Here is a 115,343-nt window from a genome sequence, read left to right as displayed (position 1 = left end):
CTGGTCCCCGACCACGCACAGGTAGCGGCGATGCTCGCCCCCGTGCTGACCGGTAATGATTTGATTCTGGTTCAGGGTGCGGGAAATATCGGCAAGATCGCCCGTAACTTAGCTGAAATCAAACTGAAGCCGCAAAATTCGGAGGAAGAACGCCATGGCTGATAAGATCGCCGTCCTGCTTGGCGGGACTTCCGCTGAACGCGACGTTTCTCTGAACTCTGGCGCAGCAGTACTGGCGGGTCTTCGCGAAGGTGGCATTGATGCGCACCCTGTCGATCCAAAGGAGACGGATGTCACGCGCCTGAAAGAGATGGGATTTGATAAGGTTTTCATCGCCCTCCACGGTCGTGGCGGTGAAGATGGCACCCTGCAGGGGTTACTGGATTTGATTGGCTTGCCCTATACCGGCAGTGGCGTCATGGCGTCGGCCATTTCTATGGATAAGTTGCGCAGCAAATTGTTGTGGCAGGGGGCGGGCTTACCGGTCGCGCCATGGGTTGCTGTTACGCGCCGCGAATTTGAATTAGGCCTGCCAGACAGCGTTATTTCGCGAATTGCCGCGCTGGGTTTGCCGGTTATTGTTAAGCCCAGCCGCGAAGGCTCCAGCGTTGGCATGTCTAAAGTGGACAATGCAGGCGATATATCTTCGGCATTAGCGCTGGCATTTCAACATGATGAAGAAGTTCTGATTGAAAAATGGCTCAGCGGGCCGGAATTTACCGTCGCCATGCTTGGTGAAGAAATTTTACCGTCGATTCGTATCCAACCAGCCGGAACCTTCTATGATTATGAGGCGAAGTATCTCTCTGATGAGACGCAATATTTCTGCCCTGCAGGTCTGGAAGAGAAGGATGAAGCGCAGTTACAGTCTCTGGTCCTTAAAGCATGGACTGTTTTAGGTTGTCGCGGTTGGGGTCGTATAGATGTGATGCAGGACAGTGATGGGCAGTTTTACCTGCTGGAGGCGAACACCTCTCCAGGAATGACCAGCCACAGCCTGGTGCCCATGGCGGCGCGTCAGGCGGGCATGAGTTTCTCCCAGCTTGTTGTACGTATTCTGGATCAGGCGCGCTGATATGTCTCAGGCTGCGCTGAACACGCGAAATCGTGACGAAGAGGAAGAGTATTCGTCTCGTCGCAATAATGGAACGCGTCTTGCAGGGATTATCTTCCTGCTTGCCGTGCTATGTACCGTGTTTGTCAGCGGCTGGATGGTGCTGGGCTGGATGGAAGATGCGCAGCGGTTACCCCTGTCGAAACTGGTGGTGACCGGCGATCGTCATTACACCCGTAACGATGATATACGCCAGTCAATCCTGGCGTTGGGATCGCCGGGAACCTTTATGACTCAGGACGTCAACATCATCCAGAGCCAGATTGAACGTCTGCCGTGGATAAAACAGGCAAGCGTACGCAAGCAGTGGCCCGATGAATTGAAGATTCATCTGGTTGAATTTGTGCCCATTGCGCGGTGGAATGATCAGCATATGGTTGACGCAGACGGAAATTCCTTCAGCGTCCCTGCCGATCGCGTCAGCAAGCAAAATTTACCCATGTTATATGGGCCGGAAGGCAGCGAAAATGAGGTCCTGGAAGGTTTTCGTAACATGGGGCAGGTGTTGGCTAAGGATCGGTTTACGTTAAAGAATGCGGCGATGACAGCGCGACGTTCATGGCAGTTAACGCTGACGAATGACATCAAGCTTAACCTTGGCCGCGGCGACACCATGAAGCGTCTGGCGCGATTTGTAGAACTCTATCCGGTTCTGCAACAACAGGCGCAGGCCGATGGCAAACGGATAAGCTACGTTGATTTGCGCTATGACTCAGGCGCGTCGGTGGGGTGGATCCCGGCGCCGGATGAGGAAACCAGGCAGCAACAAAATCAGGCACAGGTACAGGCAGAACAACAATGATCAAGGCGACGGACAGAAAACTGGTAGTTGGACTGGAGATAGGCACCGCGAAGGTAGCCGCTTTAGTAGGGGAAGTTCTGCCCGACGGTATGGTCAATATCATTGGCGTAGGCAGTTGCCCGTCTCGTGGTATGGATAAAGGTGGGGTAAACGACCTCGAGTCGGTGGTGAAGTGCGTACAGCGCGCCATCGATCAGGCAGAATTAATGGCAGACTGCCAGATTTCCTCTGTGTATCTGGCGCTCTCTGGCAAGCATATCAGCTGCCAGAATGAAATCGGTATGGTGCCGATTTCAGAAGAAGAAGTGACACAGGAAGACGTTGAGAACGTGGTCCATACGGCGAAATCCGTGCGCGTGCGTGATGAGCATCGCGTCCTGCATGTGATCCCGCAGGAATATGCCATCGACTATCAGGAAGGCATTAAAAATCCGGTCGGGCTTTCAGGCGTACGTATGCAGGCAAAAGTGCACTTGATCACATGTCACAACGATATGGCGAAGAACATCGTCAAAGCCGTTGAACGTTGTGGCCTCAAAGTTGACCAACTTATTTTCGCCGGTCTGGCAGCCAGTTATTCGGTGTTGACTGAAGACGAACGTGAACTGGGCGTCTGTGTCGTGGATATTGGCGGTGGTACAATGGACATGGCGGTGTATACCGGTGGTGCGTTGCGTCATACCAAAGTGATCCCGTATGCGGGTAACGTGGTAACCAGCGATATCGCTTACGCCTTCGGCACGCCACCGAGCGATGCAGAGGCGATTAAAGTGCGCCATGGCTGTGCGCTCGGCTCTATCGTCGGTAAAGACGAGAGCGTTGAAGTGCCAAGCGTAGGGGGACGTCCTCCTCGCAGTCTGCAGCGTCAGACTCTGGCAGAGGTTATTGAGCCGCGTTACACCGAGCTGCTGAACCTTGTTAACGAAGAGATTTTGCAATTACAGGAACAGCTTCGCCAGCAGGGAGTGAAACATCATCTTGCGGCGGGGATTGTATTAACCGGCGGTGCGGCGCAAATTGAAGGTCTTGCGGCCTGCGCACAGCGCGTGTTCCATACGCAGGTGCGTATCGGTGCCCCGCTGAATATCACCGGTCTGACAGATTATGCCCAGGAGCCCTATTACTCTACGGCCGTGGGCCTGCTTCACTACGGGAAGGAAACCCATCTCAGCGGTGAAGCAGAAGTGGAAAAACGTGCGTCGGTGGGGTCGTGGATCAAACGAATCAACACCTGGCTACGAAAAGAGTTTTAATTTTTTTAAGAGACCGGAGAGAATTAACGGTTTCGGGCGACAGGCACAACGGAGAGAGAAACTATGTTTGAACCTATGGAATTAACCAACGACGCGGTGATTAAAGTCATCGGCGTCGGTGGCGGCGGCGGTAACGCCGTAGAGCACATGGTGCGTGAACGCATCGAAGGCGTGGAATTCTTTGCAGTTAACACCGACGCTCAGGCCCTGCGAAAGACGGCTGTCGGCCAGACGATTCAGATCGGTGGCGGCATCACGAAAGGTCTGGGCGCTGGGGCTAACCCGGAAGTCGGCCGTAACGCTGCCGAAGAAGACCGTGAAGCACTGCGTGCTGCGCTGGATGGTGCAGACATGGTGTTCATCGCAGCTGGCATGGGTGGTGGTACCGGCACGGGTGCTGCGCCAGTGGTGGCTGAAGTTGCAAAAGATTTAGGTATTCTGACCGTTGCTGTCGTCACTAAGCCTTTCAACTTTGAAGGCAAAAAACGTATGGCGTTTGCGGAGCAGGGTATTACTGAGCTGTCCAAACATGTGGACTCGCTGATTACTATCCCGAACGACAAGCTGCTGAAAGTGCTGGGTCGCGGTATCTCCCTGCTGGATGCCTTCGGTGCTGCGAACGACGTGCTGAAAGGCGCCGTTCAGGGTATCGCTGAGCTGATTACCCGTCCGGGTCTGATGAACGTCGACTTTGCAGACGTTCGCACCGTGATGTCCGAAATGGGCTACGCGATGATGGGCTCCGGCGTGGCAAGCGGTGAAGACCGTGCTGAAGAAGCCGCTGAAATGGCGATCTCCTCTCCGCTGCTGGAAGATATCGACCTCTCTGGTGCGCGCGGCGTGCTGGTTAACATCACCGCCGGCTTCGACCTGCGTCTGGATGAGTTCGAAACGGTGGGTAACACCATTCGTGCGTTCGCTTCTGACAACGCGACCGTGGTTATCGGTACCTCTCTGGATCCAGAGATGAACGACGAACTGCGCGTTACCGTTGTTGCAACTGGCATCGGCATGGACAAGCGCCCTGAGATCACGCTTGTCACTAACAAACAGACTCAGCAGCCAGTTATGGATCGCTACCCGCAGCACGGCATGACCCCGCTGACGCAGGAGCAGAAACCGGCCGCGAAAGTGGTTAATGACAATACACCGCAAACCCAGAAAGAACCGGATTATCTGGACATCCCAGCGTTCCTGCGTAAGCAAGCTGACTAGGATTAGGCTGGAATTTGGGGATTTGCGCTCTTTGTGCTAAACTGCCCTGCCGATAGTGATATACACTCTCGGTTGGATAAGTAATTTGGCGAGATTATACGATGATCAAACAAAGGACATTAAAACGTATCGTTCAGGCGACGGGTGTCGGTTTACATACCGGCAAGAAAGTCACGCTGACGCTGCGCCCTGCGCCGGCAAACACCGGGGTCATCTATCGTCGCACCGACTTGAATCCACCGGTAGATTTCCCGGCCGATGCCAAATCTGTGCGTGATACTATGCTCTGTACTTGCCTGGTGAACGAGCATGACGTGCGGATTTCTACCGTAGAGCACCTTAACGCCGCGCTGGCGGGCCTGGGTATCGACAACATTATTGTTGAAGTCGATGCGCCAGAAATCCCGATTATGGACGGCAGTGCTGCACCGTTTGTTTATCTGTTGCTGGATGCCGGCATCGAAGAGCTGAACAGTGCGAAGAAATTTGTTCGTATCAAAGAGACCGTTCGCGTTGAAGATGGCGACAAATGGGCTGAATTCAGACCGTTTAATGGTTTTTCGTTGGACTTTACCATCGACTTTAACCATCCGGCGATTGATTCCAGCACCCAACGCTATGCGATGAACTTCTCTGCTGATGCGTTTATGCGTCAAATCAGTCGCGCCCGTACTTTCGGGTTCATGCGTGATATCGAATATCTGCAGTCCCGTGGCCTGTGCCTGGGCGGCAGCTTCGATTGTGCCATCGTTGTTGACGATTATCGCGTACTGAATGAAGACGGCCTGCGTTTTGAAGATGAATTTGTTCGTCACAAAATGCTGGATGCGATTGGCGACCTGTTTATGTGTGGTCACAACATTATTGGTGCATTTACCGCGTATAAATCCGGTCATGCGCTGAACAATAAACTGTTGCAGGCTGTACTGGCTAAACAGGAAGCATGGGAATATGTGACCTTCCAGGACGAAGCAGAACTGCCGCTGGCGTTCAAAGCACCAAGCACTGTTCTGGCCTAACGGTTACACCCGTTAACTAAAATAGACTGGTTAACCTGGCACTCTCTCCGGCCAGGGATACCAGTCTTTTTTGTTTTTGTCTTTCCTGAATTTTGCGGTCAACGGCGCGTTTGCTGGTTTCATGACCATTTTTAACTCTCTCTGTGCCTCATTACTGCTGCTGTGTATGGCCTTTAGTGGTAATATCTGGACGCGAAAATAAACAAAATCAAATTGTGAGCCTTGTGGCTCTCTTATTGTGGTGGGGCAATTGAGCGGAATTCTGACGCGCTGGCGACAATTTGGCAGACGTTACTTCTGGCCGCATCTCCTGTTGGGGATGGTCGCGGCGAGTCTCGGTTTGCCTGCGCTCAGCAACAGCGCTGAGGCATCGACGCCGGCGAAGACGTCCGCCACCCATGATTTCACCACCCGCGTTAATTTCACCAATCTTGCGCTGCTGGAAGCGAACCGCCGTACCAATTTCACGGTGGATTACTGGCACCAGCATGCGATTCGTACCGTCATTCGTCATCTCTCATTTGCGATGGCGCCGCAGGCGCTGCCTGCCATCGAAGAGTCGCTGCCAGTACAGGCGCACCATCTTGCGCTGCTTGATACGCTCAACACGCTGCTAACGCAGCAGAGTAAACCGCTGGCTACCCTGCCTCAGCCTGCGGTTATCTCGTTAGCCCCGGAATCGACCTTCTTTGTATCCGCCTGGATAAGCCAGGTGCAGGGTATCCGCGCCGGGCCTCAACATCTCAGTTAAATTAATCGTTTTTTAATCACTTAATTTATCTATCCTGACCGGGATGTTTGAGATTTTATTATGCTAATCAAATTATTAACTAAAGTTTTTGGTAGTCGTAACGATCGTACCCTGCGCCGCATGCGTAAAGCTGTCACCGTCATCAATGGCCTTGAGCCAGAAATGGAAAAACTGTCCGATGACGAGCTGAAAGCGAAGACCGCTGAATTCCGCGCGCGTCTTGAAAAAGGCGAGACCGTAGAAAGCCTGATCCCTGAAGCATTTGCTGTGGTACGTGAGGCGAGTAAGCGCGTATTTGGGATGCGTCACTTCGACGTGCAGCTGTTGGGTGGTATGGTCCTGAACGATCGCTGCATCGCAGAGATGCGTACCGGTGAAGGTAAAACCCTGACCGCAACGCTGCCGGCGTACCTGAACGCGCTCTCCGGTAAAGGCGTTCACGTGGTAACCGTCAACGACTATCTGGCGCAGCGTGACGCCGAAAACAACCGTCCCCTGTTCGAATTCTTAGGCATGACCGTAGGCATCAACATGTCTGGTCTGCCAGCACCCGCCAAGCGTGAAGCGTATAACGCCGACATCACTTACGGGACCAACAACGAATACGGCTTCGACTACCTGCGTGACAACATGGCGTTTAGCCCGGAAGAGCGCGTACAGCGTAAACTGCACTATGCGCTGGTGGATGAAGTTGACTCCATTCTCATCGATGAAGCACGTACGCCGCTGATCATCTCCGGTCCGGCGGAAGACAGCTCTGAAATGTACCGCAAAGTCGACAAAATCATCCCACATCTGATTCGTCAGGAAAAAGAGGACTCGGATACCTTCCAGGGTGAAGGCCACTTCTCTGTGGATGAAAAAGCGCGTCAGGTTAACCTGACCGAACGCGGCCTGGTGCAAATTGAAGAGCTGCTGGTTGCGCAGGGCATTATGGACGAGGGTGAGTCACTCTACTCCCCGACCAATATCATGCTCATGCACCACGTCACCGCTGCGCTGCGTGCTCACGTCCTGTTTACCCGCGACGTTGATTACATTGTGAAAGACGGCGAAGTGATCATCGTTGATGAGCACACTGGCCGTACCATGCAGGGCCGCCGCTGGTCCGACGGTTTGCATCAGGCTGTCGAAGCCAAAGAGGGCGTCGACATCCAGAATGAAAACCAGACGCTGGCGTCTATTACCTTCCAGAACTACTTCCGTCTGTACGAGAAGCTGGCAGGCATGACCGGTACGGCAGATACTGAAGCCTTCGAATTCAGCTCTATCTATAAGCTGGATACCGTTGTGGTGCCGACCAACCGTCCAATGATCCGTAAGGACATGCCGGATCTGGTCTATATGACCGAAGCAGAAAAAATTCAGGCCATCATTGAAGATATTCGCGATCGTACCGCTGCCGGTCAACCGGTGCTGGTAGGTACGATTTCCATCGAAAAATCGGAAGTGGTCTCGAATGAACTGACGAAAGCAGGTATCAAGCACAACGTACTGAACGCCAAATTCCACGCGAAAGAGGCAGATATCGTTGCGCAGGCGGGTTATCCCTCTGCCGTGACCATCGCCACCAACATGGCAGGCCGTGGTACCGATATCATGCTGGGTGGTAGCTGGCAGGCTGAAGTGGCCGAGCTGGAAAATCCAACTCCGGAGCAGATTGCTCAGATCAAAGCCGAGTGGCAGGTGCGTCACGATGCAGTGCTGGCTGCAGGTGGCTTGCATATTATCGGCACGGAACGTCACGAATCACGTCGTATCGATAACCAGCTGCGTGGCCGTGCGGGTCGTCAGGGTGATGCCGGTTCTTCTCGCTTCTACCTGTCTATGGAAGATGCCCTGATGCGTATCTTCGCCTCCGACCGCGTTTCCGGCATGATGCGTAAGCTGGGGATGAAGCCGGGCGAAGCCATCGAGCACCCATGGGTGACCAAAGCGATTGCCAACGCACAGCGTAAAGTAGAAAGCCGCAACTTCGATATTCGTAAACAGCTGCTGGAATACGATGATGTAGCGAACGACCAGCGTCGTGCGATCTACACCCAGCGTAACGAACTGCTGGACGTGTCTGATGTGAGCGAAACCATCGACAGCATCCGCGAAGACGTCTTCAAAGCGACTATCGACGGACATATTCCTCCGCAGTCCCTGGAAGAGATGTGGGACGTGGAAGGGCTGCAGGAGCGCCTGAAAAACGACTTCGACCTCGACCTGCCGATTAAAGAGTGGCTGGATAAAGAGCCAGAGCTGCATGAAGAGACGTTGCGTGAACGCATCTTCGCTTCTGCGGTAGAAGTCTATAAACGCAAAGAAGAGGTTGTGGGTGCAGAGATGATGCGCCACTTCGAAAAAGGCGTAATGCTGCAGACGCTGGACTCTCTGTGGAAAGAGCACCTGGCTGCGATGGATTATCTGCGTCAGGGTATCCACCTGCGTGGCTATGCGCAGAAAGATCCTAAGCAGGAGTACAAGCGTGAATCCTTTGCGATGTTCGCCGCCATGCTGGAGTCACTCAAATATGAAGTGATCAGCACCCTGAGCAAAGTTCAGGTCCGTATGCCGGAAGAGGTGGAAGCGATGGAGCAGCAGCGTCGTGAAGAAGCTGAGCGTCTGGCCCAGATGCAGCAGCTAAGCCACCAGACGGATGACAGCGAGGCCGCAGCCGCTATTGCCGCGCAGAGTGGGGATCGCAAAGTGGGTCGCAATGATCCTTGCCCATGTGGTTCGGGTAAAAAATATAAGGCGTGCCACGGTCGCCTGAGCTAAGTGATGAACTGACTAAAAAGGCGCAGCGTTCTGCGCCTTTTTTATAGGTGTAATTCGATGAAAGTATTGAATATCTCGACCGGTATTATCCGTAACGCGAAACAGCAAATTTTTATCACTCAGCGTGCCGCCGATGCCCATATGGCCAACAAGTGGGAATTTCCGGGCGGTAAAATTGAAGCGGGCGAAAGTGCAGAGCAGGCGCTGGTGCGTGAATTACAGGAAGAGGTTGGCATCACTCCTCAGGGTGCGACGCTTTATGAAAAACTGGAGTACCAGTTTCCCGATCGCCATATCACTCTGTGGTTCTGGCTGGTGGAGAGCTGGGACGGTGAGCCGTGGGGCAAGGAGGGGCAGCCAGGGAGCTGGGTTGCGCAAAGTGAGCTGGATGCGGAGAAGTTCCCACCTGCGAACGAGCCGGTGATTTCACGCCTGAAACGGGGCCAGTGAGTCTGCCGGACTATGCGCCGGCAGGCTTTGCGTCTTAGCGCTGTTCCTCGCTCCAGTCATCGCTGTCTGAGAGATCGCCCGCGCTGGGAATACGTTTCTCTTCGGCAGCCCATTCACCCAGATCAATAAGCTGACAACGCTTGCAACAAAATGGGCGAAACGGACTTTGCTCGCTCCAGACCACGGCTTTACCGCAGGTCGGGCAGTTTACTGTCGTAACATCAGACATCTTTACTCCTTAACAACACGCCAGCTCGAAATCGAGACGTTCTGGCACCACGCCATGTTCGCTATCTAACGGCATAAAACGGATCGCAAAACGGCTTTTATGGCCTGAAATCTGCGGGTAGAGCTGCTCGTCCAGCGCCAGATTCAGACGCAGCAGGTCGGCATCTTCTCCATTATCCTGGTAAAAACCATTCAGACTGGTCTGTTTACGGAACTGCGCCGAGTTGCGAATCAAATCCAGAATTAAGGATAAGGCCTGAATAAGCGGCTCCAGGCTCTGAAGCCAACTCTGGACCTGCGCATCACGTTGCGCCTGGGGCATATGCAGCCAAATGTGCAGGGTGGGTAAATCAAAACTACAGCAGCCACCCGGGATGCTCAAACGCTGACGTACCAGCGCAATCAGGCGATCTTCACGCAAGAACTGGCCAATACGCGGCGCACTCATCAGTATTCCGCTGCTGTTTTTTAGCTGCTGACGCAGCGCGTCGATACGACTGTTATCTACTCCAGGGACTTCAGCCCATGCCTGCAGTTTACGATGCTGGCGCTCCAGCTCTTTTAACAGCTCCGTACGGACTTCACCGCGCTCTAACACATCCAGCAGATCGCCAACATTGCGAAAGAAGTGCAGGGCTGAGGTGTGGTTATTAACCGGAAGAGAATTTGACAGCTGCTGGACTAAAAACTCGATGCGCAACCAGGTACGCATTTTTTCATTGAGCGGATGCTCAAACAGAATGTGGGTGTGCATTATGGCTTTTCCTGTGAATCGGCCTGCGCTGCAAGTTGCAGGTATTGTGCATGCAGGCGGGCAACAGCGGATGCAATGGCATCCGGTGCGCCGTCATTATTAATAACATCATCCGCGACGGCAAGGCGTGCTTCACGCGTGGCCTGCGCGGCCAGAATAGTTTCCGCATGATGGCGCGCAACGTTATCACGCGCCATGGTGCGCTGAATTTGGGTCTCTTGAGAGACGTCGACCACCAGAATCCGATCGGCTTTATCGTGCAGACAATTCTCCACCAGCAGGGGGACCACCCACATCACGTAAGGTGAGGTTGCTGCAGCAATCTGCCGTTGAGTCTCTTGCTGAATTAAGGGGTGGAGGAGGGCGTTGAGCCAGGCTTTTTCGTCGGGATGAGAGAAGATACGCTCGCGCAGCATGCGACGATTTAACGTGCCATCCGGCGCAATAAGCTGGCTACCAAAATGTTCGGCAATGGCCTGAAGTGCGGGTGTATTCGGTTCTACCACCTGACGGGCAATAATATCGGAGTCAATTATCGTGACACCCAGATGAGAGAAGGCGTCAGCAACAGTGCTTTTGCCACTGCCAATGCCCCCCGTTAACGCAACGATGTACCCCATTAAACAAAATCCTGGGAATTATTCATTATTAAAATCAATTGCTTAAAATTTAATCATTCAGCAATCAAGGTTTAGCCCTGTTTACTTACTTTTGAGCAGGTAAATTTATAGGATTGTAGCGTAAAAAAAGAGAATTTCGCAGTCTTGCGCAGCCAGTATTAGTGCGTATGATAGCGTCACTGGAGTTGTGAGTTTCGTTTTTCGCCATTGACCCCAGGAATCCGCTAATGCGTATCGAAGAAGATCTGAAGTTAGGTTTTAAAGACGTTCTTATCCGCCCTAAACGCTCTACCCTCAAGAGCCGCTCAGACGTTGAACTCGAACGTCAATTCACCTTCAAACATTCCGGTCAGACCTGGTCTGGTGTGCCAATTATCGCCGCCAACATGGATACCGTGGGTACTTTTGCAATGGCGACAGCTCTGGCAAGCTTCGACATTCTGACCGCGGTGCATAAGCATTACAGCGTGGAAGAGTGGAGTGCGTTCGCCAGCGCCGCTTCCGAGAACGTGCTGAAGCACGTCATGGTTTCTACCGGCACCTCTGATGCCGATTTCGAGAAAACCAAACAGATCCTTACCGCTAACCCGGCCCTGAACTTTGTCTGTATCGATGTGGCTAACGGTTACTCCGAACACTTCGTACAGTTCGTTAGCAAGGCGCGCGAAGCCTGGCCAACGAAGACCATTATCGCGGGCAACGTGGTAACCGGCGAAATGTGTGAAGAGCTGATTCTTTCTGGCGCTGATATCGTAAAAGTTGGTATCGGTCCGGGCTCCGTCTGCACAACCCGCGTCAAAACCGGTGTCGGCTATCCCCAACTCTCTGCAGTCATTGAGTGTGCCGATGCGGCGCATGGCCTGGGCGGGCAAATCATCAGCGATGGCGGCTGCACCACACCCGGTGACGTGGCTAAAGCGTTCGGCGGCGGCGCAGATTTCGTGATGCTGGGTGGGATGCTGGCAGGGCATGAAGAGAGCGGCGGCAACATCGTTGAAGAGAATGGCGAGAAATTCATGCTCTTCTACGGCATGAGTTCCGAATCCGCCATGACCCGACACGTCGGGGGTGTGGCGAAATACCGCGCCGCTGAAGGAAAAACCGTGAAGCTGCCTCTACGTGGCCCGGTGGATCACACCGCACGCGACATTCTGGGCGGCCTGCGTTCAGCTTGTACCTACGTGGGTGCATCTCGCCTGAAAGAGCTGACTAAGCGCACGACCTTTATCCGCGTTCAGGAACAGGAAAACCGCGTTTTCAATAGCCTGTAATCCTTCTCGCTGGCGCCTCAGCGCGCCAGCGTTATCCCCCGCTCATCGCATCCCCCAAATGAAATATAGGCAGGTACATCGCCACCACCAGCGTGCCAATAATGACGCCCGTCACAATCAACAGGAGCGGTTCCAGCAGAGACGCGAGGTCATCCGCGTGTTGAAAGGTCTGCGCATTATGATGCTGCGCCAGGTTATAGAGCATGGTATCCAGTGCGCCAGAAACTTCACCGGTGCGAACCAGTTGAATGCAGAGTGGCGTAAACAGGCCCGCAGTGTTGAATGCTGACCAGATGGGCGAGCTCTGCATCACGCGCTGGCGAATCGCCTGCAGTTTGTCGCGCCAGAATGGGCACTCCATTGTCTCTTCGGTGCTCTCCAGCCCCTGCAGAAAGGTGATGCCTGCCTGTTGGGTGAGTGACAGCACGGTAAATATTTGGCTAAGCTTTTGACCCCGCACAAGCGTACCGATCAGGGGGCACCTAAGGAGCAGGCGCATCGTCACCCTTTGCCAGGGCGGGTGGCGACGCAGCCCCAGCAGGCCTAAACCAGCAGCAACCAGCAGAACCAAAAAGACCCAACCCCAGCGTTGTAAAAACGCGGCTGCGGCCATCACGCCCTGCGTGAGTGCGGGTAAAGGTGTATTAAAGGTTTTGTAGATAGCAGCAAATTCGGGTAGGACCATCGTCACCATCGCCAGTACGACGGCGATGGCCAGCGAAAGGATGATAATGGGGTAGCGGAGTGCCTTTTTAACCTTTGCGCTGAGCTGCTGTTGCGTTTTTTGCTGAATAGCGAGCTGACGGCAACACTCATCGAGCTTACCGGTCAGTTCTCCGGTTTTCATCATTGAGATGTAGAGCGGCGGGAACACGTCAGGCCATTTCTTGAGCGTATCGGAAAAGGGGCTACCCGCGCTGAGATCCTCGGCGACGCTCTGCAATAGCGCCTGCCAGTGTTTAACCGGATGTTGCTGTGCAAGTAGCTCCAGAGAGGCCGATAGCGTTAAACCTGCCTGTAGCAACGTAGCCAACTGATGGATGACCTCATAGCGATGCTGGGGCTGCCAGTGCGCCTGACGCAGCGTGCCGCGACGCAATGATAGCGGGAAAAGCGCATTATCTTGCAGCTTTTGCCATGCACTTTCACGGTCAGGGGCCAGGATGGCCCCCTCTATGCTTACGCCCTGCTGATTAAGGGCGCGCCATCGCCACAGCTGTTCACTGGCCATGTGGCATTCCTAACACGCGCACCAGCTCCTCCAGCGTGGTTTTCCCTTCTTCCACGGCCATACAGCCATGTTCGAACAGCGTCATCATGCCTGCCTGACGTGCATGCGCTTCAATCTCTTCAACTGGCGCACCACGCGCAATGGCCAGGCGAAGATCGCTACTGATCGCCATCACTTCAAATATCGCCACCCGGCCATAAAAACCATGATAACAACGGTCACAGCCAGCGGGCAGCCAGTGCGGCAGCGGCCCTGGCCACAATGTGCCGGGCAGCGGCACTTCGCGTTCTGTTTGTTGGCGGCAATGAGGGCAGAGTCGGCGTACCAGGCGTTGCGCGATAACCAGCGATAACGCCGATGAGATCATCCAGCGCGCCACCCCCATCTGCTGCAAACGCACCAGCGTCTCCGCCGTTGAGTTGGTGTGCAGGGTAGAAAGCACCAGATGTCCGGTTTGTGCCGCATTCATAGCAATTTCCGCTGTTTCACCGTCACGGATTTCGCCCACCATAATGATATCCGGGTCTTGCCTAAGAAAAGCGCGCAGTACGCTCTGGAACGTCAATCCTGCCCGGGGATTGATCTGCGTCTGGTTCAGCCCCTCCAGGGGGATTTCGATGGGATCCTCAACGCTGCAGATGTTCACTTCAGGCGCATTGCGCGTCTGGAGGGCACTGTATAGGGAGACTGTTTTCCCACTGCCGGTGGGGCCGGTCACCAGGATTAGCCCTTGTGGTTTCATCAACGCCTCACGAAAACAGTGCAACTGAGAAGAGGCCATCCCCAACTGGTCAAGCTGATGGGCTTGTTGTACCTGTTGAAGCAGGCGGAGTACGATTTTTTCGCCGCGACGGCAGGGCAGGGTGGCGATGCGAAATGACACCGGTGCGCCCGAGAGTTCAACCGTGAATTGCCCATCCTGCGGCAGCCGACGTTCGGCGATATCGAGATTGCCAAGCACCTTAAGTCGTGCCGTCAGGCTAGTACCCAGCGCCACGGAGAGGGGCTGCTGGGAATAGAGCACGCCATCAATGCGTAGCCGAATTTGCCAGATCTCATCTGCAGGTTCGATATGAATATCCGAAGCGCGCTGTTCAAGGGCGTGACTCAGCGTACGGTTGAGGATCTCCACCGCCGAACGCCCGGTATCGGCCTGGACGGGAAGATGGGATTGCGAGGCCGCCTGTCGGTATTTCTCCATGCGTTCGGCACTCCAGCATTCAATATCGACGTTTTTTTGCGTTGCGAAGCGCAGTGCATCCAGCATCTCTGGCGCCGGCTGGCCCAGCACGGCAATGCTCAACCGTGCCTCGGTGCTGTTGAGGAGTAGCGCGTTATGGCGCTGACACAGCGCCATCAGTTTCTCAGGATTCATCTGCCTCTCCTGCTGGATCCGTAAAGCGGAACACATCTTCGCAGGCCTGCTTCAGGGCGCTGTCATCGCTGATCGTGCAGGTGCGAGTCCAGCCCGTAATGCCGTTGCCATTATCCCAGACTGGGGTCAGGGCTACGCTCAGGCCATTCAGACTCTCCTGACCCGTCAGGGTCACAGCACCATTGGCGACAGACATCGCAGAGACGTAGCGGGACGTCGCCGGAGAGGGGATACCATTCGCACCCGCGTCGCAGCTATCCGTTCCGCCATGATCCAGCGCGCAGAGTTCGACTGCGGTGCGGTAAGGAATAAAGGTTTGTAGCATGTCGGTGAGGGCCGCTTTTCGCAGATAGTTTTGATAAGCGGGGATGCCAATGGCGCTCAGTATCGCGATGATCCCTATGACCACCATCAGTTCAATTAGCGTAAATCCTTGTTGTCTGTTCATGTGTCGCTCCTGTGGTTAACTGGCGACACTGTGTCAGCCTGTTATCGTCAGGGCGAGCGACAAAAATGGTTTCGTGGAGGCGGCTTCAGAAGGTTATGACGCGCTTGCAGAGAGGAGAAACAACGCTGCGAGAAGGATCGTAAAAAGGGGCGGAGAAAAGCCCGACCGGAGCGCCGGCCGGGTGAGCGGGAACTATTTAAAACGCATCGACAGGTCGAGCGCGCGTACGTGCTTGGTCAGCGCTCCGACGGAGATATAGTCAACGCCTGTCTGGGCGAACTCACGGATTGTTTCATGCGTGACGTTGCCAGAGACCTCCAGGCGAGCCTGGCCCTGGGTACGTTTCACGGCTTCACGCATCTGATCGGTCGTGAAGTTATCCAGCATGATGATATCGGCCCCGGCTTTCAGCGCCTCTTCCAGTTCATCCAGGCTTTCTACCTCCACTTCTACCGGCACATCCGGATGCAGCCAGAAGGCTTTCTCTACCGCCTGGCGTACGGAGCCAGAGGCGATAATGTGGTTTTCTTTAATCAGAAACGCATCGGATAACCCTAAGCGATGGTTCGCTCCACCACCGCAGATGACGGCGTATTTCAGCGCCGTGCGCAGGCCTGGTAGAGTTTTACGGGTGTCCAGTAGCTGAGTATGCGTACCTTCCAGTAAGGCCACGTAACGGTGTACTTCGCTGGCCACGCCTGACAGGGTTTGCACAAAATTGAGTGCGGTGCGTTCACCCGTCAGCAATACGCGGGAAGGGCCATTGAGTTCAAACAGCGGCTGATTTTCGGTCACGCTATCGCCATCCGCAACATGCCAGGTGACATGCACCTCATCTCTCGCCAGCTGGGTAAAGACCTCTTCTACCCAGCGTTTACCACAGAAGATCCCCGCTTCACGGGTGATCACCACCGCGTGAGAGTGCGCTTCTTTTGGCAAAAGCAGAGCAGTGATGTCGTTGTCGGCGTTAACATCGCCTCCCAGATCTTCGCGCAGGGCGTGCGCGACACTTGCCGGTATATCCAGATTAATACGTTCCAGAAGTGCGTCACGTCTCTGGTCGGGGTTGTAGCGGCGAGGCGGCATGATAAAACTCCAAATTGGTAACGAATCATAAGATTGAAACATGCTACTCTGAACCGGGTATCAGCACCATAAATAAGGAGAGCCCGCATGCAGTTGGAACATGGATGGCTGGTGGATGCACGGCGTGTGCCCTCGCCACACCACGATTGCCGCCCTGAAGAGGTCACCCCCTCGCTGCTGGTGGTGCATAACATCAGTCTGCCACCGGGGGAGTTCGGGGGCCCATGGATTGACGCGCTCTTTACCGGAACGATAGATCCCAACGCGCACCCCTTCTTTGCGGAAATCGCGCATTTGCGGGTTTCTGCCCACTGCCTGATTCGCCGTGATGGCGAAATCGTCCAGTATGTTCCTTTTGACAAGCGAGCCTGGCATGCGGGCGTATCGACTTATCAAGGGCGAGAACGCTGTAATGATTTCTCCATCGGAATAGAGCTGGAAGGCACAGATGTGCTGCCCTATACCGATGCGCAATATCATGCGCTGGTTGCGATAACCCGCCTGCTGATCGCGTGCTATCCGGAAATGGCTAACCACATTACCGGGCATAGTGATATCGCACCGGTGAGAAAAACCGATCCCGGCCCGGCCTTTGACTGGAGCCGATTCCACGCCATGCTTAACGCTTCGTCAGACAAGGAGATGACATGACGTTGTTCACCATACTGCTGGTTATGATCGCTGAGCGCTTATTTAAGCTGGGCGAACACTGGCAACTGGATCACCGGTCGGAGATCTTTTTCCGTCGGATTAAACATTTCTCGTTACTGCGTACGTTAATAATGACCGCCGGCGTCATGTTGGTGGTCTTCTTGCTGTTACGCGCCTTACACGGCCTCTTTTTTAACGTCCCTTTGCTGGTGGTCTGGATTTTGCTCGGCGTGCTCTGTATTGGTGCCGGGAAAGTGCGTTTGCACTACCACGCTTACCTGAAAGCGGCTGCGCGCAACGACAGCCACGCCCGGGGTGCCATGGCCAGCGAGTTAACTCTTATTCACGGTGTGCCGCCTGACTGCGACGAGCGGGAGTTTCTGCGCGAGCTGCAAAATGCCTTGCTGTGGATTAACTACCGTTTCTATCTGGCGCCGCTGTTCTGGTTTGTGGTTGGCGGCCCGTGGGGACCGGTGCTGCTGATGGGCTATGCGTTTTTACGCGCCTGGCAGAGCTGGCTGGCGCGCTACCTGACACCACACGAACGACTGCAATCAGGCATTGATGCCATTCTGCATGTGCTGGACTGGCTGCCGGTGCGCCTGGTCGGTGTAGTCTATGCCTTGATTGGTCATGGCGAAAAAGCGTTACCTGCCTGGTTTGCGTCGCTCGGGGATCGCCGCACTTCGCAATACCAGGTTCTGACCCGTCTGGCGCAGTTCTCGCTGGCGCGCGAGCCGCATACCGACAAAATCGCCACGCCAAAAGCTGCCGTGTCGATGGCCAAGAAAACCTCGTTTGTTATCGTGGTGATTGTGGCGCTGCTAACGATTTACGGCACGCTGATCTAAACCCGCGTGCCGTAACTGTTACTCGCTATCTGCAGGCGGGATGCCGAAATCTGGCATCCCGTTTTCGTTCCAGTGAACTAACTTCAGGCGGGTATGGCGGTTGGGATCGTAAAGCGGGTCGCCTTCTATCTCGGTATAGTTGCGCGCATGATAGACCAGCACATCTTCCCCATCAGCCGTCTGCGTGAAGCTATTATGCCCCGGGCCGTACTGACGGTTTTCATAGCTGGTGGTGAAGATCGGCTGCGGCGATTTGTGCCAGTTCGCCGGATTACGCGGGTCGGCATCTTTCTCGATCCACAGCAGGCCCATACAGTAATTTTCATCGGTCGCGCTGGCGGAGTAACTGATAAACAGACGATTACCATGGCTTAAGATAGCCGGCCCTTCGTTCACCAAAAAGCCCCGGCACTCCCAGTCGAATTCCGGTTTGCTTAGCAGAACGGGTTCGCCTTTCAGCGTCCAGGGATTCTCCATTTCGCACAGATATAGATTGGAGTTCCCGGCAATATCCGGCGCTTTCTGCGCCCATAAATACCAGCGTTTGCCCTGATGAATAAAGGTGGTGGCATCCAGGGCAAACGTATCGTACTGCGTCTTAATCTGCCCTTTCTCCACCCACGTACCGGTGAGCGGATCGCTGTCGCTACACTCCAGCGCGTACATTCGATGCTGGAACATCCCGAGCTCATCCAGCGCCTGAGTATGGGCGGCGGCAAAGTAGATATACCACTTGCCGTCTATCGCATGCAGCTCGGGCGCCCAGATGAGATTACCCATCGGGCCGCTGTCCGGTTTATGCCAGACCACCACCTCTTGCGCATCACGCAGGCCTTCCAGGGTATCGGCGCGGCGAATCGCCAGCCGGTTGTACTCCGGCACCGAGGCGATAAAGTAATACTGTTCCTCATGCCGGAGAATATAGGGATCGGCACGTTGCTCAATAAACGGGTTTGGCCAGTGACGCATTTCGCGCTCCTTATTTAGTCTCTGCGGCTTTCAAATCCTGATAGTCGCTCAGCTCTCGATAGTTGGTACGGCGTTTTTCCAGGTCCGCCTGAATCTGCTTCATGGTTTCACGGTCGACTTTCAGCAGACGAACCACACCTGCGGTAATCAGATACCCTACGCCCGGAATGACCGTAAAGAGCAGGACGATCCCGTTGATGGCGTCAGCGCTTTGCGCTTTGGCACCCGCATCGTAGCCATACCAGGAGAGCAGGAAACCGACCATCGCCCCGGCAATCGCCAGACCCAGCTTCAGGAAGAAGATGTTGCCGGAGAAGCTGATACCGGTAATACGTTTGCCGGTTTTCCACTCGCCGTAATCATCCACATCCGCCATCAGCGACCAGTGCAATGGAGACGGGATCTGGTGCAGGATGTTCAGCAGGAAGTAGAGCACGATAATGGTCATCGTAGCTTTAGGGTCGAAGAAGTAGAAGGCGCAAGAGAAAATCGCCAGCACGATATTGGTCCAGAAGAAGACTTTCAGTTTACACCAGCGGTCAGTCAGCACTTTCGCCAGCATGCTGCCGATCATCATGCCCACCACGCCCAGGCTGATAAACAGGGTGGCGAAATGAGTGCTTTCACCCATAACCCAGGTGACGTAATACATGGTGGCGGCCATGCGGATAAAGCCCGGGCAGACGTTGCAGATGGTCAACAGCAGGATGCGCACCCACTGGTCGTTTTTCCATACGTCTTTAAGGTCGTTTTTGAGTTCATCGTTGGTCTGTACCGCAGGGCGTACTCGTTCGCGCACGGTAGAGAAGCTGAACAGGAACATACAGGTACCAATGAGCGCCAGCACCGTCATTGCCATCTGGTAGCCTTTCGCTTTGTTTTCTCCGCCGAACCAGTCAGCCATCGGCAGCAATGTCAGCGACAGCAGTAGCGTGGCAATACCGACCATGACAAAACGGTAAGACTGGCAGGCCACGCGCTCTTTAGGATCATTGGTGATCACGCCCCCGAGGGAGCAGTACGGAATATTGATGGCCGTATAGGTCAGTGACAGCAGGAAATAGGTGACAAACGCATAGATAACTTTGCTGTTATAGCTCCACTCCGGGGTGGTGAACATCAGAATGCTAAACAGCGCGTAAGGGAAGGCAATCCACAACAACCATGGACGAAAACGACCATATTTGCTGCGGGTTCGGTCGGCGATAGCCCCCATAATCGGATCGGTTATTGCATCGATGACGCGCACCGACAGCAGTAATACGCCGACCAGCGCAGGCGCCAGCCCGAAAATATCCGTATAAAAATAGTTAACAAACAACATTATGGCGCCGAAGATGATGTTACATCCCGCGTCACCCATCCCATAGCCGATCTTTTCTTTCACTGAAAGTTTATTGTTATCCATCGACATTTCTCCGCGTTACGATATGGAGAGAATTATTTGCTGCCAAAGCAATTTATGCGTTGCAGTATAAAGGCGCTGATATGGAAGAATGTGCTATGGATGAGAAAGTGTGAGGAAGGTAACAGGCTCTGTGCCCGCAGAGGGGCACAGAGAGAGGCAGGATTACTGTACTTTTACCGTTTTGGCGTTCTTCTGCTTAAACAGGTAGCCCACGCCGAGGATCACGATCCAGACCGGGATGAGATACACAGAGATAGCCATACCCGGCGTCATCAGCATAATCACCAGCACCGCTGCCATAAACAGCAGACAGACATAGTTACCCAGCGGATAGAGCAGGGCAGGGAAGCGCGTTTTGACGCCCTGCTGCTGCTTGGCTCGGCGGAACTTGATGTGCGCCAGGCTGATCATGGCCCAGTTGATGACCAGGGCAGAAACCACCAGCGCCATCAGCAGGCCAAAGGCCGACTCCGGTGCCAGGTAGTTGATCAGCACGCACAATGCAGTGACCACGGCTGAAACAATAATGGTGTTCACCGGTACGCCACGCTTGTCGACGTTAAGCAACGCTTTCGGGGCATTGCCCTGCTGGGCGAGGCCAAACAGCATACGGCTGTTGCAGTAAACGCAGCTGTTGTAAACGGAGAGCGCAGCGGTCAAGACAACAACGTTCAGCGCGTTTGCCACAAAGGTGTCACCCAGCTCGTGGAAGATCAGTACGAACGGGCTGGTGTCAGCGGTAACGCGCGTCCACGGCAGCAGCGAGAGCAGCACGGCCAGTGAACCCACATAGAAGATCAGAATACGGTAGATAACCTGATTGGTTGCTTTCGGGATGCTCTGCTCCGGGTTGTCGGCTTCGGCGGCGGTAATGCCCACCAGTTCCAGACCGCCGAAGGAGAACATAATTATCGCCATCATCATCACCAGACCGGTCATGCCGTGCGGCAGGAACCCGCCCTGCTCCCAGAGGTTACGCACGGTGGCTTGTGGACCACCGTTACCGCTGAACAGGAGCCAGCCGCCGAACAGGATCATGGCGACGACGGCAATGACTTTAATAATGGCAAACCAGAACTCCATCTCACCAAACACTTTTACGTTGGTCAGGTTGATGGCGTTAATAATGACAAAGAAGGCTGCAGCGGAAATCCAGGTCGGGACTTCCGGGTACCAGAACTGAATGTATTTACCCACCGCGGTCAGCTCAGCCATCGCCACCAGGACGTACAGCACCCAGTAGTTCCAGCCAGATGCAAACCCGGCGAAGCTTCCCCAGTATTTATAGGCGAAGTGGCTGAATGAACCCGCTACAGGCTCCTCCACGACCATTTCCCCCAGCTGGCGCATAATCAGAAATGCAATAAAGCCGGCAATGGCATAACCCAGAATAATGCCAGGACCCGCAGACTGAATAACGGACGCGCTGCCCAGGAACAGACCCGTGCCAATAGCGCCGCCCAGCGCGATAAGCTGAATATGGCGGTTTTTAAGGCCGCGCTTTAGCTGATCGCCGTGCTGTTGACCTTCCATCATGAAACCTCGTGTGTGTTTGTTATGTTCACGCTCAGGCGTGTGTAATTATGAAATTCCATTTCATGTATTTATTTCTTTACGGTGGAATTAGCCTAAAATACAGGCCATGACTTCCGTTAACGCCAGAATAGTGTTAAGCGCCCGCGAATGCACCTGCTTTATGAAAGGAAGATGACGAGTTGAATAAAAAGAAACCAGTTGTTAATCGACTCGTTTAACCCCTTTTATCTGTGTATAGAATAAAAATGCTCTCTAAGTGGCGCATATTTCATAATTTGGCGAGGTGAATCGGTTCAGATTGAGTATTTTGCGTTTCATTAAAGTTAAAACTGCCTCTTTATGGGTAATAATTTCATTTGGGCAAAGTTACATTTCTGAAACGTTATTTCTGTAAGGTTGTTAAAATGTGCCGGGTTTAATGATTTCAATCAAAACCAATATGGACACAAGGTGAATACTTTGTTACTTTAGCGATACGAACATGAAATTGGTAAGACCAATTTACTCCGGGCAAAAGGCGTAAGACAGGGAATATGGCCTACAGCAAAATTCGCCAACCTAAACTTTCTGATGTGATAGAGCAGCAGCTGGAGTTTTTAATCCTCGAGGGGACACTGCGCCCCGGCGAAAAACTCCCGCCTGAACGCGAGCTGGCAAAACAGTTCGACGTTTCCCGCCCCTCGCTGCGTGAGGCGATCCAACGTCTCGAAGCCAAGGGCCTGCTGCTTCGTCGCCAGGGCGGCGGAACTTTTGTGCAAAACAGCCTGTGGCAGAGCTTCAGCGATCCGCTGGTAGAACTTCTCTCTGACCACCCAGAATCCCAGTTTGACTTGCTTGAGACCCGTCACGCGCTTGAAGGCATCGCGGCTTATTACGCGGCCCTGCGCAGCAATGATGCCGATCGCGACCGTATTCGCGAACTGCATCAAGCCATTGAACGGGCACAGCAGTCCGGCGATTTAGACGCCGAGTCCGATGCCGTTGTCCAGTATCAAATCGCTGTTACCGAAGCAGCCCACAATGTTGTGCTCCTCCATCTGCTACGCTGCATGGAGCCGATGCTGGCCCAGAACGTTCGTCAGAATTTTGAATTGTTGTATGCCCGTCGGGAAATGCTCCCACTGGTAAGCAACCATCGCACCCGAGTATTCGAGGCGATAATGGCCGGGGAGCCGGAGCAGGCGCGTGAAGCGTCGCACCGTCACCTGGCTTTCATTGAGGAAATCTTGCTGGACCGCAGCCGTGAACAGTCGCGTCGCGAACGTTCATTACGCCGCATACAGCAACGAAAGGATTAAGCGCCAGTTTTTTAGAGCGCGGCAACTAAACGCAGAACCTGTCTTATTGTGTTTTCTGGCGAAAATACAATGGGACAGGTTCCAGACAAATCAACGTATTAGATAGATAAGGAATACCCCCATGTCAGAACGTCTCCAAAATGACGTGGATCCGATCGAAACTCGCGACTGGCTACAGGCGATCGAATCGGTCATCCGTGAAGAAGGTGTTGAGCGTGCTCAGTATCTGATTGATCAGCTGCTTTCTGAAGCTCGCAAAGGCGGCGTGAAAGTGGCTGCAGGTGCAGGGGCTAACAACTACGTAAACACGATTGCCGTCGAAGACGAACCGGAATACCCGGGCAATCTGGATCTGGAACGTCGTATCCGTTCTGCAATCCGCTGGAACGCCATCATGACCGTTCTGCGCGCATCCAAGAAAGACCTGGAACTGGGTGGCCATATGGCATCCTTCCAGTCTTCTGCCACCGTTTATGAAGTGTGCTTTAACCACTTCTTCCGTGCGGCCAACGAGAAAGACGGCGGCGACCTGGTGTACTTCCAGGGCCACATCTCTCCGGGCATCTATGCACGTGCCTTCCTGGAAGGTCGTCTGACTGAAGAGCAGATGAACAACTTCCGTCAGGAAGTTCACGGTAAAGGTCTGTCTTCTTACCCACACCCTAAACTGATGCCTGAATTCTGGCAGTTCCCGACCGTATCCATGGGTCTGGGTCCAATCGGTGCGATCTATCAGGCTAAATTCCTGAAGTATCTGGAACACCGTGGTCTGAAAGACACCTCTGAGCAAACCGTTTACGCCTTCCTGGGCGACGGCGAGATGGATGAGCCAGAATCTAAAGGTGCGATTACCATCGCAACCCGTGAGAAGCTGGACAACCTGTGCTTCATCATCAACTGTAACCTGCAGCGTCTGGATGGTCCGGTAACCGGCAACGGCAAGATCATCAACGAACTGGAAGGCATCTTCGCAGGTGCTGGCTGGAACGTGATTAAAGTCATGTGGGGCGGTCGTTGGGATGAGCTGCTGCGTAAAGACACCAGCGGTAAACTGATCCAGCTGATGAACGAAACCGTTGACGGCGACTACCAGACCTTCAAATCCAAAGACGGTGCCTACGTGCGTGAGCACTTCTTCGGCAAATACCCTGAAACCGCCGCACTGGTTGCAGACTGGACTGATGAGCAGATCTGGGCGCTGAACCGTGGTGGTCACGATCCGAAGAAAGTCTACGCTGCACTGAAAAAAGCGCAGGAAACCAAAGGTAAAGCGACCGTCATCCTGGCCCACACCGTTAAAGGCTACGGCATGGGTGATACCGCTGAAGGTAAAAACATCGCTCACCAGGTTAAGAAAATGAACATGGACGGCGTGCGTTATATCCGCGACCGTTTCAACGTTCCAGTGACCGATGAGCAGGTTGAAAACCTCTCTTACATCACCTTCCCGGAAGGTTCTGAAGAGCACAAGTACCTGCACGAACGTCGTCAGGCGCTGAAAGGCTACCTGCCTGCTCGTCAGCCTAACTTCACCGAGAAACTCGAACTGCCTGCGCTGGAAGACTTCTCTCAGCTGCTGGAAGAGCAGAACAAAGAGATCTCTACCACCATCGCTTTCGTGCGTGCCCTGAACGTGATGCTGAAGAACAAGTCGATCAAAGATCGTCTGGTTCCAATCATCGCCGACGAAGCGCGTACTTTCGGTATGGAAGGTCTGTTCCGTCAGATCGGTATCTACAGCCCGAACGGCCAGCAGTACACCCCGCAGGACCGTGAGCAGGTTGCATACTACAAAGAAGACGAGAAAGGCCAGATCCTGCAGGAAGGTATCAACGAGCTGGGTGCAGGCGCGTCCTGGCTGGCTGCTGCGACCTCTTATAGCACCAACAACCTGCCGATGATCCCGTTCTACATCTACTACTCCATGTTCGGTTTCCAGCGTATCGGTGACCTGTGCTGGCAGGCTGGCGACCAACAGGCTCGCGGCTTCCTGGTCGGTGGTACTTCCGGTCGTACGACTCTGAACGGTGAAGGTCTGCAGCACGAAGATGGTCACAGCCACATTCAGTCTCTGACTATCCCTAACTGTATCTCTTACGACCCGTCTTACGCGTACGAAGTGGCGGTCATCATGCACGACGGTCTGACCCGTATGTACGGTGAAGCGCAAGAGAACATTTACTACTACATCACCACGCTGAACGAAAACTACCACATGCCGGCTATGCCGGAAGGTGCCGAGGAAGGTATCCGTAAAGGTATCTACAAACTCGAAACCCTCGAAGGTAGCAAAGGTAAAGTTCAGCTGCTGGGCTCCGGTTCTATCCTGCGTCACGTTCGTGAAGCGGCTCAGATCCTGGCGAAAGACTACGGTGTGGGTTCCGATGTCTACAGCGTGACCTCCTTCACTGAACTGGCGCGTGATGGCCAGGATTGTGAACGCTGGAACATGCTGCACCCAATGGAAACTCCGCGCGTTCCGTACATCGCTCAGGTGATGAACGATGCACCAGCGGTGGCATCTACTGACTATATGAAACTGTTCGCTGAGCAGGTTCGTACTTACGTACCAGCGGATGATTATCGCGTTCTGGGTACTGACGGCTTCGGTCGTTCTGACAGCCGCGAAAACCTGCGTCACCACTTCGAAGTTGATGCTTCTTACGTGGTTGTAGCAGCCCTGGGCGAACTGGCTAAACGTGGCGAAATCGATAAGAAAGTGGTTGCGGATGCAATTACCAAATTCAACATCGATGCAGAAAAAGTTAACCCGCGTCTGGCGTAAGAGGTAAAAGAATAATGGCTATCGAAATCAATGTACCGGACATCGGGGCTGATGAAGTTGAAATCACCGAGATCCTGGTCAAAGTAGGCGACAAAGTTGAAGCTGAACAGTCGCTGATCACCGTAGAGGGTGACAAAGCCTCTATGGAAGTCCCGTCTCCTCAGGCTGGCATCGTTAAAGAGATCAAAGTCTCTGTTGGCGATAAAACCGAGACCGGCAAACTGATCATGATTTTCGATTCCGCCGACGGTGCAGCTGATGCTGCACCTGCTAAGGCAGAAGAGAAGAAAGAAGCCGCTCCGGCTGCAGCACCTGCTGCTGCGGCAGCGAAAGACGTTAACGTGCCTGACATCGGCGGTGACGAAGTTGAAGTCACTGAAATCCTGGTGAAAGTGGGCGACAAAGTTGAAGCTGAACAGTCCCTGATCACCGTAGAAGGCGACAAAGCCTCTATGGAAGTCCCGGCGCCGTTCGCGGGTACCGTTAAAGAGATCAAGATCAACACCGGTGACAAAGTCTCTACCGGCTCCCTGATCATGGTCTTTGAAGTGGCTGGCGCTGAAGGCGCGGCGGCTCCGGCGAAAGCCGAAACGGCTCCGGCACAGGCGGCTGCACCAGCAGCGGCTGGCGGTGCGAAAGACGTTAACGTACCGGACATCGGCGGTGACGAAGTTGAAGTGACCGAAGTGATGGTAAAAGTAGGCGACAAAGTTGCCGCTGAACAGTCACTGATCACCGTTGAAGGCGACAAGGCTTCTATGGAAGTCCCTGCGCCGTTCGCCGGTACCGTTAAAGAGATCAAAATCAGCACCGGCGACAAAGTCTCTACCGGTTCTCTGATCATGGTCTTCGAAGTAGAAGGCGCTGCACCTGCGGCCGCTCCGGCTGCCGCTGCTGCTCCAGCTCCGGCTGCTGCACCGGCTCAGGCTGCTAAACCTGCTGCTGCCCCTGCTGCAAAAGCGGAAGGCAAATCTGAGTTCGCTGAAAACGACGCTTACGTCCACGCAACACCGCTGATTCGTCGCCTGGCGCGCGAGTTCGGTGTGAACCTGGCGAAAGTGAAAGGGACCGGTCGTAAAGGTCGTATCCTGCGTGAAGACGTTCAGACCTACGTGAAAGACGCGGTGAAACGTGCCGAAGCTGCACCGGCTGCAGCCGCTGGCGGCGGTATCCCGGGCATGCTGCCATGGCCAAAAGTGGACTTCAGCAAGTTCGGCGAAATCGAAGAAGTGGAACTGGGCCGTATCCAGAAAATTTCTGGTGCTAACCTGAGCCGTAACTGGGTGATGATCCCGCACGTTACGCACTTCGATAAGACCGATATCACCGATCTGGAAGCGTTCCGTAAACAGCAGAACGCCGAAGCTGAGAAGCGTAAACTGGACGTGAAATTCACCCCAGTGGTCTTCATCATGAAAGCGGTTGCGGCGGCGCTGGAACAGATGCCACGTTTCAACAGCTCCCTGTCCGAAGACGGCCAGAAGCTGACGCTGAAGAAATACATCAACATCGGTGTTGCGGTTGATACGCCAAATGGTCTGGTTGTTCCGGTCTTCAAAGACGTGAACAAGAAGAGCATTACCGAGCTGTCCCGTGAACTGACCACCATCTCCAAAAAAGCGCGTGATGGTAAGCTGACTGCCGGCGAAATGCAGGGTGGCTGCTTCACTATCTCCAGCATCGGCGGCCTGGGTACTACCCACTTCGCGCCGATTGTGAACGCGCCGGAAGTGGCGATCCTCGGTGTGTCCAAGTCCGCGATGGAGCCGGTGTGGAATGGTAAAGAGTTTGTGCCGCGTCTGATGATGCCAATCTCTCTCTCCTTCGACCACCGCGTGATCGACGGTGCTGATGGTGCGCGTTTCATCACCATCATCAACAACACCCTGAGCGACATTCGCCGCCTGGTGATGTAATCGAAAAGCCGGCCAGTCGGCCGGCTTTTTTCTGGTAACCTCGGCGCGTCAGCAAGGTTACTGCGAAAGCGAGAATTCATGAGCCGTTTGTTGTTTCAAAATTGTTAACAATTTTGTAAAATACGGGCGGATAGAACGACCCGGTGGACGACGGGTATAAATTAAGAGGTCATGATGAGCACAGAAATCAAAACTCAGGTCGTAGTACTTGGGGCAGGCCCGGCAGGTTATTCCGCAGCATTCCGCGCGGCGGATTTAGGTCTGGAAACCGTCATCGTAGAACGTTACAACACCCTCGGCGGTGTTTGTCTGAACGTCGGCTGTATCCCTTCTAAAGCGCTGCTGCACGTAGCGAAAGTTATCGAAGAAGCCAAAGCACTGGCTGAACACGGTATTGTCTTCGGCGAGCCGAAAACTGACATCGACAAAATTCGTACCTGGAAAGAGAAAGTTATCACTCAGCTGACCGGCGGTCTGGCGGGTATGGCCAAAGGCCGTAAAGTGAAAGTGGTAAACGGTCTGGGTAAATTCACCGGCGCGAACACCCTGGAAGTGGAAGGCGAGAACGGTAAAACCGTGATCAACTTCGACAACGCGATCATCGCCGCGGGTTCTCGTCCAATTGAACTGCCGTTCATTCCACATGAAGATCCACGCGTGTGGGACTCTACCGATGCGCTGGAGCTGAAAGAAGTGCCTAAGCGCCTGCTGGTTATGGGTGGCGGTATCATCGGTCTGGAAATGGGTACTGTGTACCACGCGCTGGGTTCAGAGATTGACGTGGTTGAAATGTTCGACCAGGTTATTCCGGCTGCAGATAAAGACATCGTTAAAGTCTTCACCAAACGCATCAGCAAGAAGTTCAACCTGATGCTGGAAACCAAAGTGACTGCCGTTGAAGCGAAAGAAGACGGTATTTACGTTTCCATGGAAGGCAAAAAAGCCCCTGCTGAACCACAGCGTTACGACGCCGTGCTGGTGGCAATCGGCCGTGTGCCGAACGGTAAAAACCTCGACGCGGGCAAAGCTGGCGTGGAAGTGGACGACCGTGGCTTCATCCGCGTTGACAAGCAGCTGCGTACCAACGTGCCGCACATCTTTGCTATCGGCGACATCGTCGGTCAGCCAATGCTGGCGCACAAAGGTGTTCACGAAGGTCACGTTGCCGCGGAAGTTATCGCTGGCATGAAGCACTACTTCGATCCAAAAGTGATCCCATCTATCGCCTACACTGAGCCAGAAGTTGCCTGGGTCGGTCTGACTGAGAAAGAAGCGAAAGAGAAAGGCATCAGCTACGAAACCGCCACCTTCCCGTGGGCTGCTTCTGGCCGTGCTATCGCTTCCGACTGCGCAGACGGTATGACCAAGCTGATCTTCGACAAAGAATCTCACCGTGTGATCGGTGGTGCGATTGTCGGCACCAACGGCGGCGAGCTGCTGGGCGAAATCGGCCTGGCGATCGAAATGGGCTGTGACGCTGAAGACATCGCGCTGACCATCCACGCTCACCCAACTCTGCACGAGTCCGTGGGCCTGGCGGCAGAAGTGTTTGAAGGTAGCATCACCGACCTGCCAAACGCTAAAGCGAAGAAGAAGTAAGTTCTTCCTGAATGCGAAACGCCTCCTCCGGAGGCGTTTTTTTTTGCCTTTAGTCCGGGGCGACAGGCTGCCAGGTTTTATCCGGGCGATAGGCGGTCAATGCCTGCGCTTTCTGGGCTGAATCAGGGCCTAAATTAGTTTGATACACCCTATCATCCTGATTAATCACGAAGCTCATCACCCCTGTCTGACCGTATTCAACCGGCCAGGCTATCATGGCAAAGCCTTTTCCCTCCGGCAAAATGCGGAACCGATATCCATGATAGCCCGCACCGGATGTAGTTGGGCTAAATGTCGGGCCGAGCGGGCTGGGCGCTTCTCCGGGGGCGGCGGGCCAGTAGAGGCCATCCTGCTTCCCCTCTGTGCTGACAATTTTGTCGGCGTAACGTTGAGTGACTGCAAAATAGCGTTGCTGGGCATCTACGTAGGCGTGCAGCGCATCTATCGCGGCCAGTTCATTGCGGCCAATCTCGCGGGTCAGGATCGCTTCTGCCGCCTCTTTGATGTCAAATTGCCAGCCAGAAGCGGTTCTCATCACGGGTATCGGTAATTGCCAGTCGTGGCTCCCCACCATCAGGTGTGCGGTATCGCCGTTGACCACCGTGTTATGACGGACTTTCCAGTCGCGCATGAAGCGATCGACAGCCCCGGGATCGACCCCTTCCGGCGGTAAGATATCGCGCCAGTTTCCCCCCAGCAGGCTACTCATCGCGCTTTCATTTTGCTCACTGATGGCCGTTGCCAGCGCATCGGTCGCTTGCTCTGGCGTGCTGAAAGATTGCTGCGCCAGCGCGGCGGTCGAAAGCAGGCATATCGCCATTCCGCAGAGTAATTTATTTTTCATGTCGGCTCCCTTAACGGTGACGGAATTCACGATGTTCAGCATGTCCGGCTGGCATTTGGCGGGGTTGATGTTGGTGAGTCGCCAGTTGTCGGCTCTGCGCACCGCGCTGCTGCTGGGCCTGCCAGTTAGCGGAGCGGCTGTCGTTACCGCTCAGCGCATTGGCGCGGTTCTGGTTGATGCGCTGCTGAACATCACGTTGCTGCCCGGAGTGTGAAACCCGATTTTCGGGGCTGCGTGCCAGGGGCTCGCGGCGCGCATGTTGCGCCGTTTGATGACCGCTGTCGTAGCCCCGGTAGTTGTTGCGCCGGGAGATCTGTCTGAGCTGTTCCGTAGACGTCTGGCGCTGCGCGTCCCGGGTGGCAGGTCGCACGGTCTGCGCGAAGGTTTTGCCCGTCGATTTCTCCATCTGGTTCAGGGCTGCCTGACGCTGACTCTCCCTGTTGACCGGTTTTTGCTTTGTCGAACTCAGCCCGGCAGCCGCGTGGGTGGAGTGAAAACGATCGCTGAGCTGGCTGGTAGGATAGGGTACCCCCTCCCGATAGGCCGGATTATGTTGCCAGCGACGGCTGGTGTCCGACAGGTGCTGCCCGCTGATTTTGTTGAAATTATTAACGTTGATATTGATGTTGTTATCACCGTTGCGGTTATAGCCGCCGTGATGATCCCAGTCATCATCGTGATGATGGTGATCCCAGTCGTCATCCCAGTCGATATTGCTGAAGAGGGCATAGGTGGTCGCCACGCCCAGGCTGAAGCCTAAACCTTTCACCAGGCTGTTAGTGAACTGCTCGCCGGGGGTAGGGGGTAAATAGACCGGCGGATAAGCGCTGTTGGGCCAGGTGCCATACAGGGTGTTGGGATTATAGGTTGGAACATACACGACCTGCGGGTCGGCCGATTCAATCTTAATCACCGTTGGGCTTGGGGTGGGCGTGGCTGTCTGGCTGGCGGCCGTTGTCGCCGGGGCCGATTTTATCACTGTGGTGACTTTTTGCTGTGGTGTCGATTGTAATGCTCCGGCCTGTTGCGCCAGTAAACGCAGGCGTTGCACTGAGTCCATCACCTCTTTCGGTTGTGCAAGAAACGCATCGCCCAGGTTTTGTACCCAGGGCGGGTTTTCACCCATCAGGGGCATGAGCTGTGGAAATGCCACCAGCGATTTTACTGACGGGTCCCACGGTTGCGCAGCAACGGCCCGAATAGCTGCATCGCCCTGCATTCTGGGATTGTCTTTTGACCATTGCGCCGCCTGCAGGACATTGGTCGGATAGGTCGAGGCCATCAAAATTTGCGACAGCAGGGCATCCGGGTAGAGCGCGATGGGGGCAACCCACTGATCGATCTGCGCGGCTGTGAAGGCTGGCGTAACGACGGGATCGGTGACAGGGGCCGCAGGTTGTGCCGCTGTGGGTTGTGCTGCTGGTGGGGTTGTGCGGCTGTTAACAAACATCGCGCCTGAGACGGCGAACAGCCCGGCACTGCACAGAAGGACAAGCAGAGGGGGCTTAAAGGACATCTTCATAATATGACTCCAACGAAACCAGCGCTGTGTCGCGCGGCGTTACGGTTGGCGCGAGTATTATTCACCCGCCTTTTTACTTTTTGACTTTTATTGGTAATGGCCCGGTACATCCGGATAAAGAGTGTGAGTATTTATTACGCATTGATAATGAATGGCAGGGTCACAGGGAAAATCAGATGGCCGCTCTGGCGAGCGGCCAACAGCTCGTTGCCGAGGTTAACAACAAACAGCACCGTGATGTCGGATATGCTCCAGCCACCGTGCAGTGCGGTAAGCAGTAAACCGGTCACAACGATCAGCGCATAAATTCGCATCTCCATTGCGTGCGTTCCCATTCAGGCTACGCGGGTTCATTCTTCACCGGGAAAGGCAGAACCATGCAAATTGGGGTTTTGCCACGTAGAGGAAGGAACTGCTCCCGGGCCCGGTGACTGATTGCTACACCAGCGAAGCAGGCCGTGGAAAAGCGTAGTGGATTTAAAGGATGTGAAGAAGAGAAAAACAGCGTTTACATAGGGTTTCATCGAAAACGGGAAGGCGCCGCGCAGAATAAAAAAATCACCTTGCAAGTCGATATGAAGGGGAGCAATATTCTCTGCGTTGGGGTTTTGCCACAAATCTGCCAGCCCGGTGTGCTACCACCCTAAGGCAACAAATTAACCGCTTTAGGCGGTTTTTTTGTGCCCTGAACACGCTCTCTCTCCCTGCTATACCATTCTTAACGATTCAGCAGAGTATTTAATGTTGCTTTTTTGTAAACAGATTAACACTGTGCAGAAATCCTGCTATGCTGCCCGACGCGGTATCGGGCATTTACCCTACAAACTGCTGTCTCACAGGAGCGTGAAGAGAACGCCGGCCGCATATGACAATGAGAGCGAGGAGAACCGTCGTGCTAGAAGAATACCGTAAGCACGTAGCAGAACGTGCCGCCGAGGGAATTGTACCCAAACCTTTAGATGCAACCCAAATGGCCGCGCTCGTCGAGCTGCTGAAGAATCCGCCTAAGGGCGAAGAAGAATTCCTGTTAGATCTGTTGATCAACCGTGTACCGCCTGGCGTAGATGAAGCTGCCTATGTCAAAGCCGGATTCCTTGCCGCCATTGCTAAAGGCGATGCGACCTCCCCCCTGGTTACTCCTGAAAAAGCGATTGAACTGCTCGGCACCATGCAGGGCGGCTATAACATTCATCCGCTGATTGATGCGCTGGATAACGACAAGCTGGCACCGATTGCCGCGAAAGCGCTCTCTTCAACGCTGCTGATGTTCGATAACTTCTACGATGTAGAAGAGAAAGCGAAAGCGGGCAACGTCTACGCGAAGCAGGTGATGCAGTCCTGGGCCGATGCCGAATGGTTCCTGAACCGTCCTGCGCTGGCTGAAAAAATCACCGTTACCGTCTTCAAAGTGACCGGTGAAACTAACACCGATGACCTCTCTCCGGCACCGGATGCGTGGTCTCGCCCGGATATTCCTCTGCACGCCCTGGCGATGCTGAAAAACGCCCGTGAAGGTATCGAGCCGGATCAGCCTGGCAGCGTGGGCCCGATCAAGCAGATCGAAGCCCTGCAGCAGAAAGGTTTCCCGCTGGCCTACGTTGGTGACGTTGTGGGTACCGGTTCTTCCCGTAAATCGGCAACCAACTCCGTGCTGTGGTTCATGGGCGATGATATCCCTCATGTGCCGAACAAACGCGGCGGCGGTCTGTGCCTCGGTGGCAAAATTGCCCCTATCTTCTTTAACACCATGGAAGATGCGGGTGCGCTGCCGATCGAAGTGGATGTCTCTAACCTGAACATGGGCGACGTGATTGACGTTTACCCGTTCAAAGGCGAAGTGCGTAACCACGAAACCAACGAACTGCTGGCCAGCTTCGCGCTGAAAACCGACGTGCTGATTGACGAAGTCCGCGCCGGTGGCCGTATTCCGCTGATCATTGGCCGTGGCCTGACCACCAAAGCGCGTGAAGCGCTCGGTCTGCCGCACAGCGATGTGTTCCGTCAGGCGAAAGACGTGGCTGAAAGCAGCCGTGGTTTCTCTCTGGCGCAGAAAATGGTTGGCCGCGCGTGCGGCGTCGCGGGCGTCCGTCCGGGCGCGTACTGCGAACCGAAGATGACCTCTGTCGGTTCTCAGGATACCACCGGCCCAATGACCCGTGACGAACTGAAAGACCTGGCGTGCCTGGGCTTCTCTTCCGATCTGGTGATGCAGTCCTTCTGCCACACGGCGGCCTATCCGAAGCCGGTTGATGTGACCACGCACCACACGCTGCCAGACTTCATCATGAACCGTGGCGGCGTCTCTCTGCGTCCGGGCGATGGCGTTATCCACTCCTGGCTGAACCGCATGCTGTTGCCAGATACCGTGGGTACCGGCGGTGACTCCCACACCCGTTTCCCAATCGGGATCTCCTTCCCGGCGGGCTCCGGTCTGGTGGCCTTCGCCGCTGCGACCGGCGTTATGCCACTGGATATGCCGGAGTCCGTGCTCGTGCGCTTCAAAGGCAAAATGCAGCCGGGTATCACTCTGCGCGACCTGGTTCACGCCATCCCGCTGTACGCTATCAAACAGGGCCTGCTGACCGTTGAGAAGAAGGGCAAGAAAAACATCTTCTCTGGCCGTATCCTGGAGATCGAAGGTCTGCCGGATCTGAAAGTGGAGCAGGCGTTCGAACTGACCGATGCCTCCGCTGAGCGTTCTGCTGCAGGCTGTACCATCAAGCTGAACCAGGCGCCGATTGAAGAGTATCTGACCTCCAACATCGTCCTGCTGAAGTGGATGATTGCCGAAGGTTATGGCGATCGTCGTACCCTGGAGCGTCGTATTCAGGGCATGGAAAAATGGCTGGCAGATCCGCAGCTGCTGGAAGCTGACGCTGATGCAGAATACGCGGCCGTGATCGACATCGATCTGGCTGACATCAAAGAGCCGATCCTCTGTGCACCGAACGATCCGGACGATGCGCGTCCACTCTCTGCAGTGCAGGGTGAGAAGATCGACGAGGTGTTCATCGGCTCGTGCATGACCAACATCGGCCACTTCCGTGCTGCCGGTAAGCTGCTGGATACTCATAAAGGCCAGCTGCCAACCCGCCTGTGGGTGGCACCGCCAACCCGTATGGACGCGGCTCAGCTGACCGAAGAGGGCTACTACAGCGTGTTTGGTAAGAGCGGTGCGCGTATCGAAATCCCTGGCTGCTCCCTGTGCATGGGTAACCAGGCGCGCGTGGCGGACGGTGCGACGGTGGTCTCCACCTCTACCCGTAACTTCCCGAACCGTTTAGGTACCGGTGCAAACGTCTTCCTGGCCTCCGCGGAGCTGGCGGCGGTTGCGGCGCTGATTGGCAAGCTGCCAACGCCGGAAGAGTACCAGACCTTTGTGGCTCAGGTTGATAAGACGGCTGTTGATACCTATCGCTATCTGAACTTCGATCAGCTCTCTCAGTACACCGAGAAAGCGGACGGGGTTATCTTCCAGACGGCAGTATAAAATATTAAAGGGGGGCATGTTGCCCCCCGTTTGCTGGTTAATTTATAACTTACTCATTATTCAATAAGGATAAAATTTTATCCTTGGCGCAATCATACTCTAAATTATCTTCGCGTAATAAAATGTGAACTGCTTTATGACAATTAGGGCAGAGCATAACAAAATCTTCAATTGAAACTGTGTGCGAGTTTTGATAGGTGTGCAACGGTCTTTTATGGTGCGCTTCTATATAATTTTTAGAATATAACTTTATAAATTCTAAATTGCAGATGTCACATATCCAAGGTATTTTACTTTTTAAATCTTTAATTATTTGTGCATTGCGTTCAGCCAGAAGATGTGTGACAAATTTTCTTTCGCCCTCTATATATGTTACATCTTTTTGGGTTGAGGGAGTTGGAATAATATCTTGGTTTTTACTTAACTCGAGGAGATTATGTATTTTCTTTAAAACTACGGATCTTTTATCCATTTTCATTATGGTAAAAAGACCTTCAAAAATCCAATTGCTTGATTTCTCGCTGAAGAGAAGAATGGGGTAACCACCTATAGGTTGATTTATAAGAGATTTATTGGCTTTATCATTGTAATTGATAATGCCTTGTTGAGCTTTAAATGAATAGCTAAAAAGAGTTTTTTCATTGTCCTGCCATCCATCTTCTGCATAGCTTCCCTTTCTTGTTTTGATAATTACAGCTTTTAAGTCGAAATTGTTTCCAATCCAGTTGATTCCTTGCTGAGGAGTATTGTTAATCTTCCACTCATCCCCTTCAAAATATTCAGTCTGATTTTGTTTGGAAAATTGTATGAGATCAAAAAGGTTTCTTTTAGAGATGACTGTTTTTGATGTTAGTGCTAATAATTGTGAAGGTTTTTTTAATTCTAGACTCGGTATCATTTTTTTTCCTGAGTAAAGTTAATAAATTCTAAATGATTTTTTCAAGAAAAATTCATTCTTATTTTATTTGCAATTTTCATAGCCGTCAAACTTTTAAGTTATAAAGAAAACTTTGGGTTGTGTTATAATAGTGTGCACTAAATGATAATTTTCAATGATTTGGATTTATTAAAAATGAGTTGTGTACTAAATTGAGGAGGTATTAATTTTTTACAATGATTAAGGAATTTACTAGAAAAATATGTTTAAGTTAAATAGTTGATAGTAATTCGATTAAGAACGGAATATATTTTTCCTTTTTTAATGCCTCCACGCTTTTTTTCTTCCTCTCTGCTGCGATAATTACCCTAATGGCTTTGCAGAGGAAAACACCATGGATTACGAATTTCTGCGCGATATCACCGGTGTGGTGAAAGTGCGCATGTCGATGGGCCACGAAGTGGTCGGGCACTGGTTCAATGAAGAAGTGAAAGAGAACCTTGCCCTGCTGGATGAAGTGGAACAGGCGGCACGCACCGTGAAAGGGAGCGAGCGCTCATGGCAACGCGCCGGGCATGAATATACTCTGTGGATGGACGGCGAAGAGGTGATGGTTCGCGCTAATCAACTGGAGTTTTCCGGCGACGAAATGGAAGAGGGGATGAACTACTACGACGAAGAGAGCCTGTCGCTGTGCGGCGTAGAGGATTTCCTGCAGGTGGTGGCCGCTTACCGCGACTTTATGAAACAGAAATAATGGACCGGAGCATCCCTGCTCCCGGTACCTTTTATACGGCCGGAATATTGCGGCCGTAATAAATCTCGCGCATCTCTTTCCAGAGCAGGTCGGTAATGACCTTACGCTCTTCTTCGCTTAAATCTTCCGGTTTGGTATGGAACATGTAGTGCTTAAGGTCGAAATCCTTTAGCAACATTTTGGTATGGAAGATATTTTCCTGGTAAACGTTCACGTCCACCATGTCGTACAGCGCTTTCATATCTTCGGACATGAAGTTCTGAATCGAGTTTATTTCATGATCGATAAAGTGCTTCATCCCATTGATATCACGCGTAAAACCACGTACGCGATAGTCGACGGTCACAATATCGGATTCAAGTTGATGAATCAGGTAATTCAGCGCTTTTAATGGTGAAATCACCCCGCAGGTCGAGACTTCAATATCGGCGCGGAACGTGCAAAGGCCGCCTTCAGGGTGGCTTTCCGGATAGGTATGTACGCAGATATGGCTTTTATCGAGGTGAGCCACCACCGTTTCAGGTAGCGGACCTGGGTGTTCAGTCTGGTCAATGAGCTTGGGATCGATCGGCTCTTCGCTGACCAGAATGGTCACGCTGGCGCCTTGCGGTTCATAATCCTGGCGTGCAACGTTCAGGATATTGGCGCCGATAATTGAGCAGGTTTCTGACAAGATTTCAGTCAGGCGGTTGGCGTTGTAGAGTTCATCGATATAGGCGATATAACCATCGCGCTCTTCCGCTGTCTTTGCATAGCAGATATCGTAGATACAAAAACTCAGGCTTTTGGTCAGGTTGTTAAAGCCATGCAGTTTAAGCTTTTTCAATTTAGCTCACCCCCTTAGATGTCAGTGCGTCTTTCAGATATTGTGGTAGTGCGAATGCTGCGGTATGAACCGCGGGATTATAGTAGCGGCAGGTCAGATTCGCCTGATGGAAGCGCGCCTGGATAATTTCAGTGGAGAGGTGGCGCAGGGCTTCGTTATCCGTGGCCCAGGCAAACGTCATCACGCCGCCGTAGTAGGTCGGAATCGCCGCCTGGTAGAAGCTCACATCGGCAAAGTAATTGCTCAATTTGCGGTGGCTATCGAGGGCTTCGTCCTGCTGCAGGAAGCAGACGCCATTCTGGGCAACAAAGATGCCGCCAGGTTTCAGGCAGCGCTTGCAGCCCTCATAAAATGCTGAGGTAAACAGGCTCTCACCGGGGCCGATAGGGTCGGTACAGTCGGAGATGATCACGTCAAAGGTTTGCGTGGTCTGATTAACAAAGTTAACCCCATCATCGATGACCAGGCTAAAGCGCGGATCGTCGTAACTGCCCGCGTTGTGGTTGGGTAAATACTGGCGACAGAAGGAGACCACGCCGGCATCAATTTCCACCATGGTGATGCTTTCAATCGACTTATGACGCGAGACCTCTCGCAGCATCGCACCGTCGCCGCCGCCGATGATCAGCACATGTTTGGCGTGGCCGTGAGCCAACAGCGGGACGTGGGTCATCATTTCGTGATAGATGAATTCATCACGTTCGGTGGTTTGTACAACGCCATCCAGCGCCATCACGCGGCCAAAAGCCGTGTTCTCGAAGATAATCAGATCCTGATGATCGGTCTTTTCATGATACAGCACGTTATCAACGGCAAAGTACTGCCCAAAGTGATCGTGCAGCGTTTCATGCCACAGCGCATTTTTGGTCATTGGTGATACCTCCTTTGTTAACACCCGAGAAAACCAGGCGCAACATCATAGCTAACAACCCCGGGGGTTGCACGGCCATAATTTCAACAAGGAGGCGTCAGAAAGGTTACTTTACGTAGGCAAGAAGACTCAACGAGTCGCGGGCCAGCGCTTTGCATTTTTTCGCGGTAGGAATGCCGATGCCGCTGAGATCGCGGTAGCTGTCTTCACCGAGCGCCTTCATGTCAAAGCTATCGTAGTTGCTGAGATCCCACTGGTTTTGCTGGGCAAAAAAGACTAAAGCACGACGAATCTGTCCGTTGGGTAAATTCTGGTAGCCGCAATCGTTTTTCAGAAACACAAACACTGCCGTCAGATCCGCCATATCTTCGGCTTCATTTTCACTCAGCGCATAGCTATTTGCGCAACTAATCATAAGGCTGCTGAACAGAATTGTGCGGAAAAACGTCTTCATTGCTTCTACCAATACGTCACGGAAATTCAACGTTAGCACACTTCCCGCCGGTGCGACGATCTTTATTCTGTCTGCACTTATTGACCTTCCGCTAAGGGGAGGGTTTATGCTCTGATACCCGTCTGCTGGAATTAAGGAAATGAACATGCAACGCCGTGATTTTTTAAAATATTCTGCTGCGCTGGGTGTCGCCAGCGCGCTTCCGCTCTGGAGTCGTGCGGTATTTGCCGCCGACAGGCCCGCTTTGCCTATCCCTGACTTAATCGCTCCCGATGCACGAAATCAAATCCGTCTGGTCGTCCAGCAGGGGAAAACCACCTTTGGCCCACATCAGGCCACCACATGGGGCTATAACGGTAATCTGCTCGGCCCGGCACTCCAGCTGCGCCAGGGTAAAGCTGTTACCGTTAATATTCACAATACCCTCGCTCAGGAGACCACGCTTCACTGGCACGGACTGGAAGTGCCCGGCGAGGTGGATGGTGGGCCGCAGGGGGTTATCAAACCAGGCGGTCAGCGCACGGTCTCTTTTACGCCGCAACAGCGTGCGGCAACCTGCTGGTTTCATCCCCATCAGCACGGCAAAACCGGCCATCAGGTGGCGATGGGATTAGCCGGGCTGGTGCTGATTGAAGACGATGAAAGCCGATTGCTGCGTCTGCCGAAGCAGTGGGGCATTGATGATGTGCCAGTGATTGTGCAGGACAAGAAGTTTACTGCCGACGGGCAGATCGATTATCAGCTCGACGTGATGAGCGCAGCCGTAGGCTGGTTTGGCGACACGCTGTTAACCAACGGTGCGATTTATCCTCAGCACAGCGCACCCAAAGGCTGGCTGCGTCTGCGCCTGCTCAACGGGTGTAACGCCCGCTCCCTCAACTTTGCTACCAGCGACAAGCGCCCGCTGTATGTGGTGGCGAGCGACGGCGGTCTGCTGCCGGAGCCGGTTAAGGTAAGCGAGCTGCCGATGCTGATGGGCGAGCGCTTTGAGGTGTTGGTGGATATCAGCGACGGTAAGGCATTTGACCTGGTGACCCTGCCGGTCAGCCAGATGGGGATGGCCGTTGCGCCATTTGATAAGCCGCATCCGGTATTGCGCGTCCAGCCGCTCCTGGTGGCGGCCTCCGGCACGCTACCCGATAAACTGGCCAGCCTGCCGGCGTTACCCGCGCTGGAGGGGCTTACAGAGCGTAAGCTGCAGCTTTCGATGGACCCGATGCTCGATATGATGGGCATGCAGGCCCTGATGAAGCGCTATGGCCATCAGGCAATGTCCGGTATGCAGCACGGGCAGATGGAAGGCCATATGAATATGGATCACGGCAAGATGGGCGGCATGAACCACGGCGGGCATGGATTCGATTTGCACAATGCCAATATGATCAACGGCAAAGCTTTCGATATGAACACCCCGATGTTCGCGGCGACCAAAGGGCAGTATGAACGCTGGTTCATCTCCGGCGAGGGGGACATGATGCTGCACCCGTTCCACATCCACGGTACCCAGTTCCGCATTCTCTCGGAAAACGGCAACGCGCCTGCCGCGCATCGTTCAGGCTGGAAAGATACCGTGAAGGTAGAAGGGGGCGTGAGCGAGGTGGTGGTGAAGTTTGATCACGACGCGCCGAAGGCGTTTGCTTATATGGCGCACTGTCATCTGCTGGAACATGAAGATACGGGAATGATGCTGGGGTTCACGGTTTAGCTTTGAGCTGACTGATGCCCTCACCCTGGCCCTCTCCCAGGGGGAGAGGGGACAAACACAAAAAACGGCAACCGAGGTTGCCGTTTTGCTTTTATTCGGTGCGGCCTGATGCCCTCACCCGGGCCCTCTCCCATGCGGAGAGGGGACAAACACAAAAAACGGCAACCGAAGTTGCCGTTTTGCTTTTACCCGGTGCGGCCTGATGCCCTCACCCTGGCCCTCTCCCACGGGGAGAGGGGACAAACACTAAAAACGGCAACCGAAGTTGCCGTTTTGCTTTTACTTTTTGTCGTCCGGCAGGGCATAAGCAACAATGTAGTCGCCCATCTTCGTACCAAACGAACCGTGACCACCTGCAGAGATGACAACATACTGCTTGCCATTCACTTCATAGGTCATCGGCGTGGCTTGTCCACCCGCTGGCAGACGGCCTTGCCACAGCTTCTCACCGTTGGTCATGTTGTACGCACGCAGGTAGTTATCTGCGGTTGCGGCAATGAACAGCACGTTACCGGCGGTAGAGATTGGGCCACCCAGCATTGGCATACCCATATTGAACGGCACAGGAACCGGCATCGGGAACGGCATGCTGTCCTGTGGCGTACCAATACGTTTTTTCCAGACAACCTGATTGGTTTTCAGATCCAGTGCAGAGATGTAACCCCAGGCAGGCTGTTTACACGGCAGGCCAAACGGAGAGAGGAACGGGTTCAGCGTCACGCCATACGGCACGCCATACTGCGGCTGAATACCGGCTTCGGTACCGCTGCCTTTCGCATCTTTCGGCTGCTCCATTGGGTTGCCCGGGCCGCGCGGAATCAGTTTCGAGACAAACGGCAGCGCCATCGGGTTAGCAATTGCCACCTGACGGTTAGGGTCAACGGAGATCCCGCCCCATTCGAACATCCCCAGGTTACCCGGGAAGACGAGCGTGCCCTGTTCAGACGGCGGAGTGAAGATACCTTCATAGCGCAGCTGATGGAACATCACGCGGCACACCAGCTGGTCAAACATGGTGGCACCCCACATGTCTGCACCGCTGAGGTCTTTCTTCGGACGGAAGCTCAGGTCAGAGAACGGCTGCGTTTTGCTGACGTAGTCGCCTTTGGCTGCGCCCTGTGGAACCGGTTTTTCCGGAGCAGGGACGACCAGCTTACCGTTGCTGCGATCCAGCACGAAGATGTTGCCGGTTTTCGCCGGAGCGTAGATCACCGGAACGGTTTTACCGTTAACGGTAATGTCCGCCAGCGTCGGCTGGGACGGCATATCCATATCCCACAGATCGTGGTGAACGGTCTGATAGCTCCACGCCAGCTTACCGGTGGTCGCGTTCAGCGCCACGATGGCGCTCGCGTAGCGCTCTTGCTCCGGCGTACGATTGCCGCCCCAGATATCCGGCGTGGACACGCCCATTGGCAGGTAGACCAGGTCCAGCTTCGCGTCATACGCGGCAGGGGCCCAGGAGTTTGGCGAGTTAAAGGTAAAGGTGTGTTCGTCTGACGGGATCGCGTTTGGATCTTTCGCGCCCGGGTCGAAGGCCCACAGCAGTTTACCGGTATTCACGTCAAAACCACGGATAACGCCCGAGGTTTCGCGGGTAGAGAAGTTATCCGTTACCGAACCGGCAATCACGATGGTTTTATCGGTGATGATTGGTGGAGAGGTCGGCTCATACAGACCCGGCGTGGTATCCGGCATGTTGGTCTGCAGATTCAGGATACCCTTGTTAGCGAAGGTTTCACACAGCTTGCCCGTTTCGGCGTTGATGGCAAACAGACGACCATCGTTGACCGGCAGCATAATACGGCGCGGACAGTCGGCAATGACTTCCGGGCTGGCATTATCGGCACGCGCTTCGTGGTAAGAGACACCGCGGCAGGTAACGTGCTGGAACGACGGGTTGGAGTTCAGCTGTGGATCGAAGTGCCATTTCTCTTTACCGGTGGCCGCGTCTAGCGCGAACAGACGCTGGTGCGCCGTACACAGGTAGAGCATGTTGCCCACTTTGATTGGTGTCACTTCGTTGGTCAGTTCGCCCGGATCGTTAGGCATTTTCAGGTCGCCAGTACGGAAGACCCAGGCTTCTTTCAGATCTTTAACGTTATCGGCGTTGATCTGTTTTAGCGGAGAGTAACGCTGACCTTCCTGGTTACGCCCGTAAGCCGGCCAGTCGCCATCAGCCACCTGCGAAATCGCTGCGGCAGGCGTCGATTCGTTGCTCAGGGTGCCTTTGACTTCCTGAGGATCGTTAAAACCCGCCCATGTCAGGATGCCACCGCTGATTAACAGCGCCACGACCAGCGCCGCAACGGCACCGCTGGACGGCACCCAAAGACGACGCCAGACGAATGGCAGGATCAGCCAGATGCCAAAGAAGACCAGGATGTCACTGCGCGGGGTCAGTGCCCAGAAATCGAAACCGACTTCCCAGACGCCCCAAATCATTGTTGCAAGGAGCAGGGCGGCATACAGCCACAGTGCTGATTGCTTTCTACGCCACAGCAGGACGGTTACGCCAACCATAACCAGACCCGCGATCGGGTAGTACCAGGAGCCGCCAATTGCGACCAGCCAGACGCCACCGATTAACAGATACAGCGCGCAGAAAGCTGCGAACACCGCCGTTAATGTCACCAGTAGACGGGGCTGTTGAGATTTTGTTTCAGCCATAGAAGATGTACTCGTCAGTTTTGTTAATTATTTGCTAGCAATTAATTATAGGTATTAACAAGTGTGATCGGAATCACAAATTTTGCTTTTTATATCTCATGCGCCAGGGCTATCCATTTGCTGTTATAATGGCCCGCTTGTGAATCGATGACGGACGCAGGTTCATCCGCATTGAGAGATGTGTTTTACAATCAAACGGTTAGTAATATGAAACATACTGTTGAAGTGATGATCCCGGAAGCGGAGATCAAAGCGCGTATCGCCGAGCTGGGCCGTGAAATTACCGCGCATTATAAAGACAGCGGTTCTGATATGGTGCTGGTGGGGCTGTTACGCGGTTCCTTCATGTTTATGGCCGACCTGTGCCGTGAAGTCCAGGTATCCCATGAAGTCGATTTTATGACCGCCTCCAGCTATGGCAGCGGCATGTCGACAACCCGCGATGTGAAAATCCTCAAAGATCTGGATGAGGATATTCGCGGTAAAGATGTACTGATCGTTGAGGACATCATCGACTCTGGCAACACGCTCTCCAAAGTGCGCGAAATCCTGAGCCTGCGTGGGCCGAAATCCCTCGCCATCTGTACCCTGCTGGATAAACCGACCCGTCGTGAAGTGGACGTGCCGGTAGAGTATATCGGTTTCTCTATCCCGGATGAGTTCGTTGTGGGCTACGGTATCGACTACGCTCAGCGTTATCGCCATCTGCCTTACATCGGCAAAGTGGTGCTGCTGGACGAGTGATCGGCTGGATGAGATCCGTAAGAGACAAACGGCAACACTGAGGTTGCCGTTTTGTTTTTAGGGCGTTTACTTGTGATTAACGTGCTTCTGTCTCAGGTTGGCAATCCCGGAACGATAGCGTTGCTCCAGCGTCTCGCGGTTGGTAGCGGTCACTTCCAGATTGCGCAGTAAGCCATCATGGATTCCGTACGCCAGGCCGTGAATGGTCACCTTTTGCCCGCGCTTCCACGCTGACTGCATGATTGTTGAGTGGCCCAGGTTGTACACCTGCTCCATGACGTTGAGTTCACACAGGGTATCGAGGCGGCGCTCCTGCGGCATTTCTCCCAGCAGTGAGCTATGTTTGAACCAGATATCTCGGATGTGCAGCAGCCAGTTGTCAATCAGCCCCAGTTCTGTGTTTTCAACCGCCGCCTGAACGCCGCCGCAGCCGTAGTGGCCACAAATAATGATATGTTCGACTTCCAGAACATCGACGGCATATTGCACGACAGAGAGACAGTTAAGGTCGGTATGGATGACCAGATTGGCGACGTTACGGTGGACAAAAAGTTCGCCGGGTTCAAGGCCGGTGAGCCGCTCAGCAGGAACGCGGCTGTCAGAACACCCTATCCATAAAAAGCGCGGTTTCTGCGCCTGCGCCAGCGTTTCGAAAAAGCCGGGATCCTCTTCCACCAGCATTTTTGACCATAGTGCATTATTGCTGATGAGTGTATCTATGTCTTTCATGGCGGTTAACGGCCTGTAACCAAGTGAGTGCGTTGCGCTAATATAGGGCAACGTGATTTTTTTTAAAACCACACTCGATGTGAAAGAACTTAAGGTAAGTCTAATCCATGACGATTGCACTGGAGCTTGAACAGCTTAAGAAAACCTATCCCGGCGGCGTTCAGGCGCTCCGTGGTATAGATCTGAAGGTGGAGGCCGGTGATTTTTACGCGCTTCTGGGGCCTAACGGGGCAGGAAAATCCACCACTATCGGCATTATCAGCTCACTGGTTAATAAAACCTCTGGCCGGGTCAGCGTCTTCGGCTACGACCTGGAAAAAGATGTCGTCAATGCCAAGCGTCAACTGGGGTTGGTGCCGCAGGAGTTCAACTTCAACCCGTTCGAGACCGTACAGCAGATCGTCGTAAACCAGGCAGGCTATTACGGGGTTGAGCGCAAAGATGCCGTTGAGCGTAGCGAAAAATACCTGAAACAGCTCGACCTGTGGGAAAAGCGCAATGAGCGTGCACGGATGCTCTCCGGCGGTATGAAGCGCCGTCTGATGATTGCCCGTGCGCTGATGCACGAGCCAAAGCTGCTGATACTTGATGAACCGACCGCGGGTGTCGATATCGAGCTGCGTCGTTCCATGTGGGGGTTCCTGAAAGATCTGAACGACAAAGGCACCACCATTATTCTGACAACTCACTACCTCGAAGAGGCGGAGATGCTGTGCCGTAATATCGGCATCATTCAGCATGGCGAGCTGGTGGAAAACACCTCTATGAAAAATCTGCTCTCAAAGCTGAAGTCAGAGACCTTTATTCTCGATCTGGCGGCGAAAAGCGCGCTGCCGAAGCTGGAAGGCTATCAATACCGGCTGGTGGATACGTCCACGCTTGAAGTGGAAGTTCTGCGTGAGCAGGGAATTAATAGCGTATTTAGTCAGCTGAGTGCCCAGGGAATTCAGGTGTTGAGTATGCGTAACAAAGCCAACCGACTGGAAGAGCTGTTCGTCTCGCTGGTCCATCAGAAACAAGGAGAAAGCGCATGATGCAGCTTTACTGGGTGGCGCTGAAGAGTATCTGGGCCAAAGAGATCAACCGCTTTATGCGTATCTGGATCCAGACGCTGGTGCCGCCGGTGATCACCATGACCCTCTATTTCATCATCTTCGGCAATCTGATTGGGTCGCGAATTGGTGAGATGCACGGCTTTACTTACATGCAGTTCATCGTGCCTGGTCTGATTATGATGGCGGTGATCACCAACGCCTACGCCAACGTGGCATCGTCGTTCTTCAGCGCCAAGTTCCAGCGCAACATTGAAGAGTTGCTGGTGGCACCGGTACCGACGCATGTGATCATCGCTGGTTACGTAGGAGGCGGGGTAGCGCGTGGCTTATGCGTAGGGGTACTGGTAACGGCAATTTCACTGTTCTTTGTGCCGTTCCAGGTACACTCCTGGTTGTTTGTCGGGCTGACGCTGCTGTTAACGGCAGTACTCTTCTCGCTGGCAGGCCTGCTCAATGCTGTCTTTGCGAAAACCTTTGATGATATCAGCCTGATCCCCACGTTCGTGCTGACGCCGCTGACCTACCTCGGCGGGGTGTTCTACTCGCTGACGCTGCTGCCGCCGTTCTGGCAGGCGCTGTCACACCTGAACCCCATCGTCTACATGATTAGCGGTTTCCGCTTCGGTTTCCTCGGCATCTCTGATGTGCCGTTGGTGACGACAGTGGGCGTGCTGGCGATCTTTATCGTGGCGTTTTATCTGCTCTGCTACACCCTGATTCAACGGGGACGTGGCCTGCGTACCTAACCTTCCTGCCCGGCGGCGCCCGCCGCCGGGTCATGAGATACGGTTTTTTGACGGTCATCACCCCCGCAAATCCCGGCTGCCGCTACACTACGCCTCTGCAAAAGGAGAATTGTATGCTGGGTTGGGTAATCACATGCCATGATGAACAAGGGCAGGCTCTATTGGATCAGCTGACGGCCAGCTTTGGACCGCTGGTGCAGTGCCAGGCGGTCAACTTTTGGCGTGGTCTGAGCACTAACATGCTGAGCCGCATGATGTGCGATGCGCTACACCATACCGACAGCGGAGAGGGTGTCATCTTCCTGACCGATATCACCGGCGCCGCGCCGTATCGCGCAGCGGCACTGCTCAGCCATAAACACCGCAACTGTGAAGTGATCACCGGGATCAGCTATCCGCTTCTGGAGGCGATGTATCCACTGCGTGAATCCCTGGACAGTGCGACCTTTCGCGATCGCATCGTGGCCCAGGGTGCGCCGCTTGTTAGCAGCCTCTGGCATCAGCAGCAAAAAAATCCCCCCTTTGTCCTGCTAAACGACCCGTACAAACATTAATCATTGGTATCAGCGTCGCTTTTGTTACAATGACGCCAGTTTTTAGCTCCCGATTAAGCTCTTATGTTCTCGCGAATTATTCTTCTGTTATTGCTGCTGCTCTCAGGTGGCGCGACCGCCAGCCTGTTAAGCCAGCAAGGGCTTCCCACCCGCTATATGCAAACCACCGAAGATGCGGCGATTTGGGCGCAGGTCGGCAACGGGGTGATTAACGTCGGCAATATTCGCGCCGGACAGATTCTGGCCGTCGTGCCTACCGCGGCCGATTACTTTGAATTCCGCTTTGGCTTCGGCACCGGTTTTATTGATAAAGGCCATCTGGAAGAGGTGCAGGGGAAGCAGCGCGTAGAAGACAGCCTCGGCGATCTGAATAAACCCCTCAGTAATCAGAATCTGATCACCTGGAAAGACACCCCGGTTTATAACGCGCCAAATGCCGGCAGCGCCCCCTTTGGCACTCTGGCAAATAACCTGCGTTATCCCATTCAGAGCAAGCTGAAAGATCGTTTAAACCAGACCTGGTTCCAGATTCGTATCGGTAATCGCCTGGCGTGGGTCAGTAGCCTGGATGCGCAGGAAGATAACGGCCTGCCGGTACTCACTTATCACCACATTTTGCGTGATGAAGAGAACACCCGTTTTCGCCATACCTCCACCACGACCAGCGTACGTGCGTTTAATAACCAGATGGCGTGGCTGCGCGATCAGGGCTACACCACGCTGAACCTCTATCAGCTGGAAGGGTATGTCCGTAACAAGATTAACCTGCCCGCGAAGGCAGTAGTGATTACGTTTGACGACGGTTTAAAATCGGTGAGTCGCTATGCTTACCCCATTCTGAAAGCGTACGGGTTCAACGCCACCGCGTTTATTATCTCGTCGCGTATTAAACGCCATCCGCAGAAGTGGGATCCCAAAGCGCTGCAGTTTATGAGCCTCTCCGAGTTACGTGAAATTCAGTCGGTGTTTGATTTCCAGTCACATACCCATTTTCTGCATCGGGTAGATGGCTATCATCATCCGATTCTGCTGAGCCGCAGTTACCATAATATTGTGATGGACTTTAAACACTCACGGCGGGCGCTGGCGCAGTTCAACCCGCACGTGTTGTACCTCTCGTATCCGTTTGGTGGTTATAACGATAAAGCGGTGAAAGCAGCGAACGACGCCGGTTTTCATCTGGCAGTGACAACGGTGAAAGGAAAGGTGAAGCCGGGGGATAATCCATTTTTACTCAAACGGTTATATATTCTCAGGACGGACTCCCTGGAGACGATGTCGCGGCTGATCAGTAATCAGCCGCAGGGGTAATACTCAGGCAACCTGGACCGGGATAGCCTTCGCGGTACGTTTCATTTCGTTGTCGCCTTCGAAATAGGCGACTTTAGGCTGCCAGCGGCGCGCTTCTTCATCGGACATCATGACAAAGCTGGCGATAATGACAATATCACCGACGTTAGCGCAGTGCGCAGCGGCACCGTTAACGGAGATGATTTTAGAACCCCGTTCAGCCGCAATGGCATAGGTGGAGAAACGGTTGCCGTTGCTCACGTTCCAGATATCAATGGCTTCGTTTTCAAGAATACCCGCCGCATCGAGAAAATCCTGATCGATCGCGCAGGAGCCTTCATAGTGCAGGTCGGCCTGGGTGACTTTGACACGGTGCAGCTTACCTTGCAGCATTTTGCGAATCATTACGTTTACCTTTACTCTCTGTCGTAACCCGCCGATCAATAAGCGGGAGGGGTAACTAATCCGTTAGCTCTCTATCGGCTCAGCCATTACTGAGCCAGTTCAACTACTGTGTTATCAATCAGCCGCGCCTGACCCAGCCAGGCGGCAACCAGAATGACTGCGCGTTTGCTGGTTGTCGAAAGCGCCAATAGCGTATCGGCATCCCGAATCTGGATATCATCCGCGCGAAAGCCCTTGTCATTCAATGCCTGCTCAGCGATGGCAATAATCTCTTCGCTGCTCAATGCTTTTTGCTGCAGCTGCTCGACCATGTCGCTCATAACTTTATACAGACCCGGTGCCAGTTTACGCTGGTCTGCGGTGAGGTAACCATTGCGTGAACTCAGGGCCAGGCCATCTTTCGCGCGCACAATTGGCACGCCGACAATCTCGATGTCGTAACCCAGATCGTCAACCATCTTGCGAATCAGCGCCAGCTGCTGGAAATCTTTCTCACCAAAGCAGGCGATATCCGGCTGGACCAGATTAAAAAGCTTACTGACGACAGTAGAGACCCCGCGGAAGTGGCCAGGGCGGCTGGCACCTTCGAGCATTGTGGAGATGCCAGGGACGTCGACGTAGGTGGTCTCCTCGGTCCCTTTCGGCCAGACTTCGTTCGGTGCCGGAGCGAAGACCAAATCAACGTGACGCTTATTCAGCTTCTCGCAATCCTCCTGCAACGTACGCGGATACCGCGCCAGGTCGTCGACGCGGTCGAACTGCATCGGGTTCACGAAGATACTCACCACCACCACATCGGCGCGGGCTTTGGCTTCGTCTACCAGCTTCATATGCCCGTCGTGCAGGTTGCCCATTGTAGGCACCAGCGCGATACGTTTACCTTCCTGACGCAGACGACGGATGTGCTGACGGAGCAGCGGCAGGGTTTCAATGATTAGCACAACGAGACTCCTTAATGGAAACTGTGTTCTTCAGCCGGGTAAACACCGGATTCAACCTCGGTAATATACTGCCTGACTGCGGCGCGCATGTCGCCCGCTTCACTGAGGAAATTCTTTGCAAATTTTGGAATGTGACCGCCGGTAATACCGAAGGCGTCGTGCATCACCAGGATCTGGCCGTCGGTCACATTGCCCGCGCCAATCCCGATAACGGGGATAGAGAGCGCATCGGTAATACGTTTCGCCAGTTCAACCGGCACGCATTCAAGTACCAGCAGCTGTGCGCCCGCGGCTTCGATGGCTTTCGCGTCGTCGAACAACGTCTGGGCTGCGTCGCCGCGCCCCTGCACTTTATAGCCGCCAAAGATATTGACCGACTGCGGCGTAAGCCCCAGATGACCACAGACAGGTACGGCACGGTCGGTGAGCATTTTGATGGTATCGATAAGCCAGGCACCACCTTCAATTTTGACCATATTCGCCCCGGCACGCATCACGGTTGCTGCGTTTTCAAAGGCCTGCTCCGGCGTCGCATAAGCCATAAACGGCAGGTCAGAGAGCAGCAAGCAAGCCGGAGCACCACGGCGCACGGCGCGAGTGTGATAAGCAATATCTTCAACCGTTACCGGCAGAGTTGAATCATGTCCCTGGACTGTCATCCCTAACGAATCGCCCACCAGCATGACGTTGATGCCCTCTTCGGCGAAGAGTTTGGCGAAGCTGTAGTCATAGGCGGTGATGGTCGCGAAGCGCTGCTTTTCCTGTTTGCATTTCTGCAATGCGGAGATGGTGGTTGGTTTCATACTGTTTCCTGATAGCCCAAAGCAAATCTTTGCGCATTCTAACAGTAAGATTCGGGGGAACAATGATTTTAGCTAAGCGATTAACCATAAATTATTCATGGTTAATCGACAAAGAAAGACGGCTACCAGCGTGCGGGTTTTTCGGCGTTCAGCCGTTGCAGCAGGGCGGTAAGGGACTCACCGTCCGGAAAGGTTAACTGCGGGGCGATTTCAGCCAGCGGCCAGAGCATAAACCCGCGATTTTTCATATCGTAATGCGGCACGGTCAGACGTTCGGTGGCAATCACCGCATCCCCAAACAGCATGATATCCAGATCCAGGGTGCGGGGTCCCCAGCGTTCGGCTTTACGCACGCGGCCTTGCTGTAACTCAATGCGCTGGGTGTGGTCGAGCAACGCGTCGGGGCTGAGCGCGGTCTCCAGCGCAACAGCGGCATTGAGATAATCGGGCTGATCCTGCGGGCCAAGCGGAGGTGTACGGTAGAAAGCGGAAAGGGCGACAATACGACTTTGCGGGATGTCGCCCAGCGCCTGAACGGCAGCATTAACCTGCTCCAGCGGAGAGGCCAGATTGCTGCCGATGGCGATATACGCCAGGGTCATGCTGCCCCTTCGCGACGCGGAGCACGCTTACGCGGACGGCGATGACGGCGGCGGGGTTCCGGATCGTCACCCAGGTCGGTCAACATATCTTTCTGCTCCGGCGGCGCAGAGACCTGGAACTCACCCCACCACTGCGCCAGACGCTGCAGCTCGTGGTTATTCTCAGCCTCGGCACGCAGGGCCAGCAGATCGTAAGCCGCGCGGAATTTTGGATGTTCCATCAGCTTCCAGGCGCGTTTACCCTGGCGGCGTGACATACGCAGCTGGAGCTGCCAGATATCACGGATAAGGGTGGTAATGCGTTTTGGAATGGCCAGCGAACGGCAGGCTTCGTCCAGCACGTCGTTCGTTGCCAGCGCAAAGGCGTCGTAATAGGCGAGACCGCTCTCCTGCGCAATTTTCTGCGCCGTTTCCAGCAGCGGGTACCAGAACATCGCCGCAAAGAGGAAGGCCGGGTTAACGCGCATATCGCTGTGAATGCGGGTGTCGGTATTCTTCAGCACCTGATTGATGATGCGCTCCATGGCGCTATCACCCTGCTCGGTGAAGTTGCGGGTAATGATTGGGAACAGCGGCTGGAACAGGCTGTATTCACGCAGCAGCTTATAGGTTTCGAAGCCGTAGCCTGCCTGCAGCAGTTTCAATGCCTCTTCAAACAGACGTGCCGGCGGCACATCGTTGATAAGCGTTGCCAGACGTGGGATCGGCTCGGCGGTTTCCGGGCTGATACGCATTCCGAGCTTAGCGGCGAAACGTACCGCGCGCAGCATGCGCACCGGATCTTCTCGATAGCGGGTTTCAGGATTGCCGATCAGGCGAATCATTCCCTCTTTCAGATCCTGCATACCGCCGACGTAATCGCGAACGGTAAAGTCCGCCACGCTGTAGTAAAGGCTGTTGATGGTAAAGTCGCGGCGCTGGGCATCTTCTTCGATATTGCCGAAGATATTGTCACGCAGCAGCATACCGTTCTGGCCGCGCTGGGAGGTCGTGCGGTCAGTTGGCGTGCCTTCGTGGTGCCCACGGAAGGTGGCGACTTCAATGATTTCAGGCCCAAACATGACGTGGGCGAGACGGAAGCGACGACCTACCAGCCGGCAGTTACGGAATAATTTACGCACCTGCTCCGGCGTGGCACTGGTGGTCACGTCGAAATCTTTTGGTTTTTTGCCAAGCAGCAGATCGCGCACGCCACCCCCTACGAGATAAGCTTCGTAACCCGCTTTATTCAGGCGATAAAGTACCTTGAGGGCATTTTCACTGATATCTTTGCGGGAAATAGCATGCTGCTCGCGCGGAATAACCGACATAGAGTGTTGAGCAATGACGTCGTCCGCCATGCTCTCATCGCGGCTTAGCACCTTACGGCAAAAATTAGCGACTCGGGTAAAAATAGTGCACCTCGGTAGTGTGTGTGTCAGGCTTCAGGACAAAAAAATAGCGGCTAATCATAGCTCAGCGAGACGCGTTTGAGAATGCTGGATTTTCGGCACGCTATTTAGCGTCCAGCCTTCAATGGCTTTTTGCAGCAATTCTTCGGTTCGCAAATCCTGCCACTCATGTGTTACATCTTGGTTTAGAAATTGTAAAGCATTGATAAGCACAGGGCGAGGATCGCCTTTCGGCAATGCCGGGGCATGGTTCTGCTTTGATAACTTTAACCCTTCGCGATTCAATGCTAACGGCAGATGGACATAATCAGGGATCGCCCAGCCGAACTGCTGATAGAGCGAAATCTGGCGCACGGTGGGTTCAATCAGATCGGCACCGCGCACAATTTCCGTCACGCCCTGGAAATGATCATCGACCACCACCGCCAGGTTATAAGCAAACAACCCGTCACGACGATGTACGATAAAATCTTCGCGCGCCAGCCGCGCGTCTGCGTGGATTTCGCCAAGCAGACCATCATGAAACTGGGTCACAGGGTGGTGCTGCATTAATCGAACGGCAGCGTTTTCGGGGCCATTATTCAGGGTACGACAATGGCCATCATACACGCCGCCCACGCTCTGAATACGGGCGCGGGTGCAGGTGCAATAGTATGAAAAACCTTGCTCGCGTAGCCAGGCCAGGCGTTCACGGTAGGCTTCATGGCGCTGAGATTGCCAAAGGATGTCGCCATCCCAGTGCAGGCCGTAATGTTCCAGCTGACGCAGAATGGTCTCTGCCGCACCGGGAACTTCACGCGGGGGGTCGATATCTTCAATCCGCACACGCCAGATACCGCGGCGGGCTCGCGCTTGCAGATAGCTGCCGAGGGCAGCAATAAGGGAACCGAAATGCAGCTCACCCGAAGGCGAGGGGGCAAAGCGGCCAATATAGTCAGATTCAGGCATGGTACCGGGAGACTAAAAGTAACAAGGCGGGAGAGACTCCCGCCTTTGTGAACGTGCTGACAGAGCGGGGATTAACCCGCCATCTGTTTTTCGCGGATCTCTGCCAGTGTTTTGCAGTCGATGCACAGGTCGGCTGTAGGACGCGCTTCCAGTCGACGAATGCCGATTTCGACACCACAGGATTCGCAAAAGCCGAAATCTTCGTCTTCGACTTTTTTCAGCGTTTTCTCGATCTTTTTAATCAGTTTGCGTTCGCGGTCACGGTTACGCAGCTCGAGGCTGAACTCTTCTTCCTGAGCGGCACGGTCTACCGGATCCGGGAAGTTTGCAGCTTCGTCCTGCATATGTGTAACGGTGCGATCCACTTCATCCCTAAGTTGATTACGCCATGCTTCAAGGATTCGCTTGAAGTGCGACAGCTGGGCTTCGTTCATATACTCTTCGCCCGGCTTCTCTTGATACGGCTCCACCCCAGCGATGGCGAGAATACTCAGGGACGATGTTTTACGGTTTTGCCCTTCTTGCATGTTGCTTCTCCTTAACACGCACTATCGATCCCCGGTTGGGGGAAAAATCAGGCCGCTATAAATAGCAGATGCTTTTCCGGATGGCAATTATCTAAACGTAACACTTGACAAGCCTGTGAGGAAAAGCGTATTTGCGCACACGACCAGAATACTTAATAGTCAATCGACTAGCCCCTTAAAACGTAACGGGAAGAGCCGATCTCAGAGTCATATTATCGGCAGAAAGTTCCGCTTTATAAGCGAAAACCTCCACCCCCTGCTTTTGTGCCTCATTCAACAGTTGCGCGTATTTGGGGTCAATATGGCGGGCAGGTGAAAATCGTTCAATTGCTGAGTGTAAAACCGCAAACAGCAACACGGCGCGTTTGCCCGCCGCCGCTACACTTATCAACTCCCGGAGATGCTTTTGACCGCGCAGGGTCACCGCGTCCGGAAAATAGCCGTTATCTTGGTCAGCTAACGTCACTGATTTCACTTCAATATAGCACTCGGGGCGATCCTCTGCCTGTAACATAAAGTCAATTCTGCTGCCCTCTGCGCCATACTTCACTTCACTTTTGATGCTGCTGTAGCCACGCAGTTCGGCAAGCATATCAAGGGCGATCGCCTCTTTTACCAGCTGGTTTGCCCGTAGCGTATTGACGCATATAAACGCCCCCTGCGTGGTTTGGGTAATTTCCCAGGTATGCGGATATTTGCGTTTAGCATTAAGCGAGGTGGAGTACCAGACGGTATCGCCCGGCGTGGCGCAACCGGTCATCGCGCCGGTATTCGGGCAGTGCAGGGTGAGGGTCTCCCCCTCAGGCGTGACCACATCGGCAAGAAAGCGTTTGTAGCGCTGAACCAGGATAGCGGGTTGTAAGGCCGGGATAAACTGCATGTAAATTCCTTATTACTCGTTCAGCGTCCAGCGCTGAAGCGGCGTATAGCGGGTGCGCCCGCGGGCGAACACGCTCTCATAAAGTACGAAATCTGTGACCGGAAAGTGCCAGGAAAACCCCGGAGGCGGAATGGCTACCGCGTGGCTGGCATCGCGCAGCAGAGTGATATGCGGATGAAATGGCTGGGGGCTTTGATAACAGCCGCTGCGTGCAGCCTGCGCCCGCAACATACTGGCAAGTTGTAATAAACCACGCGGCGGCTGGCGAGTGCCCAGCCAGACGACGCGGGAACGCAGCCACTGTCCGGCATCGTCAAGCTGCAGGGTAAACCCCGGCTGGCGAATACGACCCGCCATGGCTGCCAGCGCCTGCCGCTTTTCATCGCTCACCTCGCCGAGGAAAGCCAGCGTCAAGTGCAGATTCGCTGCCTGCACCGGACGTCCTGCCTCAGGTACGAAATTCTCGGCGCGCCAGCGCACAATCTTACGCTGCAGCGGGGCGGGCAGTTCAATGGCGAAAAAAAGCCTTTTCGTCTCAGACATTCGGGGTGCTCGGTTATGGTTTGAGGCGATGCTACAATGTACGCCCGCTAATGTTAACCCTCTGGAGCCAAACGTGTCCTCGTTGCCGGTCGCCGCAGTCCTTCCTGAACTTCTCACCGCCTTACAACACGCGCCGCAGATATTGCTCAATGCCCCTACTGGCGCAGGTAAGTCGACGTGGCTACCGCTACAAATCCTCAACCAGGGACTCATTCGGGGCAAAATCATACTGCTGGAGCCAAGACGGCTCGCTGCCCGTAACGTGGCGCAACGTCTGGCCGAACTTTTGGGCGAGAAGCCGGGCGAGACGGTAGGGTATCGAATGCGCGCCGAGAGTTGCGTCAGTGACGCCACCCGGTTGGAGGTGGTGACCGAAGGGATCCTCACCCGTATGCTGCAGCAGGATCCTGAGCTGACGGGCATCGGTCTGGTGATCCTTGACGAGTATCACGAACGCAGCCTGCAGGCCGATCTGGCGCTGGCGCTACTGCTGGATGTGCAGCAGGGGCTGCGCGACGATCTGAAATTGTTGATCATGTCGGCGACGCTGGATAACGATCGTCTGCAAGGGCTATTACCGGATGCGCCGGTTATCACTTCTGAAGGACGCACCTTTCCGGTGGAACGCCGCTATCAGGCGCTTTCCGCGCAACTTCGCTTCGACGAGGCCGTCGCCGTCGCCACCGCGGAGCTGCTGCGTCAGGAGAGCGGGTCCGTGTTGCTATTTTTGCCCGGCACCCGAGAGATTCAGCGCGTGCAGGAACATCTCGCCTCCCGGGTGGGAAGCGATGTGCTGCTTTGTCCACTCTACGGCGCCTTAACCCTCGCCGAGCAGCGTAAAGCGATCCTGCCGCCTGCGCAGGGGATGCGTAAAGTGGTGCTGGCCACCAATATTGCCGAAACCAGCCTGACCATTGAAGGGATCCGTCTGGTGGTCGACACCGCCCAGGAGCGCGTAGCTCAGTTCGATCCGCGCACCGGGCTAACAAAGCTTATCACCCAGCGTATCAGTCAGGCGTCGATGACCCAGCGCGCAGGTCGCGCCGGTCGTCTGGAGCCGGGCATCTGCCTGCATCTGATCCCATTTGAGCAGGCAGAACGCGCGGCGGCGCAAGCCACGCCGGAGATCCTGCAAAGCGATCTGAGTGGCCTGCTGCTGGAGCTATTGCAGTGGGGGTGTCAGGATCCGACCCAGCTCTGCTGGCTGGATCACCCCCCAGCCGTCAACCTGCTTGCCGCACGGCGCTTGCTTACCCAGCTTGGGGCGATGGCAGGCGAGCGGCTCACCGCCTTTGGCCAGAAAATGGCGGCGCTGGGCAATGACCCGCGGCTGGCTGTAATGCTGGCTGGGGCAAAGGGCGACGATGAAATCGCCACGGCGGCGAAACTGGCGGCTATTCTTGAGGAGCCACCGCGCGGAGGGAATAGCGATCTGGCGCTGGCATTTTCTCGCCATCAGCCAGGCTGGCAGCAGCGCGCTAAAACGCTGATGAAGCGTTTGAACAGCAACGGCGGATCGCCCGATGCTGCCAGGATCCCAGCGCTGCTGGCCAAGGCCTTTCCGGATCGCCTGGCGCGTCGTCGCGGGCTGGAAGGCCGTTACCAGCTGGCGAACGGCATGGGGGCGATGCTGGATCGTGAAGACGGGTTAACGCGGCATGAGTGGCTCATTGCGCCACTCTTATTACAGGGCAGCCAGTCGCCAGACGCCCGCATCCTGCAGGCCGTGGCCGTAGATATCGAGGCGCTGGTCAGCCGCTGCCCGCAACTGGTTGAGCAGTCCGATACCATTGAGTGGGACGAGACACAGGGCACGCTAAAAGCGCTGCGTCGGGCGCAAATCGGCCGCCTGACCCTGAGCGTAAAGCCGCTGGCTAAACCTTCTGAAGAGGAGTTGCACCAGGCGATGCTGAACGGCATCCGCGATAAGGGGCTGGAGGTATTGACCTGGAGTCCGCAGGCCGAACAATTTCGTCTTCGTCTGCTGTGTGCGGCTCGCTGGTTGCCGGAATATGACTGGCCTGCCGTAGATGATGCCTCGCTGCTGGCCAACCTCGAAAACTGGTTACTGCCGCAAATGGGTGGCGTACACTCTTTGCGCGCCCTGAAAGCGTTGGATGTTAAGGCAGCGTTACAGAATCTGACCGACTGGTCATTACGTCAACGGCTGGATACTGAGCTGCCAGAGCATTACACTGTGCCAACCGGAAGCCGGATAGCCATTCGTTATCATGAAGATAATCCACCCGTGCTGGCCGTGCGAATGCAGGAGATGTTCGGTGAAGCCACTACCCCGGCAATTGCGCAGGGGCGTGTCCCGCTGGTACTGGAGCTGCTTTCACCGGCGCAGCGTCCGCTGCAGATCACCCGCGATCTGAGCGCATTCTGGGCAGGAAGCTACCGTGAGGTGCAAAAAGAGATGAAGGGGCGTTACCCTAAACATGTCTGGCCGGACGATCCGGCGAACGCGGCACCGACACGACGGACGAAGAAATATTCGTAGTCATTATATTTGAGAGATTTCTTCTTTCTCCTTCGGGATTAAGAACAGAGAATCGGGCCTTTGCGCCTGATAGTTGCGGAGAAAAAGCATGGCGGGGAATGACCGCGAGCCTATTGGACGTAAAGGGAAACCGACGCGTCCGGCAAAAGAGAAAGTAAGCCGTCGTCGACTCAGAAATGAAGAGCGCGACGATGACTATGAAGACGATTATGAGGATGAAGAACCGATGCCGCGCAAAGGAAAAGGCAAAGGGCGTAAGCCTCGTGGAAAACGCGGCTGGTTCTGGCTGTTACTGAAGCTCTTTATTGTGTTTATCGCCCTGATGGCGATCTATGGCGTCTATCTGGATCAAAAAATCCGTAGCCGTATCGACGGTAAAGTATGGCAACTGCCTGCGGCCGTTTACGGGCGGATGGTGAACCTTGAGCCGGACATGTCCATCAGCAAGAACGAGATGGTCAAACTGCTGGAGGCGACGCAGTATCGTCAGGTGACAAAAATGACGCGTCCTGGCGAATTTACCGTGCAGGCTAAGAGCATTGAGATGATCCGCCGTCCGTTCGATTTCCCGGACAGCAAAGAGGGGCAGGTGCGCGCGCGTCTGACCTTCGATGGCGATCATCTGGATACCATCGAGAACATGGATAATAACCGCCAGTTCGGTTTCTTCCGTCTCGATCCGCGCCTGATCACCATGCTCTCTTCGCCGAACGGCGAGCAGCGCCTGTTTGTGGCGCGAAATGGCTTCCCGGATCTGCTGGTCGATACTCTGCTGGCAACCGAAGACCGTCATTTCTACGAGCATGACGGGGTGAGTCTTTACTCTATTGGCCGTGCGGTACTGGCCAACCTGACGGCCGGCCGCACGGTGCAGGGGGCGAGTACCCTGACCCAGCAGCTGGTGAAAAACCTGTTCCTCTCCAGCGAGCGCTCATACTGGCGTAAGGCTAACGAAGCCTACATGGCAGTCCTGATGGATGCCCGCTACAGCAAGGATCGTATCCTTGAACTGTATATGAACGAGGTGTACCTCGGTCAGAGCGGCGATAACGAGATCCGTGGTTTCCCGCTGGCGAGCCTGTACTACTTTGGCCGTCCGGTCGAAGAGCTGAGCCTTGACCAACAGGCGCTGCTGGTGGGCATGGTGAAAGGGGCGTCGATCTACAACCCATGGCGCAACCCGAAACTGGCGCTGGAGCGTCGTAACCTGGTGCTGCGCCTGCTGCAACAGCAGCAAGTGATCGACCAGGAGCTGTATGAAATGCTGAGCGCACGTCCGCTGGGCGTACAGCCGCGCGGTGGCGTTATCTCCCCGCAGCCTGCGTTTATGCAGATGGTTCGTCAGGAGTTGCAGGCGAAGCTTGGCGATAAAGTGAAAGATCTCTCCGGCGTGAAGATCTTCACCACGTTCGACTCCGTGGCGCAGGATGCTGCGGAAAAAGCGGCCGTGGAAGGTATTCCGGTCCTGAAGAAACAGCGTAAGCTGAGCGACCTGGAAACTGCGATGGTGGTGGTTGACCGATACAGCGGGGAAGTGCGCGCCATGGTGGGCGGGGCAGAGCCGCAGTATGCCGGATATAACCGTGCCATGCAGGCGCGTCGTTCGATTGGTTCTCTGGCGAAACCGGCCACCTATCTGACGGCGCTGAGCCAGCCGAACCAGTATCGCCTGAACACCTGGATTGCGGATGCGCCGATCTCTCTGCGCCAGCCGAATGGCCAGGTCTGGTCGCCGCAGAACGACGATCGTCAGTTCAGCGGACAGGTGATGTTGGTGGATGCGTTGACGCGTTCTATGAACGTACCGACGGTAAACCTGGGTATGGCGCTTGGCCTGCCGGCGATTACCGATACCTGGGTAAAACTGGGTGTGCCTAAAAACCAGCTGCATCCGGTTCCGGCGATGATCCTCGGCGCACTGAACCTGACGCCAATCGAAGTGGCGCAGGCGTTCCAGACCATCGCCAGCGGCGGTAATCGCGCTCCTCTCTCCGCGCTGCGTTCGGTCATTGCCGAAGACGGTACGGTGCTGTATCAGAGCTTCCCGCAGGCGGAGCGTGCCGTTCCGGCGCAGGCGGCATACATGACGTTGTGGACCATGCAGCAGGTTGTGCAGCGTGGTACGGGGCGCCAGCTGGGCGCGAAGTATCCGGGCCTGCATCTGGCGGGTAAAACCGGTACCACCAATAACAACGTCGACACCTGGTTTGCCGGTATTGATGGACGTGAAGTGGTGATTACCTGGGTGGGTCGTGATAATAACCAGCCCACTAAGCTGTACGGTGCCAGCGGTGCGATGTCTATCTATCAGCGCTATCTGACTAACCAGTCGCCAGTACCGTTAGTTCTGACGCCACCGGAAGATATCGTGGATATGGGCGTGGATGAGTCGGGTACCTTCGTCTGTGGCGGCGGGATGCGAAGCCTGCCGGTCTGGACCAGTAATCCAGATTCACTGTGTCAGCAGGCCGCTCCGGAACCCACTGGTAACCCGTTCGAGCAATCTTCTCAGCCGCAACAGCAGCCGCAACAACAGCAGCCGCAGCAGCAGAATGAGAAGAAAGAGAGCGACGGTGTCGCTGGCTGGATTAAGGATATGTTCGGCGGTAATTAACGTGCCAGACCCCCTCTTCGAGAGGAGAGGGGGATTTCACTTAAAACAAACATTTCTCTAACTGCTTTATTCCCTCTTTATAACCCCCGTTTTTCTCTTGTTTATTTCTTATCCCCTCAATTTCCGTAGGGCCGCTATTCGCTTGCTATGCCGCCAGCGTTTCGCATAATATGCTGCGGTCATAATAATAATTCTCGTTTACGTTATCATTCACTCTTGCTCAGAGAGATACCAATGGCGCTTTCAAAAACTGCTCAGCCAATCAATTACTCACTGCGTAAAATCGCAGTGGTTGTAGCCACAGCGGTTAGCGGCATGTCTGCCTATGCACAGGCCGCTGAAACCCCGAAAAAAGAAGAGACGATTACCGTTACCGCAGCGCCAGCTCCACAGGAGAGCGCATGGGGACCCGCTGCGACCATCGCGGCACGGCAATCTGCCACCGGGACCAAGACCGACACCTCTATTGAGAAGGTGCCGCAGTCCATTTCCGTCGTGACGGCGGAAGAGATGGCATTGCATCAGCCTAAGTCTGTCAAAGAAGCACTTAGCTATACGCCGGGTGTCTCTGTTGGTACTCGAGGCGCATCTAATACCTACGATCACCTGATTATCCGTGGCTTCGCCGCGGACGGGCAAACCCAGAACAACTATCTGGATGGTCTGAAAATGCAGGGTAACTTCTACAACGACGCGGTAATCGATCCCTATATGCTGGAGCGTGCAGAAGTGCTGCGTGGGCCGGCCTCAGTTCTGTACGGAAAAAGCAGCCCGGGTGGCTTGTTGAACATGGTCAGCAAGCGTCCAACGACTGAACCCCTGAAAGAGATTCAGTTCAAAGCGGGTACTAACAGCCTGTTCCAGACCGGCTTTGACTTCAGCGATGCGCTGGATGACGACGGCGTTTACTCATACCGCTTAACAGGCCTGGCCCGTTCTGCCAATGCCCAACAGAAGGGGGCGGAAGAGCAGCGCTACACCATCGCTCCCTCTTTCTCCTGGCGTCCGGATGATAAAACGAACTTTACCTTCCTCTCTTACTTCCAGAATGAACCGGAAACGGGTTATTACGGCTGGCTGCCAAAAGAAGGTACGGTAGAGCCGCTGCCAAACGGTAAACGTCTGCCAACCGACTTCAACGAAGGTGCGACCAATAATACCTATTCTCGTAACCAGAAAATGGTCGGTTACAGCTTCGATCACGAATTCAACGACACCTTTACGCTGCGCCAGAATCTGCGCTTTGCTGAGAACAAAACCTCTCAAAACAGCGTTTATGGCTATGGCGTCTGTTCGGATCCAGCAAACGCAGCCAGCAAGCAGTGTGCAGCGATTGCGCCAGCAGAAAAAGGTCACACTCTGGCGCGTAAATACGTTGCTGATGATGAAAAACTGCAAAACCTTTCTGTTGATACTCAGTTGCAGAGTAAATTTGCTACGGGTGCCATTGAGCATACCTTGCTGACCGGCGTTGACTATATGCGTATGCGTAATGACATCAACGCATGGTTCGGTTATGACGACTCTGTTCCGCTGCTCGACCTGTACAACCCGGTTAATGCTGATTTCGACTTTAACTCGAAAAATCCAGCAAACTCCGGGCCTTATCAGATTCTGAATAAGCAAGAACAAACCGGTTTGTACGTTCAGGATCAGGCGCAGTGGGATAAAGTTTTGGTTACCCTGGGCGGTCGTTATGACTGGGCTAAACAAAACTCCTTTAACCGCGTCTTTAACACTACTGCTTCGCGCGATGATAACCAGTTCACCTGGCGCGGTGGTGTTAACTACCTGTTCGACAATGGTGTAACGCCGTACTTCAGCTACAGCGAATCCTTTGAGCCGTCTTCACAAACCGACGCGCAGGGTAAACCTTTTGCACCGTCAAAAGGCAAACAGTACGAAGTGGGCGTGAAGTACATCCCAGGCGATCGTCCAGTTGTGGTAACGGCTGCACTGTTTGATCTGACGAAAACCAACAACCTGATGGCAGACCCGGCGGGTTCGTTGTTCTCGGTTGAAGGTGGCGAAATTCGCTCTCGTGGCGCAGAAATTGAAGCGAAAGCGGCGCTATCTGCCAGCGTTAACCTTGTCGGCTCTTACACCTACACTGACATCGAATACACAACGGATACCACCTTAAAAGGTAATACTCCGGTTCAGGTGCCTAAACATATGGCGTCATTGTGGGCGGATTACACCATCTATGACGGTGCGCTCTCTGGCTTGACGCTGGGTACGGGTGGTCGTTACTCTGGCTCCAGCTATGGCGATGCAGCAAACAGTTTCAAAGTGGGCAGCTACACCGTAGTTGATGCGCTGGTCCGTTACGATCTGGCTCGCCTTGGTATGGCCGGCTCTAACGTAGCGCTGCACGTCAACAACCTGTTCGATCGTGAATACGTCTCAAGCTGCTTCAATACCTACGGCTGCTTCTGGGGTGCTGAACGCCAGGTTGTCGCCACCGCGACCTTCCGCTTCTAATCTTCCTTCGGGCACGGTTCGCCGTGCCCTTTTACTAAGTTGGCTACGATGCAGGACAAAACAACGCAATCCGATACAACCTTTTCGCTAAATGCCACCTCCTTTCGCGTGCCTGGGCGCACGCTGCTGCACCCCCTTTCGCTGACCTTTCCTGCAGGCCAGGTCACCGGTCTGATCGGCCATAACGGCTCCGGCAAATCCACCTTACTGAAAATGCTTGGTCGTCATCAGCCGCCGTCAGAAGGCGATATTTTGCTGGATGGACAGCCGCTGGAAAGCTGGAGCAGTAAGGCCTTTGCCCGCAAGGTGGCCTATCTGCCGCAGCAACTGCCGCAGGCCGAAGGGATGACCGTGCGCGAGCTGGTCGCGATTGGGCGTTATCCGTGGCATGGGGCGTTGGGACGTTTTGGCGTAGCCGACCGTGAGAAAGTGGAAGAAGCTATCGCCCTGGTGGGATTAAAACCACTGGCACATCGCCTGGTTGATAGCCTCTCTGGCGGTGAACGTCAGCGGGCGTGGATCGCGATGCTGGTGGCGCAAGATAGCCGTTGCCTGCTGCTGGATGAACCTACCTCCGCACTGGATATCGCCCATCAGGTCGATGTGCTGGCGTTGGTGCATCGTTTAAGCCAGCAGCGTGGGCTAACGGTCATTGCGGTGCTGCATGATATCAACATGGCCGCCCGCTACTGTGATTATCTGGTAGCGCTGCGCGGGGGGGAAATGATTGCCCAGGGCACGCCTTCAGAGCTGATGCGCAGTGAGACGCTGGAAACCATTTACGGTATTCCGATGGGCATTCTGCCGCACCCTGCCGGGGCGGCACCGGTGAGCTTTGTCTATTGATGTCTGATTTAACGATTAGCCGCCGTCGGTTGTTGACGGCGATGGCCCTTTCGCCGTTGCTCTGGAAAATGGGCACCGCGCATGCCGCAGCCGCCATCAATAACGACCGTATTGTCGCCCTGGAGTGGCTGCCCGTTGAGCTGTTGCTCGCGCTCGGCGTCACGCCTTATGGCGTTGCGGATATCCCCAACTATCGGCTGTGGGTAAACGAGCCCAGCCTCCCTGACTCGGTCATCGACATCGGTTTGCGCACCGAGCCCAATCTCGAATTGCTGACGCAAATGAAACCCTCCTATCTGGTCTGGTCGGCAGGGTATGGCCCCTCAGAGGAGAAGCTGGCGCGGATTGCGCCAGGCCGGGGGTTCTCGTTTAGCGACGGGAAAGCCCCGCTAACGCAAGCGCGTCACTCGCTCAACGAGATGGCCCAGCTGTTAAACCTGGAGGCCGCTGCCCGTCAGCATCTTGATCACTTCGACAGCGTCATTGATAGCTACAAACCGCGTTTCGCCGGGCGCGGCGACCGGCCTTTGCTGATGATTACGCTGCTGGACGCCCGCCACGTACTGGTGTTCGGCAAAAACTGCCTCTTCCAGGAGGTGATGGATCGCTACGGAATAAATAATGCCTGGGAAGGGGAGATGACCTTCTGGGGCAGCACCGCGATAGGCATTGACAGGCTGGCGGCGTTTCGTGATGTCGATGTGCTCTGTTTTGATCATGGCAATGAGCGTGAGATGCAGACATTGATGAAAACCCCGCTATGGCAGGCGATGCCCTTTGTCCGCCAGCAGCGTTTCCAGCGCGTACCGGCCGTGTGGTTCTACGGCGCGACCCTGTCGGCGATGCACTTTGTCCGGGTACTGGATAGCGCCCTGGGAGGCAAAGCATGAAATCACGGATAACATTGCTGCCCGGGCTACTGCTGGTCGCGCTGTTTGTGCTGGCGCTGGGTTTAACCTGGATTAACCTGACGACCGCGTTGCCGCGAGCCCAGTGGGGCGAAGCGGTTGTTGCGCCAAATATTGATAAGATCGAACAGATGATCTTCCACTACAGCCTGTTACCGCGTCTGGTGATCTCGCTGCTGGTGGGGGCGGGCCTGGGCCTGGTGGGGGTACTGTTCCAGCAAGTGCTACGCAATCCCCTGGCGGAACCCACCACCCTGGGGGTGGCGACCGGCGCGCAGTTGGGGATGACTATCGCCACCCTGTGGGCGCTGCCGGGCGCACTGGCACCGCAGTTCGCGGCGCTGATTGGCGCCTGCGTGGTCGGTGCGCTGGTCTTTGGCGTGGCCTGGGGCAAGCGGTTATCACCGGTGACGCTGATCCTTGCCGGTCTGGTCGTCAGTCTCTACTGCGGTGCGATCAACCAGCTGCTGGTGATCTTCCATCACGATGAATTGCAAAGCATGTTCCTCTGGAGTACCGGTACGCTAACGCAGACCGACTGGAGCATTGTACAGCGGCTGTGGCCACAACTGCTGGGCGGCGTCTTGCTCACGCTGTTACTGCTGCGCCCGCTGACGTTGATGGGACTGGATGACGGCGTGGCGCGTAATCTCGGGCTGGCGCTGTCGCTGGCGCGTCTGGCCGCGCTGACGCTGGCGATTGTGATCAGCGCCCTGTTGGTCAACGCCGTCGGGATCATTGGTTTTATCGGCCTGTTTGCGCCATTGCTGGCGAAAATGGTCGGTGCCCGTCGCCTGCTAACCCGGCTGCTGGTCGCTCCCCTGATTGGGGCCCTTATCCTCTGGCTGTCAGATCAGATTATTTTGTGGCTAACCCGCGTATGGATGGAGGTCTCGACCGGCTCCGTGACGGCGATCGTGGGGGCACCGCTGCTGCTATGGCTCCTGCCGCGCCTGCGAAGCATGAGCGCGCCCGCGATGAACGCCGGGAACCATGTTGCTGCCGAACGTCATCACGTGCTGTGGTATGCCCTGGGGGGCGGCCTGCTGCTGTTACTGGCGGTGATAGCCGCGCTGGCCTTTGGGCGTGATGCCACAGGCTGGCACTGGGCGAGCGGGGCGCTGCTGGATGAGCTGATGCCGTGGCGCTGGTCGCGAGTCATGGCGGCGCTGATTGCCGGGGTAATGCTGGCGGTCGCGGGCTGTATTATTCAGCGCCTGACCGGCAACCCGATGGCGAGCCCGGAAGTGCTGGGTATCAGCTCTGGCGCGGCCTTCGGCGTCGTCTTAATGCTTTTCTTCGTCCCTGGCAATGCCTTCGGCTGGCTGATGCCGGCGGGCAGCTTGGGTGCGGCGGTAACCCTGCTGATCATTATGGTCTCGGCCGGGCGCGGGGGCTTTTCGCCTCACCGTATGCTGCTGGCCGGGATGGCGCTCAGCACCGCCTTTACCATGCTGTTAATGATGCTGCAGGCCAGTGGTGACCCGCGTATGGCGCAGATCCTCACCTGGCTTGCGGGGTCTACCTATAACGCCTCTACCGCGCAGGTGGTGAGCACGGGCATCGCGCTGGTGGTGCTTATGGCTATCGTGCCACTTTGTCGTCGCTGGCTAACGGTGCTGCCGCTGGGGGGCGACACCGCCCGGGCGGTAGGCATAGCGCTGACGCCGTCTCGCGTGGGCTTACTCTTACTGGCGGCGTGCCTGACCGCCACGGCGACCATGACCATCGGCCCGTTAAGCTTTATCGGCCTGATGGCGCCGCACATTGCCCGTATGCTGGGTTTTCGTCGTACGATGCCGCACATTGTGATGTCGGCGCTGACGGGGGGTATTTTGCTGGTGTTCGCGGACTGGTGCGGGCGAATGGTGCTTTTCCCTTATCAGATCCCGGCGGGTCTGCTGTCGACCTTTATCGGCGCGCCGTACTTTATCTGGCTGCTGAGAAAGCAGAGCAGGTGATAAAAGCAAAACGGCAACCTCTGGTTGTCGTTTTTAGTGTTTGTACCCTCTCCCCGTGGGAGAGGGCCAGGGTGAGGGCATCAGACCGCACCGGGTAAAAGCAAAACGGCAACCTCAGGTTGCCGTTTTTAGTGTTTGTACCCTCTCCCCGTGGGAGAGGGCCAGGGTGAGGGCATCAGACCGCACCGGGTCAAAGCAAAACGGCAACCTCTGGTTGCCGTTTTTAGTATTTGTACCCTCTCCCCGTGGGAGAGGGCCAGGGTGAGGGCATCAGGCCCTTAGAGCTTCGCGAACACTCTGCGCGCGGCATCAATGGTGTTATTGATATCCTCAACGCTATGCGCAACTGACATAAAGCCCGCCTCAAACGCCGACGGCGCCAGGTAGACACCCTCTTCCAGCATCAGGTGGAAGAAACGTTTGAAACGCTCCACGTCGCACTTCACAACATCCTGATAGCAGGTCACGGTTGCGGCATCGGTAAAGAAGAGGCCGAACATGCCGCCCACATGGTTTACCACCAGCGGAATACCGGCTTCTTGTGCCGCTTCCAGCAGGCCGTTTGCCAACTGCGTGGTCAGGTCGCTCAGGGTCTCATGAACACCCGGCTGGGCCACTTCGGTCAGGCAGGCAAAGCCCGCCGCCATCGCAATCGGGTTGCCGGAAAGCGTGCCCGCCTGGTAGACCGGCCCGGTAGGCGCCAGCGCATCCATCACCTCTTTACGACCACCAAAGGCCCCTACCGGCATACCGCCGCCGATGATTTTACCGAGGCAGGTCAGGTCTGGCACCACGTTGTAGTAAGACTGGGCACCCGCTAATGCGACACGGAAACCGGTCATCACTTCATCGATGATCAGCAGGGCATTAAACTCGTCGCACAGGGCACGCAGGCCAGGCAGGAATTCAGGCTGCGGTGGAATACAGTTCATATTGCCGGCAACAGGCTCTACGATGATACAGGCGATCTCCTGCGGGTATTGCTCAAAGGCCGCGCGCACGGAGTCGAGATCGTTATAGGTGCAGGTCAGGGTATGCTTCGCGAAATCCGCCGGAACGCCCGGCGAGTTCGGCTGACCGAGAGTCAGGGCACCGGAACCGGCTTTGACCAGCAGGCAGTCAGCGTGGCCGTGGTAACAACCTTCAAATTTGATGATCTTGTCGCGACCAGTAAAGCCACGCGCCAGGCGGATTGCGCTCATGGTCGCTTCGGTACCAGAGTTCACCATCCGCACCATATCCATGGTCGGAACTAGCTCGGTGACCAGGGCGGCCATTTTGACCTCCATTTCGGTCGGGGCGCCGAAGCTTAAGCCGCGCTGGGCAGCTTCAATCACCGCGTTGCGAATGGTCGGGTGGTTGTGTCCCAGCACCATCGGGCCCCACGAGCCGACGTAGTCGATATAGGCTTTACCATCCACATCGTACAGGTATGCGCCGTCCGCACGTTCAATAAACAGCGGCGTACCGCCTACGCCGGTAAAAGCGCGTACTGGGGAGTTAACACCACCCGGGATAAGTTCGCGGGCAGCGCTGTAAAGCGTTTCTGACTTGCTCATGGCGTCGTTCCTGGTTCGTATAAAATGATTAAGCACACTATTCTAAGTGATTCGCAGAAGGTTATATACCCGTGATACCTCAAGTTGCTTGTGCGTTGGCCTGACTACCCGGCTCGTTCCTGCATTTTTGCCCGGTCGCCCGAATGATTGGGGTAAACATTTTAGCCACATTCATTTGCGATTTTATTCAGCACTTTTGCAGGCCAGACGGGATACGTCTGGTAGAATCCCTCCGGCTATTTGTATGATCAATAAGAACAGACCATGAAAACAGATACTCCCTCTTTTGAACAACAGCAACTGGCACGTGCCCGGCAGCGTATCAGCATACGCCGCTTGCTTAACCGTGATAAAACGCCTTTGGCGATCCTGCTTGCCGCTGCGGTGGTGGGAACCCTGGCAGGGTTCGTCGGCGTCGCTTTCGAAAAAGCGGTCAACATAGTGCTGAACTGGCGTATTGGCACCGTTGCAAGCTATGCCGATCGCAGTTGGCTGGTGTGGGGCCTGGCCTTTGGGCTGTCCGCGCTTCTGGCGGCGACAGGCTATTTCCTGGTGCGTAAGTTTGCCCCTGAAGCGGGGGGATCGGGCATTCCGGAGATTGAAGGCGCGCTCGAAGAGCTGCGCCCGGTGCGCTGGTGGCGCGTACTGCCCGTCAAGTTTATCGGCGGTATGGGAACGCTCGGTGCCGGTATGGTGCTTGGGCGAGAAGGGCCCACGGTTCAACTGGGCGGGAACGTGGGGCGCATGGTGGGTGATATTTTTCGCATGCGTAGCCCGGAAGCACGTCATACCCTGTTGGCTACCGGGGCTGCGGCAGGCCTTAGCGCCGCGTTTAATGCGCCGCTGGCAGGCATCTTATTTATCATTGAAGAGATGCGCGCCCAGTTTCGTTACAACCTGATCTCCATTAAGGCGGTCTTTACCGGCGTGATTATGTCGAGCATCGTCTTTCGTATCTTCAATGGCGAAGGGGCGGTGATAGAGGTGGGCAAGCTGACCAACGCGCCGGTGAATACGCTGTGGCTCTATCTGGTGTTGGGGATGATTTTTGGCATCGTCGGGCCGCTTTTTAATACGCTGATATTGCGGGCGCAGGATATGTTCCAGCGTATCCATGGCGGAAACACTACCAAATGGGTGCTGGTTGGCGGCCTGCTCGGGGGGATATGCGGTATCCTGGGGTTTATCGAACCGAATGCTGCAGGTGGCGGTTTTGGCTTAATCCCGATTGCGGCCGCCGGTAATTTCAGCATCGGCCTGCTGCTGTTTATGTTTCTCTCCCGCGTCATTACCACGGTGTTATGTTTTTCGTCAGGCGCGCCTGGCGGAATTTTTGCGCCCATGCTGGCGCTGGGCACGCTGTTGGGTACCGCCTTTGGCATGGCCGCTGCGGCTGGATTTCCGGCGTATCACCTTGATGCCGGGACCTTTGCCATTGCCGGAATGGGGGCGTTGCTGGCGGCCTCTTTACGCGCACCTCTGACCGGCATTGTGCTGGTGCTGGAGATGACCGACAACTATCAGCTCATTTTGCCAATGATCATTACCTGCCTCGGCGCGACACTATTAGCCCAATTCCTGGGCGGTAAACCGCTATACTCCACCATTCTTGCGCGCACACTGGCGAAGCAAGAGGCAGAGCAGAATACTTGATTGCTATACCAGGGTATTAGATAATGACAACAAGAATTGGGTGATTTTTAACCCGATAGCAGTATTCATGGGAGCATAAAATGAGTGATGACATCGCGCTGCCGCTGCAATTTACTGAAGCAGCAGCTAAAAAAGTAAAAGACCTGATCGCCGACGAAGATAACCCGGCGCTGAAATTGCGTGTTTATATTACCGGTGGCGGTTGTAGCGGCTTCCAGTATGGATTTACCTTTGACGATCAGATTAACGATGGCGATATGACCATTGAGAAGCAGGGCGTGGCCCTGGTGGTCGACCCGATGAGCCTGCAATATCTGGTGGGTGGCGCGGTGGACTACACCGAAGGCCTGGAAGGTTCCCGTTTCGTGGTAACTAACCCGAATGCCAAGAGCACCTGCGGGTGCGGCTCCTCCTTCAGCATCTAAAATTGCAGGGTGCAGAAGACAAAAACGGCAACCCCTGGGTTGCCGTTTTGCTTTTCAGCGCCCGTTTTCGTCCAGCGCAAAAGTAGGTAGCTTCAGGTGCCAGCGAATAGCCGCCAGACGAATGGTCAAGGTGACCACCATCCCTAGCATGGCAGCGCTTTCAAGCGGCATGCCGAAGGTATACCAGGCGGTGGCGTGAACGATGCCGCCAACGATACAGGCTGTGGCGTAAATTTCAGTGCGCAAAATCATGGGCACCTCGCGGGCCAGAATATCGCGAATAATCCCGCCACCGACTCCGGTCAATACACCCATGCAGATAGCGACCATCGGACCGGTTCCTGCCATAAAGGCTTTGTTCACGCCAATGCCGACGAAGACCGCCAGCCCCACGGCATCCAGCACGGGCAGAATCCACTTCGGTAGACGTCGCGGCTGACGCACCAGTACGATGGTAAGCAGGCAGGTAACCATCGCTACGACCAGATCGGTAGGATCTTTCACCCAGAACACAGGGCCATGATCGAGCGCCATATCGCGGATAGTGCCACCGCCCACGGCTGTGACCACCCCTAACACCAGAACGCCAAACGGGTCCATGCGTAATTTACCGGCCAGCAGAACGCCGGAAATCGCAAAAACGGCTGTACCGAGAATATCCAGCCAGTAAACGAGCATCGTTAAATCCCCGAAAGTGATTAATGACTCTGCGCCAGCGCAGAACAGAGTTGTTTTGCGGCGAGGATAATACGCGGGCCTGCACGCTCAAACCAGTCGCTGGTGAGTGGAATCACGGGTATTTTTAGCTGGCTATGCCAGTATTGCTCGATTTTGGGAATTTCGCCTGCCCCGCCGGCAACGACAATCGCCTGAGGATGGCGCATCAACACTTGTTCGCGGCTTACCTGCGGCCAGGGCACCCGGCTTTCAGCGAAGATATTCTCCCCGCCACACAGCTCCAGAACCTGGTGCTGCAGTGATCCGGCACCCGTGGTAAACAGGGGCTGGCTGCCGAACTGTAAGAAGACGCGTTTGCGCGATGGCGTGTTGTATTTCGCTTTTAACGCCTGATAGTCATCCAGCATTTGTTGGGCTGCGCGTTCCGCTTTTTGCGGCGCTGGACTGTAGGGGGCGAGATCGCGAATCGCTTGCGCGACCTGTTCGATACTGATGGCGTCAACCCAGACGACCTTAATGCCCAGGGAGGAGAGTTGATTGATCTGCCTCTCGGCATTCCCTCCGCGCCAGGCCAGCACCAGATCCGGTTTTAGCGCCACAATGCGTTCGACGTTCATCCCCTGCCAGGTAGCAACCTGCTCGATAGTTTTCGCGGCGGGCGGATAGTCGGAATAGCTACTCACGCCAACCGGCGTGATGCCAGCGGCAAAGGCCAGCTCGGTATTGGCAGGGGAGAGGGTAATAACACGCGGCGCAGCATTTAGCCACGCCGGTGTGAGCAGAAGCAGGGCGAACAGCGCCCTGTATAGCGACTTAACCACGCGCCAGTTTCTGCACCAGGGTCTCAACCATCAGGCTGGACTGCTTAGCCGCCACGACGAGGAACTCATCGAAACTCAGGTGAGATTGCTGATCGGCCACGTCGGAGATGGCGCGAACCACCACAAACGGCACCTTAAAGTTATGACAAACATGGGCAATAGCGGTCGCTTCCATCTCCACGGCAATCGCCTGTGGGAAGTTATGGCGGATCTTCGCCAGGGAGACGGAGCCGTTGATGAAGGCATCGCCGCTGACAATCAGGCCACGTACCGCGTTCAGGTTCAGCTCAGCGATGCAGTTTTCTGCTGCGGTAACCAGCTTCTCATCGGCCTTGAAGCCTGCCGGGCAGCCAGGGAGTTGACCCAGCTCGTAACCAAAGGCGGTGACGTCGGCATCGTGATAACGCGCTTCATCAGAGACGACGATATCGCCCACTTTCAGAGTCGGCGCCAGGCCGCCAGCGGAGCCAGTATTGATAATCACGTCCGGCTTGCAGCACTCTAACAGCAGCGTTGTGCCCAGCGCGGCCGCCACTTTACCAATACCGGATTTCAGCAGAGCAACTTCAGTTCCGTTCAGCAGGCCGGTATAGATCTCGCAGCCGCCCAGGGTGAGGGTCTGACTGTTCTCAATTTTGTCACGCAGCAGCGTAACTTCTTCTTCCATTGCTCCAATAATACCGATTTTCATAGATTTACTCGCGATGTGCCATGATTAGAGGCATAGTCTATCATGCGCTTCAGGGGAAACGCATTTTCCGCGCGGGAGAGCACATGTCACATATCGATTTTCGCAACAAAATTAACTGGCATCGGCGTTACCGCTCGCCGCAAGGTCATAAAAGCGAACATGAGATCCTGCGGATCTTCGAAAGCGATCGCGGGCGCATTATCAACTCAGCGGCAATCCGCCGACTGCAACAAAAAACGCAGGTTTTTCCCCTCGAACGTAACGCTGCCGTGCGTACACGTCTCACCCATTCGATGGAGGTCCAGCAGGTTGGCCGCTACATCGCGAAAGAGGTGTTAAGCCGCCTCAAAGAGCAGCGTCTGCTGGAGGCCTACGGTCTGGATGAACTGACGGGGCCGTTCGAAAGCATCGTTGAGATGGCCTGTCTGATGCACGATATCGGTAACCCGCCGTTTGGCCATTTTGGTGAGGCCGCTATCAACGACTGGTTCCGCCAGCGTTTGTTCCCGTCGGATGCCGCCAGCCAACCGCTGAGCGAGGATCGCTGTATTGTGCGCGACCTGCGCCTGCGGGAGGGCGAAGAGGCGCTGAATGAACTGCGGCGCAAGGTACGTCAGGATCTCTGTCATTTTGAGGGTAACGCGCAGGGGATACGCCTGGTGCACTCTCTGATGCGCATGAACCTCACCTGGGCCCAGGTGGGCTGTATTTTAAAATATACGCGTCCAGCCTGGTGGCAAGGAGAACCTCCTGCCAGCCATCATTATTTGATGAAAAAGCCTGGCTATTACCTCTCGGAAGAGGCCTATATCGAACGGTTGCGTAAAGAGTTGTCGCTGACGCCTCATGGTCGTTTTCCATTGACCTGGATTATGGAGGCTGCGGACGATATCTCCTACTGCGTGGCCGACCTGGAGGATGCGGTTGAAAAAAGAATCTTCAGCGTAGAGGAGCTTTATCAGCATCTTTATGACGCCTGGGGGACGCATGAAAAAGGATCGCTATTTTCTCAGGTTGTAGAAAATGCTTGGGAGAAATCGCGCGCGAATTCCCTGCGGCGCAGCGCTGAAGATCAATTCTTTATGTATTTGCGCGTCAATACGCTTAATAAGCTGGTGCCCTATGCGGCAAACCGCTTTATTGATAATTTGCCGATGATTTATCGCGGCGACTTTAATCAGGCTCTGCTTGAAGATGGCAGTGATTTTAGTCAATTACTTGATTTGTATAAAAATGTTGCACTTCGCCATGTATTTAGTCACCCGGATGTTGAACAGCTCGAATTACAGGGATACCGCGTTATTAGCGGTTTGCTGGAGATCTATCGTCCCTTATTGCAATTATCGACCGATGAGTTTACCGAGCTGGTAGAAAAAGAGCGGGTACGACGTTTACCTATCGAATCACGTTTATTTCAGAAACTCTCCACCCGTCATCGACTGGCCTACATTGAGTCCGTCGGGAAATATGATCGACAGGCGTTAGACTGGCCAGTATATGAATACTATTATCGTTGTCGCCTGATTCAGGATTATATCAGCGGCATGACAGACCTATATGCCTGGGATGAATATCGCCGTTTAATGGCGGTTGAATAAAGCGTGAGTTTTGTAAAGATGGCCAATAAATTTTTACTTTTCCTGAGATCGTAATACTGGAACTTCGCGCTATAAAACGAATCTCATGTACACAGCAATTGTGCGTTACTGGCAAATCGAGATTGAGAAAGATGAAAAAAACCACATTAGCAATGAGTGCATTAGCGTTGAGTTTAGGATTGGCGTTGTCTCCACTTTCTGCATCAGCTGCAGAGACCGCTTCGGCAACCACCGCCCAGCAGATGCCAAGCCTGGCACCGATGCTGGAAAAGGTGATGCCATCGGTGGTGAGCATTAACGTTGAAGGCAGCACCGCGGTAAACACCCCGCGTATGCCGCGTAACTTCCAGCAATTCTTCGGCGACAACTCGCCGTTCTGTCAGGACGGTTCGCCGTTCCAGAGTTCGCCATTCTGCCAGGGCGGTCAGGGCGGCGGTGACGGCGCAGCGCCGCAGCAAAAATTCATGGCACTGGGTTCCGGTGTCATCATCGATGCGGCTAAAGGCTACGTCGTGACGAACAACCACGTGGTGGATAACGCCAACAGCATTAAAGTGCAGATGAGCGATGGCCGTAAGTTTGACGCCAAAGTGGTGGGTAAAGACCCGCGCTCCGATATCGCCCTGATCCAGATTCAGGATCCGAAAAACCTGACGGCGATTAAGCTTGCCGATTCCGATGCTCTGCGGGTGGGTGACTATACGGTAGCCATCGGTAACCCGTTCGGCCTTGGCGAGACAGTCACCTCCGGTATTGTCTCCGCGCTGGGTCGTAGCGGCCTGAATGCAGAAAACTATGAAAACTTCATCCAGACCGATGCGGCGATTAACCGCGGTAACTCCGGCGGTGCGCTGGTCAATCTGAATGGTGAACTGATCGGTATCAACACCGCGATTCTGGCCCCGGACGGCGGCAATATCGGTATCGGCTTTGCTATTCCGAGCAACATGGTTAAAAACCTGACCAGTCAGATGGTTGAGTTTGGCCAGGTGAAACGCGGCGAACTGGGGATTATGGGGACTGAGCTGAACTCGGAACTGGCGAAAGCGATGAAAGTCGATGCTCAGCGCGGTGCCTTTGTCAGCCAGGTGATGCCGAACTCCACCGCTGCGAAAGCCGGTATTAAAGCGGGTGACGTTATTACTACCCTGAACGGCAAGCCAGTAAGCAGCTTTGCCGCGCTGCGTGCGGAAGTGGGCTCTATGCCAGTTGGCAGTAAAGTCTCGCTGGGCCTGTTGCGTGAAGGTAAGCCGGTCAACGTGACCCTGGAACTGCAGCAGAGCAGCCAGAGCCAGGTCGATTCCAGCTCTATCTTCAGCGGCATCGAAGGCGCTGAGATGAGCAATAAAGGGCAAGATAAAGGCGTGGTGGTGAGTAACGTGAAAGCCAACTCTCCGGCTGCGCGCATTGGCCTGAAGAAAGGTGACGTGATTATGGGCGCTAACCAGCAGCCGGTGAAAAACATCGCTGAGTTGCGCAAAATTCTCGACAGCAAGCCTTCGGTGCTGGCGCTGAATATCCAGCGTGGCGACACCTCTCTCTATTTGTTAATGCAGTAATCTCCAAAGCCCCTGCGTCCGGTGATGCAGGGGCTTTTCCTCTTTCTGTGACCCTTTCCACAAGTCCATACATCTCCCCCCGTTTTTGTGCATTCGCACAATGCAGCCCCGGTTGAACTTCCCTATGCTTGAGCTCTGCTCAGAGGAGGACGACATGGCTGGCTGGCATCTTGATACCAAAATGGCGCAGGATATCGTGGCACGAACGATGCGCATTATTGATACGAACATCAACGTTATGGATGCCCGCGGGCGGATCATAGGCAGCGGCGATCGTGAGCGTATTGGGGAATTGCACGAAGGCGCACTGCTGGTGCTTTCTCAGGGGCGCGTGGTGGACATCGACGATGCGGTGGCCCGCCATCTGCACGGCGTGAGACAGGGTATTAACCTGCCGCTGCGTCTGGAAGGCGAAATTGTTGGCGTTATCGGGCTGACCGGGGAGCCCGAGTCATTGCGCAAGTATGGCGAGCTGGTGTGCATGACCGCCGAGATGATGCTGGAACAATCCCGCCTGATGCACCTGCTGGCTCAGGATAGTCGTCTGCGTGAAGAACTGGTGATGAACCTGATTCAGGCTGAAGAACACACCCCGGCGCTAACCGAATGGGCCCAGCGTCTGGGTATCGATCTGAATCAACCGCGCGTGGTCGCGGTGATTGAGGTCGACAGCGGTCAGCTGGGCGTAGACAGTGCCATGGTTGAATTGCAGCAACTGCAAAACGCGCTGGCGACGCCAGAGCGCAACAACCTCGTCGCGATTGTTTCGTTAACAGAGATGGTGGTGTTAAAACCGGCGCTCAATCAGTTTGGACGCTGGGATGCCGAAGATCATCGTCGTCGGGTTGAGCAGCTTATTGCCCGTATGAAAGAGAACGGGCAACTGCGTTTTCGCGTGGCGCTGGGAAACTACTTCACCGGCCCGGGCAGCATTGCCCGCTCCTGGCGTACTGCGCGGACTACCATGATGGTTGGGAAACAGCGGGTGCCCGAGAGCCGCAGCTATTTCTACCAGGATTTGATGCTACCGGTACTGCTCGACAGTCTGCGCGGGGGCTGGCAGGCGAATGAACTGGCCCGCCCGCTGACGCGTCTGAAGGCGATGGACAACAATGGGCTTTTGCGCCGTACGTTACAGGCATGGTTCCGTCACAACGTGCAACCGCTGGCGACTTCGCGGGCGTTGTTTATTCACCGTAATACGCTGGAGTACCGTCTTAACCGTATCTCGGAGCTGACGGGACTAGACCTGGGGAATTTTGACGACAGACTGTTGCTGTATGTGGCATTGCAGCTGGATGAGCAGAGATAACGCAAAGCAAAACGGCAACCAGGTTGCCGTTTTAAAGGTTTGACCGCACCCGGTATTATTTATTACGGGTCAGCTTCTCAAGATCCGCTTCGATTTCACTGATCTTGTTGGTGACCACGCTCTCCAGGTGGCGAAGATCGTCGAGGATCTTACGCTTGAGATCGACTTCGGTGCGATCGCGCTGGCAAATCTGATCGAGTTCATCGATCACATAGCGCAGATTCGGGCTGATCTCCTGCACTTCTTTATAACCCTGACCAACGCCATCCGCCACAACGGTTTTACGTTGACGTGGGTATTTGAACTTCACGCTCTTGGCGAAGAATTCGCCCTTATCCTTGTGGAAATAGATTTTCAGGATATCGTTGTTGGCTTCCTGCCGGAGGCTGTAACGATCAATTTCATCAGGATTGGTAATGCCCAGACTTTTTAGATTATCGTACATAGCGGTACCCTTGATCTCAACATAACCTATGAATAATTAACGAAAAAATCTATTCTCGCCACCAGCAGATACAAAAAAAGCGGGGTAGCCCCCGCTTTTTGTTATACCTGATTAATCGATGGTACGCAGCAGTTCGTTAATGCCGACTTTGCCACGGGTTTTCGCATCGACTTTCTTCACGATCACCGCGCAGTACAGGCTGTATTTGCCATCTTTCGAAGGCAGGTTGCCGGAGACCACTACGGAGCCCGCTGGTACACGGCCGTAGTGCACTTCGCCGGTTTCACGATCGTAAATACGGGTGCTCTGGCCGATGTAAACGCCCATGGAGATCACCGAGCCTTCTTCAACGATCACGCCTTCAACCACTTCGGAGCGTGCGCCGATGAAGCAGTTATCTTCGATGATGGTTGGGTTAGCCTGCAGCGGCTCCAGAACGCCACCGATGCCTACGCCACCAGAAAGGTGAACGTTTTTACCGATCTGGGCGCAAGAGCCCACGGTCGCCCAGGTATCAACCATGGTGCCTTCGTCAACGTACGCACCGATGTTCACATAGGACGGCATCAGTACAGTGTTACGTGCGATAAAGGCGCCCTGGCGAACAGCGGCTGGCGGCACTACGCGGAAACCCTCTTTCTGGAAGCGCGCCTCGTCGTAATCGGCGAATTTCATCGGGACTTTATCGAAGTAGCGGCTTTCTGCGCCATCAATAACCTGATTATCGTTAATACGGAAAGAGAGCAGCACGGCTTTCTTCAGCCACTGGTGAGTGACCCACTGACCGTCGATTTTTTCTGCCACACGCAGCGCGCCGGAATCCAGCAAAGAAATCACCTGGTTAACCGCTTCGCGGGTTACGGTATCCACATTTGCCGGAGTGATCTCGGCGCGACGCTCAAAGGCGGACTCAATAATGTTCTGTAACTGCTGCATTGTTTACTCTTTCCATTTCACTAAAAAATACGTCACCCTTTATCGTTTGGATTGAGGGCTGCTGTCAACCGTTGTTGCACTTCAAGTTGCAGGTCATTATTAAGGCCACGCCGGTCGGCGGTGGCGATTATAAATAAATCTTCTACTCGCTCACCGATTGTCGTAATTCTGGCACCGTGGAGCGAAATACCGAGGTCGGCAAAGATCTGCCCGACCCGTGCCAACAGCCCTGGCTGATCCAGCGCAATGAGCTCCATAAAGGATTTGCGATCGGTATGGGTTGGCAGGAAATTAACCTCGGTGTCCACGGTAAAGTGACGCAGTTTAGCCGGCTGGCGACGCGGCTGCGGCGGCTGCCAACTGCTCTGGGTGATCGCCTGCTCCAGTCCGAAGCGGATCGGTTCGTGTCGGTCTGACGCCAGCGGGCTGCCGTCCGGCTCCAGCACGATAAAGGTGTCCATCGCCATACCGTCGCGGGTGGTAAAAATCTGTGCGTCGTGCACGCTCAAATTACGTCTGTCCAGCTCGGCACAGACCGCAGCGAACAGGTAAGGCCTGTCCGGGCTCCAGATAAAGATCTCCGTTCCGCCGCGCGTGGCCTGTGGGCTAAGCAGAATGAGCGGTTTGGTGAGGTCGTGCTTCAACAGATGTCGCGCGTGCCATGCCAGCTGATTTGGCGTATGACGCACAAAGTAATTAGCGCGACAACGCGCCCAGATCTGGTGCAGCGCCTCTTCATTAATACTCTCCATGCGCAATAACGCCAACGCCTGTAGCTGATGGTGGCGCACGCGTTCACGCATGTCTGGCGTATTCTGCATCCCGCGTCGTAGCTGTTTCTCCGTGGCAAAGTAGAGCTCGCGAAGCAAACTCTGCTTCCAGCTATTCCATAAAGATTCGTTGGTAGCGCAGATATCAGCTACCGTCAGGCACACCAGGAAGCGCAGACGATTCTCAGTCTGTACCTCTTCGGCAAACTGCTTGATCACCTCCGGATCCTGGATATCTCGCCGTTGCGCGGTGACCGACATCAACAGGTGATGACGAACCAGCCAGGCGACCAGCTGCGTTTCGCGTGAATTCAGTCCGTGAAGCTCGGCGAATTTCAGTATGTCCTGCGCACCCAGCACGGAGTGGTCTCCGCCCCGGCCTTTGGCAATATCATGGAACAGGGCGGCAATAAGGATCAGTTCCGGATGGTTCAGGCGCGGCCAGAGCTCTACGCAGAGCGGATGCTGGCTCCGGGTCTCTTCCCGGGCGAAGCTTTCCAGCTTCAGCAATACGCGAATGGTGTGTTCATCCACGGTGTAGGCATGGAAAAGATCGAATTGCATTTGTCCGACAATATGTGACCACTGGGGCATATAGGCCCAGAGCACGCTGTGGCGGTGCATGGGCAGTAGCCCGCGTTTCACGGCACCCGGATGGCGAAGCATGCTAAGAAACAGCGAGCGGGCTTCCGGAATGTAGCACAGCGGCTGGCGAAGGTGACGGCGAGCGTGGCGCAGATGGCGCAGAGTCGTAGAGTAGATCCCGGTAATCGTGCTGTTACGCACCATGGTATAAAACATCCGCAGGATCGCCTCTGGCTCACGGATAAAAAGCGTTTCGTCGCGCAGGTCGATAAGCGTGCCGCGCAGCTGGAAATCGTCGTCAATGGGGCGCGGTTTTTCATCGGCGGTGAGCGCCAGAATGGCTTCATCAAACAGCTGGAGCAGCATTTGATTCAGCTCGGTGACGCGACGGGTGACGCGGTAGAAGTCTTTCATCATCTGTTCTACCGGCTCGTTCCCTTCGCCGCTATAGTTCAGGCGCTGGGCGACGCTAAGCTGCCTGTCGAACAGCAGGCGGTTATCGTAGCGTGTGATTTCCAGATGCAGCGCGAAGCGGATACGCCAAAGCAGGTGCAGACACTCATTCAGCTCAATACGTTCGGCGGGAGTTAAAAAACCAAAGCCGACCATCTCATCGAGCGAGGTGGCCCCGAAATGGCGACGAGCGACCCATTGCAGGGTGTGGATATCGCGCAGGCCGCCGGGGCTGCTTTTAATATCCGGCTCCAGGTTATAACTGGTGCCGTGATAACGCTGGTGACGTACCTGCTGTTCGTCGACCTTGGCGGCAAAGAATTTTTCTGAAGGCCAGAATCCGTCGCTGAAAATGTGTTTTTGCAGCTCCAGAAATAGCGCGACGTCGCCGATCAGGAGGCGAGTCTCAATCAGGTTGGTGGCGACGGTAAGATCCGCTAAGCCCTCGAGCAGACACTCTTCCAGGGTGCGCACGCTGTGGCCCACTTCCAGCTTCACGTCCCACAGCAGCGTCAACAGCTCACCAATTTTTTGCGCCTGATCGTCGGGCAGCTTTTTACGGCTCAGGATTAACAGGTCGATATCCGACAGGGGGTGCAGTTCGCCGCGGCCGTAACCGCCCACCGCGACCAGCGCCACATCGCTGATTTGGCCAAAGCCATAATCAATCCACAGGCGCTGTAACAGCTGATCAATAAATTCAGTGCGCGCTTCGATGAGTGATTCGGCAGAGATCCCGCTGTCGAACGCTTCACCCAGCCAGTGCTGGAATGTGTCGATATGCGCTTTAATGTCGGCACAGGTGAGATCTGTCTTCGGCCAGACGCCGGGGTTATCCGGCTGGCCGGGCAGGGTGGGGAGTGCCGTGTTGGCATACTGTTCGGGTAAAAGGTTACTCATAGCGCGCCACCCATAAGAAAATATGATAGCCATTAAAAAAGCCGGCATTTGCCGGCTTCTTATCATTCGTTGTGCGAGAGTATCGCCGGGATGGTGTCATCCTTGCGTAACGTCATTATTTCGCAGCCGTTATCTGTCACCACAATAGTATGCTCGTACTGCGCAGACAAGCTTCTGTCTTTGGTTTTCACCGTCCAGCCATCTTTCATGGTGCGGATACGGTAGTCACCGGCGTTAACCATCGGCTCAATGGTAAACGTCATCCCTTTTTGCAGCACCACGCCGCCGTCGTCAGCATCGTAATGCAGCACCTGCGGCTCTTCGTGGAAGACGCGGCCAATACCGTGACCGCAATACTCGCGAACCACAGAGAAACCTTCCGCTTCAACGAATTTCTGAATGGCCGCACCGATAGTGCGCAGGCGAATACCAGGCTTCACCATTTTCAGCGCCAGGTAGAGGCTCTCCTGGGTAATACGGCACAGGCGTTCGCCCTGAATCGTCGGCTTACCGACGATGAACATTTTTGAGGTGTCACCGTGGTACTCGTCTTTAATCACGGTCACATCGATATTGACGATGTCGCCATCTTTCAGCAGTTTTTCGTCGTCCGGAATACCGTGACACACCACTTCATTAATAGAGATGCAGACGGATTTCGGGAAACCGTGATAGCCGAGGCAGGCGGAGACCGCGTGCTGCTCGTTCACGATATAATCATTACAGATACGGTCCAGTTCGCCGGTGCTCACGCCCGGTTTGACGAACGGCTCGATCATTTCCAGCACTTCGGCGGCCAGACGACCGGCAACGCGCATCTTTTCAATTTCTTCAGGTGTCTTAATAGAGATAGCCATGTAATCTGTCCATCGGTGTCGATTTTTTCGACAATACTAGTCTGAGTGCTGTCAATGGTATCAGTCAGGCGTACTGCCTGCCAAATTGAGAATCAGAAGCAGCACGCACGGCCAACAACAGTTGGTTTCTGGTGGCGTTTTGTGGTATAAAGCGCGCCGGACTTCCGATCCATCTCAGATACACAGGGTGGACGGAAGCGACAAATCTCACTTTGTGTAATAACACACACGTATCGGCACATATTCCGGGGTGCCCTTTGGGGTCGGTAATATGGGATACGTGGAGGCATAACCCCAACTTTTAATATAGAGGTTTTAAACATGGCAACTGTTTCCATGCGCGACATGCTCAAGGCTGGTGTTCACTTCGGTCACCAGACCCGTTACTGGAACCCGAAAATGAAGCCTTTCATCTTCGGCGCACGTAACAAAGTTCACATCATCAACCTTGAGAAAACTGTACCAATGTTCAACGAAGCCCTGGCTGAGCTGAACAAGATTGCTTCCCGTAAAGGTAAGATTCTGTTCGTTGGTACTAAGCGCGCTGCAAGCGAAGCTGTGAAAGATGCTGCTAACAGCTGCGACCAGTTCTTCGTGAACCATCGCTGGTTGGGCGGCATGCTGACCAACTGGAAAACCGTTCGTCAGTCAATCAAACGCCTGAAAGATCTGGAAACTCAGTCTCAGGACGGTACTTTCGACAAGCTGACTAAGAAAGAAGCGCTGATGCGCACTCGTGAACTGGACAAGCTGGAAAACAGCCTGGGCGGTATCAAAGATATGGGCGGCCTGCCAGACGCGCTGTTCGTAATCGATGCAGACCACGAGCACATCGCAATCAAAGAAGCTAACAACCTGGGTATCCCGGTATTCGCTATCGTTGATACCAACTCCGATCCGGACGGTGTTGACTTCGTTATCCCGGGTAACGACGACGCAATCCGTGCTGTTAGCCTGTACCTGAGCGCTGTAGCTACTACCGTTCGTGAAGGCCGTTCCCAGGATCTGGCTTCTCAGGCGGAAGAAAGCTTCGTAGAAGCTGAATAATAAGGTTTTACCCCTTATTAGTACCGTGTATGAATAGGGGCCCATTACCGGCCCCTTTTTTCAATTTATACTGTTTGGCCTCCGGCCGGGCAGTTCACATCTCCCGAGGATTTAAGAATGGCTGAAATTACCGCATCCCTGGTAAAAGAGCTGCGTGAGCGTACTGGCGCAGGCATGATGGATTGCAAAAAAGCGCTGACTGAAGCGAACGGCGACATCGAGCTGGCAATCGAAAACATGCGTAAATCCGGTGCGATCAAAGCAGCTAAAAAAGCAGGCAACGTTGCTGCTGACGGCGTGATCATCACCAAAATCGACGGCACCTACGGCATCATTCTGGAAGTTAACTGCCAGACTGACTTCGTTGCTAAAGATGGCGGTTTCCAGGCATTTGCGAACAAAGTACTGGACGCAGCTGTTGCTGGCAAAATCACTGACGTTGAAGTGCTGAAAGCTCAGTTCGAAGAAGAGCGTGTTGCGCTGGTTGCTAAAATCGGTGAGAACATCAACATCCGTCGCGTTTCTTCTCTGGAAGGCGAAGTACTGGGTTCTTACCAGCACGGCGCACGTATCGGTGTTCTGGTTGCGGCTACAGGCGCTGACGAAGAGCTGGTTAAACAGCTGGCAATGCACATCGCTGCAAGCAAACCAGAATTCGTTAAGCCAGAAGACGTGTCTGCTGAAGTGGTAGAGAAAGAGTACCAGGTTCAGCTGGACATCGCGATGCAGTCTGGTAAGCCAAAAGAGATCGCAGAGAAAATGGTTGAAGGCCGCATGAAGAAATTCACCGGCGAAGTTTCTCTGACTGGTCAGCCTTTCGTAATGGACCCAAGCAAGTCTGTTGCTCAGCTGCTGAAAGAGCACAACGCTGACGTAACTGGCTTCATCCGCTTCGAAGTGGGCGAAGGCATTGAGAAAGTTGAGACTGACTTCGCAGCAGAAGTTGCTGCAATGTCCAAGCAGTCTTAATCAGCGAAAAGAAGCCGCCTGAGGGCGGCTTCTTTTTGTCACCCGTCATATAAAATCAGACTGGCTCTAGTATCGCTGTTCTGGTTTGCGGCTTAACATGTCGCCAGAATTAACCCCCATCTTAATCGTTGACAGTCTCAGGAAAGAAACATGGCTACCAATGCAAAACCCGTGTACAAACGCATTCTGCTTAAGCTGAGTGGCGAAGCGCTGCAGGGATCAGAAGGCTTCGGTATTGACGCAAGCATCCTTGACCGCATGGCACAGGAAATCAAAGAACTGGTCGAACTGGGTATCCAGGTTGGCGTGGTCATTGGCGGTGGTAACCTTTTCCGTGGTGCTGGTCTGGCGAAAGCGGGGATGAACCGCGTTGTGGGCGACCATATGGGAATGCTGGCTACCGTGATGAATGGTCTGGCCATGCGTGACGCTCTGCACCGCGCCTATGTGAACGCGCGCCTGATGTCCGCGATTCCGCTGAATGGCGTGTGCGACAATTACAGCTGGGCAGAAGCGATTAGCCTGCTGCGTAACAACCGTGTGGTGATCCTCTCCGCCGGTACCGGTAATCCGTTCTTTACTACCGATTCCGCCGCCTGCCTGCGCGGTATCGAAATCGAAGCCGATGTGGTGCTGAAAGCCACCAAAGTGGATGGCGTGTTTACTGCCGATCCGGCAAAAGATCCTTCAGCTACCATGTACGATCAGCTGACTTACAGCGAAGTGCTGGATAAAGAGCTGAAAGTAATGGATCTTGCCGCCTTCACGCTGGCTCGTGACCACAAACTGCCGATTCGTGTCTTCAACATGAACAAGCCTGGCGCGCTGCGTCGCGTCGTGATGGGCGAAAAAGAAGGCACTTTGATCACGGAATAATTTCCGTCGGCGACAAATACAGGTAAGATTCCGCTTTACTTTGTAGTGAATTCTCACCTGGACGCGCCTTTGGCGCTGTCATGATTTAAACGCGACTATACTTAGCACAGCCCGTGAGGCCGTGCTGGCGGATAGTCTGCCTGAGACAAGTTTTCAAGGATCCGTAACGTGATTAGCGATATCAGAAAAGATGCTGAAGTGCGCATGGACAAATGCGTAGAAGCGTTCAAAAACCAAATCAGCAAAGTGCGCACCGGTCGTGCTTCCCCAAGCCTGCTGGATGGCATTGTTGTTGAATACTACGGTACGCCAACTCCGCTGCGCCAGCTGGCGAGCGTCACGGTAGAAGATACCCGTACGCTGAAAATCAACGTCTTCGATCGTTCTATGGGTCCAGCCGTTGAGAAAGCGATCATGGCCTCCGACCTGGGTCTGAACCCAAGCTCTGCGGGTACTGATATCCGCGTTCCGCTGCCTCCGCTGACGGAAGAGCGTCGTAAAGAGCTGATCAAAGTCGTTCGTGGTGAAGCTGAAGGCGCGCGTGTCGCCGTACGTAACGTACGTCGTGATGCGAACGACAAAGTGAAAGCCCTGCTGAAAGAAAAAGAGATCAGTGAAGATGATGATCGTCGTTCTCAGGACGATGTTCAGAAGCTGACTGACGCTGCTATCAAAAAAGTCGATGCGGCGCTGGCAGACAAAGAAGCGGAACTGATGCAGTTCTGATTTCTGACGTAATCTGATAAAACGCCGTCCAGAAGGCCTTTATGGCTTTGCTGACGGCGTTTTGCTTTGCTGGTTTCACTATTTCCGGACATCTCATGAAGCAATTAACTCTTCTCGGCTCAACCGGCTCCATTGGTTGCAGCACCCTCGACGTCGTTCGCCATAATCCTGAACACTACCGCGTTACTGCGCTGGTGGCGGGGAAGAATGTCTCGCGCATGGTGGAACAGTGTCTGGAATTCACACCCCGCTATGCGGTGATGGATGATGACGAGAGCGCACGTCAAGTGAAACGGCTGCTGTCAGAGCAGGGGAGCCGCACTGAAGTGTTAAGTGGCCAGCAGGCGGCGTGCGAAATGGCAGCGCTGGATGACGTCGATCAGGTTATGGCGGCGATTGTGGGCGCGGCGGGCTTGTTGCCTACGCTTGCGGCAATAGACGCCGGTAAAACGGTTTTACTGGCGAATAAAGAGTCGTTAGTCACCTGTGGGCGGTTGTTTATGGAGGCGGTGAAACAGAACGGCGCCAGCTTGTTGCCGGTGGATAGCGAACATAACGCGATTTTTCAGAGTTTACCGCAACCTTTTCAACAGAACCTGGGGTACGCTGATCTGGAGCAAAATGGGGTCTCCTCCATATTGCTTACCGGGTCTGGTGGCCCTTTTCGCGACACGCCCTTGTCCGATCTGAGCGCAATGACGCCCGATCAGGCTTGCCGTCATCCGAACTGGTCGATGGGACGTAAAATTTCCGTCGATTCCGCCACCATGATGAATAAAGGTCTGGAATACATTGAAGCCCGATGGTTGTTTAATGCCTCTGCAAAGCAGATGGAGGTATTGATTCATCCGCAATCGGTGATTCACTCGATGGTGCGTTATCTGGACGGCAGCGTGTTAGCGCAATTAGGCGAACCGGATATGCGTACGCCTATCGCACATACGATGGCGTGGCCAAACCGCGTAGTCTCTGGTGTGAAGCCGCTCGATTTTTGCAAATTAAGTTCGTTAACGTTTAATGCGCCTGATTACCAACGCTACCCTTGCCTTAAACTGGCAATGGAGGCTTTTGATCAAGGCCAGGCCGCAACGACGGCGCTTAATGCCGCCAATGAAATCGCGGTGGCCGCGTTTTTAGCGCAACAGATCCGCTTCACGGATATTGCCGAATTAAATCAGCGGGTGCTTGAAACGATGGATTTACGCGAACCGCAAAGTGTCGATGATGTGCTGGCCGTAGATGCGCAAGCAAGGGGAGTGGCGCAAAAAGCGGTGACCCACCTCGCAAGCTGGTGATAAACCAGCCACTAGTGGTCATGCTATTTGTTAGCGTTGGGCTTCAGTGATATAGTCTGCGCCACCCAATCGCACGTATTTGGCTTATCGTGATTGGGGCAGCCGTGGTTGAACACGGCTTTTTTACGTAAAGGCTTCAGTATTCCTGAGTACCGTTAAATCCTTTCAGGGACTAAAAACGCGTTATGTTGTCTGCGAATCAACCAATGAGCGAAAACTTGCCAGCACATGGCTGTCGCCATGTAGCAATCATCATGGATGGCAATGGCCGCTGGGCGAAAAGACAAGGGAAGATCCGAGCCTTTGGGCATAAAGCTGGGGCGAAATCTGTGCGCCGTGCCGTTTCTTTTGCCGCCAATAACGGCATTGATGCGTTAACGCTCTATGCTTTCAGCAGTGAAAACTGGAATCGACCGGCGCAGGAAGTAAGCGCGTTGATGGAATTGTTTGTGTGGGCGCTAGACAGCGAAGTAAAAAGCCTTCACCGCCACAACGTTCGCCTGCGCGTCATTGGTGATACCAGTCGTTTTAATGCACGTCTGCAAGAACGCATTCGTAAAGCGGAAGCGCTAACCGGACAAAACACCGGCCTGACGCTGAATATCGCGGCGAATTACGGTGGACGGTGGGATATTATCCAGGGCGTTCAGCATTTGGCTGAACAAGTTCAGGAAGGGCTGTTACGGCCGGACCAGATTGATGAAGAGGCGCTGAGCAAGCAAATCTGCATGAGTGAACTTTCTCCCGTGGATTTAGTAATTAGGACAGGGGGAGAACATCGCATTAGTAACTTTTTGCTTTGGCAAATTGCCTATGCCGAACTTTACTTTACAGATGTTCTTTGGCCCGATTTTGACGAACAAGACTTTGAAGGTGCGCTGCATGCCTTTGCCAATCGAGAGCGTCGCTTCGGTGGCACCGAGCCTGGTGGCGACGACGCCTGATGGGGGTAGCTTTTGCTGAAGTATCGCCTGATTTCTGCTTTTGTTTTAATACCCATTGTCATCGCGGCGCTGTTTCTATTGCCTCCGGTGGGATTTGCCATTGTTACGCTGGTTGTCTGTATGCTGGCAGCGTGGGAATGGGGGCAACTTAGTGGTTTTACTTCGCGCTCACAGCGGGTATGGCTGGCGGTACTCTGCGGCCTGATTCTGGCGCTGATGCTGTTTATGCTGCCGGAGTATCATCATAATATCCATCAACCTCTGGTCGCGGGATCGCTGTGGCTATCGCTGGTCTGGTGGCTGGCTGCGCTATTGCTGGTGCTCTTCTATCCGGGGTCGGCAGCGCTATGGCGTAACTCTAAAACGCTGCGCCTGATTTTCGGGCTCTTCACCATCGTTCCCTTCTTTTGGGGAATGCTCGCGCTGCGAGCCTGGCACTATGACGATAACCACTACAGCGGCGCAATCTGGTTGCTTTATGTGATGATTCTTGTCTGGGGGGCTGACTCCGGTGCCTATATGTTTGGTAAACTGTTTGGCAAACATAAACTGGCACCAAAAGTGTCACCGGGTAAGACCTGGCAGGGGTTCATCGGCGGGCTGTTTACCGCAGCGATTATCTCCTGGGGATATGGCGTTTGGGCCAACCTCGAGGTGGCTCCGCTAACATTGCTGGTTTGCTCTATTATTGCGGCTCTGGCCTCCGTGCTGGGCGATTTAACCGAGAGCATGTTCAAGCGTGAAGCAGGGATTAAAGACAGTGGCCATCTGATTCCGGGGCACGGTGGTATCCTGGATCGTATAGACAGCCTGACAGCAGCCGTTCCGGTGTTTGCTTGCCTGTTTTTGCTGGTATTTGGAACGATTTAACGGAAGGTTTTATGCTTAGCATTCTCTGGAATCTGGCGGCATTCATCGTTGCACTGGGTGTGTTAATTACCGTGCATGAATTTGGCCATTTCTGGGTTGCTCGGCGCTGTGGCGTGCGGGTAGAGCGTTTCTCTATCGGCTTTGGTAAGGCTCTCTGGCGCCGTACCGATCGCCAGGGAACAGAATTTGTAATCGCCCTTATTCCGCTCGGGGGTTACGTTAAAATGCTTGATGAGCGCGTAGAGCCGGTCGCACCCGAAATGCGCCACTACGCGTTCAATACCAAATCTGTCGGCCAGCGCGCCGCCATCATCGCTGCCGGTCCGGTAGCAAACTTTATCTTCGCCGCTTTCGCCTACTGGCTGGTGTTTATCATCGGTGTCCATGGTGTTCGTCCGGTTGTTGGTGAAATAACTCCCAACTCCATCGCGGCGAGCGCGCAAATTGCCCCAGGCATGGAACTTAAAGCGATTGATGGTATCGAAACCCCTGATTGGGATGCGGTGCGGTTGCAGCTGGTTGCCAAAATTGGTGATGAGCAGACCACGCTAAGCGTTGCAAACTTTGGCGATAACCAGCGTCAGAATAAGGTTCTGGATTTACGCCACTGGGCATTCGAACCAGATAAAGAAGATCCCGTTGCTGCATTGGGTATCCGTCCGCGCGGTGCGCAGATTGAATCCGTGCTTGCAGAAGTACAGGATGGGTCCGCCGCAAGCAAAGCAGGTTTGCAAGCGGGCGATAGGATCGTTAAAGTCGATGGTCAGCCATTAACGCAGTGGATGACCTTTGTTAATCTGGTGCGCGATAATCCAGGTACGCCGTTGGCGCTGGAGGTTGAAAGGCAGGGGAGTCCGCTCTCCTTAACGCTTATCCCGGATACCAAATCGGGTGGCGGAAAGGCTGAGGGGTTTGCTGGCGTGGTGCCAAAAGTGATCCCGCTGCCTGATGAGTACAAGACAATACGCCAGTATGGGCCGTTCAGCGCCATCCTTGAAGCCACGGATAAAACATGGCAAATGATGAAGCTGACGGTTCAAATGCTGGGGAAATTGATTACTGGTGACGTAAAACTGAACAACCTCAGTGGGCCGATTTCGATCGCTCAGGGGGCTGGGATGTCAGCAGAGTTCGGGGTGATTTACTACCTGATGTTTCTTGCGCTCATTAGCGTGAACCTCGGGATAATCAACCTGTTCCCACTTCCGGTGTTAGACGGGGGGCATCTGCTGTTTTTAGCGATTGAGAAGCTAAAAGGCGGGCCGGTGTCCGAGCGAGTTCAAGACTTTAGTTATCGCATTGGCTCGATTTTGCTGGTGCTGTTAATGGGGCTTGCACTTTTCAATGATTTTTCTCGGTTGTAATAGAGATAGTTAGGAAGAACGCATAATAACGATGGCGATGAAAAAGTTGCTCATAGCGTCGCTGCTGTTTAGCAGCGCCACCGTATACGGTGCTGAAGGGTTCGTAGTGAAGGATATTCATTTCGAAGGTCTTCAGCGTGTCGCCGTTGGTGCGGCCCTCCTCAGTATGCCAGTGCGCCAAGGCGACACGGTTAATGATGAAGACATCAGTAATACCATTCGCGCGTTGTTTGCCACTGGCAACTTCGAGGACGTCCGCGTCCTGCGCGATGGTGATACTTTACTGGTTCAGGTGAAGGAACGCCCGACGATTGCCAGCATCACCTTCTCCGGCAACAAGTCGGTGAAAGACGATATGCTCAAGCAGAACCTTGAAGCGTCTGGCGTGCGTGTCGGTGAATCCCTGGACCGAACTACCCTCTCCGATATCGAAAAAGGGCTGGAAGATTTCTACTACAGCGTGGGTAAATACAGCGCGAGCGTAAAAGCCGTTGTGACCCCGCTGCCGCGTAACCGCGTTGACCTGAAGCTTGTCTTCCAGGAAGGGGTGTCCGCGAAAATCCAGCAGATCAACATCGTGGGCAACCATGCGTTCAGCACCGATGAACTGATCTCCACTTTCCAGCTGCGCGACGAAGTGCCATGGTGGAACGTGGTAGGCGATCGCAAATACCAGAAACAGAAACTGGCGGGCGACCTTGAAACCCTGCGTAGTTACTATCTGGACCGCGGCTATGCCCGTTTCAATATCGACTCAACGCAAGTGAGTCTGACTCCGGACAAGAAAGGCATCTACATTACCGTTAACATTACTGAAGGCGATAAATATACGCTTTCTGGTGTTGAAGTGAGCGGTAACCTCGCCGGCCATTCTGCTGAGATCGAGAGCCTGACCAAACTGCAGCCGGGTGAACTGTATAGCGGTGCGAAAGTCACCAAAATGGAAGACGGCATTAAAAAGCTGCTCGGCCGTTATGGTTACGCTTACCCACGCGTTCAGACCCAGCCAGAAATCAACGACACGGATAAAACCGTTAAGCTGCACGTGAATGTCGATGCAGGTAACCGTTTCTACGTGCGTAAGATCCGTTTTGAAGGGAACGACACCTCCAAAGATGCCGTTCTGCGTCGCGAAATGCGTCAGATGGAAGGGGCCTGGCTTGGCAGCGATTTGGTTGACCAGGGTAAAGAGCGTCTGAACCGTCTGGGCTACTTTGAAACGGTCGATACCGATACTCAACGCGTGCCTGGCCGTCCGGATCAGGTCGACGTGGTTTATAAGGTTAAAGAGCGTAACACCGGTAGCTTCAACTTCGGTGTTGGCTACGGTACTGAAAGTGGCGTGAGCTTCCAGGTGGGCGTTCAGCAGGATAACTGGCTGGGCACGGGTTATTCCGTCGGTATCAACGGTACCAAGAATGACTATCAGACCTACTCAGAGTTCTCCGTCACTAACCCGTACTTCACCGTTGACGGTGTGAGTCTCGGTGGTCGTATTTTCTATAACGACTTTAAAGCTGACGATGCCGATCTGTCCTCCTATACCAACAAAAGTTATGGTCTGGATGGAACACTTGGCTTCCCGATTAACGAATACAACACCCTGCGTGCAGGTTTAGGTTACGTACATAACGACCTGTCCAACATGCAGCCGCAGGTGGCGATGTGGCGTTATCTGGACTCTATCGGACAGTCTGCAAGCACTTCCAGCGATGACAATGGCTTTGCTGCGGATGACTTCACCTTCAACTACGGGTGGACATATAACCGCCTTGACCGTGGTTTCTTCCCGACGGAAGGTTCACGTGTCAACCTGAACGGTAAAGTAACTATCCCAGGTTCCGATAACGAGTTCTACAAAGTAACGCTGGATACCGCGTCCTACTTCCCAATCGACGACGATCATAAATGGGTTGTCCTGGGTCGTACCCGCTGGGGTTACGGTGATGGGTTGAGTGGCAAAGAGCTGCCATTCTACGAAAACTTCTATGCAGGTGGTTCCAGCACCGTACGTGGCTTCCAGTCCAATAACATTGGTCCGAAAGCGGTCTACTACGGCGGTAATGACGAAGATAACTGCGCGAAGAGCTCCTCAAGCGAAGTCTGTAGTTCCGATGACGCAGTGGGCGGTAACGCAATGGCTGTCGCCAGCCTGGAGTTCATCACACCGACGCCGTTTATCAGCGACAAGTATGCTAACTCCGTACGTACTTCCTTCTTCTGGGATGCGGGTACCGTATGGGATACCAACTGGGATAACACGGCTCAGATGCGTGCGGCAGGTGTTCCAGACTATAGCGATCCAGGCAACATTCGCATGTCTGCAGGTATCGCATTACAATGGATGTCACCGCTGGGGCCGTTGGTCTTCTCCTACGCCCAGCCGTTTAAGAAATACGATGGAGACAAAGCGGAACAATTCCAGTTTAACATTGGTAAAACCTGGTAATTATCCGCAGCAAAGGAATGTGATGGCAGTGTAGCGCTGACAACTGGCGATCGCATGATCGCCTTGCCACGCAAAGAACGGTACCTTCGGGTGCCAATGGGATGGTAAGGAGTTAATTGTGAAAAAGTGGTTATTAGCTGCAGGCCTCGGTTTAGCGATGGCTACCTCTGCTCAGGCAGCGGACAAAATTGCAATCGTGAACATGGGTAACCTGTTCCAGCAGGTTGCGCAGAAAACCGGTGTTTCTGCAACACTGGAGAACGAGTTCAAAGGCCGTGCTGGCGAACTTCAGCGCATGGAAAACGATCTGCAATCAAAAATGCAGCGTCTGCAGCGTGATGGTTCTACCATGAAAGCAAGCGAGCGCAGCAAGCTGGAGAAAGACGTAATGGCTCAGCGCCAGACCTTCTCTCAGAAAGCACAGGCTTTCGAGCAAGATCGTCAACGTCGCTCTAACGAAGAACGTGGCAAACTGGTTACCCGTATCCAGTCAGCTGTGAAAAGCGTTGCTGCCGATCAGAGCATCGATCTGGTTGTAGATGCTAACGCCGTTGCCTTCAACAGCAGCGATGTAAAAGACATCACCGCTGATGTACTGAAACAGGTTAAATAAGTAATGCCTTCAATTCGACTGGCTGATTTAGCTCAGCAGTTGGATGCAGAATTACACGGTGATGGCGATATCGTCATCACCGCTGTTGCGTCCATGCAATCCGCTAAAGCAGGCAATATCACTTTCATGGTAAGCCCTAAATACCGTGAACATCTGGCTCAATGCCAGGCGTCTGCTGTCGTGCTGACGATGGACGATCTGCCTTTTGCCTCCGGAAGCGCGCTGGTAGTAAAAAACCCCTACCTGACGTATGCCCGTATGGCACAAATTCTTGATACCACGCCGCAGCCAGCGCATAACATCGCACCCAGTGCGGTGATTGACCCGACGGCGCAGCTGGGTAATAACGTTTCTATCGGCCCGAATGCGGTTATTGAATCAGACGTTGTGCTGGGCGATAACGTGGTCATCGGCGCGGGTTGCTTCGTAGGTAAAAAAACCAAAATTGGCGCAGGTTCTCGCTTGTGGGCCAACGTCTCGGTTTACCATGAGATTGAAATTGGCGAAAACTGCCTAATCCAGTCCAGCACCGTTATCGGTTCGGATGGGTTCGGTTATGCCAACGATCGCGGCAACTGGGTGAAGATCCCGCAGTTGGGGCGCGTGATCATCGGCGATCGCGTTGAAATCGGCGCATGCACCACAATCGACCGTGGCGCGCTGGATGACACGATAATCGGTAATGGTGTTATCATCGATAATCAATGCCAGATTGCACATAATGTAGTGATTGGCGACAATACTGCCGTTGCTGGTGGCGTGATTATGGCTGGCAGCCTGAAGATTGGCCGTTACTGTATGATTGGCGGTGCCAGCGTCATTAACGGGCATATGGAAATATGCGACAAAGTGACGGTGACCGGGATGGGTATGGTTATGCGTCCTATCACCGAGCCGGGCGTATATTCCTCGGGCATTCCGCTGCAACCTAATAAGGTGTGGCGTAAAACAGCTGCTCTGGTGATGAATATTGATGATATGAGCAAGCGCCTCAAGGCTATTGAGCGCAAATTCGATCAACAAGACTAAGCGTTCATTCATTTAACGCAAACTTCCCGGCCTGTCGGCTTTCTTTTAAACCGGCAGGCCGTGTTATTATTGCTATTCAGAATTTTTAGACAGGAAGAGTATTTTGACTACTGACACTCATACTCTGCATATTGAAGAGATTTTAGAGCTTCTGCCTCACCGCTACCCGTTCTTACTGGTAGATCGTGTGCTGGATTTTGAAGAAGGTCGTTTTCTGCGCGCAGTGAAAAATGTCTCCGTAAATGAGCCATTCTTCCAGGGGCATTTCCCTGGTAAGCCTATCTTCCCGGGTGTATTGATCCTGGAAGCAATGGCTCAGGCAACCGGTATTCTGGCGTTTAAAAGCGTGGGTAAACTGGAGCCGGGTGAATTGTATTACTTCGCTGGTATCGATGAAGCGCGCTTTAAGCGCCCAGTCGTACCAGGTGATCAGATGATCATGGAAGTGACTTTTGAGAAAACGCGTCGCGGCCTGACTCGCTTCAAAGGTGTTGCTCTGGTTGACGGCAAAGTTGTTTGCGAAGCTACCATGATGTGTGCGCGTAGCCGGGAGGCCTGATACGTGATTGATAAATCCGCCTTTATTCATCCAACCGCCATTGTGGAAGAGGGTGCCGTTATTGGTGCCAATGTCCATATTGGCCCGTTCTGTATTGTTGGACCCCATGTCGAAATTGGTGAGGGTACCGTACTGAAATCTCACATTGTCGTTAATGGTCATACGATCATTGGACGCGATAATGAGATTTATCAGTTCGCCTCCATCGGTGAAGCTAATCAGGATCTTAAATATGCTGGTGAGCCGACCCGTGTGGAAATCGGCGATCGTAACCGCATTCGCGAAAGCGTCACCATTCATCGTGGCACAACTCAGGGTGGTGGATTGACGAAGGTGGGCAGCGATAACCTCTTTATGGTCAATGCGCATATTGCGCACGACTGTACGGTAGGCAACCGCTGCATCCTCGCCAACAATGCAACGCTGGCGGGACACGTATCGGTTGACGATTTCGCAATCATTGGTGGTATGACCGCAGTCCATCAGTTCTGCATCATTGGTGCACACGTGATGGTCGGCGGCTGCTCCGGTGTGGCGCAAGATGTCCCGCCGTATGTGATTGCGCAGGGCAACCACGCAACGCCGTTTGGCGTCAATATCGAAGGTCTGAAGCGTCGTGGCTTTACGCGCGAAGCCATTACCGCGATCCGCAATGCGTACAAAATTATGTACCGTAGCGGTAAAACGCTGGAAGAGGCTAAGCCGGAAGTTTCTGCCCTGGCGGAACAGTACCCTGAGGTGAAGGCGTTCACCGAGTTCTTTGAACGCTCAACCCGCGGCCTGATTCGTTAATGGTTGATAACCGCCCGCTTACGATAGCCCTGGTCGCCGGAGAAACCTCCGGCGATATTCTTGGTGCCGGTCTTATTCGCGCGCTCAAAGCCCGCGTTCCCAACGCCCGCTTTGTGGGGGTGGCTGGTCCGCTGATGCAGGCCGAAGGGTGTGAAGCCTGGTACGAAATGGAAGAGCTTGCGGTGATGGGCATTGTTGAAGTGCTGGGTCGCCTGCGTCGTCTGCTGCACATTCGTGCCGATCTTACCCGTCGTTTTACCGAACTCGAGCCCGATGTGTTTGTCGGTATCGACGCGCCCGATTTCAATATTACCCTTGAAGGGAATTTGAAAAAGAAGGGCATTAAAACCATTCATTATGTCAGTCCGTCCGTCTGGGCGTGGCGACAGAAACGCGTTTTCAAAATAGGCAGATCGACCAATCTGGTACTGGCCTTCCTGCCTTTCGAAAAAGCGTTTTACGACAAATTTAATGTTCCGTGTCGCTTTATCGGCCACACCATGGCCGATGCCATGCCGCTGGATCCTGATAAAAACGCAGCACGTGATGTATTAGGTATTCCACACGATGTACACTGCCTGGCTCTGCTGCCCGGCAGTCGTGGTGCGGAAGTGGAGATGCTCAGCGCTGATTTCCTGAAAACGGCGCAGATCCTCCGCCAAACCTACCCCGATCTGGAAGTGGTCGTGCCGCTGGTCAATGCGAAACGGCGCGAGCAATTTGAACGCATCAAAGCGGAAGTTGCGCCAGAACTGCATGTCCGCCTGCTGGACGGTAAAGGGCGGGAAGCAATGGTGGCAAGCGATGCAGCGCTGCTCGCTTCAGGAACGGCAGCGCTGGAGTGCATGCTGGCCAAATGCCCGATGGTGGTTGGCTATCGCATGAAACCGTTCACCTTCTGGCTGGCGAAACGTCTGGTGAAAACGGACTATGTTTCGTTGCCAAACCTGCTCGCCAGGCGCGAGCTGGTTAAAGAGTTGCTGCAGGATGAGTGTCAACCGCAGCAGCTTGCCGAGGCGCTACTGCCGTTGCTTGCCAATGGCAAAACCAGTCATGAGATGCACGATACCTTCCGCGAACTGCATCAGCAGATCCGCTGTAATGCCGATGAGCAAGCGGCAGATGCGGTGCTGGAGTTAGCAAAATGATGGAATTTATCTATCCACACACGCACCTGGTGGCGGGTGTGGATGAAGTCGGTCGTGGGCCGCTGGTGGGTGCGGTGGTGACTGCTGCCGTTATTCTCGATCCGGCTCGCCCCATCGTCGGGCTAAACGATTCAAAAAAGCTCTCAGAAAAACGTCGTCTGGCGTTATACGATGAGATCAAAGAGAAGGCGCTGGCCTGGAGCCTCGGGCGCGCAGAGCCACATGAAATTGACGAGCTGAATATTCTCCATGCCACCATGCTGGCGATGCAGCGCGCGGTGGCGGGGCTGGCAATTGTGCCGGAATATGTGCTGATTGATGGTAATCGCTGTCCGGCATTGCCAATGCCCTCCCTGGCGGTGGTGAAAGGCGACAGCCGTGTCGCGGAAATTAGTGCGGCCTCCATTCTTGCTAAGGTCACTCGCGATGCCGAGATGGCCGCGCTGGATCTCACATTTCCCCAGTACGGCTTCGGCCAGCACAAGGGGTATCCTACCGCTTTCCATCTGGAAAGGCTGGCAGAACATGGCGCAACGGAACATCACCGCCGCAGTTTTGGGCCGGTGAAACGCGCGATGGGACAGGTGTCCTGAATCAAGACGCAAGCAATTAAGTAACGCGGAATCTGAAGATGGCTGAACCACGTTTCGTACACCTGCGGGTGCACAGCGACTACTCCATGATTGATGGGCTGGCGAAAACCGGGCCGCTGGTAAAAAAGGCGGCTGCACTCGGCATGCCTGCGCTGGCGATCACCGATTTTACTAACCTGTGTGGTCTGGTGAAGTTCTACGGGGCAGCGCACGGCGCCGGGATGAAACCGATCATCGGGGCGGATTTCCACGTTCAGAGCGAACTGCTCGCTGATGAGATGACCCAAATCTCCGTCCTGGCGATGAACAATACCGGTTATCAGAACCTGACGTTGTTAATTTCCCGCGCCTATCAGCGTGGCTACGGCGCGCTGGGCCCCTGGATCGACAGAGAGTGGCTGGCCGAACTAAATGAAGGGCTACTGCTGATCTCCGGTGGACGCATGGGTGACTTAGGTAAATGCCTGATGCGTGGTAACAGTGCGCTGGTCGAGCAGTGTGTCGACTTTTATCAGACGCATTTCCCGGACCGTTTTTACCTGGAGCTGATTCGTACCGGTCGCCCTGATGAAGAGAGCTACCTTCATGCGGCAGTTGCGCTTGCTGAAGCGCACGGTTTGCCGGTGGTCGCAACCAATGACGTTCGCTTTATTAACGCTGACGACTTTGATGCGCATGAAATTCGCGTCGCCATTCATGACGGTTTTACGCTCGACGACCCCAAGCGCCCGCGCAACTACTCTGCGCAACAGTACATGCGCAGCGAAGAGGAGATGTGTGAACTCTTCTCCGATATCCCCGAAGCGCTAGAAAACAGCGTTGAGATTGCAAAACGTTGTAACGTTACGGTACGCCTGGGCGAGTATTTCCTGCCGCAGTTCCCGACCGGGGATATGACCACCGAAGATTTCCTGGTCATGAAATCGAAAGAGGGGCTGGAAGAGCGTCTCGAATTCCTCTTCCCCGATCCGGCGGTTCGGGCAGAAAAGCGTCCTGAATATGACGAACGCCTGGATATCGAGCTTCAGGTTATTAACCAGATGGGCTTCCCTGGATACTTCCTTATCGTAATGGAGTTTATCCAGTGGTCGAAGGATAACGGCGTGCCGGTTGGGCCGGGCCGTGGCTCTGGTGCGGGCTCATTAGTCGCCTACGCGCTAAAAATTACCGATCTCGACCCACTGGAATTTGACCTGCTGTTTGAACGTTTCCTTAACCCGGAACGTGTCTCGATGCCTGACTTCGACGTCGATTTCTGTATGGAAAAGCGCGACCAGGTCATTGAACACGTTGCGGATATGTATGGCCGTGATGCGGTATCCCAGATCATTACCTTCGGTACCATGGCGGCGAAAGCGGTTATCCGCGACGTTGGCCGCGTGCTGGGGCACCCTTATGGCTTCGTCGATCGCATCTCAAAACTGGTGCCGCCTGATCCCGGTATGACCCTGGCGAAAGCCTTTGAAGCCGAGCCGCAGCTGCCGGAAATTTACGAGGCCGATGAAGAGGTTAAAGCGCTGATCGACATGGCGCGTAAGCTTGAAGGCGTAACACGTAACGCTGGTAAGCACGCCGGTGGCGTGGTTATCGCACCAACTAAAATTACCGATTTTGCGCCGCTGTATTGCGATGAAACGGGCTCACACCCGGTCACGCAGTTCGATAAGAACGACGTAGAATACGCGGGCCTGGTGAAGTTTGACTTCCTGGGTTTGCGAACGCTCACTATCATCGACTGGGCGTTGAAAATGATCAACCCACGTCGGGCAAAGCAGGGACTGGAGCCGATTGACATCGCCGCCATCCCGCTCGACGACAAGAAAAGTTTCGATATGCTGCAGCGCTCGGAGACTACCGCGGTCTTCCAGCTTGAATCCCGCGGCATGAAAGATCTGATCAAACGTCTGCAGCCTGACTGCTTCGAAGATATGATCGCACTGGTGGCCCTGTTCCGTCCGGGGCCGCTACAGTCCGGCATGGTAGATAACTTTATTGACCGTAAACACGGCCGTGAAGAGCTCTCGTATCCGGACGTCCAGTGGCAGCATGAGAGCCTGAAGCCAGTACTGGAGCCGACCTATGGCATCATCCTGTATCAGGAACAGGTGATGCAGATAGCCCAGGTTCTCTCCGGGTACACCCTCGGCGGCGCGGACATGCTGCGTCGTGCGATGGGTAAGAAAAAGCCGGAAGAGATGGCCAAGCAGCGTTCTATCTTTGAAGATGGCGCGAAAAAGAACGGCATCGACGGCGAACTGGCGATGAAAATCTTCGACCTGGTAGAGAAATTCGCCGGTTATGGATTTAACAAATCGCACTCTGCGGCCTATGCTTTGGTCTCGTATCAAACGCTGTGGCTAAAGGCGCACTATCCCGCTGAGTTTATGGCTGCGGTCATGACGGCCGATATGGACAACACCGAGAAGGTGGTTGGCCTGGTAGACGAATGCTGGCGTATGGGGTTAAAGATCCTGCCGCCGGATATCAACTCGGGCCTGTACCATTTCCACGTTAACGACGAAGGGGAGATTGTGTACGGCATTGGCGCGATCAAAGGGGTAGGTGAAGGTCCTATCGAAGCGATCATCGACGCCCGCAACGAGGGCGGTTATTTCCGCGAGCTGTTTGATCTGTGCGCCCGAACTGATACGAAAAAGCTTAACCGTCGCGTGCTTGAAAAATTGATCATGTCCGGCGCGTTTGACAGACTGGGGCCGCACCGCGCCGCACTGATGAACTCGCTAGGCGATGCCCTGAAGGCCGCCGATCAGCATGCAAAAGCGGAAGCTATTGGCCAGGCAGATATGTTCGGCGTGCTGGCCGAAGAGCCGGAACAGATTGAGCAGTCTTACGCCAACTGCCAGCCGTGGCCAGAGCAGGTGGTGCTGGATGGGGAACGTGAAACGTTAGGCTTGTACCTGACGGGGCACCCGATCAACCAGTACATTAAAGAAATTGAGCGCTATGTCGGAGGCTACCGCCTGAAAGACATGCATCCGACAGAACGTGGTAAAATTACCACGGCTGCGGGGCTCGTGATTGCTGCAAGGGTAATGGTCACCAAGCGCGGCAATCGTATTGGCATCTGTACGCTGGATGACCGTTCCGGGCGACTGGAGGTGATGTTATTCACCGACGCGCTGGATAAATACCAGCAATTGCTGGAAAAAGACCGCATACTTATCGTCAGCGGACAGGTCAGCTTTGATGACTTCAGTGGGGGGCTTAAAATGACCGCCCGCGAAGTGATGGACATTGACGAAGCCCGGGAAAAATATGCTCGCGGGCTTGCTATCTCGCTGACGGACAGGCAAATTGATGACCAGCTTTTAAACCGACTCCGTCAGTCTCTGGAACCCCACCGCTCGGGGACCATTCCAGTACATCTCTACTATCAGAGGGCGGATGCGCGCGCACGACTGCGCTTTGGCGCAACGTGGCGTGTCTCTCCGAGCGATCGTTTATTAAACGATCTCCGCGGCCTCATTGGTTCGGAGCAGGTGGAACTAGAGTTTGACTAATACAGGAATACTATGAGTCTGAATTTCCTTGATTTCGAACAGCCGATTGCAGAGCTGGAAGCGAAAATCGATTCTCTGACCGCGGTTAGCCGTCAGGATGAAAAACTGGATATTAACATCGACGAAGAAGTGCATCGTCTGCGTGAAAAAAGCGTAGAACTGACGCGCAAAATCTTTGCCGATCTCGGCGCATGGCAGGTTGCCCAGCTGGCACGCCATCCTCAGCGTCCGTACACCCTGGATTATCTCCGCCTGGCGTTTGATGAGTTTGACGAGCTGGCAGGCGATCGCGCCTACGCGGACGATAAAGCCATTGTGGGCGGTATCGCACGTCTCGACGGTCGCCCGGTGATGATCATTGGTCATCAGAAAGGCCGTGAAACGAAAGAGAAGATCCGTCGTAACTTCGGTATGCCTGCACCAGAAGGCTACCGTAAAGCTCTGCGTCTGATGGAGATGGCTGAGCGTTTCAACATGCCCATCATCACCTTTATCGACACCCCGGGCGCGTATCCAGGTGTGGGCGCCGAAGAGCGCGGCCAGTCTGAAGCCATTGCCCGCAACCTGCGTGAAATGTCTCGCCTGAACGTGCCGGTTATCTGCACCGTTATCGGTGAAGGTGGCTCCGGCGGTGCGCTGGCGATTGGTGTGGGTGATAAAGTGAATATGCTGCAGTACAGCACCTATTCCGTTATCTCACCAGAAGGTTGCGCCTCTATTCTGTGGAAGAGCGCTGACAAGGCGCCGCTGGCGGCAGAAGCGATGGGCATTATCGCCCCGCGTCTGAAAGAGCTGAAGCTGATCGACACCGTGATCCCGGAGCCGCTGGGTGGCGCGCACCGCAATCCGGAAGCAATGGCCGCATCGTTGAAAGCGCAGCTGCTGGCCGATCTGGCCGATCTTGATGTGCTGAGCAAAGAAGACCTGCTCAACCGTCGTTATCAGCGACTGATGAGCTACGGTTACGCCTAAGGCGTTTCATTAATCCTAAAAGCCGCACAATGTTGCGGCTTTTTTTATGTCTGCGGTCTACCCTGGCTATCCTTAGTGGATGTTTTTTCAAGGAGGTAGACCGTGAATATCATTGCCATCATGGGGCCGCACGGCGTCTTTTATAAAGATGAACCCATCAAGGAGCTGGAAAACGCGTTACAAAAACGCGGATATCAACTTATCTGGCCGCAAAACAGCGCCGACCTGCTGAAGTTTATCGAGCACAATCCGCGGATTTGCGGCGTGATTTTCGACTGGGACGAGTACGACCTGGAACTGTGCAGTGATATCAATCAGCTCAATGAATACCTGCCGCTGTATGCCTTTATCAATACTCACTCGACGATGGATGTTAGCGCACACGATATGCGTATGGCGCTGTGGTTTTTCGAATACGCGCTGGGCGTGGCCGACGACATCGCGACACGCATTCAACAATACACCGAAGAATACCTCGATAATATCACCCCGCCGTTTACCCGGGCGCTTTTCACCTACGTCAAAGAGGGTAAATACACCTTCTGTACGCCTGGCCACATGGCCGGGACGGCATATCAGAAAAGCCCTGTCGGCTGTCTGTTCTATGATTTTTTCGGCGGCAATACACTGAAAGCCGACGTATCGATTTCGGTGACCGAGCTGGGATCCTTACTGGACCATACCGGGCCGCACCTGGAGGCGGAGGAGTACATCGCCCGCACCTTTGGCGCTGAGCAGAGCTATATGGTGACCAACGGCACCTCTACCTCGAACAAGATCGTAGGGATGTATGCCGCACCGGCAGGCAGCACCTTGTTGATTGACCGTAACTGTCATAAATCGCTGGCGCATCTGTTGATGATGAGCGACGTGGTGCCGTTGTGGCTCACCCCCACCCGCAATGCGTTGGGGATCCTGGGCGGGATCCCGAGACGAGAATTTACCCACGCGGCAATCGAACGCAAAGTGGCGAATGTCGTGCAGGCCAGTTGGCCGGTCCATGCGGTGATCACCAACTCCACCTATGATGGGCTGCTTTACAACACCAACTGGGTAAAACAGACGCTGGATGTCCCCTCGATTCATTTTGACTCGGCCTGGGTACCCTATACCAATTTTCACCCTATCTATGCGGGTAAGAGCGGTATGAGCGGTGAACGCATGCCGGGCAAAGTCTTCTATGAAACCCAGTCGACGCACAAAATGTTGGCCGCGTTTTCGCAGGCATCGCTCATTCATATCAAAGGCGAGTATGACGAAGAGACCTTTAATGAAGCCTTTATGATGCACACCACCACCTCGCCAAGCTACCCGCTGGTGGCCTCTATCGAAACGGCTGCCGCCATGCTACGGGGTAACCCGGGAAAACGGCTGATCAACCGTTCGGTAGAGCGCGCGCTGCACTTCCGCAAAGAGGTGCAGCGGCTGAGGGAAGAGGCAGATGGCTGGTTCTTTGATATCTGGCAGCCTGAGGAGATCGACGAAGCGGAGTGTTGGCCGATCGCCCCGGGTGAAAACTGGCACGGATTCCGCGACGCCGACGACGACCATATGTTCCTCGATCCGGTTAAAGTCACCATCCTGACTCCCGGCATGGATGAGCAGGGCATCATGAGCGATACCGGTATTCCGGCGGCGCTGGTAGCGAAATTCCTTGATGAACGCGGCGTCGTGGTTGAAAAAACCGGTCCTTACAATCTGCTGTTCTTATTCAGTATCGGGATCGATAAGACCCGGGCGATGGGGCTTTTACGTGGGTTGATGGAGTTTAAGCGCGCTTACGATCTTAATTTGCGGGTGAAGAATATGCTGCCGGATCTGTATGCCGAAGATCCGGATTTCTATCGCAATATGCGTATCCAGGATCTGGCGCAAGGGATCCACAAACTGATCCGCCAGCACGATCTGCCGCGTCTGATGTTGCAGGCGTTCGACGTTTTGCCGGAGATGAAACTCACGCCGCATCACGCCTGGCAGCGGCAGGTGAAAGGTGAGGTTGAAACGGTGGATCTGGAGAATCTGATCGGCCGGATCTCGGCAAATATGATCCTGCCTTATCCGCCAGGCGTACCGCTATTGATGCCCGGCGAAATGATTACCGAACAGAGCCGGCCAGTTCTCGATTTCCTGCTAATGCTCTGTTCCATTGGACGCCACTACCCCGGCTTCGACACCGACATTCACGGCGCAAAACGTGATGAAAACGGCGTCTACAGGGTACGAGTCTTAAAAACGCCTTGACCCCTTGCCTGGCAAGGAGTTTCAGTTATAACGTGCAGGCACAACAACAAGGAGACGCTATGCTGGGTTTAAAACAGGTTCATCATATTGCCATCATTGCTTCTGACTACGCGGTCAGTAAGGCATTTTACTGCGATACGCTCGGATTCACGCTGCAGAGCGAGGCTTATCGTGAAGAGCGCGACTCCTGGAAAGGTGACCTGGCGCTAAACGGCCAGTATGTGATTGAACTGTTTTCCTTCCCGTTCCCGCCCGCGCGCCCGTCACGTCCAGAAGCCTGCGGTTTGCGCCATCTGGCCTTCAGTGTCGATAACATTGACCAGGCCGTCGCGCATCTGGAAGCGAAGGGGGTGAAGTGTGAAGCCATACGTGTCGATCCCTTCACCGATAAGCGCTTTACCTTCTTCAACGATCCGGATGGCTTGCCGCTGGAGCTCTATCAGCAGTAACGCTTGCCTCCGCACGCTTTGCCCGGTAACGTGCCGGGCAAACCATCATTCAGATAATGACTATGACCATTCCCGCCCTTGCACAAGCCGTTTTTCCGTTCCGCCGATTGCTGGTGGGATTCAGCGGTGGGCTGGACTCGACGGTGCTACTGCATCGGCTGATGCTCTGGCGCGAACAAGAGCCCGACGTCGAACTGCGCGCCATCCATATTCACCACGGGCTGAGTTCGCACGCTGATAGCTGGGTGACGCATTGCGAAGCGCTCTGCCGGGCGTGGAACATTCCTTTGCGCGTTGAACGTGTCACGCTGCAGGATGAAGGTCTGGGAACTGAAGCACAGGCGCGTAAGGCGCGCTATGCTGCCTTTAAATGCGCTCTGCTGCCGGGGGAGGCGCTGGTCACTGCGCAGCATCTGGACGATCAGTGCGAAACATTCTTACTGGCGCTGAAGCGCGGCAGCGGCCCGGCGGGGTTATCTGCCATGCCCGAACGGGCGCATTTTGCCGATACTTATCAATTGCGTCCGCTGCTTGGGGAGCCCCGCGCTTCGTTGCTAAGCTGGGCGCAACAGCACGAGCTGCGCTGGATAGATGACGAAAGCAATCAGGACGATGCTTACGACCGTAACTTCCTGCGTTTGCGGGTCGTACCGCAACTCATGCAGCGTTGGCCACACTTTGCCGAGGCGACCGCGCGCAGTGCGGCGCTGTGTGCTGAGCAGGAACAACTGCTTGATGAGTTGCTGGCCGACGATTTGGCAACAGTGACAGATGACGCGGGCGGGATGCAGATAGTCCCGCTCCTGACGATGAGCGCCGTGCGCCGGGCCGCGTTAATACGGCGTTGGCTGGCGGCAAACGGCGCGCTAATGCCGTCCCGTGCGATGGTGAATCGTATCTGGGACGAAGTGGTGCAGGCCAGAGAAGATGCCAGTCCGGTGCTGAAACTGGGGGGCGGAGAAATTCGACGATTTCGCCAGGCGCTCTGGTGGGTACGACCACAGCCATCGCTGGCGCAAGAGGTCATTCCCTGGCTGGAACTGAACGCCCCGCTGTTGCTGCCGAAGGGCTGGGGAACGGTATCATTGAGCCCCTGTGGCAATATTCGCCCGCCGCGCAAGGACGAGCCGGTATCGGTGCGTTTTAAAGCCAGTGGAACGGTACACATCGTGGGGCGCAACGGCGGACGGAAGATTAAAAAAATCTGGCAAGAACTCAATGTCCCGCCATGGCTTCGCGATGCGACGCCGCTTCTCTTTTATGGCGAAACGCTGATTGCTGCAGCCGGGCAATTCGTGACGCGCGAAGGGGAAGCAGAGGCAGGAAAAGGTTTACAACTAAAGTGGGAAAGATAACGGGCAGGGGACTGCCCGTTATGAGGCATCAGGACTCGCTCACCACGACGGTGCCGATTTCTGGATGACTGAAGCTGGCAATTTTATCGAGACGGAGCTCGCGCGTTGCGCCGCCATCTTCCACCACCAGGTACTCAACGTTTTTACGCGAAACCAGATCGTTGGCTTTAGCCTTCAAAACTTCGCCATCTTTAAGCGTCAGCGTCAGCAATAGATGATGCTGGCAGGCGAGTTCCAGATTGTCATAGTCATCACAGTTGATGGGTTGATAGATTTCATTCATTGACATAATCGCTCACCAGTAAATTCGCAGCGGCATACGCCGCCTTTTCTCTGACCGATTCTGAAAGCGTGTCGTCCGACGCGATGTCATTCAGAACTTTCAACACACAGCCCAACGCATCCGGGATATACCCCAGGTCTCCGCTGGCGATTTCCGCATACCGTTTGCGGATCAGCTCACAATAATTATTCACATCCCCTCCTGCCAGCGCGCTGACGTTACTGTGAGATAACACTAAGCCTACGAAGATTAGCTCTGTTTAGCAAGGTGACTATACCATACTCATTTAAGCAATATCAGCAGGTTGCCAGGTGGAGCTTTTAAGCGCCATTAACAGCCATTTGGCCATTATTTCGCTACAATGCGAACCTGATTAGAAAGGAGTTCGCCCATGGCGCTTAAAGCGACAATTTATAAAGCGATGGTCAATGTAGCTGACCTTGATCGTAACCAGTTTCTCGATGCCACCCTGACGCTGGCGCGTCACCCTTCTGAAACTCAGGAGCGCCTGATGCTGCGCCTGCTGGCATGGATCAAACATGCGCATGAGCGTTTGCAGTTCACCCGTGGCCTGAGTGCAGAGGAAGAGCCGGACGCCTGGCTGCGCAATGATCATCTGGGTATCGATTTGTGGATTGAAATGGGGCTTCCAGACGAGCGCCGGATTAAGAAAGCCTGCACCCAGGCAGCAGAAGTGGCGTTATTTGCCTATAACAGCCGTGCCGCAGAGATCTGGTGGCAGCAGAATAAAAGTAAATGTGCACAATACAGCAATCTCTCCGTCTGGTATCTGGACGATGAGCAACTGGCGCAGCTTAGCGCCTTTGCAGAGCGCACCATGAACTTACAGGCGACGATTCAGGACGGCGCCATCTGGCTGTCAGATAACCAGAATAATCTTGAAATTCATCTGACTGCGTGGCAGCAGCGCTCATGATTGTCATCTCGCGCAATGTCTCGCTGGCGGATAGCGAGGTGGAAATCACTGCAATCCGTGCTCAGGGGGCCGGTGGGCAGCATGTGAACAAGGCTTCTACGGCAATTCATCTGCGCTTTGACATTCGGGCCTCCAGCCTGCCAGAGTATTACAAAGAGCGGTTACTCGCCGCCAGCCATCATCTGTTAACCAGCGATGGCATGATCGTGATAAAGGCTCAGGAGTATCGTAGCCAGGAGTTAAACCGTGAAGCGGCACTTTCGCGGCTGGTGGCGGTCATACAGGAATTAACGACCGAGCAGAAAAGCCGAAGAGCCACCCGGCCGACGCGAGCGTCGAAAGAGCGTCGCTTGTCTGCAAAATCGCAAAAATCGACCGTTAAATCTTTGCGCGGTAAAATTCGTCGACCCCAGGAGTAGGGCGTGACACACATATTTCAGAAGGAAAGTAGCGTGAAAACAGCGATTTTTTCAGTGATGGCCGCAAGCACACTGTTTGTATTACTGGGCTGTAACCACCGTTCGGAAACGCAGACGCTTCAGCCTACGCAATCTGAAGCGCTGGCCCCCATGCAGCAAAGCTGGCGCGGCGTGTTGCCATGTGCCGATTGCGAAGGCATTGAAACCTCGTTGTTCCTTGAAAAAGATGGTACCTGGGTAATGAACCAGCGCTATCAGGGTGCTAAAGAACCTGCCACATTCGCCAGTTACGGCAACTGGGCGCGTACCGCAGAGAAGCTGGTGCTGACCGATAATGAAGGGGAAAAGCACTACTTCCGGGCTAGAGGCGAAGGGCTGGAAATGCTTGATACCGAGGGAAACCCCATTGAATCGCAATTTAACTATACGCTTCAGCCAGTAAAAGCGGCGCTGCCGACGACACCGATGGCGATGCGCGGCATGTATTTCTATATGGCGGATGCGGCGATCTTTACGGACTGCGCCACCGGTAAGAAGGTGAGCGTGGCCAATAACGCACAACTGGAACGGGATTACGCCGCGGCACGCGGAGGCGATACCAAGCCGGTGCTGCTGACGGTAGACGGTCACTTCACGCTGGAAGCGAACCCGGATAGCGGTGAGAGCGTGAAAACGCTGGTGGCGGATCGCAACGCCAGGTTTGAGCAGGGTAAAGACTGCAACAGCCAATAACAGCGATAAAAAACCCCGCCGCGGCGGGGTTTTTTAATTAGCCTTTGATGGCTTTAACAAGGTAATCCACAACGTCACCGGTCTTAATCATCTGCTTCTCGCCGTTGCGACGATATTTGTATTCGATATCATCGTTGTCGAGGTTACGGTCACCAATAACGATGGTGTGCGGGATACCGATCAATTCCATATCAGCAAACATCACGCCCGGACGCTCTTTACGGTCGTCCATCAGCACTTCAATGCCCTGCGCGCGCAGTTCGTTATAGAATTTCTCAGCCAGCTCCTGCACACGATAGGATTTGTGCATGTTCATCGGCAAAATCGCAACCTGGAACGGCGCGATATTATCCGGCCAGACGATACCGCGGTCATCGTAATTCTGCTCAATAGCAGCGGCAACCACACGGGTGACACCGATGCCATAGCAGCCCATCGTCAGGATCTGGTTACGACCATCTTCACCCTGCACGGCCGCGTTCATCGCCTGAGAGTACTTGTTACCCAACTGGAAGATGTGACCCACTTCGATGCCGCGCTTAATCATCAGTGTGCCTTGACCATCCGGGCTCGGATCGCCGGCAACCACGTTACGGATATCTGCCACTTCTGGCGTGGCGACGTCGCGATCCCAGTTGATGCCGAAATAGTGTTTGCCATCAATGTTGGCACCCGCAGAGAAATCGCTCATCGCGGCAACGGTACGGTCGATAACGACCGGGATAGGCATGTTCACCGGGCCAAGAGAGCCAGGACCCGCGTTAACAACCGCGCGGATTTCTGCTTCGGTAGCGAAGGTCAGCGGGCTGGCAACCTGCGGCAGCTTTTCTGCCTTCACTTCATTCAGTTCGTGATCGCCACGCACCAGCAGAGCGACCAGCGGGTAGGCACTGTCTTCTACCGCTTTGACCAGCAGAGTTTTTACCGTCTTCTCGATAGGCAGGTTGTATTGCTCAACCAGTTCGGCGATGGTTTTTGCGTTCGGTGTATCAACCAGGGTCATCTCTTCGGTTGCGGCGGCGCGTGGCGCTTTTGGTGCCAGGGCTTCTGCAAACTCGATGTTAGCGGCATAATCAGAGGAGTCAGAGAAGATTACATCGTCTTCGCCGCTCTGCGCCAGAACCTGGAACTCGTGGGATGCGCTACCGCCGATTGAACCGGTATCAGCCTGTACAGCACGGAAATCCAGACCCATGCGGGAGAAGATTTTGCTGTAAGCCTCATACATTTTGTCGTAGGTCTCCTGCAGAGACTCCTGAGAGGTATGGAAAGAGTAAGCATCTTTCATCAGGAATTCGCGGGAGCGCATAACGCCAAAACGTGGACGCACTTCGTCACGGAACTTGGTCTGGATCTGGAAGAAGTTCAGCGGCAACTGCTTGTAAGAGCTCAGCTCGTTGCGGATCAGATCGGTAATGACCTCTTCATGCGTTGGACCGAGAACAAACGGACGATCGCCGCGATCGGCAATACGCAGCAGTTCAGGACCGTACTGTTCCCAGCGACCACTCTCCTGCCACAGTTCAGAGGGCTGAACCACAGGCATTAACACCTCGATTGCACCGGCGTTGTTCATCTCTTCACGCACGATGTTTTCGACTTTTTTCAGGACGCGCACGCCGGTCGGCAGCCAGGTATATAACCCGGAGGCCAGCTTGCGGATCATCCCGGCGCGCAGCATCAGCTGGTGGCTGATCACTTCGGCGTCGGCAGGTGTCTCCTTCAGAGTGGAGAGCAGATATTGGCTAGTACGCATGTTGTTACGGTTCCATTTCGACTATTGGAACAGGCTGAAACGCCAGCCTGACACAAAAAAAGTGGTTTAGTTTACCAGTGTGGCAAAGATGCCAAAAGAGAGGACAATAAAATTACTGCGGCTCAAGCGCAAACACTTCGAAGCCTGAGTCCGTTACGCGCCAGCGGACGTTAAAATCAAGCAACCAGACGGCATACGCTTTCCCGGCGTCTTCCTCTTTACGATAGGCGGGGCGAGGATCCTGCGCCAGCACATCGACGATAAACTCACGCAGACGTGGGTAGCGTTTTTCAAGGTGAACCAGTTCTGCAGCCAGCGCGTCGGTAAAGTAAACCGGCATATCGGCCTGTGGCGCCTGTTGGGCATAGCTGGCGCGGGCATCGGGCAGGGCTTCGGCAAACGGCAGATAAGGTTTGATATCGACGACAGGGGTGCCATCCACCAGGTCCAGCCCGCCGAGCTCCAGGATGACCTGATCCTTATGGCAGCGAATGCCGTTTAGTTCGACGAGCGACATCCCCACCGGGTTAGGGCGGAAGGTAGAACGCGTGGCAAACACCCCCATTCTGGCGTTGCCGCCAAGCCGGGGAGGGCGTACCGTTGGGCGCCAGCCGCCTTCCATCGTTTGATGGAAGATAAACAGCACCCAGAGATGGCTAAAAGCTTCCAGTCCGCGCACAGCATCAGCCTGGTTATACGGAGCGATTAAGTGAAGTTCGCCGCCACCGCTTTTCACCAGCCCAGGCTGACGAGGTACGGCAAACTTCTCTTTATAGGGTGAGCGGATAACACCTATCTGCTCGAACTGGAATTTACTCATTTCGCCGAAACGTTAAGGGCAGAACCTACGCACACAGCCTGACGATAACAACCCGGCGTACCGCTGGTTACTTCGCAGCTGTGCAGCAGCACGGCGTTCGCTTTCATTTTGGAGGCGTTGATCTGCATACGCTTACGCGCTGTTGGGATGTTTGGTGGGGAGTCCTGATTTGTTGCCTGACAGGAGTCGCCTGAAACTTCACCCAGATCGCGGAACGGTTTGCCAATCAGAGCTTCCGCGTTGGTGTAAATGCGTACCGGCGCAGCGCGTGGCGCTTTCGGTTTTGCTGGCTCCGCTTTTGGCGGGGTTGCAGTGCTTTGAACAGGTTCAACAGGAGATCTGCTTAGCATAGAACATCCGCTCAGCATCAATGCTAAGAGACAGATCGGTAAAGCACGCATATTCTTTCCTCAATGAATAATCAAAACGTCAGTTATTGAATCAGTTGCCCGCATAAATGACAAGACGGGCTTTCGCCCGTCCTGAATGATATTACACAAAGAGAAGATTACCAGCCTTTAACTGCACCACCGTTAAAGACTTTGTTCGCCTCTTCGTAAACTTCATCAGACTGGTAAGCCTGAACGAACTTCTTCACGTTCTCTGCGTCTTTGTTGTCTTCACGAGTCACGATCAGGTTCACATAAGGAGAGTCTTTATCTTCTACGAAGATACCGTCTTTCGCCGGCGTCAGGCCGATCTGGCTAGCATAGGTGGTATTGATAACGGCCAGCGCGATCTGTGCATCGTCCAGAGAGCGTGGCAACTGTGGCGCTTCCAGCTCAACAATTTTCAGATTTTTTGGATTTTCGGTCACGTCCAGAACGGTCGGCAGCAGGCCAACACCGTCTTTCAGTTTGATCAAACCCTGTTTCTGCAGCAGCAGTAAAGAGCGGCCCAGGTTGGTTGGGTCATTTGGTACCGCGACCTGAGAGCCATCCTGCAGTTCGTCCAGAGATTTAATTTTCTTAGAGTAACCGGCAATCGGATATACAAAGGTGTTACCCGCTGGAACCAGTTTATAACCACGATCTTTGATCTGCTGATCCAGATACGGTTTGTGCTGGAAGGCGTTGGCATCGATATCGCCTTTGCTCAGCGCTTCGTTAGGCAGTACGTAATCATTGAATGTCACCAGCTCGACGTCCAGGCCATACTTCTCTTTAGCGACTTTCACTGCTGTTTCAGCAACCTGCTGTTCTGCACCTACGATAACGCCCACTTTGATGTGGTTCGGGTCTTTCTCGTCCTGACCGCAACCCACCAGTGCCAGAGAGCCGATCAGCGCGCCTACCGCTGCAAAGGTCTTAAATTTAAACGTCATGATATTTCCTTAATTCGTCGTGTTTATAATGTTTAACGTTATTTGTGCGTCACAGTACGAACGATGCGATCGCCCGAGAACTGAATGAGATAGACCAGTACTACCAGCAATACCAGAACGGTGTTCATTACGGTAGCGTTATAACCAATATAACCGTACTGGTAACCAATCTGACCCAGACCGCCAGCGCCGACGGCACCGCCCATCGCGGAATAACCGACCAGGGTAATCAGGGTGATGGTTGCGGCGTTCACCAGTCCGGGCAGCGCTTCAGGCAGCAGCACTTTGCGTACGATCTGCATCGGCGTGGCGCCCATTGCGCGGGAGGCTTCAATCAAACCGGTCGGGATTTCCAGCAGGGCGTTTTCCACCATACGGGCAATAAAGGGGGCAGCCCCAACGGTCAGCGGAACAATAGCGGCCTGTAAGCCGATAGACGTCCCGACGATGACGCGAGTAAAGGGAATCATCCACACCAGCAGGATAATAAAAGGAATGGAACGGAAGATATTCACCACGGCGGAAAGAGCGCGGTAGAGCTTTGCGTTCTCAACAATTTGGCCCGGACGCGTAACGTACAGCAGCACGCCAACCGGCAGACCAATCACAAAGCCGAAAAAGCCGGATACAAAGGTCATTGCCAGCGTTTCCCATACGCCGCGAACCAGCAGCCACATCATCGGTTCAGACATAACCCAGTACCTCTACTTTTACATGGTGTTCTTGCAGCCAGGCAATGGCCGCTTGCGTCTCTTCTTGCGTGCCGTGCATCTCGGTCAACATAATGCCGAACTTCACGCCGCCGGCATAATCCATCTGCGCGCTAATAATGTTGTTATTTACATTGAAGCGACGCGCCGTTTCCGACAGCAACGGCGCATCGACGGACTGGCCGGTAAATTCCATACGCAGCATCGGCACACTACCGGCTTCAGGCTGCGCTTTTAAACGTTCAAGATAATCTTCCGGAATATCCAGATGCAGCGTGGACTGAATAAACTGCTGTGCCAACGGCGTTTTCGGATGCGAGAAGACTTCACTGACGGTGTCCTGCTCGATCAATTCACCATTACTGATAACGGCGACACAGTCGCAGATACGTTTAACGACATCCATCTCGTGAGTAATAAGAAGAATGGTCAGTCCCAGGCGACGGTTAATATCTTTCAGTAATTCCAGGATAGAGCGTGTTGTTGCCGGGTCGAGCGCACTGGTGGCTTCATCGCACAACAGCACCTTTGGGTTGCTTGCCAGCGCTCGGGCAATTGCGACACGCTGCTTTTGACCGCCGGACAGGTTGGCGGGATAGCTATCATGCTTATCACCCAAACCGACAAGGTCCAGCAGTTCAGTAACGCGACGTTTGATCTCATCTTTAGACGTGTTATCCAGTTCTAAAGGCAGCGCAACGTTTCCAAAAACGGTGCGGGAAGCCAGCAAGTTAAAATGCTGGAAGATCATGCCAATCTGACGGCGTGCTTTGGTTAATTCTGATTCAGAGAGTTTGGTCAACTCCTGACCGCCAACCTGGACGCTGCCTTCGGTTGGACGCTCAAGCAGGTTGACGCAACGAATCAGCGTACTTTTACCTGCGCCAGAGGCGCCAATAACGCCATAAATCTGTCCAGCCGGAACGTGCAGGCTAACGTTGTTCAGCGCCTGAATCGTTCGGGTTCCTTGCTGGAACACTTTAGTAATGTTTGAAAGTTTGATCATTAGACTTTTTTAATCATATGTGAGTTTGCCGTGGCATTTTCTTCTGCCTGATACGGGCGTTAACCGTCAACGAAATGGATGTTAAGGCATCCAGACGTCTAAATCAATGTAACTCTGTTCGATGAGCACTTTCTTGTCTCCGGATTCATGAGATACTAAGCGAACATGCCTTTTTCAGGAGCAAAGCGGTGGCAAAATCAGTACCAGCAATTTTTCTCGATCGTGACGGCACTATTAATGTCGATCACGGTTACGTACATGAGATCGATGAATTCGAATTTATCGAAGGCGTCATTGATGCCATGCGCGAACTTAAAGAGATGGGTTATGCGCTGGTGGTCGTGACCAACCAGTCTGGGATCGCGCGTGGCAAATTTACCGAGGCGCAGTTTGAAACATTAACTGAGTGGATGGACTGGTCTCTGGCCGATCGCGGTGTTGATCTGGACGGTATCTATTTCTGTCCTCACCACCCTCAAGGAACTGTTGAAGAGTTTCGCCAGACTTGTGACTGCCGTAAGCCGCATCCGGGAATGCTGCTTTCAGCGCAAGAGTTCCTGAACATCGATATGGCTTCTTCTTATATGGTGGGCGATAAACTGGAAGATATGCAGGCAGCTGCAGCGGCGGGTGTAGGTAATAAAGTGCTGGTACGTACCGGTAAACCTGTGACGCCAGAAGCTGAGAATGCCGCAGACTGTGTGATTAATAGCCTTGCGGAGCTGCCTCAGGCCATCAAAAAGCGCTAAAAACGGTCGTTTTGGTGAAAAGGTGAGCGGTTGAAATAAAATTGTATTTTTCCGCTTGTCATTCCTCGGGAGCTCCCTATAATGCGCCTCCATCGACACGGCGGATGTGAATCACTTCATACAAACAGCCGGTTCGGTTGAAGAGAAAAAATCCTGAAATTCAGGGTTGACTCTGAAAGAGGAAAGCGTAATATACGCCACCTCGCAACGGTGAGCTGAAAGCCGCGTTGCACTGCTCTTTAACAATTTATCAGACAATCTGTGTGGGCACTCAAAGTGACATGGATTCTTAATGTCTTCGGACAATAAATGAATACCAAGTCTCTGAGTGAACACGTAATTCATTACGAAGTTTAATTCACGAGCATCAAACTTAAATTGAAGAGTTTGATCATGGCTCAGATTGAACGCTGGCGGCAGGCCTAACACATGCAAGTCGAGCGGTAACACAGGGAGCTTGCTCCTGGGTGACGAGCGGCGGACGGGTGAGTAATGTCTGGGAAACTGCCTGATGGAGGGGGATAACTACTGGAAACGGTAGCTAATACCGCATAACGTCGCAAGACCAAAGAGGGGGACCTTCGGGCCTCTTGCCATCAGATGTGCCCAGATGGGATTAGCTAGTAGGTGGGGTAATGGCTCACCTAGGCGACGATCCCTAGCTGGT

The 115,343-nt window shown here is 54.3% G+C and carries 104 protein-coding genes and 1 rRNA gene (1 of these 105 running past the window's edge); 61 read left to right on the top strand and 44 right to left on the bottom strand.

The genetic code is table 11. The annotated features are described in order from the left end of the window. The 9 genes from murC to mutT form a co-directional block, all read left to right on the top strand. Positions 1-162: the 3' end of a UDP-N-acetylmuramate--L-alanine ligase gene (gene murC / locus WFN75_RS12875; RefSeq protein WP_336996283.1), read on the top strand. It extends 1,314 nt beyond the left edge of the window; only the last 162 of its 1,476 coding nucleotides appear in the window; its start codon lies beyond the left edge, outside the window; the stop codon is at positions 160-162. Continuing rightward, positions 155-1,075, top strand: coding sequence for a D-alanine--D-alanine ligase (locus tag WFN75_RS12870; RefSeq protein WP_233801969.1), 921 nt, complete (start codon positions 155-157; stop codon positions 1,073-1,075). The genes murC and WFN75_RS12870 overlap by 8 nt, the downstream gene beginning before the upstream one ends. 1 nt (position 1,076) lies before the next feature. Beyond that, on the top strand, positions 1,077-1,916 hold the full coding sequence (gene ftsQ / locus WFN75_RS12865) for a cell division protein FtsQ (RefSeq protein ID WP_046884983.1): 840 nt from the start codon (positions 1,077-1,079) through the stop codon (positions 1,914-1,916). Then, positions 1,913-3,169 carry a cell division protein FtsA gene (gene ftsA, locus WFN75_RS12860; protein WP_046884982.1) on the top strand — a complete coding sequence of 419 codons (1,257 nt, stop codon included), beginning with the start codon at positions 1,913-1,915 and terminating at the stop codon, positions 3,167-3,169. Before ftsQ ends, ftsA begins: the two co-directional genes overlap by 4 nt. A 63-nt stretch (positions 3,170-3,232) precedes the next feature. After that, positions 3,233-4,384: a cell division protein FtsZ gene (gene ftsZ / locus WFN75_RS12855; protein WP_040077163.1), complete on the top strand. Its 1,152-nt coding sequence runs from the start codon at positions 3,233-3,235 to the stop codon at positions 4,382-4,384. Positions 4,385-4,485: 101 nt separating this feature from the next. Then, a complete protein-coding gene (gene lpxC / locus WFN75_RS12850) occupies positions 4,486-5,403 on the top strand; it encodes a UDP-3-O-acyl-N-acetylglucosamine deacetylase (RefSeq protein WP_040077161.1) in 918 nt (305 codons plus the stop codon). Positions 5,404-5,653: 250 nt separating this feature from the next. Then, positions 5,654-6,154, top strand: coding sequence for a secA translation cis-regulator SecM (gene secM / locus WFN75_RS12845; protein WP_212477213.1), 501 nt, complete (start codon positions 5,654-5,656; stop codon positions 6,152-6,154). A gap of 60 nt (positions 6,155-6,214) precedes the next feature. Then, positions 6,215-8,920 carry a preprotein translocase subunit SecA gene (secA, locus tag WFN75_RS12840; protein ID WP_040077158.1) on the top strand — a complete coding sequence of 902 codons (2,706 nt, stop codon included), beginning with the start codon at positions 6,215-6,217 and terminating at the stop codon, positions 8,918-8,920. 57 nt (positions 8,921-8,977) lie between these two features. Continuing rightward, the gene (mutT, locus tag WFN75_RS12835) at positions 8,978-9,370 is read left to right on the top strand and encodes an 8-oxo-dGTP diphosphatase MutT (protein WP_207292999.1); all 393 of its coding nucleotides are present in this window, start codon (positions 8,978-8,980) and stop codon (positions 9,368-9,370) included. A gap of 34 nt (positions 9,371-9,404) precedes the next feature. Here the strand turns inward: mutT and yacG are convergent, their stop codons facing one another. The 3 genes from yacG to coaE are packed head-to-tail and all read right to left on the bottom strand — an operon-like array spanning position 9,405 to position 10,972. Then, positions 9,405-9,599: a DNA gyrase inhibitor YacG gene (yacG, locus tag WFN75_RS12830; RefSeq protein ID WP_040077156.1), complete on the bottom strand. Its 195-nt coding sequence runs from the start codon at positions 9,597-9,599 to the stop codon at positions 9,405-9,407. Between the two features lie 9 nt (positions 9,600-9,608). Next, positions 9,609-10,352, bottom strand: a complete 744-nt coding sequence (gene zapD / locus WFN75_RS12825) for a cell division protein ZapD (RefSeq protein ID WP_040077155.1) — start codon at positions 10,350-10,352, stop codon at positions 9,609-9,611. Next, positions 10,352-10,972: a dephospho-CoA kinase gene (coaE, locus tag WFN75_RS12820; RefSeq protein ID WP_336996282.1), complete on the bottom strand. Its 621-nt coding sequence runs from the start codon at positions 10,970-10,972 to the stop codon at positions 10,352-10,354. Before coaE ends, zapD begins: the two co-directional genes overlap by 1 nt. A 227-nt stretch (positions 10,973-11,199) precedes the next feature. Between coaE and WFN75_RS12815 the strand changes: the two genes are divergently transcribed. Further along, positions 11,200-12,243: a GMP reductase gene (locus WFN75_RS12815; protein ID WP_040077152.1), complete on the top strand. Its 1,044-nt coding sequence runs from the start codon at positions 11,200-11,202 to the stop codon at positions 12,241-12,243. 31 nt (positions 12,244-12,274) lie between these two features. Here the strand turns inward: WFN75_RS12815 and hofC are convergent, their stop codons facing one another. The 4 genes from hofC to nadC form a co-directional block, all read right to left on the bottom strand. After that, positions 12,275-13,474 (bottom strand): protein transport protein HofC, encoded by a 1,200-nt coding sequence (hofC, locus tag WFN75_RS12810; protein WP_336996281.1) that lies wholly within the window; start codon positions 13,472-13,474, stop codon positions 12,275-12,277. Beyond that, positions 13,464-14,849 (bottom strand): type II secretion system protein GspE, encoded by a 1,386-nt coding sequence (gene gspE / locus WFN75_RS12805; protein WP_263617160.1) that lies wholly within the window; start codon positions 14,847-14,849, stop codon positions 13,464-13,466. The genes hofC and gspE overlap by 11 nt, the downstream gene beginning before the upstream one ends. Next, positions 14,839-15,297, bottom strand: coding sequence for a prepilin peptidase-dependent pilin (gene ppdD, locus WFN75_RS12800; protein WP_040077149.1), 459 nt, complete (start codon positions 15,295-15,297; stop codon positions 14,839-14,841). The genes gspE and ppdD overlap by 11 nt, the downstream gene beginning before the upstream one ends. Before the next feature lie 192 nt (positions 15,298-15,489). Continuing rightward, a complete protein-coding gene (gene nadC, locus WFN75_RS12795) occupies positions 15,490-16,383 on the bottom strand; it encodes a carboxylating nicotinate-nucleotide diphosphorylase (protein ID WP_263617161.1) in 894 nt (297 codons plus the stop codon). An 87-nt stretch (positions 16,384-16,470) separates the two neighbouring features. On the opposite strand from nadC, the gene ampD reads away from it, so the two are divergent. Beyond that, a complete protein-coding gene (gene ampD, locus WFN75_RS12790; protein WP_040077146.1) occupies positions 16,471-17,034 on the top strand; it encodes a 1,6-anhydro-N-acetylmuramyl-L-alanine amidase AmpD in 564 nt (187 codons plus the stop codon). Beyond that, a complete protein-coding gene (gene ampE, locus WFN75_RS12785; RefSeq protein ID WP_040077145.1) occupies positions 17,031-17,885 on the top strand; it encodes a beta-lactamase regulator AmpE in 855 nt (284 codons plus the stop codon). Before ampD ends, ampE begins: the two co-directional genes overlap by 4 nt. Before the next feature lie 18 nt (positions 17,886-17,903). On the opposite strand, the gene WFN75_RS12780 is transcribed toward ampE, so the two are convergent. The 3 genes from WFN75_RS12780 to aroP all read right to left on the bottom strand — a co-directional run bounded on the left by WFN75_RS12780 (position 17,904) and on the right by aroP (position 21,798). Next, positions 17,904-18,854: a glycoside hydrolase family 43 protein gene (locus WFN75_RS12780; RefSeq protein ID WP_336996280.1), complete on the bottom strand. Its 951-nt coding sequence runs from the start codon at positions 18,852-18,854 to the stop codon at positions 17,904-17,906. A 10-nt stretch (positions 18,855-18,864) separates the two neighbouring features. Then, positions 18,865-20,262, bottom strand: coding sequence for a glycoside-pentoside-hexuronide (GPH):cation symporter (locus tag WFN75_RS12775; RefSeq protein WP_046884975.1), 1,398 nt, complete (start codon positions 20,260-20,262; stop codon positions 18,865-18,867). Positions 20,263-20,424: 162 nt separating this feature from the next. Then, positions 20,425-21,798 carry an aromatic amino acid transporter AroP gene (gene aroP, locus WFN75_RS12770; RefSeq protein ID WP_154298787.1) on the bottom strand — a complete coding sequence of 458 codons (1,374 nt, stop codon included), beginning with the start codon at positions 21,796-21,798 and terminating at the stop codon, positions 20,425-20,427. A 533-nt stretch (positions 21,799-22,331) separates the two neighbouring features. Here aroP and pdhR point away from each other — a divergent pair. From pdhR to lpdA, 4 genes are all read left to right on the top strand, one after another. Then, a complete protein-coding gene (pdhR, locus tag WFN75_RS12765; protein ID WP_040077141.1) occupies positions 22,332-23,096 on the top strand; it encodes a pyruvate dehydrogenase complex transcriptional repressor PdhR in 765 nt (254 codons plus the stop codon). 121 nt (positions 23,097-23,217) lie between these two features. Continuing rightward, complete coding sequence (gene aceE / locus WFN75_RS12760) at positions 23,218-25,881, top strand: pyruvate dehydrogenase (acetyl-transferring), homodimeric type (protein ID WP_040077140.1); 2,664 nt, start codon at positions 23,218-23,220, stop codon at positions 25,879-25,881. Positions 25,882-25,895: 14 nt separating this feature from the next. Beyond that, positions 25,896-27,797: a pyruvate dehydrogenase complex dihydrolipoyllysine-residue acetyltransferase gene (aceF, locus tag WFN75_RS12755; RefSeq protein WP_336996279.1), complete on the top strand. Its 1,902-nt coding sequence runs from the start codon at positions 25,896-25,898 to the stop codon at positions 27,795-27,797. 174 nt (positions 27,798-27,971) lie between these two features. After that, positions 27,972-29,396: a dihydrolipoyl dehydrogenase gene (gene lpdA / locus WFN75_RS12750; protein WP_046884973.1), complete on the top strand. Its 1,425-nt coding sequence runs from the start codon at positions 27,972-27,974 to the stop codon at positions 29,394-29,396. Positions 29,397-29,445: 49 nt separating this feature from the next. Here the strand turns inward: lpdA and WFN75_RS12745 are convergent, their stop codons facing one another. From WFN75_RS12745 to WFN75_RS12735, 3 genes are all read right to left on the bottom strand, one after another. Then, positions 29,446-30,240 carry a DUF2950 family protein gene (locus WFN75_RS12745; protein WP_336996278.1) on the bottom strand — a complete coding sequence of 265 codons (795 nt, stop codon included), beginning with the start codon at positions 30,238-30,240 and terminating at the stop codon, positions 29,446-29,448. Between the two features lie 10 nt (positions 30,241-30,250). Continuing rightward, entirely contained in the window at positions 30,251-31,762 is a 1,512-nt protein-coding gene (locus WFN75_RS12740) for a DUF3300 domain-containing protein (protein ID WP_336996277.1), read from the bottom strand. Positions 31,763-31,896: 134 nt separating this feature from the next. Next, positions 31,897-32,097 (bottom strand): hypothetical protein, encoded by a 201-nt coding sequence (locus WFN75_RS12735; RefSeq protein ID WP_336996276.1) that lies wholly within the window; start codon positions 32,095-32,097, stop codon positions 31,897-31,899. Between the two features lie 123 nt (positions 32,098-32,220). Between WFN75_RS12735 and WFN75_RS12730 the strand changes: the two genes are divergently transcribed. Beyond that, complete coding sequence (locus WFN75_RS12730; RefSeq protein ID WP_288820862.1) at positions 32,221-32,409, top strand: hypothetical protein; 189 nt, start codon at positions 32,221-32,223, stop codon at positions 32,407-32,409. A gap of 245 nt (positions 32,410-32,654) precedes the next feature. After that, entirely contained in the window at positions 32,655-35,252 is a 2,598-nt protein-coding gene (gene acnB, locus WFN75_RS12725) for a bifunctional aconitate hydratase 2/2-methylisocitrate dehydratase (RefSeq protein WP_286783704.1), read from the top strand. Between the two features lie 49 nt (positions 35,253-35,301). On the opposite strand, the gene WFN75_RS12720 is transcribed toward acnB, so the two are convergent. Next, complete coding sequence (locus WFN75_RS12720) at positions 35,302-36,150, bottom strand: HNH endonuclease (RefSeq protein ID WP_336996275.1); 849 nt, start codon at positions 36,148-36,150, stop codon at positions 35,302-35,304. Positions 36,151-36,523: 373 nt separating this feature from the next. Here WFN75_RS12720 and yacL point away from each other — a divergent pair, with 373 nt between their 5' ends. Next, a complete protein-coding gene (yacL, locus tag WFN75_RS12715) occupies positions 36,524-36,886 on the top strand; it encodes a protein YacL (protein ID WP_040077132.1) in 363 nt (120 codons plus the stop codon). Between the two features lie 31 nt (positions 36,887-36,917). On the opposite strand, the gene speD is transcribed toward yacL, so the two are convergent. The 3 genes from speD to WFN75_RS12700 form a co-directional block, all read right to left on the bottom strand. Next, the gene (speD, locus tag WFN75_RS12710) at positions 36,918-37,712 is read right to left on the bottom strand and encodes an adenosylmethionine decarboxylase (protein WP_040077131.1); all 795 of its coding nucleotides are present in this window, start codon (positions 37,710-37,712) and stop codon (positions 36,918-36,920) included. A gap of 1 nt (position 37,713) precedes the next feature. Next, positions 37,714-38,583 (bottom strand): polyamine aminopropyltransferase, encoded by an 870-nt coding sequence (speE, locus tag WFN75_RS12705; RefSeq protein WP_212477191.1) that lies wholly within the window; start codon positions 38,581-38,583, stop codon positions 37,714-37,716. A gap of 106 nt (positions 38,584-38,689) precedes the next feature. Next, positions 38,690-39,037 (bottom strand): YacC family pilotin-like protein, encoded by a 348-nt coding sequence (locus WFN75_RS12700; protein ID WP_040078596.1) that lies wholly within the window; start codon positions 39,035-39,037, stop codon positions 38,690-38,692. Between the two features lie 145 nt (positions 39,038-39,182). Between WFN75_RS12700 and cueO the strand changes: the two genes are divergently transcribed. Beyond that, the gene (gene cueO, locus WFN75_RS12695) at positions 39,183-40,742 is read left to right on the top strand and encodes a multicopper oxidase CueO (protein ID WP_336996274.1); all 1,560 of its coding nucleotides are present in this window, start codon (positions 39,183-39,185) and stop codon (positions 40,740-40,742) included. Between the two features lie 279 nt (positions 40,743-41,021). Here cueO and WFN75_RS12690 read toward each other — a convergent pair whose 3' ends face one another. Then, complete coding sequence (locus tag WFN75_RS12690) at positions 41,022-43,412, bottom strand: glucose/quinate/shikimate family membrane-bound PQQ-dependent dehydrogenase (protein WP_336996273.1); 2,391 nt, start codon at positions 43,410-43,412, stop codon at positions 41,022-41,024. Between the two features lie 207 nt (positions 43,413-43,619). Between WFN75_RS12690 and hpt the strand changes: the two genes are divergently transcribed. Further along, a complete protein-coding gene (gene hpt, locus WFN75_RS12685) occupies positions 43,620-44,156 on the top strand; it encodes a hypoxanthine phosphoribosyltransferase (RefSeq protein WP_046884965.1) in 537 nt (178 codons plus the stop codon). A gap of 66 nt (positions 44,157-44,222) precedes the next feature. Here hpt and can read toward each other — a convergent pair whose 3' ends face one another. Then, the gene (gene can / locus WFN75_RS12680) at positions 44,223-44,885 is read right to left on the bottom strand and encodes a carbonate dehydratase (protein WP_040077126.1); all 663 of its coding nucleotides are present in this window, start codon (positions 44,883-44,885) and stop codon (positions 44,223-44,225) included. Positions 44,886-44,992: 107 nt separating this feature from the next. Here can and WFN75_RS12675 point away from each other — a divergent pair, with 107 nt between their 5' ends. From WFN75_RS12675 to WFN75_RS12660, 4 genes are all read left to right on the top strand, one after another. After that, complete coding sequence (locus WFN75_RS12675; protein WP_040077125.1) at positions 44,993-45,919, top strand: ABC transporter ATP-binding protein; 927 nt, start codon at positions 44,993-44,995, stop codon at positions 45,917-45,919. After that, complete coding sequence (locus tag WFN75_RS12670) at positions 45,916-46,686, top strand: ABC transporter permease (RefSeq protein ID WP_040077124.1); 771 nt, start codon at positions 45,916-45,918, stop codon at positions 46,684-46,686. The genes WFN75_RS12675 and WFN75_RS12670 overlap by 4 nt, the downstream gene beginning before the upstream one ends. Positions 46,687-46,799: 113 nt before the next feature. Further along, entirely contained in the window at positions 46,800-47,240 is a 441-nt protein-coding gene (locus WFN75_RS12665; protein ID WP_040077123.1) for a PTS sugar transporter subunit IIA, read from the top strand. Between the two features lie 63 nt (positions 47,241-47,303). Continuing rightward, positions 47,304-48,551: a polysaccharide deacetylase family protein gene (locus WFN75_RS12660; RefSeq protein WP_336996272.1), complete on the top strand. Its 1,248-nt coding sequence runs from the start codon at positions 47,304-47,306 to the stop codon at positions 48,549-48,551. A gap of 3 nt (positions 48,552-48,554) precedes the next feature. Here the strand turns inward: WFN75_RS12660 and panD are convergent, their stop codons facing one another. From panD to thpR, 9 genes are all read right to left on the bottom strand, one after another. Continuing rightward, positions 48,555-48,935, bottom strand: a complete 381-nt coding sequence (gene panD, locus WFN75_RS12655; protein WP_039030334.1) for an aspartate 1-decarboxylase — start codon at positions 48,933-48,935, stop codon at positions 48,555-48,557. Positions 48,936-49,021: 86 nt separating this feature from the next. Then, positions 49,022-49,876, bottom strand: a complete 855-nt coding sequence (gene panC, locus WFN75_RS12650) for a pantoate--beta-alanine ligase (protein ID WP_040077120.1) — start codon at positions 49,874-49,876, stop codon at positions 49,022-49,024. Positions 49,877-49,887: 11 nt separating this feature from the next. Beyond that, a complete protein-coding gene (panB, locus tag WFN75_RS12645) occupies positions 49,888-50,679 on the bottom strand; it encodes a 3-methyl-2-oxobutanoate hydroxymethyltransferase (RefSeq protein ID WP_040077119.1) in 792 nt (263 codons plus the stop codon). A gap of 122 nt (positions 50,680-50,801) precedes the next feature. Further along, entirely contained in the window at positions 50,802-51,281 is a 480-nt protein-coding gene (gene folK / locus WFN75_RS12640; protein WP_046884963.1) for a 2-amino-4-hydroxy-6-hydroxymethyldihydropteridine diphosphokinase, read from the bottom strand. Beyond that, the gene (gene pcnB / locus WFN75_RS12635; RefSeq protein ID WP_207293808.1) at positions 51,278-52,675 is read right to left on the bottom strand and encodes a polynucleotide adenylyltransferase PcnB; all 1,398 of its coding nucleotides are present in this window, start codon (positions 52,673-52,675) and stop codon (positions 51,278-51,280) included. The genes folK and pcnB overlap by 4 nt, the downstream gene beginning before the upstream one ends. 54 nt (positions 52,676-52,729) lie before the next feature. After that, positions 52,730-53,620, bottom strand: coding sequence for a tRNA glutamyl-Q(34) synthetase GluQRS (gene gluQRS / locus WFN75_RS12630; RefSeq protein WP_046884962.1), 891 nt, complete (start codon positions 53,618-53,620; stop codon positions 52,730-52,732). A gap of 71 nt (positions 53,621-53,691) precedes the next feature. Then, the gene (dksA, locus tag WFN75_RS12625) at positions 53,692-54,147 is read right to left on the bottom strand and encodes an RNA polymerase-binding protein DksA (RefSeq protein WP_012016093.1); all 456 of its coding nucleotides are present in this window, start codon (positions 54,145-54,147) and stop codon (positions 53,692-53,694) included. Positions 54,148-54,322: 175 nt separating this feature from the next. Next, positions 54,323-55,027: a DNA/RNA nuclease SfsA gene (gene sfsA / locus WFN75_RS12620; RefSeq protein ID WP_212477181.1), complete on the bottom strand. Its 705-nt coding sequence runs from the start codon at positions 55,025-55,027 to the stop codon at positions 54,323-54,325. Positions 55,028-55,039: 12 nt separating this feature from the next. Continuing rightward, positions 55,040-55,570, bottom strand: coding sequence for an RNA 2',3'-cyclic phosphodiesterase (gene thpR / locus WFN75_RS12615; RefSeq protein ID WP_040077114.1), 531 nt, complete (start codon positions 55,568-55,570; stop codon positions 55,040-55,042). Between the two features lie 73 nt (positions 55,571-55,643). Between thpR and hrpB the strand changes: the two genes are divergently transcribed. From hrpB to fhuB, 6 genes are all read left to right on the top strand, one after another. Continuing rightward, complete coding sequence (hrpB, locus tag WFN75_RS12610) at positions 55,644-58,073, top strand: ATP-dependent helicase HrpB (protein ID WP_336996271.1); 2,430 nt, start codon at positions 55,644-55,646, stop codon at positions 58,071-58,073. Positions 58,074-58,161: 88 nt separating this feature from the next. After that, entirely contained in the window at positions 58,162-60,687 is a 2,526-nt protein-coding gene (mrcB, locus tag WFN75_RS12605) for a bifunctional glycosyl transferase/transpeptidase (protein WP_207293019.1), read from the top strand. Between the two features lie 234 nt (positions 60,688-60,921). Beyond that, positions 60,922-63,171, top strand: coding sequence for a ferrichrome porin FhuA (gene fhuA, locus WFN75_RS12600; RefSeq protein ID WP_336996270.1), 2,250 nt, complete (start codon positions 60,922-60,924; stop codon positions 63,169-63,171). A gap of 48 nt (positions 63,172-63,219) precedes the next feature. After that, positions 63,220-64,017, top strand: coding sequence for a Fe3+-hydroxamate ABC transporter ATP-binding protein FhuC (gene fhuC / locus WFN75_RS12595; RefSeq protein WP_040077109.1), 798 nt, complete (start codon positions 63,220-63,222; stop codon positions 64,015-64,017). Next, positions 64,017-64,907, top strand: coding sequence for a Fe(3+)-hydroxamate ABC transporter substrate-binding protein FhuD (gene fhuD / locus WFN75_RS12590; protein ID WP_442913310.1), 891 nt, complete (start codon positions 64,017-64,019; stop codon positions 64,905-64,907). The genes fhuC and fhuD overlap by 1 nt, the downstream gene beginning before the upstream one ends. Then, on the top strand, positions 64,904-66,886 hold the full coding sequence (gene fhuB / locus WFN75_RS12585; protein WP_336996269.1) for a Fe(3+)-hydroxamate ABC transporter permease FhuB: 1,983 nt from the start codon (positions 64,904-64,906) through the stop codon (positions 66,884-66,886). The genes fhuD and fhuB overlap by 4 nt, the downstream gene beginning before the upstream one ends. A gap of 278 nt (positions 66,887-67,164) precedes the next feature. Here the strand turns inward: fhuB and hemL are convergent, their stop codons facing one another. Next, positions 67,165-68,445 (bottom strand): glutamate-1-semialdehyde 2,1-aminomutase, encoded by a 1,281-nt coding sequence (hemL, locus tag WFN75_RS12580; RefSeq protein WP_040077106.1) that lies wholly within the window; start codon positions 68,443-68,445, stop codon positions 67,165-67,167. Positions 68,446-68,709: 264 nt separating this feature from the next. Between hemL and clcA the strand changes: the two genes are divergently transcribed. Next, on the top strand, positions 68,710-70,098 hold the full coding sequence (gene clcA, locus WFN75_RS12575; protein ID WP_336996268.1) for a H(+)/Cl(-) exchange transporter ClcA: 1,389 nt from the start codon (positions 68,710-68,712) through the stop codon (positions 70,096-70,098). Between the two features lie 80 nt (positions 70,099-70,178). Then, complete coding sequence (gene erpA / locus WFN75_RS12570; RefSeq protein WP_040077104.1) at positions 70,179-70,523, top strand: iron-sulfur cluster insertion protein ErpA; 345 nt, start codon at positions 70,179-70,181, stop codon at positions 70,521-70,523. 54 nt (positions 70,524-70,577) lie between these two features. Here erpA and WFN75_RS12565 read toward each other — a convergent pair whose 3' ends face one another. From WFN75_RS12565 to mtnN, 3 genes are read right to left on the bottom strand one after another with little or no spacing between them, the layout of a single operon-like run. Next, a complete protein-coding gene (locus tag WFN75_RS12565) occupies positions 70,578-71,201 on the bottom strand; it encodes a TRIC cation channel family protein (protein WP_040077103.1) in 624 nt (207 codons plus the stop codon). Between the two features lie 20 nt (positions 71,202-71,221). Next, on the bottom strand, positions 71,222-72,022 hold the full coding sequence (gene btuF / locus WFN75_RS12560) for a vitamin B12 ABC transporter substrate-binding protein BtuF (RefSeq protein WP_286783695.1): 801 nt from the start codon (positions 72,020-72,022) through the stop codon (positions 71,222-71,224). Then, a complete protein-coding gene (mtnN, locus tag WFN75_RS12555) occupies positions 72,015-72,713 on the bottom strand; it encodes a 5'-methylthioadenosine/S-adenosylhomocysteine nucleosidase (RefSeq protein ID WP_336996267.1) in 699 nt (232 codons plus the stop codon). Before mtnN ends, btuF begins: the two co-directional genes overlap by 8 nt. 83 nt (positions 72,714-72,796) lie before the next feature. Between mtnN and dgt the strand changes: the two genes are divergently transcribed. The 3 genes from dgt to cdaR all read left to right on the top strand — a co-directional run bounded on the left by dgt (position 72,797) and on the right by cdaR (position 77,182). Then, a complete protein-coding gene (gene dgt, locus WFN75_RS12550; protein WP_336996266.1) occupies positions 72,797-74,311 on the top strand; it encodes a dGTPase in 1,515 nt (504 codons plus the stop codon). Positions 74,312-74,442: 131 nt separating this feature from the next. After that, positions 74,443-75,870 carry a serine endoprotease DegP gene (gene degP / locus WFN75_RS12545; protein WP_336996265.1) on the top strand — a complete coding sequence of 476 codons (1,428 nt, stop codon included), beginning with the start codon at positions 74,443-74,445 and terminating at the stop codon, positions 75,868-75,870. A 154-nt stretch (positions 75,871-76,024) separates the two neighbouring features. After that, a complete protein-coding gene (cdaR, locus tag WFN75_RS12540) occupies positions 76,025-77,182 on the top strand; it encodes a DNA-binding transcriptional regulator CdaR (protein ID WP_336996264.1) in 1,158 nt (385 codons plus the stop codon). A gap of 55 nt (positions 77,183-77,237) precedes the next feature. Here cdaR and WFN75_RS12535 read toward each other — a convergent pair whose 3' ends face one another. The 4 genes from WFN75_RS12535 to map all read right to left on the bottom strand — a co-directional run bounded on the left by WFN75_RS12535 (position 77,238) and on the right by map (position 82,128). After that, a complete protein-coding gene (locus WFN75_RS12535) occupies positions 77,238-77,627 on the bottom strand; it encodes a DUF3461 family protein (RefSeq protein WP_008501916.1) in 390 nt (129 codons plus the stop codon). 111 nt (positions 77,628-77,738) lie between these two features. Continuing rightward, positions 77,739-78,563: a 2,3,4,5-tetrahydropyridine-2,6-dicarboxylate N-succinyltransferase gene (dapD, locus tag WFN75_RS12530; protein ID WP_212477170.1), complete on the bottom strand. Its 825-nt coding sequence runs from the start codon at positions 78,561-78,563 to the stop codon at positions 77,739-77,741. Between the two features lie 32 nt (positions 78,564-78,595). Further along, complete coding sequence (gene glnD, locus WFN75_RS12525; protein WP_207293027.1) at positions 78,596-81,271, bottom strand: bifunctional uridylyltransferase/uridylyl-removing protein GlnD; 2,676 nt, start codon at positions 81,269-81,271, stop codon at positions 78,596-78,598. 62 nt (positions 81,272-81,333) lie between these two features. Next, positions 81,334-82,128 (bottom strand): type I methionyl aminopeptidase, encoded by a 795-nt coding sequence (gene map / locus WFN75_RS12520; RefSeq protein WP_040077097.1) that lies wholly within the window; start codon positions 82,126-82,128, stop codon positions 81,334-81,336. Positions 82,129-82,449: 321 nt separating this feature from the next. On the opposite strand from map, the gene rpsB reads away from it, so the two are divergent. From rpsB to tilS, 20 genes are all read left to right on the top strand, one after another. Next, positions 82,450-83,175 (top strand): 30S ribosomal protein S2, encoded by a 726-nt coding sequence (gene rpsB, locus WFN75_RS12515; protein WP_040077096.1) that lies wholly within the window; start codon positions 82,450-82,452, stop codon positions 83,173-83,175. A 117-nt stretch (positions 83,176-83,292) separates the two neighbouring features. Then, the gene (gene tsf, locus WFN75_RS12510) at positions 83,293-84,144 is read left to right on the top strand and encodes a translation elongation factor Ts (protein WP_040077095.1); all 852 of its coding nucleotides are present in this window, start codon (positions 83,293-83,295) and stop codon (positions 84,142-84,144) included. 150 nt (positions 84,145-84,294) lie between these two features. Continuing rightward, positions 84,295-85,020, top strand: coding sequence for a UMP kinase (pyrH, locus tag WFN75_RS12505; protein ID WP_004098747.1), 726 nt, complete (start codon positions 84,295-84,297; stop codon positions 85,018-85,020). Positions 85,021-85,188: 168 nt separating this feature from the next. After that, positions 85,189-85,746, top strand: coding sequence for a ribosome recycling factor (gene frr, locus WFN75_RS12500; protein ID WP_040077093.1), 558 nt, complete (start codon positions 85,189-85,191; stop codon positions 85,744-85,746). A 95-nt stretch (positions 85,747-85,841) separates the two neighbouring features. After that, positions 85,842-87,041 (top strand): 1-deoxy-D-xylulose-5-phosphate reductoisomerase, encoded by a 1,200-nt coding sequence (gene ispC, locus WFN75_RS12495; RefSeq protein ID WP_046885055.1) that lies wholly within the window; start codon positions 85,842-85,844, stop codon positions 87,039-87,041. Between the two features lie 185 nt (positions 87,042-87,226). Further along, positions 87,227-87,985, top strand: a complete 759-nt coding sequence (gene ispU, locus WFN75_RS12490; RefSeq protein ID WP_040077092.1) for a (2E,6E)-farnesyl-diphosphate-specific ditrans,polycis-undecaprenyl-diphosphate synthase — start codon at positions 87,227-87,229, stop codon at positions 87,983-87,985. 12 nt (positions 87,986-87,997) lie between these two features. Continuing rightward, positions 87,998-88,855, top strand: coding sequence for a phosphatidate cytidylyltransferase (gene cdsA / locus WFN75_RS12485; protein ID WP_040077091.1), 858 nt, complete (start codon positions 87,998-88,000; stop codon positions 88,853-88,855). An 11-nt stretch (positions 88,856-88,866) separates the two neighbouring features. After that, positions 88,867-90,219 carry a sigma E protease regulator RseP gene (rseP, locus tag WFN75_RS12480; RefSeq protein WP_336996440.1) on the top strand — a complete coding sequence of 451 codons (1,353 nt, stop codon included), beginning with the start codon at positions 88,867-88,869 and terminating at the stop codon, positions 90,217-90,219. 31 nt (positions 90,220-90,250) lie between these two features. Further along, positions 90,251-92,668 (top strand): outer membrane protein assembly factor BamA, encoded by a 2,418-nt coding sequence (gene bamA / locus WFN75_RS12475; RefSeq protein WP_040077089.1) that lies wholly within the window; start codon positions 90,251-90,253, stop codon positions 92,666-92,668. A gap of 118 nt (positions 92,669-92,786) precedes the next feature. Further along, positions 92,787-93,281, top strand: a complete 495-nt coding sequence (gene skp, locus WFN75_RS12470) for a molecular chaperone Skp (RefSeq protein ID WP_040077088.1) — start codon at positions 92,787-92,789, stop codon at positions 93,279-93,281. 3 nt (positions 93,282-93,284) lie between these two features. After that, entirely contained in the window at positions 93,285-94,310 is a 1,026-nt protein-coding gene (gene lpxD / locus WFN75_RS12465; RefSeq protein WP_040077087.1) for a UDP-3-O-(3-hydroxymyristoyl)glucosamine N-acyltransferase, read from the top strand. A 103-nt stretch (positions 94,311-94,413) separates the two neighbouring features. Beyond that, positions 94,414-94,869, top strand: coding sequence for a 3-hydroxyacyl-ACP dehydratase FabZ (gene fabZ, locus WFN75_RS12460; protein WP_007373234.1), 456 nt, complete (start codon positions 94,414-94,416; stop codon positions 94,867-94,869). Between the two features lie 3 nt (positions 94,870-94,872). Continuing rightward, positions 94,873-95,661 (top strand): acyl-ACP--UDP-N-acetylglucosamine O-acyltransferase, encoded by a 789-nt coding sequence (gene lpxA / locus WFN75_RS12455; protein WP_286783691.1) that lies wholly within the window; start codon positions 94,873-94,875, stop codon positions 95,659-95,661. Continuing rightward, positions 95,661-96,809, top strand: a complete 1,149-nt coding sequence (lpxB, locus tag WFN75_RS12450) for a lipid-A-disaccharide synthase (protein WP_212477169.1) — start codon at positions 95,661-95,663, stop codon at positions 96,807-96,809. Before lpxA ends, lpxB begins: the two co-directional genes overlap by 1 nt. Next, a complete protein-coding gene (gene rnhB, locus WFN75_RS12445) occupies positions 96,806-97,402 on the top strand; it encodes a ribonuclease HII (protein ID WP_212477168.1) in 597 nt (198 codons plus the stop codon). The genes lpxB and rnhB overlap by 4 nt, the downstream gene beginning before the upstream one ends. A 38-nt stretch (positions 97,403-97,440) precedes the next feature. Beyond that, positions 97,441-100,923: a DNA polymerase III subunit alpha gene (gene dnaE / locus WFN75_RS12440; RefSeq protein WP_336996263.1), complete on the top strand. Its 3,483-nt coding sequence runs from the start codon at positions 97,441-97,443 to the stop codon at positions 100,921-100,923. 12 nt (positions 100,924-100,935) lie between these two features. After that, a complete protein-coding gene (accA, locus tag WFN75_RS12435; protein ID WP_040077082.1) occupies positions 100,936-101,895 on the top strand; it encodes an acetyl-CoA carboxylase carboxyl transferase subunit alpha in 960 nt (319 codons plus the stop codon). Between the two features lie 102 nt (positions 101,896-101,997). Further along, positions 101,998-104,136 (top strand): lysine decarboxylase LdcC, encoded by a 2,139-nt coding sequence (locus tag WFN75_RS12430; RefSeq protein WP_336996262.1) that lies wholly within the window; start codon positions 101,998-102,000, stop codon positions 104,134-104,136. 59 nt (positions 104,137-104,195) lie between these two features. Continuing rightward, complete coding sequence (locus WFN75_RS12425) at positions 104,196-104,585, top strand: VOC family protein (protein WP_040077080.1); 390 nt, start codon at positions 104,196-104,198, stop codon at positions 104,583-104,585. 62 nt (positions 104,586-104,647) lie between these two features. Next, positions 104,648-105,940 carry a tRNA lysidine(34) synthetase TilS gene (tilS, locus tag WFN75_RS12420; protein ID WP_336996261.1) on the top strand — a complete coding sequence of 431 codons (1,293 nt, stop codon included), beginning with the start codon at positions 104,648-104,650 and terminating at the stop codon, positions 105,938-105,940. A gap of 28 nt (positions 105,941-105,968) precedes the next feature. On the opposite strand, the gene rof is transcribed toward tilS, so the two are convergent. Then, entirely contained in the window at positions 105,969-106,229 is a 261-nt protein-coding gene (gene rof / locus WFN75_RS12415; RefSeq protein WP_040077077.1) for a Rho-binding antiterminator, read from the bottom strand. Next, positions 106,216-106,416 (bottom strand): YaeP family protein, encoded by a 201-nt coding sequence (locus tag WFN75_RS12410; protein ID WP_040077076.1) that lies wholly within the window; start codon positions 106,414-106,416, stop codon positions 106,216-106,218. The genes rof and WFN75_RS12410 overlap by 14 nt, the downstream gene beginning before the upstream one ends. 198 nt (positions 106,417-106,614) lie before the next feature. On the opposite strand from WFN75_RS12410, the gene WFN75_RS12405 reads away from it, so the two are divergent. Genes WFN75_RS12405 through nlpE form a run of 3 tightly spaced genes read left to right on the top strand, consistent with a single transcriptional unit; the run spans position 106,615 to position 108,311 of the window. Beyond that, positions 106,615-107,160 carry a YaeQ family protein gene (locus WFN75_RS12405; protein ID WP_040077074.1) on the top strand — a complete coding sequence of 182 codons (546 nt, stop codon included), beginning with the start codon at positions 106,615-106,617 and terminating at the stop codon, positions 107,158-107,160. Further along, a complete protein-coding gene (arfB, locus tag WFN75_RS12400) occupies positions 107,157-107,579 on the top strand; it encodes an alternative ribosome rescue aminoacyl-tRNA hydrolase ArfB (RefSeq protein ID WP_207293032.1) in 423 nt (140 codons plus the stop codon). Before WFN75_RS12405 ends, arfB begins: the two co-directional genes overlap by 4 nt. Positions 107,580-107,612: 33 nt before the next feature. Then, a complete protein-coding gene (nlpE, locus tag WFN75_RS12395) occupies positions 107,613-108,311 on the top strand; it encodes an envelope stress response activation lipoprotein NlpE (RefSeq protein WP_286808568.1) in 699 nt (232 codons plus the stop codon). A gap of 37 nt (positions 108,312-108,348) precedes the next feature. On the opposite strand, the gene proS is transcribed toward nlpE, so the two are convergent. The 6 genes from proS to metN form a co-directional block, all read right to left on the bottom strand. Beyond that, the gene (gene proS, locus WFN75_RS12390) at positions 108,349-110,067 is read right to left on the bottom strand and encodes a proline--tRNA ligase (RefSeq protein WP_040077071.1); all 1,719 of its coding nucleotides are present in this window, start codon (positions 110,065-110,067) and stop codon (positions 108,349-108,351) included. 112 nt (positions 110,068-110,179) lie between these two features. Continuing rightward, positions 110,180-110,887, bottom strand: a complete 708-nt coding sequence (gene tsaA, locus WFN75_RS12385) for a tRNA (N6-threonylcarbamoyladenosine(37)-N6)-methyltransferase TrmO (RefSeq protein ID WP_233802033.1) — start codon at positions 110,885-110,887, stop codon at positions 110,180-110,182. Further along, positions 110,884-111,288 (bottom strand): Rcs stress response system protein RcsF, encoded by a 405-nt coding sequence (rcsF, locus tag WFN75_RS12380; RefSeq protein WP_040077069.1) that lies wholly within the window; start codon positions 111,286-111,288, stop codon positions 110,884-110,886. Before rcsF ends, tsaA begins: the two co-directional genes overlap by 4 nt. 107 nt (positions 111,289-111,395) lie before the next feature. After that, positions 111,396-112,211: a methionine ABC transporter substrate-binding lipoprotein MetQ gene (gene metQ, locus WFN75_RS12375; RefSeq protein ID WP_040077068.1), complete on the bottom strand. Its 816-nt coding sequence runs from the start codon at positions 112,209-112,211 to the stop codon at positions 111,396-111,398. A 38-nt stretch (positions 112,212-112,249) separates the two neighbouring features. Beyond that, positions 112,250-112,903 (bottom strand): methionine ABC transporter permease MetI, encoded by a 654-nt coding sequence (locus tag WFN75_RS12370; RefSeq protein WP_040077067.1) that lies wholly within the window; start codon positions 112,901-112,903, stop codon positions 112,250-112,252. Continuing rightward, complete coding sequence (gene metN, locus WFN75_RS12365; protein WP_336996260.1) at positions 112,896-113,927, bottom strand: methionine ABC transporter ATP-binding protein MetN; 1,032 nt, start codon at positions 113,925-113,927, stop codon at positions 112,896-112,898. The genes WFN75_RS12370 and metN overlap by 8 nt, the downstream gene beginning before the upstream one ends. 188 nt (positions 113,928-114,115) lie before the next feature. Here metN and gmhB point away from each other — a divergent pair, with 188 nt between their 5' ends. Next, positions 114,116-114,676, top strand: coding sequence for a D-glycero-beta-D-manno-heptose 1,7-bisphosphate 7-phosphatase (gene gmhB, locus WFN75_RS12360; protein WP_212477148.1), 561 nt, complete (start codon positions 114,116-114,118; stop codon positions 114,674-114,676). A gap of 375 nt (positions 114,677-115,051) precedes the next feature. Then, positions 115,052-115,343, top strand: a 16S ribosomal RNA gene (locus WFN75_RS12355); the annotation flags it as partial.

Source organism: Leclercia sp. UBA7405 (assembly GCF_037152215.1).
Lineage (GTDB): Bacteria > Pseudomonadota > Gammaproteobacteria > Enterobacterales > Enterobacteriaceae > Enterobacter > Enterobacter pneumoniae.
The sequence above is the reverse complement of the archived record's forward strand: the minus strand, read 5'-3'. Positions and strand labels throughout refer to the sequence as shown.

What these genes read in the sequence shown, in the direction of transcription:
- lpxD (WP_040077087.1), top strand. Translation starts at nt 93,285, where the DNA reads ATGCCTTCAATTCGACTGGCTGATTTAGCTCAGCAGTTGGATGCAGAA.
- WFN75_RS12370 (WP_040077067.1), bottom strand. Translation starts at nt 112,903, where the DNA reads ATGTCTGAACCGATGATGTGGCTGCTGGTTCGCGGCGTATGGGAAACG.
- WFN75_RS12815 (WP_040077152.1), top strand. Translation starts at nt 11,200, where the DNA reads ATGCGTATCGAAGAAGATCTGAAGTTAGGTTTTAAAGACGTTCTTATC.
- ftsA (WP_046884982.1), top strand. Translation starts at nt 1,913, where the DNA reads ATGATCAAGGCGACGGACAGAAAACTGGTAGTTGGACTGGAGATAGGC.
- ftsZ (WP_040077163.1), top strand. Translation starts at nt 3,233, where the DNA reads ATGTTTGAACCTATGGAATTAACCAACGACGCGGTGATTAAAGTCATC.
- WFN75_RS12775 (WP_046884975.1), bottom strand. Translation starts at nt 20,262, where the DNA reads ATGGATAACAATAAACTTTCAGTGAAAGAAAAGATCGGCTATGGGATG.
- tilS (WP_336996261.1), top strand. Translation starts at nt 104,648, where the DNA reads ATGACCATTCCCGCCCTTGCACAAGCCGTTTTTCCGTTCCGCCGATTG.
- rcsF (WP_040077069.1), bottom strand. Translation starts at nt 111,288, where the DNA reads ATGCGTGCTTTACCGATCTGTCTCTTAGCATTGATGCTGAGCGGATGT.
- WFN75_RS12780 (WP_336996280.1), bottom strand. Translation starts at nt 18,854, where the DNA reads ATGCGTCACTGGCCAAACCCGTTTATTGAGCAACGTGCCGATCCCTAT.
- WFN75_RS12565 (WP_040077103.1), bottom strand. Translation starts at nt 71,201, where the DNA reads ATGCTCGTTTACTGGCTGGATATTCTCGGTACAGCCGTTTTTGCGATT.
- WFN75_RS12740 (WP_336996277.1), bottom strand. Translation starts at nt 31,762, where the DNA reads ATGAAGATGTCCTTTAAGCCCCCTCTGCTTGTCCTTCTGTGCAGTGCC.
- erpA (WP_040077104.1), top strand. Translation starts at nt 70,179, where the DNA reads ATGAGTGATGACATCGCGCTGCCGCTGCAATTTACTGAAGCAGCAGCT.
- secA (WP_040077158.1), top strand. Translation starts at nt 6,215, where the DNA reads ATGCTAATCAAATTATTAACTAAAGTTTTTGGTAGTCGTAACGATCGT.
- aceF (WP_336996279.1), top strand. Translation starts at nt 25,896, where the DNA reads ATGGCTATCGAAATCAATGTACCGGACATCGGGGCTGATGAAGTTGAA.
- lpxB (WP_212477169.1), top strand. Translation starts at nt 95,661, where the DNA reads ATGGTTGATAACCGCCCGCTTACGATAGCCCTGGTCGCCGGAGAAACC.
- folK (WP_046884963.1), bottom strand. Translation starts at nt 51,281, where the DNA reads ATGACCCTGGCGTATATCGCCATCGGCAGCAATCTGGCCTCTCCGCTG.
- dgt (WP_336996266.1), top strand. Translation starts at nt 72,797, where the DNA reads ATGTCACATATCGATTTTCGCAACAAAATTAACTGGCATCGGCGTTAC.
- sfsA (WP_212477181.1), bottom strand. Translation starts at nt 55,027, where the DNA reads ATGCAGTTTATCCCGGCCTTACAACCCGCTATCCTGGTTCAGCGCTAC.
- WFN75_RS12720 (WP_336996275.1), bottom strand. Translation starts at nt 36,150, where the DNA reads ATGATACCGAGTCTAGAATTAAAAAAACCTTCACAATTATTAGCACTA.
- ppdD (WP_040077149.1), bottom strand. Translation starts at nt 15,297, where the DNA reads ATGAACAGACAACAAGGATTTACGCTAATTGAACTGATGGTGGTCATA.
- aroP (WP_154298787.1), bottom strand. Translation starts at nt 21,798, where the DNA reads ATGATGGAAGGTCAACAGCACGGCGATCAGCTAAAGCGCGGCCTTAAA.
- dnaE (WP_336996263.1), top strand. Translation starts at nt 97,441, where the DNA reads ATGGCTGAACCACGTTTCGTACACCTGCGGGTGCACAGCGACTACTCC.
- thpR (WP_040077114.1), bottom strand. Translation starts at nt 55,570, where the DNA reads ATGTCTGAGACGAAAAGGCTTTTTTTCGCCATTGAACTGCCCGCCCCG.
- lpdA (WP_046884973.1), top strand. Translation starts at nt 27,972, where the DNA reads ATGAGCACAGAAATCAAAACTCAGGTCGTAGTACTTGGGGCAGGCCCG.
- WFN75_RS12665 (WP_040077123.1), top strand. Translation starts at nt 46,800, where the DNA reads ATGCTGGGTTGGGTAATCACATGCCATGATGAACAAGGGCAGGCTCTA.
- zapD (WP_040077155.1), bottom strand. Translation starts at nt 10,352, where the DNA reads ATGCACACCCACATTCTGTTTGAGCATCCGCTCAATGAAAAAATGCGT.
- cueO (WP_336996274.1), top strand. Translation starts at nt 39,183, where the DNA reads ATGCAACGCCGTGATTTTTTAAAATATTCTGCTGCGCTGGGTGTCGCC.
- metN (WP_336996260.1), bottom strand. Translation starts at nt 113,927, where the DNA reads ATGATCAAACTTTCAAACATTACTAAAGTGTTCCAGCAAGGAACCCGA.
- dapD (WP_212477170.1), bottom strand. Translation starts at nt 78,563, where the DNA reads ATGCAGCAGTTACAGAACATTATTGAGTCCGCCTTTGAGCGTCGCGCC.
- ispU (WP_040077092.1), top strand. Translation starts at nt 87,227, where the DNA reads ATGTTGTCTGCGAATCAACCAATGAGCGAAAACTTGCCAGCACATGGC.
- yacG (WP_040077156.1), bottom strand. Translation starts at nt 9,599, where the DNA reads ATGTCTGATGTTACGACAGTAAACTGCCCGACCTGCGGTAAAGCCGTG.
- mrcB (WP_207293019.1), top strand. Translation starts at nt 58,162, where the DNA reads ATGGCGGGGAATGACCGCGAGCCTATTGGACGTAAAGGGAAACCGACG.
- metQ (WP_040077068.1), bottom strand. Translation starts at nt 112,211, where the DNA reads ATGACGTTTAAATTTAAGACCTTTGCAGCGGTAGGCGCGCTGATCGGC.
- proS (WP_040077071.1), bottom strand. Translation starts at nt 110,067, where the DNA reads ATGCGTACTAGCCAATATCTGCTCTCCACTCTGAAGGAGACACCTGCC.
- yacL (WP_040077132.1), top strand. Translation starts at nt 36,524, where the DNA reads ATGGATTACGAATTTCTGCGCGATATCACCGGTGTGGTGAAAGTGCGC.
- panB (WP_040077119.1), bottom strand. Translation starts at nt 50,679, where the DNA reads ATGAAACCAACCACCATCTCCGCATTGCAGAAATGCAAACAGGAAAAG.
- pdhR (WP_040077141.1), top strand. Translation starts at nt 22,332, where the DNA reads ATGGCCTACAGCAAAATTCGCCAACCTAAACTTTCTGATGTGATAGAG.
- pyrH (WP_004098747.1), top strand. Translation starts at nt 84,295, where the DNA reads ATGGCTACCAATGCAAAACCCGTGTACAAACGCATTCTGCTTAAGCTG.
- gluQRS (WP_046884962.1), bottom strand. Translation starts at nt 53,620, where the DNA reads ATGCCTGAATCTGACTATATTGGCCGCTTTGCCCCCTCGCCTTCGGGT.
- WFN75_RS12405 (WP_040077074.1), top strand. Translation starts at nt 106,615, where the DNA reads ATGGCGCTTAAAGCGACAATTTATAAAGCGATGGTCAATGTAGCTGAC.
- tsaA (WP_233802033.1), bottom strand. Translation starts at nt 110,887, where the DNA reads ATGAGTAAATTCCAGTTCGAGCAGATAGGTGTTATCCGCTCACCCTAT.
- map (WP_040077097.1), bottom strand. Translation starts at nt 82,128, where the DNA reads ATGGCTATCTCTATTAAGACACCTGAAGAAATTGAAAAGATGCGCGTT.
- mtnN (WP_336996267.1), bottom strand. Translation starts at nt 72,713, where the DNA reads ATGAAAATCGGTATTATTGGAGCAATGGAAGAAGAAGTTACGCTGCTG.
- nadC (WP_263617161.1), bottom strand. Translation starts at nt 16,383, where the DNA reads ATGCCGCCTCGCCGCTACAACCCCGACCAGAGACGTGACGCACTTCTG.
- hemL (WP_040077106.1), bottom strand. Translation starts at nt 68,445, where the DNA reads ATGAGCAAGTCAGAAACGCTTTACAGCGCTGCCCGCGAACTTATCCCG.
- fhuD (WP_442913310.1), top strand. Translation starts at nt 64,017, where the DNA reads ATGTCTGATTTAACGATTAGCCGCCGTCGGTTGTTGACGGCGATGGCC.
- coaE (WP_336996282.1), bottom strand. Translation starts at nt 10,972, where the DNA reads ATGGGGTACATCGTTGCGTTAACGGGGGGCATTGGCAGTGGCAAAAGC.
- clcA (WP_336996268.1), top strand. Translation starts at nt 68,710, where the DNA reads ATGAAAACAGATACTCCCTCTTTTGAACAACAGCAACTGGCACGTGCC.
- rof (WP_040077077.1), bottom strand. Translation starts at nt 106,229, where the DNA reads ATGTCAATGAATGAAATCTATCAACCCATCAACTGTGATGACTATGAC.
- speE (WP_212477191.1), bottom strand. Translation starts at nt 38,583, where the DNA reads ATGACCAAAAATGCGCTGTGGCATGAAACGCTGCACGATCACTTTGGG.
- degP (WP_336996265.1), top strand. Translation starts at nt 74,443, where the DNA reads ATGAAAAAAACCACATTAGCAATGAGTGCATTAGCGTTGAGTTTAGGA.
- ampD (WP_040077146.1), top strand. Translation starts at nt 16,471, where the DNA reads ATGCAGTTGGAACATGGATGGCTGGTGGATGCACGGCGTGTGCCCTCG.
- lpxC (WP_040077161.1), top strand. Translation starts at nt 4,486, where the DNA reads ATGATCAAACAAAGGACATTAAAACGTATCGTTCAGGCGACGGGTGTC.
- fhuA (WP_336996270.1), top strand. Translation starts at nt 60,922, where the DNA reads ATGGCGCTTTCAAAAACTGCTCAGCCAATCAATTACTCACTGCGTAAA.
- accA (WP_040077082.1), top strand. Translation starts at nt 100,936, where the DNA reads ATGAGTCTGAATTTCCTTGATTTCGAACAGCCGATTGCAGAGCTGGAA.
- fhuC (WP_040077109.1), top strand. Translation starts at nt 63,220, where the DNA reads ATGCAGGACAAAACAACGCAATCCGATACAACCTTTTCGCTAAATGCC.
- WFN75_RS12660 (WP_336996272.1), top strand. Translation starts at nt 47,304, where the DNA reads ATGTTCTCGCGAATTATTCTTCTGTTATTGCTGCTGCTCTCAGGTGGC.
- hpt (WP_046884965.1), top strand. Translation starts at nt 43,620, where the DNA reads ATGAAACATACTGTTGAAGTGATGATCCCGGAAGCGGAGATCAAAGCG.
- rpsB (WP_040077096.1), top strand. Translation starts at nt 82,450, where the DNA reads ATGGCAACTGTTTCCATGCGCGACATGCTCAAGGCTGGTGTTCACTTC.
- WFN75_RS12745 (WP_336996278.1), bottom strand. Translation starts at nt 30,240, where the DNA reads ATGAAAAATAAATTACTCTGCGGAATGGCGATATGCCTGCTTTCGACC.
- hofC (WP_336996281.1), bottom strand. Translation starts at nt 13,474, where the DNA reads ATGGCCAGTGAACAGCTGTGGCGATGGCGCGCCCTTAATCAGCAGGGC.
- WFN75_RS12870 (WP_233801969.1), top strand. Translation starts at nt 155, where the DNA reads ATGGCTGATAAGATCGCCGTCCTGCTTGGCGGGACTTCCGCTGAACGC.
- ampE (WP_040077145.1), top strand. Translation starts at nt 17,031, where the DNA reads ATGACGTTGTTCACCATACTGCTGGTTATGATCGCTGAGCGCTTATTT.
- ftsQ (WP_046884983.1), top strand. Translation starts at nt 1,077, where the DNA reads ATGTCTCAGGCTGCGCTGAACACGCGAAATCGTGACGAAGAGGAAGAG.
- mutT (WP_207292999.1), top strand. Translation starts at nt 8,978, where the DNA reads ATGAAAGTATTGAATATCTCGACCGGTATTATCCGTAACGCGAAACAG.
- arfB (WP_207293032.1), top strand. Translation starts at nt 107,157, where the DNA reads ATGATTGTCATCTCGCGCAATGTCTCGCTGGCGGATAGCGAGGTGGAA.
- tsf (WP_040077095.1), top strand. Translation starts at nt 83,293, where the DNA reads ATGGCTGAAATTACCGCATCCCTGGTAAAAGAGCTGCGTGAGCGTACT.
- can (WP_040077126.1), bottom strand. Translation starts at nt 44,885, where the DNA reads ATGAAAGACATAGATACACTCATCAGCAATAATGCACTATGGTCAAAA.
- aceE (WP_040077140.1), top strand. Translation starts at nt 23,218, where the DNA reads ATGTCAGAACGTCTCCAAAATGACGTGGATCCGATCGAAACTCGCGAC.
- panD (WP_039030334.1), bottom strand. Translation starts at nt 48,935, where the DNA reads ATGATTCGCAAAATGCTGCAAGGTAAGCTGCACCGTGTCAAAGTCACC.
- gspE (WP_263617160.1), bottom strand. Translation starts at nt 14,849, where the DNA reads ATGAATCCTGAGAAACTGATGGCGCTGTGTCAGCGCCATAACGCGCTA.
- glnD (WP_207293027.1), bottom strand. Translation starts at nt 81,271, where the DNA reads ATGAGTAACCTTTTACCCGAACAGTATGCCAACACGGCACTCCCCACC.
- WFN75_RS12675 (WP_040077125.1), top strand. Translation starts at nt 44,993, where the DNA reads ATGACGATTGCACTGGAGCTTGAACAGCTTAAGAAAACCTATCCCGGC.
- WFN75_RS12425 (WP_040077080.1), top strand. Translation starts at nt 104,196, where the DNA reads ATGCTGGGTTTAAAACAGGTTCATCATATTGCCATCATTGCTTCTGAC.
- WFN75_RS12690 (WP_336996273.1), bottom strand. Translation starts at nt 43,412, where the DNA reads ATGGCTGAAACAAAATCTCAACAGCCCCGTCTACTGGTGACATTAACG.
- WFN75_RS12535 (WP_008501916.1), bottom strand. Translation starts at nt 77,627, where the DNA reads ATGTACGATAATCTAAAAAGTCTGGGCATTACCAATCCTGATGAAATT.
- ispC (WP_046885055.1), top strand. Translation starts at nt 85,842, where the DNA reads ATGAAGCAATTAACTCTTCTCGGCTCAACCGGCTCCATTGGTTGCAGC.
- WFN75_RS12735 (WP_336996276.1), bottom strand. Translation starts at nt 32,097, where the DNA reads ATGGGAACGCACGCAATGGAGATGCGAATTTATGCGCTGATCGTTGTG.
- fhuB (WP_336996269.1), top strand. Translation starts at nt 64,904, where the DNA reads ATGAAATCACGGATAACATTGCTGCCCGGGCTACTGCTGGTCGCGCTG.
- rseP (WP_336996440.1), top strand. Translation starts at nt 88,867, where the DNA reads ATGCTTAGCATTCTCTGGAATCTGGCGGCATTCATCGTTGCACTGGGT.
- bamA (WP_040077089.1), top strand. Translation starts at nt 90,251, where the DNA reads ATGGCGATGAAAAAGTTGCTCATAGCGTCGCTGCTGTTTAGCAGCGCC.
- WFN75_RS12670 (WP_040077124.1), top strand. Translation starts at nt 45,916, where the DNA reads ATGATGCAGCTTTACTGGGTGGCGCTGAAGAGTATCTGGGCCAAAGAG.
- WFN75_RS12700 (WP_040078596.1), bottom strand. Translation starts at nt 39,037, where the DNA reads ATGAAGACGTTTTTCCGCACAATTCTGTTCAGCAGCCTTATGATTAGT.
- cdaR (WP_336996264.1), top strand. Translation starts at nt 76,025, where the DNA reads ATGGCTGGCTGGCATCTTGATACCAAAATGGCGCAGGATATCGTGGCA.
- dksA (WP_012016093.1), bottom strand. Translation starts at nt 54,147, where the DNA reads ATGCAAGAAGGGCAAAACCGTAAAACATCGTCCCTGAGTATTCTCGCC.
- rnhB (WP_212477168.1), top strand. Translation starts at nt 96,806, where the DNA reads ATGATGGAATTTATCTATCCACACACGCACCTGGTGGCGGGTGTGGAT.